Annotated in this window: 106 protein-coding genes, 2 tRNA genes, 1 other RNA gene and 1 pseudogene (1 of these 110 only partly in view); 65 read left to right on the top strand and 45 right to left on the bottom strand. The window is 55.6% G+C overall.

Going from position 1 to position 115050, the window contains the following annotated elements:
* The 3 genes in view from trmB to OTG14_RS18855 are tightly spaced (at most 56 nt apart) and all read left to right on the top strand, a layout consistent with a single transcriptional unit that may run on beyond the window.
* Window positions 1–691, top strand: the 3' portion of a protein-coding gene (gene trmB / locus OTG14_RS18865) for a tRNA (guanosine(46)-N7)-methyltransferase TrmB (protein WP_023333355.1). The gene continues 29 nt to the left of window position 1, outside the view; the window shows 691 of its 720 coding nt (coding positions 30–720); the start codon falls outside the window, past its left edge; its stop codon occupies window positions 689–691.
* The gene (locus OTG14_RS18860) at window positions 691–1017 is read left to right on the top strand and encodes a YggL family protein (RefSeq protein WP_014885198.1); all 327 of its coding nucleotides are present in this window, start codon (window positions 691–693) and stop codon (window positions 1015–1017) included. Before trmB ends, OTG14_RS18860 begins: the two co-directional genes overlap by 1 nt.
* Before the next feature lie 56 nt (window positions 1018–1073).
* Window positions 1074–1790, top strand: coding sequence for a YggN family protein (locus OTG14_RS18855; protein WP_024906551.1), 717 nt, complete (start codon window positions 1074–1076; stop codon window positions 1788–1790).
* Between the two features lie 82 nt (window positions 1791–1872).
* Here the strand turns inward: OTG14_RS18855 and OTG14_RS18850 are convergent, their stop codons facing one another.
* From OTG14_RS18850 to OTG14_RS18825, 6 genes are all read right to left on the bottom strand, one after another.
* Window positions 1873–2211 (bottom strand): endonuclease domain-containing protein, encoded by a 339-nt coding sequence (locus OTG14_RS18850; protein WP_267215590.1) that lies wholly within the window; start codon window positions 2209–2211, stop codon window positions 1873–1875.
* Between the two features lie 63 nt (window positions 2212–2274).
* Window positions 2275–3417, bottom strand: coding sequence for a radical SAM family heme chaperone HemW (hemW, locus tag OTG14_RS18845; RefSeq protein WP_267215589.1), 1143 nt, complete (start codon window positions 3415–3417; stop codon window positions 2275–2277).
* Complete coding sequence (locus OTG14_RS18840; protein WP_267215588.1) at window positions 3410–4003, bottom strand: XTP/dITP diphosphatase; 594 nt, start codon at window positions 4001–4003, stop codon at window positions 3410–3412. Before OTG14_RS18840 ends, hemW begins: the two co-directional genes overlap by 8 nt.
* Window positions 4004–4006: 3 nt before the next feature.
* The gene (gene yggU / locus OTG14_RS18835) at window positions 4007–4303 is read right to left on the bottom strand and encodes a DUF167 family protein YggU (protein ID WP_023309131.1); all 297 of its coding nucleotides are present in this window, start codon (window positions 4301–4303) and stop codon (window positions 4007–4009) included.
* Complete coding sequence (locus tag OTG14_RS18830; RefSeq protein ID WP_024906554.1) at window positions 4300–4866, bottom strand: YggT family protein; 567 nt, start codon at window positions 4864–4866, stop codon at window positions 4300–4302. The genes yggU and OTG14_RS18830 overlap by 4 nt, the downstream gene beginning before the upstream one ends.
* Before the next feature lie 21 nt (window positions 4867–4887).
* Window positions 4888–5589 carry a YggS family pyridoxal phosphate-dependent enzyme gene (locus tag OTG14_RS18825; protein ID WP_267215587.1) on the bottom strand — a complete coding sequence of 234 codons (702 nt, stop codon included), beginning with the start codon at window positions 5587–5589 and terminating at the stop codon, window positions 4888–4890.
* A gap of 17 nt (window positions 5590–5606) precedes the next feature.
* On the opposite strand from OTG14_RS18825, the gene OTG14_RS18820 reads away from it, so the two are divergent.
* A complete protein-coding gene (locus OTG14_RS18820; protein WP_267215586.1) occupies window positions 5607–6587 on the top strand; it encodes a type IV pilus twitching motility protein PilT in 981 nt (326 codons plus the stop codon).
* A gap of 10 nt (window positions 6588–6597) precedes the next feature.
* Here the strand turns inward: OTG14_RS18820 and ruvX are convergent, their stop codons facing one another.
* From ruvX to metK, 8 genes are all read right to left on the bottom strand, one after another.
* A complete protein-coding gene (gene ruvX, locus OTG14_RS18815; RefSeq protein WP_021242076.1) occupies window positions 6598–7014 on the bottom strand; it encodes a Holliday junction resolvase RuvX in 417 nt (138 codons plus the stop codon).
* Complete coding sequence (locus tag OTG14_RS18810) at window positions 7014–7574, bottom strand: YqgE/AlgH family protein (RefSeq protein ID WP_032645077.1); 561 nt, start codon at window positions 7572–7574, stop codon at window positions 7014–7016. The genes ruvX and OTG14_RS18810 overlap by 1 nt, the downstream gene beginning before the upstream one ends.
* A gap of 87 nt (window positions 7575–7661) precedes the next feature.
* The gene (gene gshB, locus OTG14_RS18805) at window positions 7662–8609 is read right to left on the bottom strand and encodes a glutathione synthase (RefSeq protein WP_267215585.1); all 948 of its coding nucleotides are present in this window, start codon (window positions 8607–8609) and stop codon (window positions 7662–7664) included.
* Window positions 8610–8628: 19 nt separating this feature from the next.
* Window positions 8629–9360: a 16S rRNA (uracil(1498)-N(3))-methyltransferase gene (gene rsmE / locus OTG14_RS18800; protein ID WP_024906558.1), complete on the bottom strand. Its 732-nt coding sequence runs from the start codon at window positions 9358–9360 to the stop codon at window positions 8629–8631.
* A 51-nt stretch (window positions 9361–9411) separates the two neighbouring features.
* Window positions 9412–10119 carry a deoxyribonuclease I gene (gene endA / locus OTG14_RS18795; RefSeq protein ID WP_023333343.1) on the bottom strand — a complete coding sequence of 236 codons (708 nt, stop codon included), beginning with the start codon at window positions 10117–10119 and terminating at the stop codon, window positions 9412–9414.
* Window positions 10120–10213: 94 nt separating this feature from the next.
* Window positions 10214–10711 (bottom strand): SprT family zinc-dependent metalloprotease, encoded by a 498-nt coding sequence (locus tag OTG14_RS18790; protein WP_032650144.1) that lies wholly within the window; start codon window positions 10709–10711, stop codon window positions 10214–10216.
* A 58-nt stretch (window positions 10712–10769) separates the two neighbouring features.
* Entirely contained in the window at window positions 10770–12167 is a 1398-nt protein-coding gene (gene galP / locus OTG14_RS18785) for a galactose/proton symporter (protein WP_157189703.1), read from the bottom strand.
* A gap of 335 nt (window positions 12168–12502) precedes the next feature.
* Entirely contained in the window at window positions 12503–13657 is a 1155-nt protein-coding gene (gene metK / locus OTG14_RS18780; RefSeq protein WP_010435443.1) for a methionine adenosyltransferase, read from the bottom strand.
* 425 nt (window positions 13658–14082) lie between these two features.
* Between metK and OTG14_RS23850 the strand changes: the two genes are divergently transcribed.
* The 4 genes from OTG14_RS23850 to speB all read left to right on the top strand — a co-directional run bounded on the left by OTG14_RS23850 (window position 14083) and on the right by speB (window position 17568).
* Window positions 14083–14226 (top strand): hypothetical protein, encoded by a 144-nt coding sequence (locus OTG14_RS23850; protein ID WP_425340246.1) that lies wholly within the window; start codon window positions 14083–14085, stop codon window positions 14224–14226.
* 94 nt (window positions 14227–14320) lie between these two features.
* Window positions 14321–14452: an acid stress response protein YqgB gene (gene yqgB / locus OTG14_RS18775; RefSeq protein ID WP_127312443.1), complete on the top strand. Its 132-nt coding sequence runs from the start codon at window positions 14321–14323 to the stop codon at window positions 14450–14452.
* 8 nt (window positions 14453–14460) lie between these two features.
* The gene (speA, locus tag OTG14_RS18770) at window positions 14461–16437 is read left to right on the top strand and encodes a biosynthetic arginine decarboxylase (RefSeq protein WP_024906561.1); all 1977 of its coding nucleotides are present in this window, start codon (window positions 14461–14463) and stop codon (window positions 16435–16437) included.
* Window positions 16438–16647: 210 nt separating this feature from the next.
* Window positions 16648–17568 (top strand): agmatinase, encoded by a 921-nt coding sequence (gene speB, locus OTG14_RS18765; RefSeq protein WP_008499737.1) that lies wholly within the window; start codon window positions 16648–16650, stop codon window positions 17566–17568.
* Window positions 17569–17619: 51 nt separating this feature from the next.
* Here the strand turns inward: speB and OTG14_RS18760 are convergent, their stop codons facing one another.
* Window positions 17620–18888, bottom strand: a complete 1269-nt coding sequence (locus OTG14_RS18760; protein WP_024906562.1) for an OprD family outer membrane porin — start codon at window positions 18886–18888, stop codon at window positions 17620–17622.
* Between the two features lie 210 nt (window positions 18889–19098).
* On the bottom strand, window positions 19099–19857 hold the full coding sequence (gene loiP / locus OTG14_RS18755; RefSeq protein WP_021242066.1) for a metalloprotease LoiP: 759 nt from the start codon (window positions 19855–19857) through the stop codon (window positions 19099–19101).
* Window positions 19858–20129: 272 nt separating this feature from the next.
* Here loiP and tkt point away from each other — a divergent pair, with 272 nt between their 5' ends.
* From tkt to OTG14_RS18720, 7 genes are all read left to right on the top strand, one after another.
* Window positions 20130–22121 carry a transketolase gene (tkt, locus tag OTG14_RS18750; protein ID WP_032650139.1) on the top strand — a complete coding sequence of 664 codons (1992 nt, stop codon included), beginning with the start codon at window positions 20130–20132 and terminating at the stop codon, window positions 22119–22121.
* Between the two features lie 341 nt (window positions 22122–22462).
* Window positions 22463–23482 carry an erythrose-4-phosphate dehydrogenase gene (gene epd / locus OTG14_RS18745; RefSeq protein ID WP_023333324.1) on the top strand — a complete coding sequence of 340 codons (1020 nt, stop codon included), beginning with the start codon at window positions 22463–22465 and terminating at the stop codon, window positions 23480–23482.
* Window positions 23483–23531: 49 nt separating this feature from the next.
* A complete protein-coding gene (gene pgk, locus OTG14_RS18740; RefSeq protein ID WP_267215584.1) occupies window positions 23532–24695 on the top strand; it encodes a phosphoglycerate kinase in 1164 nt (387 codons plus the stop codon).
* A gap of 92 nt (window positions 24696–24787) precedes the next feature.
* Window positions 24788–25867, top strand: a complete 1080-nt coding sequence (gene fbaA / locus OTG14_RS18735; protein ID WP_008499731.1) for a class II fructose-bisphosphate aldolase — start codon at window positions 24788–24790, stop codon at window positions 25865–25867.
* Between the two features lie 186 nt (window positions 25868–26053).
* Window positions 26054–26908 carry a small-conductance mechanosensitive channel MscS gene (locus OTG14_RS18730; RefSeq protein WP_023309115.1) on the top strand — a complete coding sequence of 285 codons (855 nt, stop codon included), beginning with the start codon at window positions 26054–26056 and terminating at the stop codon, window positions 26906–26908.
* 145 nt (window positions 26909–27053) lie between these two features.
* A complete protein-coding gene (argO, locus tag OTG14_RS18725; RefSeq protein ID WP_021242063.1) occupies window positions 27054–27689 on the top strand; it encodes an arginine exporter ArgO in 636 nt (211 codons plus the stop codon).
* A 91-nt stretch (window positions 27690–27780) separates the two neighbouring features.
* Window positions 27781–28512, top strand: a complete 732-nt coding sequence (locus OTG14_RS18720; protein ID WP_267215583.1) for an oxidative stress defense protein — start codon at window positions 27781–27783, stop codon at window positions 28510–28512.
* Window positions 28513–28554: 42 nt separating this feature from the next.
* Here OTG14_RS18720 and argP read toward each other — a convergent pair whose 3' ends face one another.
* The gene (gene argP / locus OTG14_RS18715; RefSeq protein WP_267215582.1) at window positions 28555–29448 is read right to left on the bottom strand and encodes a DNA-binding transcriptional regulator ArgP; all 894 of its coding nucleotides are present in this window, start codon (window positions 29446–29448) and stop codon (window positions 28555–28557) included.
* A 127-nt stretch (window positions 29449–29575) separates the two neighbouring features.
* Here argP and rpiA point away from each other — a divergent pair, with 127 nt between their 5' ends.
* Both rpiA and serA read left to right on the top strand, forming a co-directional pair.
* On the top strand, window positions 29576–30235 hold the full coding sequence (gene rpiA, locus OTG14_RS18710) for a ribose-5-phosphate isomerase RpiA (protein WP_048991661.1): 660 nt from the start codon (window positions 29576–29578) through the stop codon (window positions 30233–30235).
* A gap of 266 nt (window positions 30236–30501) precedes the next feature.
* Entirely contained in the window at window positions 30502–31734 is a 1233-nt protein-coding gene (gene serA / locus OTG14_RS18705) for a phosphoglycerate dehydrogenase (RefSeq protein WP_048991660.1), read from the top strand.
* A gap of 104 nt (window positions 31735–31838) precedes the next feature.
* On the opposite strand, the gene OTG14_RS18700 is transcribed toward serA, so the two are convergent.
* From OTG14_RS18700 to zapA, 3 genes are all read right to left on the bottom strand, one after another.
* Complete coding sequence (locus OTG14_RS18700; RefSeq protein ID WP_048991659.1) at window positions 31839–32435, bottom strand: 5-formyltetrahydrofolate cyclo-ligase; 597 nt, start codon at window positions 32433–32435, stop codon at window positions 31839–31841.
* 24 nt (window positions 32436–32459) lie between these two features.
* Window positions 32460–32643: non-coding RNA, 6S RNA (ssrS, locus tag OTG14_RS18695), on the bottom strand.
* 41 nt (window positions 32644–32684) lie between these two features.
* Window positions 32685–33014 (bottom strand): cell division protein ZapA, encoded by a 330-nt coding sequence (gene zapA, locus OTG14_RS18690; protein WP_006811891.1) that lies wholly within the window; start codon window positions 33012–33014, stop codon window positions 32685–32687.
* Between the two features lie 168 nt (window positions 33015–33182).
* Here zapA and OTG14_RS18685 point away from each other — a divergent pair, with 168 nt between their 5' ends.
* From OTG14_RS18685 to OTG14_RS18650, 8 genes are all read left to right on the top strand, one after another.
* The gene (locus OTG14_RS18685; RefSeq protein ID WP_024906571.1) at window positions 33183–33761 is read left to right on the top strand and encodes a YecA/YgfB family protein; all 579 of its coding nucleotides are present in this window, start codon (window positions 33183–33185) and stop codon (window positions 33759–33761) included.
* 31 nt (window positions 33762–33792) lie between these two features.
* A complete protein-coding gene (gene pepP, locus OTG14_RS18680; protein ID WP_090418935.1) occupies window positions 33793–35106 on the top strand; it encodes a Xaa-Pro aminopeptidase in 1314 nt (437 codons plus the stop codon).
* Window positions 35103–36281, top strand: coding sequence for a 2-octaprenyl-6-methoxyphenyl hydroxylase (gene ubiH / locus OTG14_RS18675; protein WP_090418590.1), 1179 nt, complete (start codon window positions 35103–35105; stop codon window positions 36279–36281). Before pepP ends, ubiH begins: the two co-directional genes overlap by 4 nt.
* 12 nt (window positions 36282–36293) lie before the next feature.
* A complete protein-coding gene (ubiI, locus tag OTG14_RS18670; protein ID WP_024906574.1) occupies window positions 36294–37496 on the top strand; it encodes an FAD-dependent 2-octaprenylphenol hydroxylase in 1203 nt (400 codons plus the stop codon).
* Window positions 37497–37893: 397 nt separating this feature from the next.
* Window positions 37894–38988 carry a glycine cleavage system aminomethyltransferase GcvT gene (gcvT, locus tag OTG14_RS18665; protein WP_024906575.1) on the top strand — a complete coding sequence of 365 codons (1095 nt, stop codon included), beginning with the start codon at window positions 37894–37896 and terminating at the stop codon, window positions 38986–38988.
* Between the two features lie 23 nt (window positions 38989–39011).
* Window positions 39012–39401 carry a glycine cleavage system protein GcvH gene (gene gcvH, locus OTG14_RS18660; RefSeq protein WP_008499718.1) on the top strand — a complete coding sequence of 130 codons (390 nt, stop codon included), beginning with the start codon at window positions 39012–39014 and terminating at the stop codon, window positions 39399–39401.
* 70 nt (window positions 39402–39471) lie between these two features.
* A complete protein-coding gene (gcvP, locus tag OTG14_RS18655) occupies window positions 39472–42345 on the top strand; it encodes an aminomethyl-transferring glycine dehydrogenase (RefSeq protein WP_267215581.1) in 2874 nt (957 codons plus the stop codon).
* Between the two features lie 70 nt (window positions 42346–42415).
* On the top strand, window positions 42416–43159 hold the full coding sequence (locus OTG14_RS18650; RefSeq protein WP_024906577.1) for an SDR family oxidoreductase: 744 nt from the start codon (window positions 42416–42418) through the stop codon (window positions 43157–43159).
* Between the two features lie 75 nt (window positions 43160–43234).
* On the opposite strand, the gene bglA is transcribed toward OTG14_RS18650, so the two are convergent.
* Together bglA and OTG14_RS18640 are read right to left on the bottom strand one after the other, a co-directional pair.
* Window positions 43235–44668: a 6-phospho-beta-glucosidase BglA gene (gene bglA, locus OTG14_RS18645; protein WP_267215580.1), complete on the bottom strand. Its 1434-nt coding sequence runs from the start codon at window positions 44666–44668 to the stop codon at window positions 43235–43237.
* 116 nt (window positions 44669–44784) lie between these two features.
* Window positions 44785–45516, bottom strand: a complete 732-nt coding sequence (locus tag OTG14_RS18640; protein ID WP_208763929.1) for a MurR/RpiR family transcriptional regulator — start codon at window positions 45514–45516, stop codon at window positions 44785–44787.
* A 265-nt stretch (window positions 45517–45781) separates the two neighbouring features.
* Between OTG14_RS18640 and trhA the strand changes: the two genes are divergently transcribed.
* Window positions 45782–46441 (top strand): PAQR family membrane homeostasis protein TrhA, encoded by a 660-nt coding sequence (trhA, locus tag OTG14_RS18635; protein WP_267215579.1) that lies wholly within the window; start codon window positions 45782–45784, stop codon window positions 46439–46441.
* Window positions 46442–46540: 99 nt separating this feature from the next.
* On the opposite strand, the gene ygfZ is transcribed toward trhA, so the two are convergent.
* On the bottom strand, window positions 46541–47521 hold the full coding sequence (gene ygfZ / locus OTG14_RS18630) for a tRNA-modifying protein YgfZ (RefSeq protein ID WP_024906581.1): 981 nt from the start codon (window positions 47519–47521) through the stop codon (window positions 46541–46543).
* 294 nt (window positions 47522–47815) lie between these two features.
* On the opposite strand from ygfZ, the gene sdhE reads away from it, so the two are divergent.
* Together sdhE and OTG14_RS18620 are read left to right on the top strand one after the other, a co-directional pair.
* Window positions 47816–48082, top strand: coding sequence for an FAD assembly factor SdhE (sdhE, locus tag OTG14_RS18625; protein WP_006178375.1), 267 nt, complete (start codon window positions 47816–47818; stop codon window positions 48080–48082).
* Window positions 48063–48473, top strand: coding sequence for a protein YgfX (locus OTG14_RS18620; RefSeq protein WP_023326024.1), 411 nt, complete (start codon window positions 48063–48065; stop codon window positions 48471–48473). The genes sdhE and OTG14_RS18620 overlap by 20 nt, the downstream gene beginning before the upstream one ends.
* A 6-nt stretch (window positions 48474–48479) precedes the next feature.
* On the opposite strand, the gene fldB is transcribed toward OTG14_RS18620, so the two are convergent.
* Window positions 48480–49001: a flavodoxin FldB gene (gene fldB, locus OTG14_RS18615; RefSeq protein WP_023309099.1), complete on the bottom strand. Its 522-nt coding sequence runs from the start codon at window positions 48999–49001 to the stop codon at window positions 48480–48482.
* Between the two features lie 101 nt (window positions 49002–49102).
* On the opposite strand from fldB, the gene xerD reads away from it, so the two are divergent.
* The 5 genes from xerD (at window position 49103) to lysS (ending at window position 55196) form a co-directional block, all read left to right on the top strand.
* Window positions 49103–49999, top strand: coding sequence for a site-specific tyrosine recombinase XerD (xerD, locus tag OTG14_RS18610; RefSeq protein WP_023309098.1), 897 nt, complete (start codon window positions 49103–49105; stop codon window positions 49997–49999).
* A gap of 28 nt (window positions 50000–50027) precedes the next feature.
* On the top strand, window positions 50028–50741 hold the full coding sequence (gene dsbC / locus OTG14_RS18605; RefSeq protein ID WP_024906584.1) for a bifunctional protein-disulfide isomerase/oxidoreductase DsbC: 714 nt from the start codon (window positions 50028–50030) through the stop codon (window positions 50739–50741).
* 5 nt (window positions 50742–50746) lie between these two features.
* A complete protein-coding gene (gene recJ / locus OTG14_RS18600; RefSeq protein ID WP_267215578.1) occupies window positions 50747–52480 on the top strand; it encodes a single-stranded-DNA-specific exonuclease RecJ in 1734 nt (577 codons plus the stop codon).
* 90 nt (window positions 52481–52570) lie between these two features.
* Window positions 52571–53669 (top strand): peptide chain release factor 2 gene (prfB, locus tag OTG14_RS18595; protein ID WP_096059326.1). Its coding sequence is split into 2 segments (ribosomal slippage): window positions 52571–52645 and window positions 52647–53669, totalling 1098 coding nucleotides; the frame shifts between segments, so codons are not numbered across the junction.
* A 9-nt stretch (window positions 53670–53678) separates the two neighbouring features.
* A complete protein-coding gene (gene lysS / locus OTG14_RS18590; protein ID WP_090418566.1) occupies window positions 53679–55196 on the top strand; it encodes a lysine--tRNA ligase in 1518 nt (505 codons plus the stop codon).
* A 38-nt stretch (window positions 55197–55234) separates the two neighbouring features.
* On the opposite strand, the gene idi is transcribed toward lysS, so the two are convergent.
* Window positions 55235–55777: an isopentenyl-diphosphate Delta-isomerase gene (idi, locus tag OTG14_RS18585; protein WP_090418563.1), complete on the bottom strand. Its 543-nt coding sequence runs from the start codon at window positions 55775–55777 to the stop codon at window positions 55235–55237.
* A 163-nt stretch (window positions 55778–55940) separates the two neighbouring features.
* On the opposite strand from idi, the gene actS reads away from it, so the two are divergent.
* The 3 genes from actS to OTG14_RS18570 all read left to right on the top strand — a co-directional run bounded on the left by actS (window position 55941) and on the right by OTG14_RS18570 (window position 57749).
* Window positions 55941–56684 carry an amidase activator ActS gene (gene actS / locus OTG14_RS18580; protein WP_090418560.1) on the top strand — a complete coding sequence of 248 codons (744 nt, stop codon included), beginning with the start codon at window positions 55941–55943 and terminating at the stop codon, window positions 56682–56684.
* Between the two features lie 80 nt (window positions 56685–56764).
* Window positions 56765–56838 (top strand) — tRNA-Gly (locus OTG14_RS18575).
* Window positions 56839–57434: 596 nt separating this feature from the next.
* Window positions 57435–57749 (top strand): hypothetical protein, encoded by a 315-nt coding sequence (locus OTG14_RS18570; RefSeq protein WP_248272379.1) that lies wholly within the window; start codon window positions 57435–57437, stop codon window positions 57747–57749.
* Here OTG14_RS18570 and OTG14_RS18565 read toward each other — a convergent pair.
* Window positions 57746–58552, bottom strand: coding sequence for a DUF4225 domain-containing protein (locus tag OTG14_RS18565; RefSeq protein ID WP_267215577.1), 807 nt, complete (start codon window positions 58550–58552; stop codon window positions 57746–57748). The two genes, OTG14_RS18570 and OTG14_RS18565, sit on opposite strands and share 4 nt — an antisense overlap.
* A 468-nt stretch (window positions 58553–59020) precedes the next feature.
* On the opposite strand from OTG14_RS18565, the pseudogene OTG14_RS18560 reads away from it, so the two are divergent.
* A pseudogene (locus OTG14_RS18560) lies at window positions 59021–59221 on the top strand (helix-turn-helix domain-containing protein); the annotation flags it as partial.
* 219 nt (window positions 59222–59440) lie between these two features.
* On the opposite strand, the gene OTG14_RS18555 reads toward OTG14_RS18560, so the two are convergent.
* The 7 genes from OTG14_RS18555 to OTG14_RS18520 all read right to left on the bottom strand — a co-directional run bounded on the left by OTG14_RS18555 (window position 59441) and on the right by OTG14_RS18520 (window position 68838).
* The gene (locus tag OTG14_RS18555; RefSeq protein WP_248272377.1) at window positions 59441–60343 is read right to left on the bottom strand and encodes a DUF4435 domain-containing protein; all 903 of its coding nucleotides are present in this window, start codon (window positions 60341–60343) and stop codon (window positions 59441–59443) included.
* 3 nt (window positions 60344–60346) lie between these two features.
* On the bottom strand, window positions 60347–61696 hold the full coding sequence (locus OTG14_RS18550) for an AAA family ATPase (protein WP_248272376.1): 1350 nt from the start codon (window positions 61694–61696) through the stop codon (window positions 60347–60349).
* A gap of 652 nt (window positions 61697–62348) precedes the next feature.
* Window positions 62349–63419, bottom strand: coding sequence for an ABC transporter ATP-binding protein (locus tag OTG14_RS18540; RefSeq protein WP_267215576.1), 1071 nt, complete (start codon window positions 63417–63419; stop codon window positions 62349–62351).
* Complete coding sequence (locus tag OTG14_RS18535; protein ID WP_023294491.1) at window positions 63412–65181, bottom strand: ABC transporter permease; 1770 nt, start codon at window positions 65179–65181, stop codon at window positions 63412–63414. Before OTG14_RS18535 ends, OTG14_RS18540 begins: the two co-directional genes overlap by 8 nt.
* 80 nt (window positions 65182–65261) lie before the next feature.
* Window positions 65262–66350: an ABC transporter substrate-binding protein gene (locus tag OTG14_RS18530; protein ID WP_090418548.1), complete on the bottom strand. Its 1089-nt coding sequence runs from the start codon at window positions 66348–66350 to the stop codon at window positions 65262–65264.
* Window positions 66351–66518: 168 nt separating this feature from the next.
* Window positions 66519–67214: a response regulator gene (locus tag OTG14_RS18525; RefSeq protein WP_267215575.1), complete on the bottom strand. Its 696-nt coding sequence runs from the start codon at window positions 67212–67214 to the stop codon at window positions 66519–66521.
* Window positions 67198–68838 (bottom strand): ATP-binding protein, encoded by a 1641-nt coding sequence (locus OTG14_RS18520; protein ID WP_267215574.1) that lies wholly within the window; start codon window positions 68836–68838, stop codon window positions 67198–67200. Before OTG14_RS18520 ends, OTG14_RS18525 begins: the two co-directional genes overlap by 17 nt.
* Window positions 68839–69206: 368 nt before the next feature.
* Between OTG14_RS18520 and yjdI the strand changes: the two genes are divergently transcribed.
* Together yjdI and OTG14_RS18510 are read left to right on the top strand one after the other, a co-directional pair.
* Complete coding sequence (gene yjdI / locus OTG14_RS18515; RefSeq protein ID WP_008499689.1) at window positions 69207–69437, top strand: 4Fe-4S mono-cluster protein YjdI; 231 nt, start codon at window positions 69207–69209, stop codon at window positions 69435–69437.
* 10 nt (window positions 69438–69447) lie between these two features.
* Window positions 69448–69720: a GNAT family N-acetyltransferase gene (locus tag OTG14_RS18510; protein WP_008499687.1), complete on the top strand. Its 273-nt coding sequence runs from the start codon at window positions 69448–69450 to the stop codon at window positions 69718–69720.
* Between the two features lie 27 nt (window positions 69721–69747).
* Here the strand turns inward: OTG14_RS18510 and OTG14_RS18505 are convergent, their stop codons facing one another.
* Window positions 69748–70359, bottom strand: coding sequence for a LysE family translocator (locus OTG14_RS18505; RefSeq protein ID WP_024909321.1), 612 nt, complete (start codon window positions 70357–70359; stop codon window positions 69748–69750).
* A 115-nt stretch (window positions 70360–70474) separates the two neighbouring features.
* On the opposite strand from OTG14_RS18505, the gene OTG14_RS18500 reads away from it, so the two are divergent.
* Entirely contained in the window at window positions 70475–70945 is a 471-nt protein-coding gene (locus tag OTG14_RS18500) for an Lrp/AsnC family transcriptional regulator (protein ID WP_024909320.1), read from the top strand.
* A 37-nt stretch (window positions 70946–70982) separates the two neighbouring features.
* On the opposite strand, the gene OTG14_RS18495 is transcribed toward OTG14_RS18500, so the two are convergent.
* Window positions 70983–72212 carry an amino acid permease gene (locus OTG14_RS18495; protein WP_024909319.1) on the bottom strand — a complete coding sequence of 410 codons (1230 nt, stop codon included), beginning with the start codon at window positions 72210–72212 and terminating at the stop codon, window positions 70983–70985.
* Between the two features lie 119 nt (window positions 72213–72331).
* Window positions 72332–72793 (bottom strand): multidrug/biocide efflux PACE transporter, encoded by a 462-nt coding sequence (locus OTG14_RS18490; RefSeq protein ID WP_023333288.1) that lies wholly within the window; start codon window positions 72791–72793, stop codon window positions 72332–72334.
* 105 nt (window positions 72794–72898) lie between these two features.
* Here OTG14_RS18490 and OTG14_RS18485 point away from each other — a divergent pair, with 105 nt between their 5' ends.
* The 7 genes from OTG14_RS18485 to OTG14_RS18455 all read left to right on the top strand — a co-directional run bounded on the left by OTG14_RS18485 (window position 72899) and on the right by OTG14_RS18455 (window position 80785).
* On the top strand, window positions 72899–73765 hold the full coding sequence (locus OTG14_RS18485) for a LysR family transcriptional regulator (RefSeq protein WP_061714517.1): 867 nt from the start codon (window positions 72899–72901) through the stop codon (window positions 73763–73765).
* A 93-nt stretch (window positions 73766–73858) separates the two neighbouring features.
* A complete protein-coding gene (locus tag OTG14_RS18480; protein ID WP_024909316.1) occupies window positions 73859–75037 on the top strand; it encodes an acetyl-CoA C-acetyltransferase in 1179 nt (392 codons plus the stop codon).
* 235 nt (window positions 75038–75272) lie between these two features.
* The gene (gene kduI, locus OTG14_RS18475; protein WP_267215573.1) at window positions 75273–76109 is read left to right on the top strand and encodes a 5-dehydro-4-deoxy-D-glucuronate isomerase; all 837 of its coding nucleotides are present in this window, start codon (window positions 75273–75275) and stop codon (window positions 76107–76109) included.
* A 63-nt stretch (window positions 76110–76172) separates the two neighbouring features.
* A complete protein-coding gene (gene kduD, locus OTG14_RS18470; RefSeq protein ID WP_024909314.1) occupies window positions 76173–76934 on the top strand; it encodes a 2-dehydro-3-deoxy-D-gluconate 5-dehydrogenase KduD in 762 nt (253 codons plus the stop codon).
* A gap of 313 nt (window positions 76935–77247) precedes the next feature.
* Window positions 77248–78663, top strand: a complete 1416-nt coding sequence (gene araE / locus OTG14_RS18465) for an arabinose-proton symporter AraE (protein ID WP_267215572.1) — start codon at window positions 77248–77250, stop codon at window positions 78661–78663.
* 215 nt (window positions 78664–78878) lie between these two features.
* Window positions 78879–80003 carry an LPS O-antigen length regulator Wzz(fepE) gene (gene wzz(fepE) / locus OTG14_RS18460; protein WP_048990712.1) on the top strand — a complete coding sequence of 375 codons (1125 nt, stop codon included), beginning with the start codon at window positions 78879–78881 and terminating at the stop codon, window positions 80001–80003.
* An 89-nt stretch (window positions 80004–80092) separates the two neighbouring features.
* A complete protein-coding gene (locus OTG14_RS18455; protein WP_267215634.1) occupies window positions 80093–80785 on the top strand; it encodes an aspartate/glutamate racemase in 693 nt (230 codons plus the stop codon).
* A gap of 15 nt (window positions 80786–80800) precedes the next feature.
* Here OTG14_RS18455 and OTG14_RS18450 read toward each other — a convergent pair whose 3' ends face one another.
* Window positions 80801–81193, bottom strand: a complete 393-nt coding sequence (locus OTG14_RS18450) for a winged helix-turn-helix transcriptional regulator (protein WP_073961475.1) — start codon at window positions 81191–81193, stop codon at window positions 80801–80803.
* Window positions 81194–81383: 190 nt separating this feature from the next.
* On the opposite strand from OTG14_RS18450, the gene OTG14_RS18445 reads away from it, so the two are divergent.
* On the top strand, window positions 81384–81932 hold the full coding sequence (locus tag OTG14_RS18445) for a flavodoxin family protein (protein ID WP_032645441.1): 549 nt from the start codon (window positions 81384–81386) through the stop codon (window positions 81930–81932).
* Window positions 81933–81951: 19 nt separating this feature from the next.
* Here OTG14_RS18445 and OTG14_RS18440 read toward each other — a convergent pair whose 3' ends face one another.
* A complete protein-coding gene (locus tag OTG14_RS18440) occupies window positions 81952–82884 on the bottom strand; it encodes a LysR family transcriptional regulator (RefSeq protein WP_267215571.1) in 933 nt (310 codons plus the stop codon).
* A 121-nt stretch (window positions 82885–83005) separates the two neighbouring features.
* Here OTG14_RS18440 and lysA point away from each other — a divergent pair, with 121 nt between their 5' ends.
* The gene (lysA, locus tag OTG14_RS18435; protein WP_024909307.1) at window positions 83006–84268 is read left to right on the top strand and encodes a diaminopimelate decarboxylase; all 1263 of its coding nucleotides are present in this window, start codon (window positions 83006–83008) and stop codon (window positions 84266–84268) included.
* On the opposite strand, the gene OTG14_RS18430 is transcribed toward lysA, so the two are convergent.
* Complete coding sequence (locus tag OTG14_RS18430) at window positions 84238–85275, bottom strand: LacI family DNA-binding transcriptional regulator (protein ID WP_267215570.1); 1038 nt, start codon at window positions 85273–85275, stop codon at window positions 84238–84240. The two genes, lysA and OTG14_RS18430, sit on opposite strands and share 31 nt — an antisense overlap.
* A 221-nt stretch (window positions 85276–85496) precedes the next feature.
* Between OTG14_RS18430 and OTG14_RS18425 the strand changes: the two genes are divergently transcribed.
* On the top strand, window positions 85497–85982 hold the full coding sequence (locus OTG14_RS18425) for a GNAT family N-acetyltransferase (protein WP_148769152.1): 486 nt from the start codon (window positions 85497–85499) through the stop codon (window positions 85980–85982).
* Here the strand turns inward: OTG14_RS18425 and galR are convergent.
* Window positions 85943–86959 (bottom strand): HTH-type transcriptional regulator GalR, encoded by a 1017-nt coding sequence (gene galR / locus OTG14_RS18420; RefSeq protein ID WP_048990698.1) that lies wholly within the window; start codon window positions 86957–86959, stop codon window positions 85943–85945. The two genes, OTG14_RS18425 and galR, sit on opposite strands and share 40 nt — an antisense overlap.
* A 425-nt stretch (window positions 86960–87384) precedes the next feature.
* Between galR and aas the strand changes: the two genes are divergently transcribed.
* Window positions 87385–89544 carry a bifunctional acyl-ACP--phospholipid O-acyltransferase/long-chain-fatty-acid--ACP ligase gene (gene aas / locus OTG14_RS18415; protein WP_267215569.1) on the top strand — a complete coding sequence of 720 codons (2160 nt, stop codon included), beginning with the start codon at window positions 87385–87387 and terminating at the stop codon, window positions 89542–89544.
* A complete protein-coding gene (lplT, locus tag OTG14_RS18410) occupies window positions 89537–90730 on the top strand; it encodes a lysophospholipid transporter LplT (RefSeq protein WP_267215568.1) in 1194 nt (397 codons plus the stop codon). The genes aas and lplT overlap by 8 nt, the downstream gene beginning before the upstream one ends.
* A gap of 93 nt (window positions 90731–90823) precedes the next feature.
* Here lplT and OTG14_RS18405 read toward each other — a convergent pair whose 3' ends face one another.
* From OTG14_RS18405 to mutH, 3 genes are all read right to left on the bottom strand, one after another.
* Window positions 90824–91864, bottom strand: coding sequence for an NADP(H)-dependent aldo-keto reductase (locus tag OTG14_RS18405; RefSeq protein ID WP_248272365.1), 1041 nt, complete (start codon window positions 91862–91864; stop codon window positions 90824–90826).
* A 131-nt stretch (window positions 91865–91995) separates the two neighbouring features.
* On the bottom strand, window positions 91996–92214 hold the full coding sequence (locus tag OTG14_RS18400) for a YgdI/YgdR family lipoprotein (RefSeq protein WP_008499668.1): 219 nt from the start codon (window positions 92212–92214) through the stop codon (window positions 91996–91998).
* 128 nt (window positions 92215–92342) lie between these two features.
* Window positions 92343–93035: a DNA mismatch repair endonuclease MutH gene (gene mutH, locus OTG14_RS18395; RefSeq protein WP_267215567.1), complete on the bottom strand. Its 693-nt coding sequence runs from the start codon at window positions 93033–93035 to the stop codon at window positions 92343–92345.
* Window positions 93036–93718: 683 nt separating this feature from the next.
* On the opposite strand from mutH, the gene rppH reads away from it, so the two are divergent.
* From rppH to recD, 12 genes are all read left to right on the top strand, one after another.
* The gene (gene rppH / locus OTG14_RS18390) at window positions 93719–94249 is read left to right on the top strand and encodes an RNA pyrophosphohydrolase (protein ID WP_013098553.1); all 531 of its coding nucleotides are present in this window, start codon (window positions 93719–93721) and stop codon (window positions 94247–94249) included.
* Between the two features lie 12 nt (window positions 94250–94261).
* Complete coding sequence (gene ptsP, locus OTG14_RS18385; protein ID WP_024909296.1) at window positions 94262–96508, top strand: phosphoenolpyruvate--protein phosphotransferase; 2247 nt, start codon at window positions 94262–94264, stop codon at window positions 96506–96508.
* A 193-nt stretch (window positions 96509–96701) separates the two neighbouring features.
* Complete coding sequence (lgt, locus tag OTG14_RS18380; protein WP_023309046.1) at window positions 96702–97577, top strand: prolipoprotein diacylglyceryl transferase; 876 nt, start codon at window positions 96702–96704, stop codon at window positions 97575–97577.
* A 6-nt stretch (window positions 97578–97583) separates the two neighbouring features.
* The gene (thyA, locus tag OTG14_RS18375) at window positions 97584–98378 is read left to right on the top strand and encodes a thymidylate synthase (RefSeq protein WP_014885081.1); all 795 of its coding nucleotides are present in this window, start codon (window positions 97584–97586) and stop codon (window positions 98376–98378) included.
* A 183-nt stretch (window positions 98379–98561) separates the two neighbouring features.
* Window positions 98562–99023, top strand: a complete 462-nt coding sequence (locus OTG14_RS18370) for a prepilin peptidase-dependent protein (RefSeq protein ID WP_248272364.1) — start codon at window positions 98562–98564, stop codon at window positions 99021–99023.
* Window positions 99017–99577, top strand: a complete 561-nt coding sequence (locus OTG14_RS18365; protein WP_248272363.1) for a prepilin peptidase-dependent protein — start codon at window positions 99017–99019, stop codon at window positions 99575–99577. The genes OTG14_RS18370 and OTG14_RS18365 overlap by 7 nt, the downstream gene beginning before the upstream one ends.
* Window positions 99574–99975, top strand: a complete 402-nt coding sequence (locus OTG14_RS18360; RefSeq protein WP_024909293.1) for a DUF2509 family protein — start codon at window positions 99574–99576, stop codon at window positions 99973–99975. The genes OTG14_RS18365 and OTG14_RS18360 overlap by 4 nt, the downstream gene beginning before the upstream one ends.
* Complete coding sequence (locus OTG14_RS18355; protein ID WP_248272362.1) at window positions 99960–100283, top strand: prepilin-type N-terminal cleavage/methylation domain-containing protein; 324 nt, start codon at window positions 99960–99962, stop codon at window positions 100281–100283. The genes OTG14_RS18360 and OTG14_RS18355 overlap by 16 nt, the downstream gene beginning before the upstream one ends.
* A gap of 12 nt (window positions 100284–100295) precedes the next feature.
* Entirely contained in the window at window positions 100296–103670 is a 3375-nt protein-coding gene (gene recC, locus OTG14_RS18350; protein WP_267215566.1) for an exodeoxyribonuclease V subunit gamma, read from the top strand.
* A gap of 140 nt (window positions 103671–103810) precedes the next feature.
* Window positions 103811–106678: a pitrilysin gene (gene ptrA, locus OTG14_RS18345; RefSeq protein ID WP_248272360.1), complete on the top strand. Its 2868-nt coding sequence runs from the start codon at window positions 103811–103813 to the stop codon at window positions 106676–106678.
* Window positions 106675–110217: an exodeoxyribonuclease V subunit beta gene (gene recB, locus OTG14_RS18340; RefSeq protein ID WP_267215565.1), complete on the top strand. Its 3543-nt coding sequence runs from the start codon at window positions 106675–106677 to the stop codon at window positions 110215–110217. Before ptrA ends, recB begins: the two co-directional genes overlap by 4 nt.
* Window positions 110214–112034 (top strand): exodeoxyribonuclease V subunit alpha, encoded by a 1821-nt coding sequence (gene recD, locus OTG14_RS18335; protein ID WP_267215564.1) that lies wholly within the window; start codon window positions 110214–110216, stop codon window positions 112032–112034. Before recB ends, recD begins: the two co-directional genes overlap by 4 nt.
* A 34-nt stretch (window positions 112035–112068) precedes the next feature.
* On the opposite strand, the gene argA is transcribed toward recD, so the two are convergent.
* On the bottom strand, window positions 112069–113400 hold the full coding sequence (gene argA, locus OTG14_RS18330) for an amino-acid N-acetyltransferase (RefSeq protein WP_008499655.1): 1332 nt from the start codon (window positions 113398–113400) through the stop codon (window positions 112069–112071).
* A gap of 227 nt (window positions 113401–113627) precedes the next feature.
* Here argA and amiC point away from each other — a divergent pair, with 227 nt between their 5' ends.
* Window positions 113628–114881, top strand: a complete 1254-nt coding sequence (amiC, locus tag OTG14_RS18325) for an N-acetylmuramoyl-L-alanine amidase AmiC (RefSeq protein WP_032648118.1) — start codon at window positions 113628–113630, stop codon at window positions 114879–114881.
* A gap of 87 nt (window positions 114882–114968) precedes the next feature.
* On the opposite strand, the gene OTG14_RS18320 is transcribed toward amiC, so the two are convergent.
* A tRNA-Met gene (locus OTG14_RS18320) sits at window positions 114969–115045 on the bottom strand.
* Window positions 115046–115050: the final 5 nt, after the last annotated feature.

Below are 115050 nucleotides of genomic sequence, written 5' to 3'. Positions count from 1 at the left end.
TGATGAAAACGGTCGCCCGCTGCGCCGTATTCGCAGCTTTGTCCGTCGTCAGGGCCGCCTGACAAAAGGTCAGCAACACGCGCTGGACAACTACTGGCCGGTGATGGGCGTTGAGTTCAGCGAGCAGCCTCTGGACTTTACTGAACTGTTCGGCCGCGAAGCACCCGTCACGCTGGAGATCGGTTTTGGTATGGGCACCTCGCTGGTGACCATGGCGAAAGCCCGCCCGGAGCAGAACTTCCTCGGTATTGAAGTCCACTCCCCGGGCGTGGGTGCATGCCTGGCAACGGCCCATGAAGAGGGCGTAGAGAACCTGCGCGTGATGTGTCATGACGCGGTGGAAGTGCTGCACAAAATGATTCCTGACAATTCTTTAACCATGGTTCAGCTCTTTTTCCCTGACCCGTGGCACAAAGCACGTCATAATAAACGCCGTATCGTTCAGGCGCCGTTTGCCGAGCTGGTGAAAAGCAAGCTGAAGCTGGGCGGTGTCTTCCATATGGCGACCGACTGGGAACCGTATGCGGAACATATGCTGGAAGTGATGTCGTCGCTGGACGGCTATAAAAACCAGTCTGCGAGCAACGACTATGTACCGCGTCCGGAATCGCGTCCGGTAACGAAATTTGAACAGCGTGGCCATCGTCTTGGTCACGGTGTATGGGACTTAATGTTCGAGAGGGTGAAATAATGGCAAAGAATCGTAGCCGTCGTCTGCGTAAAAAGATGCACATCGAAGAATTCCAGGAAGTGGGCTTCTCCGTTGCGTGGCGTTTCCCGGAAGGCACCAGCGTTGAGCAGATCGATCAGGACGTGGATGCGTTCATCAACGACGTGATTGAGCCAAACAAGCTGGCCTTCGACGGTAGCGGCTACCTGGCATGGGAAGGTCTGATCTGCACCCAGGAAGTGGGTAAATGCACTGAAGAACATCAGGCGCTGGTGCGTAAATGGCTTGAGGACCACAAGCTGGAAGATGTCCGCGTCAGCGAACTTTTCGACGTTTGGTGGGACTAATAAAGAAGTCAGGGGCCAGCATTAGCTGGCCCATTTTGTCTGAGGGAGTGTTTAAGATGCGCAAAACGTTGCTGGCTGTTGCTTTGATGGCAACTGGATTCACCGCCCATGCGGATTATCAGTGTAGCGTCACCCCGCGTGATGACGTGGTGTTAAGCCCGCAAACCGTGCAGGTCAAAGGCGAGAACGGCAATCTGGTGATTACGCCGCAGGGGAACGTCACCTTTAACGGCAAGCAGTACAACCTGACTGCCGCACAGCGTGAGCAGGCGAAAGACTATCAGGCCGATTTGCGTACCGCGCTGCCGTGGATTAATGAAGGTGCCCTGACGCGCGTCGAAAAGAGCCGCGTGGCGCTGGATAAGATCATCACTAAAGAGGTGGGGGAGAGCAGCAATATGCGCACCCGCCTGACGAAGCTTGATAAGCAGCTTAAAGAACAGATGAACCGCATTATCGAGACGCGCTCCGACGGCCTGACGTTCCACTACAAGGCGATTGATCAGGTCCGTGCCGACGGGCAGCAGCTGGTGAATCAGGCGATGGGCGGCATCCTGCAGGACAGCATCAACGAGATGGGCGCCAAAGCCGTGCTAAAAGGCGGCGGTAACCCGCTGCAGGGCGTGCTGGGCAGTCTTGGCGGCCTGCAGACCTCTATTCAGAACGAGTGGAAGAACCAGGAAGATGATTTCCAGCAGTTCGGCAAAGACGTGTGTAAACGCGTGGTGTCGCTGGAAGATAGTAGGAAGGCGCTGGTGGGGACGCTTAAGTAAGATCTCTGCGCGCTGGGCCCCTCACCCCATCCCTCTCCCCAGGGGAGAGGGTGTAATCGTTCCCTCTCCCTGTGGGAGAGGGTTAGGGTGAGGGCATCAGGCATTGCAGTCGTTGCAGAATTGCCATCATTACCTCCTCCTCATTAGCTCTGATTTCATTATTCCAGAACCGTAGTATTTCCCAGCCGTTTACATTCAAAAATTCAGCACGACGTGAATCATACATTTCGTTGTTCTGATGTTGTCCACCGTCCAGCTCGATAATCAGCTTTGCCTTAAAACAGGCAAAATCCACGATATAGGCACCAATCGGCATCTGGCGGCGAAACTTATAGCCAAAGAAGCGGCGTCCCCTGAGTAAATACCAGAGGCGTAACTCTTCGGGCGTCATTTGTTTGCGGAGTTGTTTTGATTTGTCCATCCCCGCACTCTGCCAGCCTTTCCCTCAGCCGGCAGAGCGGGATGCAAAATCCTGAATCAGCCTTCAGGAATCTTCGGCGAGGAACAGCTCAAGAAGGGAGTTTAAGAACAGTTTGCCGTGCTCGGTGATCTGCCAGTATTCATCACACTCGGTGAGATACCCCAGGGCCAGCGCCTCGTCGATCTGCGGGCGAATCACCGACTCCGGCAGCCCGGTGTAACGTGTAAATTCCGCACGCGGCGCGGCCTCCAGCAGGCGGAAGCGGTTCATAAAGAACTCAAACGGCTTATCCGCCGCCTCGACGTCGTGCTGACGCTCCAGGTAGCGGCCTTCCATATATCCGCGCGGGTGGCGGGTTTTGGCGGTGCGCAGAATGCGCCCGTCCGGGAAGGTCACCTTGCCGTGCGCGCCGCAGCCAATACCGAGATAGTCGCCAAAGCGCCAGTAGTTCAGGTTGTGCTGACACTGGTAGCCCGGCTTCGCGTACGCGGACGTTTCATACTGCTGATAGCCCGCAGCGGTTAACAACTGGTGACCCTGCTCGAAGATATCCCACAGCGCGTCGTCGTCCGGCAGCACCGGCGGGCGGGAACCGAACAGCGTGTTTGGCTCGATGGTGAGCTGGTACCACGACAGGTGTGGCGGGTTCAGTGCAATGGCCTGGCGCAGGTCGTCCAGCGCCTCGTCCAGCGACTGATCCGGCAGGCCGTGCATCAAATCGAGGTTGAAGCTGCGAAGATTAAGCCCGGTCGCCAGGTTTGCCGCGCGCTTCGCCTCTTCCGGGCCGTGAATGCGCCCCAGACGTTTTAGCTTCGGTTCGCTAAAGCTCTGCACGCCGATTGAGATGCGGTTTACGCCCGCGCGCTGATAGTCGACAAAACGGTCGGCCTCAACGGTGCCGGGGTTGGCTTCCATCGTAATTTCAGCATCCGCTGCCAGGTTCAGGCGCGCACGCACGCCGTCCAGCAGCGTCTGCATCGCCGGGCCTGAAAGCAGGCTCGGCGTACCGCCACCAATGAAAATGGTCTTAACTTCACGTCCCTGTGCGTAAGGTACATCGGCGTCCAGGTCGGCCAACAGATGCGCAACGTAATCATCGTGCGGCACTTCGCCCTTCAGCGCGTGCGAGTTAAAATCGCAGTACGGGCATTTCTGCACGCACCACGGGATGTGAATATAAAGACTCAGAGGTGGCAAATTAGCCATTACGCAGTGCTTCCAGTAACAGTTTCAGCGCGCGTCCACGGTGGGAAATCGCGCTTTTCTCTTCGCGGGTCAGTTCCGCAGCGGTTTTGCCCTCGGAAGGGACAAAGAAAATCGGGTCGTAGCCAAAGCCGCCGTTGCCAGCCGCTTCACGGGTAATCACGCCCGGCCAGCTGCCGTGGCAGACGATAGGCGTAGGGTCTTCCGCGTGACGCAGATAAACCAGTACGCAGTGGAACTGCGCGGTGCGCTGCTCGTCCGGTACGTCTTTCAGGGCGACAAGCAGCTTTTCGAGATTCTGCTGGTCGGTGGCGTCAGCGCCGGAGTAGCGCGCGGAGTAAATCCCCGGCGCACCGCCGAGAAAATCCACGGCCAGGCCGGAGTCGTCGGCAATCGCGGGCAGGCCCGTAATCTGCGCGGCGTGGCGCGCTTTCAGGATCGCGTTTTCGATAAACGTCAGCCCCGTCTCTTCGGCGGAATCCACGCCAAGATCGGTCTGGGCGACCACGTCCAGCCCAAAATCATTTAATAGCGAGGCCAGCTCGCGCACTTTACCAGCGTTGCCGGTCGCGAGAACAACTTTCTGCATGGTTTAGTCCTGTTCTTTCAGTGCCGCGACTTCCGTCGGGATAGATTGTGGATTAAGGATTTTTACCTGTTTATGTCGCCCAAGTTCACCTTTTTCAATGATGACCTGGCTTTTGGCGACGCGAAACTGTTTTGCCAGATATTTAGTCAGATGCGCGTTCGCCTGGCCGTCAACCGGCGGGGCGGTGATGGCGACTTTTAACTCGTCGCCATGCAGCCCAACAATACCGTCACGGCTGGCTTTTGGCTGAATATACAGCCGCAAGACCAGCCCGTCAGCGCAGGTGCTTACTGCACTCATAGCGCCATCCACAGCCCCGGCAGCAGCATATTGCCCGTGGACTGTAACAGCTCAGCGATCCCCATGTTGACCACATAGAGCAGCAGAACCAGGATCATCGGGGAAAAATCGATGCCGCCCATAGACGGAAGCAGGTTACGGATTGGACGCAGCAGCGGCTCTGCCAGCTGAATCAAAGCATACTCCACCGGGCTACGCCCCTGGCTGACCCAGCTCATGATGGCCATCACCAGCAGCACCCAGAAAATAAGCAGACCGATGGTTTTGACCAGAATCAGGACCGCAGCAATCCAGATAATCGGCTGGAAGGTGATGACCATAAACAGCACGATCGCTTTGATAACGCTCAGAATAAACGCCACCAGCAGAGACGAACTGTCGATGGGGCCCATGGCCGGGATAATACGGCGCAATGGTCCGACAACAGGCTGCGTGATTTTCACGACAAACTGCGAGAACGGATTGTAAAAGTCACAGCGGGCCCACTGCATCCAGACGCGCAGCAAAAGCGCCATCGTATACAGCTCAAGCACAGTTGAGAGCAGGAAAGTCAACGTCTTCATGGCGTTCCTCAGGTTTCCTTATTATTTTGAGTAGTCGCGCGCACCGAAAATTGCCGTGCCGATGCGCACCATAGTGCTGCCTGCCGCGATGGCGGCTTCCATATCATCCGACATGCCCAGAGAAAGCGTGTCTACCGTGTTATAGCGCGCTTTAAGCGCCTCAAATGCTACAGCCATTTGCTGTGCCACGGCAAACTGCCTTTCATAACTTGACTCAGGCGCCGGAATGGCCATCAGCCCGCGCAGGGTTAAGCGCGGCAGTTCGGCCACCTCTGCGGCCAGCGCGTCCAGCTCGCTCAGCTCAATGCCGGACTTGCTGTTTTCGTCGCTGATGTTGACCTGAATCAGCACGTTAAGCGCTGGCATCTCTGCCGGACGCTGGTCGTTCAGACGTGTCGCAATACGCAGACGGTCGATGGTGTGACACCAGTCGAAGTGCTCTGCCACCAGACGGCTTTTGTTCGACTGCAGCGGGCCAATAAAGTGCCACTGCAGATCCGCCTTCCCCTGTTCCTGGAAGTAGCGAATTTTATCCACGCCTTCCTGCACGTAATTTTCACCAAACGCCCGCTGGCCTGCGTCAATGGCTTCTGCGATAGCGCTCGCAGGCTTGGTTTTGCTGACTGCAAGCAGGGTAATTTCTTCTGAAGCACGGCCGCAACGCGTTGCAGCGGCTGAGATTTTGTCCCGGACCTGTGCCAGGTTATGTGCAATGTCGTTCATTTTCCGAGGAGTAGTCTATGGATGTGGAAGAAATTGTGGCCCTTAGTGTAAAGCATAACGTCTCCGATCTACACCTGTGCAGTGATTCGCCACCCCGCTGGCGCAGAACGGGCCGCCTTGAACCGGCACCGTTTCCTCCTCCTGACGTCGGGGCGTTGTTAAAAGCGTGGCTCAACGACGAGCAGCAGGGGATATGGTGGGCCAGCGGGCAGGTGGATTTTGCCGTGACGGTGGCGGGAGGCCAGCGTCTGCGCGGCAGTGCCTTTAAGCAGATGAGCGGTATCTCTGTAACGCTCCGGCTGTTGCCGCGTACCTGCCCGCAGCTCGCTTCGCTGGGTGCGCCGCGGGCAATCCCGGAACTGTTAACCAATGACGCCGGACTGATTCTGGTGACAGGAGCAACCGGCAGCGGTAAATCTACGACGCTGGCTGCGATGGTCGATTTTCTTAACCGCCATGCTGATGGCCATATCCTCACGCTTGAAGATCCGGTGGAGTTTATCTACCGGAGCGAACGTTGTCTGATCCAGCAGCGGGAGATAGGTCAGCACAGCCCGTCATTTGCAGAAGCGCTGCGCAGTGCCTTACGCCAGGATCCGGACGTGATTCTGCTTGGGGAGTTGCGCGACAGCGAAACGATCCGCCTGGCGCTGACGGCGGCGGAGACCGGGCATCTGGTGCTGGCGACGCTGCATACGCGCGGGGCATCGCAGGCGATTGAACGGCTGGTCGATACGTTCCCGGCGCAGGAGAAAGATCCGGTGCGTAACCAGCTGGCCGGCAGCCTGCGGGCGGTGCTGGCGCAAAAGCTGCTTCCCGATCTTCAGGGCGGGCGCGTCGCGCTGTATGAACTACTGGTGAATACCGCCGCGGCGGCGAATCTCATTCGTGAAGGGAAAACGTGGCAACTTCCCGGCATCATTCAAACCGGTCAGCAGGCAGGCATGCAGAACTTTGACCAGAGCCTGGCGGAGAGACGGGCGCAGGGGCGGCTGTAGGCCCCTGTGCTTAAAAGCCCTGCTCGAAATAGCTTTCGAGGATGATAACGGCAGAAGCTGAGTCCACGCTGCCTTTGTTGAGCGCCCGGAAGCCGCCGTGCTCAAACAGACCCGCACGCGCTTCGACGGTGCTCAGACGCTCGTCGTGCAGCTTCACGGAGACGCCAAAGCGGCCATGGATTTTGTTGGCGAACTTACGCGCCCGGGCGGTCAGCGGCTGTTCGGTACCGTCCATGTTCAGCGGCAGCCCAACAATCACGTCATCCGGTTGCCACTCCTTGAGCAGGCGCTCAATGAGGTTCCAGTCCGGCGTGCCGTCGTTGGCCTTCAGGGCCGTAAGCGGACGCGCGGTACCGGTGATGCGCTGCCCCACGGCGACGCCAATGCTTTTGGTACCAAAATCGAAGGCAAGAAGCGTTCCGCTCATCAGGCGTGCCCCGCTACGCCAGGCATGGTCAGGATATCAATGCCAATCAGCTTTGCCGCGTCACGCCAGCGATCGGCGATAGGGGTTTTAAACAGGATATTCATGTCCGCAGGGGCGGTGAGCCAGGCGTTATCGAGGATCTCCTGCTCAAGCTGGCCTTTCTCCCACGACGAATAGCCCAGCGCCACCAGCACTTCAGAAGGCTGCTCTGCGGTGCCCAGCGTTTCGAGCACGTCACGCGAGGTCGTGATAACGGTCTTGTCGGAGATGCGAATGCTGGAAGAGAATACCGGCGGCGTATGCAGGATAAAACCACGATCTTCTGCAAGAGGTCCACCCAGCATCACGGGCTTATCAAGCCGGATTTCCGGCAGTCGCGCTTCAGCCGGGATTTTCAGCTTGTCCAGAATCCCTTCAACCTGAAGATTTTCCAGCGGTTTATTGATGATAATGCCCATCGCGCCGTCTTCATTGTATTCACAAATATAAACCACGGCGCGGCGAAAAATCGGGTCCTGGAGAGCAGGCATGGCAATAAGAAAGTGATGCTGTAAATTCATTGTCAGAGGTACTGTTTCCTGGTTTAAAAAGCGACAGCGCCCAGTATGGGGACAAACTCAGGCGCTGTCACTAATAGTATTGTTAGGTTATTTTTGTAAACGCTTTTCGATAGCGTCCATCAGCATACCGGTGATTGAGACAGGGAATTCCGCTTCAATTTCACGAATGCAGGTCGGGCTGGTGACGTTCACTTCGGTAAGACGATCGCCGATGATATCCAGTCCGACGAAGATCAGACCTTTGGCTTTCAGCGTCGGGCCAACGCGGCGGGCAATTTCCCAGTCGCTTTCGGTCAGCGGACGCGGCTCGCCGCGGCCACCGGCGGCCAGATTACCGCGGGTTTCGCCACCCTGCGGGATTCGTGCCAGGCAGTAAGGAACCGGTTCGCCATCCACCACCAGAACGCGTTTGTCGCCGTCTTTGATCGCCGGAATATAGTTCTGTGCCATGCAGTAACGCGTGCCCAGTTCGGTCAGCGTTTCGGCAATCACGCCAATGTTCGGATCGCTCTCTTTCACGCGGAAAATCGATGCGCCGCCCATGCCGTCCAGCGGCTTCATGATGATATCGCCGTGCTTCTGCCAGAATTCCTTCAGCTGCGCTTTGCTGCGGGTCACCAGGGTTTCCGGCGTCAGGTCAGAGAACCAGGCGGTGTAGAGCTTCTCGTTACAGTCGCGCAGGCTCTGGGGCTTGTTGACCATCAGCGTGCCTTTCTCTTCAGCGCGTTCGAGAATATAGGTGCAGTAGATGTATTCGGTGTCGAACGGCGGATCTTTACGCATCAGGATGACGTTGAGATCGGCCAGGGAAATGTCCTGCTCGGTGCCGAATTCGTACCATTTGTCGTAGTTCTGCTCGACGTTAACGATGCGGGTGCGCGCGCGGGCTTCACCGTTGATCAGGTAAAGATCGTTCATCTCCATATAGTGGAGTTCATAGCCGCGACGCTGCGCTTCCAGCAGCATGGCGAAGCTGGAATCTTTCTTGATGTTAATGTTTGCGATGGGGTCCATCACGATGCCGAGCTTGATCATGTTCTTCTCCGTTAATGCTTCAACCCAGATCGCCAAACCGTACCTGTAGCGCGGTAATGGCCGTGAGTGCCGTTGTCTCAGTGCGCAGAACGCGAGGTCCCAACAGAATATCAGTAAACTGGTAACGTGCCGTCATCGCAATTTCGTCCGCCGACAGGCCGCCTTCGGGGCCAATCAGCAGGCGTACGCGCTCAACGGGCAGGGGCAGCGTATTGATGCTGGCGCTGGCGCGCGGATGAAGATTGAGCTTCAGCCCACTGTCCTCTTCTGCACACCACTCCTCCAGATCCATCGCCGGGCGGATCTCCGGAATACGGTTGCGGCCACTCTGTTCGCAAGCCGCAATGGCAATTTTCTGCCACTGCTGGATCTTTTTGTTCAGACGTTCCGCATCCAGTTTAACGCCACAGCGCTCAGAAAAAAGTGGCGTAATGAGGCTTACACCCAGTTCAATGGATTTCTGAATGGTGAACTCCATTTTCTCGCCGCGCGACATCACCTGGCCCAGATGAATGTGCAGCGGTGATTCCCGGTCGTCCACTTCGCCACGCAGGACGTTAACGTGTACGCTTTTTTTATCAGACCGCGTGATTTCCGCGTCGAAAACCTGGTTCGAGCCGTCGAACAGCTGTATTGCCTGACCTGCGCCCATGCGCAGCACGCGGCCAACGTGGTTGGCAGCGTCATCAGACAGGGCGATTTCGCGGCCTGCGGTAATCAGTTCAGGATGGTAAATGCGGGGAATGCGCATAGTCAGAAATTCCATGTGTCATGCGATATAAGCGAATTGCCGTAGTGTAGGTTAGCTCTTTTGCGCCTGGCAAGCCCGCTGGACGTAAGGGTTGTGATTCCCCTGGACTCTGGCGATACGTTCGTCGCGCTGGCATTCCCACTCCGTCACCGGGTACTGCTTGTCCCAGGCGTTGAACAGCTGCGTCTGCTGGCGGGAAAGGTTGAGGTCGTAACGGTCGCGCATATAGAAGTAGGTGCGGGCAATGCTGCCGCGCGCGCGGGCAGGGGGCTCGGCGACTTTCTCTTTAAAATCAACCTTCATACCGCACTGGCCGTACTGGCCTTCGCCACCGTTCCACTGGCTGTACATGAAATTACCCCGGTCGCCGTTCACTTCACCCACGGCAGGCTGCAGGTTATGCATATCGCTTTCCATCTGGCGATACACCGGATCTTTGGCGCAGTTTTTACGTCCGCCATCCTGCCAGCACTGGCGCTGGTGGCCAAACTGCCAGGCCGGAACGACATGCTCCCATTCAATACGGCTGGCGCGGTTTTCGTTTTTACGCACCTTGTAGCCGCAGGACTCAAGGTCAACGACCCCTTTTTTACCCTGCCAGTTAATTTTACAGCCGCAGTAGAAATCGCCCGGCACGTCGGCGTTCACCTTCACGCCTGCGGCCTTGGCCTGGGAAAAACTGTTGATACCGTCGGCCAGAGCATGGCCTGAGAGCGCCGTCGTCAGAAAGGCGACCGCGAGAGAAAAATTACGGGACATCTTACACTCCGTGTCAAAACGAGCCCGCAACGTAACGAATGTTGTTCCTGTATGCAATCAGTCAGATCAGGAAAGTTCCTGAAAGTTCAGATGATTATTCCGCAACCAGCGGCTCGCCGCATTTGACGCAGCGGTAGGTCGCCTCGCCACGCACCACGCGATTATGGCGACGGACGGTAAGCTGGTGCTGCTGACACTGGCAGCGGTAGGGGAAGGTATTGCGGCGCACCGATTCCAGCTCGAACTGATGGGTACGGCGTGCCGGAACGCCGAGCACTGCCTCCATCATCCACTTCCACTCTTTTCCATGCGGCGCGACGCGGCCAAAGTGTTTCCACACCAGCAGATGTGCCAGCTCGTGCGGTACCACTTCCTCGATAAACGCCTGCTGGTTTTCCATCATCAGCACCGGGTTAAGGCGGATCTCATACGACTCGAGCCAGGCGGTACCGGCCGAGGTTCCACGCTGCTGGTAGACGAGTTTGGGTTCAGGATAATTGCGACCGAGCTTCAGGTTCGCCTGGGCGAGTTTTTCCCGCAGGCTGCGCATAACGGCCTGCTGAATGGCGATGGGGAGACGGGGTGCTTTCATAGGGGCAGAGCATAAAGCGCGAAGCGGGGAGGCGCAAGAGGCGCCTCCCGCAAGATAATTAGTCGTGAGCGCCGATTTCGCGCAGAGGACGACCTTTCATCAGGTTACGTTCAATATGTTCCAGCGAAACGTGTTTGGTTTCTGGAACCAGCCAGATGGTCAGCACAATAAAGAAGATGTTCAGACCGGCGTAGACCCAGAAGGTGTTCGCGTTGCCCAGGGTATTGAGCATGGTCAGGAACGTTGCGCCGACGATCATGTTGGCAACCCAGTTTGTTGCGGTAGAGCAGGTGATACCAAAATCACGCCCTTTCAGCGGCTGGATCTCCGAGCACAGCACCCAAATCAGCGGACCGGCGCTCATCGCAAACCCGACGATAAACATCAGCAGCATGCCTACCGCAAAGTACTGGGCGGTTGGGGAGTGAATGCCCACATGCATCATGGTACCGAGGACGCCCATACCGGCCGCCATCACCAGGAAGCCCAGCGTCAGGGTTGGCTTACGTCCCCAGCGATCCACCAGACCGATGGCGATAAAGGTCGCCAGCACGTTGGTCAGACCCACGATGACGGTCCCCCACATCTGCTCGGTGGTGTTGGTATAACCCGCCAGCTCAAAGATTTTTGGCGCGTAGTACATGATGACGTTCATCCCGGTGAACTGCTGCATGACCTGCAGCAGCACGCCAAGGAACACCGCGCGGCGGAAGTTGCTGTTCTCTTTAAACAGCGCCCAGCCGGACTGTTTGACCTTCAGGCTTTCGCGGATCTCTTCCAGCTCGTTTTTTGCCTCCGCGCTGGTATCGCGCAGGCGAAGCAGCACGCGTTCAGCATCGTGGAATCGACGTTTTGCAGCGAACCAGCGCGGGCTGTCCGGCAGGAAGAAGACGCCAATCAGCAGCAGGATGGCCGGGATGATGATCACGCCGAGCATCCAGCGCCATGAGCCGCTGTAGCTAAACGCGGTATCGGAAAGGTACGCGCCCAGGATACCGATGGTGATCATGAGCTGGTACATCGAAATCATACTGCCGCGGATTTTCTCCGGCGCGATTTCAGACAGGTAGAGCGGGGCGGTATAGGACGCCACGCCCACGGCAAGGCCGAGCAGCACGCGTGAAACCAGCAGAACCTCAACGTTAGGCGCTGCGGCAGAGAAGAGTGAACCGGCAACGAACAGGATCGCGCCGATCATCAGGCTCTTTTTACGCCCGAGCTTGAAGGAGAGCCAGCCGCTGCCGACGGCCCCAACGGCAGCGCCAAACATCATGGAGCTGACCACCCATTCCTGGGTGTGAGCGCTAATCTGGAACTCGTCAGTGATGAAAGGTAATGCACCGGCAATCACGCCGATATCCAGGCCAAAAAGTAATCCTGCCAGGGCGGCGAGGAAACAGACGAAGAATGTCATCGCCTTGTTGGACGTACGCCCCTGTTTTTTATTGTCAGGCATTATGCCCTCCAGTTGGGTTATCAGTTTTATTGATGTAAAGGGTAGGTGAGCAACTCGTAAAAATATGTGAGGTTAATCACATAGGTGTAATCGGTTACACTAACGTGGAACCGTAAAAATAATTAAAGCTTTGAAAATATAGAGGTAAACGAGGTGATGCGCATCGCGTTTGTTAGAATTTCGGACTTAACTGAAATGAAATGTAACAGCAGAAGAAAGGCGATCAGGCAAAGAGATTATTCTGAAAGCGGGATATATTCGGCATGGTGTAATCGGTTTCAAACATAAAAAAAGGCCAGCCCGAAGGCTGGCCTTTTAAAAGCGATGTCAGTCGATTACTTCAGACCGGCAGCTTCACGCAGCAGGGCGGCTTTGTCGGTTTTTTCCCATGGGAAATGTTCACGACCAAAGTGACCGTATGCCGCGGTTTCTTTGTAGATTGGGTGCAGCAGATCCAGCATCTGAATCAGGCCGTATGGACGCAGGTCGAAGAACTCGCGCACCAGCAGCGTCAGCTGTTCTGAAGGCACTTTTTCAGTACCGAAGGTTTCAACCATGATGGAGGTTGGTTCAGCCACGCCGATAGCGTAGGAAACCTGGATCTCACAGCGGTCAGCCAGGCCGGCGGCAACGATGTTTTTTGCCACATAACGTGCCGCGTACGCCGCAGAACGGTCAACTTTAGACGGATCTTTACCGGAGAACGCACCGCCACCGTGACGCGCCATGCCGCCGTAGGTATCAACGATGATTTTACGACCGGTCAGACCGCAGTCACCCATTGGGCCGCCGATAACGAAGCGTCCGGTTGGGTTGATGAAGAATTTGGTCGCAGAGCTCAGCCATTCGGTCGGCAGAACCGGCTTGATGATCTCTTCCATCACCGCTTCCTGCAGGGATTTCTGATCGATATCTTCGGAGTGCTGGGTAGACAGAACCACCGCGTCAATACCGACGATTTTGCCGTCGTCGTACTGGAAAGTGACCTGGCTTTTCGCATCCGGGCGCAGCCACGGCAGGGTGCCGTTTTTACGAACTTCAGCCTGACGCTGCACCAGACGGTGTGCGTAGGTGACCGGTGCTGGCATCAGCACGTCGGTTTCGTTGGTTGCATAGCCGAACATCAGACCCTGGTCGCCCGCGCCCTGTTCCAGCGGATCGGCACGGTCAACGCCCTGGTTGATGTCTGGAGACTGTTTGCCAATCGCGCTCAGTACCGCGCAGGAGTTGGCATCAAAGCCCATATCAGAATGCACATAGCCGATCTCACGCACCGTGTTACGGGTGATCTCTTCGATATCAACCCATGCGCTGGTGGTAATCTCACCGCCAACCAGAACCATGCCGGTTTTGACATAGGTTTCACACGCTACACGCGCTTTTGGATCCTGCGCCAGGATCGCATCCAGCACCGCATCGGAGATTTGGTCAGCAATTTTATCAGGATGTCCTTCTGATACGGACTCGGACGTAAACAGGTGTTTTGCCATGTTTTATTTCACCTAAGAGGAATTTGGTTAGCTCAAGCTGCTGTGTGGAATAGCCAAAGGAGATAATTCTACCAAGGCCTGCAGGTTTTTGACACTGGCAGTATGAGTGTTAATCAGTATAGATGGATTAACATCTGGATGGCTATTTTAGGTCACTTCTTCGCCCGATTTCCAGTTTTTTTTGACTAACCTCTCACTCAGTTGAAATTGCTGCTGGCAATAATTCCTGACGGCCCCGGCAACACGCGCATTTTTGTTTTGCTTTTTAGCCCCCTTCTCGGTATAAAACGCGGCGCGCGGCTCATATAAAATAAGCGCTCGATGAACTCATCGTGTCGCCACTTCCAGCCGGGTTAAGCAGTGAACTTTTAGCTTTGGCTTGGGGTCCGTTTCAGCAGAGGCGGCCGTGGAGGTGATACGAGATAATGAACCATCGTTTTCCGCTAACTCAGCGCAGCCGTTCTGGCGCGTATTTGATTCCCGCAACCCGCATTTCTAGTCTGCAAACCTGCCGATGTTATACCCATCTCGGCGCTTCTCAGGATTCCAGGGCCGGTCACGCTTTGTGAAAACTGAACAAGGGCGCTCTTGTTAATACAAGAGTTTTCTCGTGGTTTCGCCGAACCTTGTCATACAGAGTTCGGATACGTGTTTTACAATGATATGAATAAGAAACCGGTCGCACGGTCTGGATTTCAGCATACTCTGCTGGGAAACGGAGCCGTTTATGGGTTGTTATCGCCGTATAACGCTGCGATAGTAGTCAACTGTTTTACACTTAATACAAAGAGTTGAGGTTCGCTATGTCTGACGACATGTCTTCTTTTTCGCCTTCGTCAGCGGGCGAACAGGGTGTACTACGTTCTATGCAGGAGGTTGCGATGAGCTCCGAGGAAGCCAGCAAGATGCTGCGCACTTACAATATTGCCTGGTGGGGCAATAACTACTACGACGTCAACGAACTGGGCCACATCAGCGTCTGCCCGGATCCCGACGTCCCTGAAGCGCGCGTGGACCTTGCTAAACTGGTGAAAGCCCGTGAAGCTCAGGGCCAGCGTTTGCCTGCACTGTTCTGCTTCCCGCAGATCCTGCAACATCGCCTGCGTTCTATTAACGCCGCCTTCAAGCGCGCGCGTGAGTCCTACGGCTATAAAGGCGACTACTTCCTGGTTTACCCAATCAAGGTAAACCAGCACCGCCGCGTGATTGAATCCCTGATCCACTCCGGCGAGCCGCTGGGGCTGGAGGCTGGCTCCAAAGCGGAGCTGATGGCGGTTCTGGCGCATGCGGGCATGACCCGTTCGGTGATCGTCTGTAACGGCTATAAAGACCGTGAATACATTCGTCTGGCACTGATTGGCGAGAAGATGGGCCACAAGGTCTATCTGGTTATCGAAAAGATGACCGAAATCGCCATCGTGCTGGAAGAGGCCGAGCGTCTGAACGTGGTGCCACGCCTTGGCGTGCGTGCGCGTCTGGCGTCACAGGGTTCCGGTAAATGGCAGTCCTCCGGCGGCGAAAAATCCAAGTTCGGCCTGGCGGCGAACCAGGTGCTGCAGCTGGTGGAAATCCTGCGCGAGCGCGGTCGTCTCGACAGCATTCAGCTGCTGCACTTCCACCTCGGCTCGCAGATGGCCAACATTCGCGACATCGCCACCGGCGTGCGTGAATCCGCGCGGTTCTACGTTGAGCTGCACAAGCTTGGCGTGAACATTCAGTGCTTCGACGTGGGCGGCGGCCTGGGCGTGGACTACGAAGGGACCCGCTCGCAGTCGGACTGCTCCGTGAACTACGGCCTGAACGAATACGCGAACAATATCATCTGGGCGATCGGCGATGCCTGTGAAGAGAACGGCCTGCCGCACCCGACGGTAATCACCGAATCCGGCCGCGCGGTCACCGCGCACCATACGGTGCTGGTCTCTAACATCATCGGCGTTGAGCGTAGCGAAATCACCGAAGCGACGCCTCCGGCAGACGATGCCCCGCGCTCCCTGCAAAGCATGTGGGAAACCTGGCAGGAAATGCACGAGCCGGGCACGCGTCGTTCCCTGCGCGAATGGCTGCACGACAGCCAGATGGACCTGCATGACATCCACGTGGGGTATTCCTCAGGCACCTTCAGCCTGCAGGAGCGCGCGTGGGCGGAGCAGCTCTATCTGAACATGTGCCATGAAGTGCAGAAACAGCTCGACCCGAGCAACCGCGCGCACCGTCCGATTATCGACGAGCTGCAGGAGCGTATGGCGGATAAGATTTACGTCAACTTCTCGCTGTTCCAGTCAATGCCGGATGCCTGGGGTATCGACCAGCTGTTCCCGGTTCTGCCGCTGGAAGGGCTGAACCACGCCCCGGAACGTCGCGCGGTGCTGCTGGACATCACCTGTGACTCCGACGGTGCTATCGACCACTACGTTGACGGCGACGGTATCGCAACGACGATGCCAATGCCGGAGTACGACCCGGAAAACCCGCCGATGCTGGGCTTCTTTATGGTCGGCGCGTATCAGGAGATCCTCGGCAACATGCACAACCTGTTCGGTGATACCGAGGCGGTTGACGTGTTTGTCTTCCCTGACGGCAGCGTGGAAGTTGAGCTGTCTGACGAAGGGGATACCGTGGCGGACATGCTGGAATACGTTCAGCTGGATCCGAAAACCCTGCTGACGCAGTTCCGCGACCAGGTGAAAAACACCGGGCTGGACGATGCGCTGCAGCAGCAGTTCCTGGAAGAGTTTGAAGCGGGTCTGTACGGGTACACCTACCTGGAAGACGAGTAGGAAAACCTCCCTCTCCCTGTGGGAGAGGGGCGGGGTGAGGGCATCAGTCCGCACAATGCCCTATACTCACTTGAACCCGTATGCATTACCGGCGATAATTCGCCCCAATAAGCGATTTACGAATCAATCCCTTCCTCGTCGGGTTTAACGACGCGGAGGGGATTTTTTTTCATCTGTTTTTAATGTATCGACTTTAAAAGAGGTCAGGACATGAGCACTTTAGGTCATCAGTACGATAACTCTCTGGTATCTAACGCGTTTGGTTTTTTACGCCTTCCAATGAACTTCCAGCCGTACGACAGCGATGCGGACTGGGTGATCACCGGCGTGCCGTTCGATATGGCAACATCTGGCCGTGCGGGTGGTCGTCACGGCCCGGCGGCGATTCGTCAGGTTTCCACTAACCTGGCCTGGGAGCATAACCGCTTCCCGTGGAACTTCGACATGCGCGAGCGCCTGAACGTGGTGGACTGCGGTGACCTGGTGTATGCCTTTGGTGACGCGCGTGAGATGAGCGAAAAGCTGCAGGCGCACGCCGAGAAGCTGCTGGCTGCCGGTAAGCGCATGCTCTCCTTCGGCGGCGACCACTTCGTGACCCTGCCGCTGCTGCGCGCCCATGCCAAGCACTTCGGTAAAATGGCGCTGGTACACTTTGATGCGCATACCGACACCTACGCGAACGGCTGTGAGTTTGACCACGGCACCATGTTCTTCACCGCGCCGAACGAAGGTCTGATCGACCCGAACCACTCCGTGCAGATCGGTATTCGCACCGAGTTCGACAAGGACAACGGTTTCACCGTGCTGGATGCGGGCCAGGTTAACGATCGCGGCGTGGATGACATTCTCGCGCAGGTGAAGCAGATCGTGGGTGATATGCCTGTGTATCTGACCTTCGACATCGACTGCCTGGATCCGGCATTTGCACCGGGTACCGGTACGCCGGTGATCGGCGGCCTGACCTCAGACCGCGCCATCAAGCTGGTACGCGGCCTGAAGGATCTGAACATTGTCGGGATGGACGTGGTGGAAGTGGCGCCTGCGTATGACCAGTCCGAAATCACTGCGCTGGCCGCAGCGACCCTGGCACTGGAAATGCTCTACATCCAGGCTGCTAAAAAAGGCGAATAAGCCTCTCCTGGCGTGAAAAAAACCTCTCCATGGAGAGGTTTTTTATTGCCTTTAGAACACGTTAAACGGGTATTCCACGTAAGCGCGGATTTCGTCCCCGCCCACGTTATAGTCGCTGGCGTTGCTTGAGACGCGCAGCACGGAGTAGCGCAGTTTCAGTTTCAGATCCTTCGCCGGGCCATCCTGCACCTGGTACTGGATCTGGTTAAACCACTCGTGCTCTTTACCGTTGCTGGTTTCAGCGGTTTTGATGTTATCGCCGCGCACGTAGGCGGTGGTCCAGCTCAGGCCCGGTAAACCAAGGCCGCCAAAGTCCAGACCGTAGGATGCCTGCCAGGAACGTTCATCTTCGCCGTTAAAATCAGACCAGTAGGAGTTCGCCAGCCAGATGGTGTTACCGCCGTCACCCACGCCGCCCTGGTCGCGATAGCCGCCATAGTTGTAGCCGGTGCTGCCGCTGCTCTGCTGGTAGGCCACTTTGAACGTGTGAATATCCCAGATGTAGCTCGCCGCCAGGCTCCATATAGCGTTGCTGCGGCCCGTGTCGATGCTGTCAGCGTAACCCTGGTCCAGACGGGAGTTATAGCCGTTGAAGTCGAGCACCAGCTGCTGCCCGGTGCTAAACGGCTGTTTGAAGTTCAGACCCAGATACTGCTTGTTCATCACCTCTTCATTATGAGAGGCGTAAAGCGCGCCGCTGAACTGGTCGTTGAACTGGTAGCTTGCGCCGCCGAAGGAGAGGCTCTTCAGCCCGCTGTCGTGGCGGTCATCGCTTTTACGCTGCTCGTCGGTGAAGTAACCGGCGTTGATTTCCAGACCGTCGATCTCTTTCGAGGTGAGCATGGTGCCGGTGTAGCTTTCAAACAGCAGGCGGGAGCTGTCGGCATTGACGATGGGCAGCTCAGGACGCTGATTCCCGTAGCTCAGCACGGTGTTCGATATGCGCATTTTGGCGGTAGCGCCAAACTTTGCCAGATCGGATTTTGCCCGGCCATCATCTTCCTGTTTAAAGAAGTCGATGCCGCCTGCGCCGCTTTTGCCCCGGCCGCCGTCCAGGCGCACGCCGTATTGAGCAATTCCGTCCACACCAAAGCCCACCAGCCCTTCGGTATAGCCGGATGCAAACGTGGCGATGATCCCCTGACCCCATTCGGCTTTGTCCTGCTGGCCCTGATGGTAGTCGCGGCTGATATAGGCATTGCGTAAAAACAGATCCAGATGGCTGTCGTCAATAAAACCCTGACTGTCGGATTGCTGGCTTGCAGCGGCAGGTAATGCGGCAAATAAACTTAAAGCAATTAATGATAATTCTTTTTTCACGGAGGGAACGTCTCTGTCTGGATATATTAATTTGAATAACTGCGGAAGTGATAATTACCGGAAAAAGTGACCTTTGCAATAATTATGTGACCAGGTGTTTCAATGTGGCAGGGTAGATTTGGCGGGGCTTGCAGGGGTGTTATCGATACGTGCTGTTAAGTTAACAATTCATGCGAAATAAAAGGGAGGCAAATATGCCTCCCGGTAAAATTATTTAATTCCGTCTGCGGCCATACGGTCGCGAATATGCTGTGCGCGCTCTTCTGAGGCTGGGTGATCGTCAAACATGGAGCTTTGACGTCCCGCTTCCAGTTTGGCCAGTTTTTCAAAGCTGGTGGCTAAACCTGATGGATTAATGCCGCGTTTGCGCAACAGATCGTAGGAGTAATCATCCGCTTCGGACTCCTGACGCTGGGAGAACTGGGAGTTAACCAGCTTTTCACCCACGTCGCCAAGCTGCGACTGCGACAGGCTGCCAACGATACCGCCCGCTGAGGCCGCCGCAGCGCGGATGGCGTTAGTGCCTAAAGCAACCTGCATCCCTTTCTTCACGTGGCCCAGGGCAACGTGGCCCATTTCATGGCCGATGACCGCTTCCACTTCGTTGTCGGTCATCATGTCCATCAGCCCGCTATAGACGCGGATGCAGCCGTTCGCCATCGCGAAGGCGTTCACGTCTTTCGCCATGTACACCTTGTAGTTCACCGGCTGGCCGTTGATGTTGTCGCCCAGCGCAGAAGCAATCTTATTCAGACGCTGCGTGTAGGTACTGTTAGCCGGCGCAAGCGTGGCTTTTCCGTCCATATCTTTACAGGCCTGGTCGCTCAGCGCTTTCACCTGCGCATCGCTCAGGGAATAGGCCTGAAAGGCCTCTGCGCCTGACGTCATCAGACCGTTAGAATCCATATTCTGACAGCCGCTCAGCAGGAGCGTTGTACCCAGGGCCAGCACTATTGCACGCATTTTCATGAGGTTGCTTCCGTACTCGTTAATCTGAATAAAATCCGAAAAGTGCACCGTCAGCGAAGCCGGTGTCGGGCTAAGTATAAGGAATATCGACAGAGCCGGGCGAGCAGATTGCGCAACATGCGAGCATGATCCAGAGATTTCTTAACAAGCAAAAGAATGCTCCATGTACATGACTTGCGGCTTGGGTTACATTGTTGGCACTTTTTTCCGGCGTAGCCCAAAACGCGCTGTCGTCAAGGGCATGGCCTTTAACAGTCCGATCTGGAGTTAAAATGTCCTCACGTAAAGAGCTTGCTAATGCTATTCGTGCGCTGAGCATGGACGCAGTACAGAAAGCCAAATCCGGCCACCCAGGGGCCCCTATGGGTATGGCTGATATCGCCGAAGTCCTGTGGCGCGATTTCCTGAACCACAACCCGCAGAACCCGTCATGGGCTGACCGCGACCGTTTCGTACTGTCTAACGGCCACGGCTCTATGCTGATCTATAGCCTGCTGCACCTCACCGGCTACGATCTGCCAATTGAAGAGCTGAAAAACTTCCGTCAGCTGCACTCTAAAACTCCAGGTCACCCGGAAGTGGGCTACACCGCTGGCGTAGAAACCACCACCGGTCCGCTGGGTCAGGGTATTGCTAACGCTGTGGGTATGGCGATTGCTGAGAAGACGCTGGCGGCGCAGTTCAACCGTCCTGGTCACGACATCGTTGACCACTTCACCTATGCGTTCATGGGCGACGGCTGCATGATGGAAGGCATTTCTCACGAAGTGTGCTCCCTGGCAGGTACCCTGAAGCTGGGCAAACTGGTTGCGTTCTATGACGACAACGGTATCTCCATCGACGGTCACGTTGAAGGCTGGTTCACCGACGACACCGCTAAACGTTTCGAAGCCTACGGCTGGCACGTTGTGCGTGGCGTTGATGGCCACGATGCTGACTCGATTAAACGTGCAGTAGAAGAAGCGCGCGCGGTGACGGACAAGCCGTCCCTGCTGATGTGCAAAACCATCATCGGCTTCGGTTCGCCGAACAAAGCGGGTACGCACGACTCCCACGGCGCGCCGCTGGGCGACGCGGAAATCGCACTGACCCGCGAAGCGCTGGGCTGGAAACACCCTGCATTCGAAATCCCATCTGAGATCTACGCTCAGTGGGATGCAAAAGAAGTGGGCCAGGCGAAAGAAGCGGCCTGGAACGAGAAGTTCGCTGCTTACGCGAAAGCGTTCCCGCAGGAAGCGGCTGAATTCACCCGTCGTATGAAAGGCGACATGCCGTCTGACTTCGACGCGAAAGCGAACGAGTTCATCGCTAAGCTGCAGGCGAACCCGTCTAAAATCGCGAGCCGTAAAGCGTCTCAGAATGCGATTGAAGCGTTTGGTCCTCTGCTGCCTGAATTCCTCGGCGGCTCCGCTGACCTGGCACCATCTAACCTGACCCTGTGGTCCGGTTCTAAGCCAATCAACGAAGACACTGCCGGTAACTACATCCATTACGGTGTACGTGAATTCGGTATGACTGCGATTGCCAACGGTATCTCTCTGCACGGTGGTTTCCTGCCGTACACCTCTACATTCCTGATGTTCGTTGAATATGCACGTAACGCCGTGCGTATGGCCGCGCTGATGAAACAGCGTCAGGTGATGGTCTACACCCACGACTCCATCGGTCTGGGCGAAGACGGTCCAACTCACCAGCCGGTAGAGCAGGTGGCTTCCCTGCGCGTGACCCCGAACATGAGCACATGGCGTCCGTGTGACCAGGTTGAATCCGCGGTAGCGTGGAAATACGGCGTTGAGCGTCAGGACGGTCCAACCGCGCTGATCCTCTCCCGTCAGAACCTGGCGCAGCAGGAGCGTACCCCTGAGCAGTTGGCGAACATCGCTCGCGGTGGTTACGTGCTGAAAGATAGCGCGGGCCAGCCAGAGCTGATCTTCATCGCCACCGGTTCTGAAGTTGAACTGGCTGTGGCAGCGTGGGAAAAACTGACTGCCGAAGGCGTGAAGGCGCGCGTGGTTTCCATGCCGTCTACCGACGCGTTCGACAAGCAGGATGCCGCTTACCGTGAATCCGTGCTGCCTAAAGCGGTCTCCGCTCGCGTGGCAGTGGAAGCGGGTATCGCTGACTACTGGTTCAAATACGTGGGCCTGAACGGCGCTATCGTCGGTATGACCACCTTCGGTGAGTCTGCTCCGGCAGAGCAGCTGTTCGAAGAATTCGGCTTCACCGTTGAGAACGTTGTCGCGAAAGCGAAAGAACTGCTGTAATCGTTTGTACGGTGCGGGCTGATGCCCTCACCCCAGCCCTCTCCCACCGGGAGAGGGTGCAAACACTAAAAACGGTAACCTCTCGGTTACCGTTTTGCTTTTACCTCGCCGTAAATTATTCCACCTAAAATGTGACGCAAGTCATATAGCTCGCTTATTCATCTGGACAGACATTCCTTTTATTCCCCGATTCGCTTATTCTTGCTGAAGCGTTTCAGTCGATTAAATGTTCGACAATTGACCAATCAATCGCAGTTTGTGACAGCAAGGATTCCCCTTCGGGCGTAGCTGGATTACTCTTTCAGCCACCTCAAACTCAGGGATTGCTTTGCAGGAGATCTATGACCGTACGCGTAGCGATTAATGGCTTCGGTCGCATCGGACGTAATGTGGTTCGTGCTTTGTATGAATCCGGACGTCGGGCGGAAATAACCGTGGTGGCAATCAATGAACTGGCGGATGCTACGGGCATGGCGCATTTGTTGAAATACGACACCAGCCACGGACGCTTTGCCTGGGATGTGCGCCAGGAAAGAGATCAGCTCTTTGTGGGTGATGACGCTATTCGTGTGCTGCATGAGAACAGCATCTCCGGGCTACCCTGGCGTGAACTGGGTGTGGATGTGGTGCTTGACTGTACCGGTGTCTACGGCAATCGCGAGCATGGCGAAGCGCATCTGGCTGCCGGCGCGAAAAAAGTCCTGTTTTCTCATCCCGGCAGTAACGACCTCGACGCGACCGTCGTGTTTGGCGTCAACCAGCATGAGCTGCAGGCCGAACACCGCATTGTTTCCAACGCCTCCTGTACCACCAACTGCATTATTCCGGTCATCAAACTGTTAGACGATGCGTATGGCATTGAATCCGGCACCGTGACCACGATTCACTCCGCCATGCACGATCAGCAGGTTATCGACGCCTACCATCCGGATTTACGACGCACTCGCGCGGCGAGCCAGTCAATCATTCCGGTGGATACGAAACTGGCGGCAGGGATCACCCGAATTTTTCCGCAGTTTAATGACCGGTTTGAAGCGATTGCCGTGCGTGTTCCAACGATTAACGTCACTGCAATCGACCTCAGCGTGACGGTGAAAAAACCGGTAAAAGCCTGTGAAGTCAACCTGTTGCTGCAAAAAGCGGCACAGGGGGCATTTCATGGTATAGTTGACTATACGGAATTACCGTTGGTCTCAGTAGATTTTAACCACGACCCGCACAGCGCCATCGTTGATGGCACGCAAACGAGGGTTAGTGGTGCACACCTTATCAAGACGCTGGTCTGGTGTGATAACGAATGGGGCTTTGCTAACCGAATGCTCGACACCACGTTAGCAATGGCCGCTCAAGGTTTCAGGTAAGGCGCATCGTGCGTCTGCAAAACTTTAAGAATCAACGAGAGGATTCACCATGTCTGTAATTAAGATGACCGATCTGGATCTGGCTGGTAAACGCGTTTTCATCCGTGCCGATCTGAACGTACCGGTTAAAGATGGCAAAGTGACCAGCGACGCGCGTATCCGTGCATCTCTGCCAACCATCGAACTGGCTCTGAAGCAGGGCGCGAAAGTGATGGTCACCTCCCACCTGGGTCGTCCAACTGAAGGCGAGTACAACGAAGAGTTCTCTCTGCTGCCAGTGGTTAATTACCTGAAAGACAAACTGTCCAACCCGGTTCGCCTGGTGAAAGATTACCTGGACGGCGTTGACGTTGCAGCCGGTGAACTGGTTGTTCTGGAAAACGTTCGCTTCAACAAAGGCGAAAAGAAAGACGACGAAACCCTGTCCAAAAAATATGCTGCACTGTGCGACGTATTCGTGATGGATGCCTTCGGTACGGCTCACCGCGCGCAGGCGTCAACCCACGGTATCGGTAAATTCGCAGACGTAGCGTGTGCCGGTCCTCTGCTGGCTGACGAACTGGAAGCGCTGGGTAAAGCACTGAAAGAACCTGCTCGTCCAATGGTGGCTATCGTTGGTGGTTCTAAAGTTTCTACCAAACTGACCGTTCTGGATTCTCTGTCTAAAATCGCTGACCAGCTGATCGTTGGCGGTGGTATCGCGAACACCTTCGTTGCCGCTCAGGGCCACAACGTGGGTAAATCCCTGTACGAAGCAGACCTGGTTGACGAAGCCAAACGCCTGCTGAGCACCTGCGATATCCCGGTTCCAACTGACGTTCGCGTCGCGACCGAGTTCTCCGAAACCGCAACCGCGACTCTGAAGTCTGTAAACGACATCAAAGATGAAGAGCAGATTTTGGACCTGGGCGACGTTTCTGCACAGAAACTGGCTGAAATCCTCAAAAACGCAAAAACTATCCTGTGGAACGGTCCGGTGGGTGTGTTCGAATTCCCGAACTTCCGCAAAGGGACTGAAATCGTTGCTAAGGCTATCGCAGACAGCGAAGCGTTCTCTATCGCAGGCGGTGGTGACACCCTGGCAGCAATCGACCTGTTCGGTATCGCTGACAAGATCTCCTACATCTCCACTGGTGGCGGCGCATTCCTCGAATTCGTGGAAGGCAAAGTACTGCCAGCAGTAGCAATGCTCGAAGAGCGCGCTAAGAAGTAAGCCATTCAAGGGCAGGGAAACCTGCCCAATTTTCAGCGCGCTTTTAAGAGCTCGCACCTTTTCTAACGGCCGAAGATACAGGACTAAGCAACATGTCTAAAATTTTTGATTTCGTAAAACCTGGCGTTATCACTGGTGATGACGTACAGAAAGTGTTCCAGGTAGCTAAAGAAAACAACTTCGCTCTGCCAGCAGTTAACTGCGTGGGTACCGACTCCATCAACGCCGTACTGGAAACTGCTGCTAAAGTTAAAGCTCCAGTTATCGTTCAGTTCTCTAACGGCGGCGCTGCGTTCATCGCAGGTAAAGGCGTGAAAACTGACATTCCTCAGGGGGCTGCAATCCTGGGTGCTATCTCTGGTGCGCACCACGTACACCAGATGGCCGAACACTACGGTGTTCCAGTTATCCTGCACACTGACCACTGCGCGAAGAAACTGCTGCCGTGGATCGACGGTCTGCTAGACGCGGGTGAAAAACACTTCGCGGCAACCGGTAAGCCACTGTTCTCTTCTCACATGATCGACCTGTCTGAAGAGTCACTGCACGAAAACATCGAAATCTGCTCCAAATACCTGGCGCGCATGGCCAAAATGGACATGACCCTGGAAATCGAACTGGGTTGCACCGGCGGTGAAGAAGACGGCGTGGACAACAGCCACATGGACGCTTCTGCACTGTACACCCAGCCAGAAGACGTTGATTACGCTTACACCGAGCTGAGCAAAATCAGCCCACGCTTCACCATTGCAGCGTCCTTCGGTAACGTACACGGCGTTTACAAACCAGGTAACGTGGTTCTGACCCCGACCATCCTGCGTGATTCTCAGGAATATGTTTCCAAGAAACACAACCTGCCGCACAACAGCCTGAACTTCGTCTTCCACGGCGGTTCCGGTTCTTCTGCTCAGGAAATCAAAGACTCCGTAAGCTACGGCGTAGTGAAAATGAACATCGATACCGACACCCAGTGGGCAACATGGGACGGTATCCTGCAGTACTACAAAGCGAACGAAGCTTACCTGCAGGGCCAGCTGGGTAACCCGAAAGGCGAAGACCAGCCGAACAAGAAATACTACGATCCACGCGTATGGCTGCGCGCTGCCCAGACGTCCATGGTGACCCGTCTGGAGCAGGCTTTCAAAGAACTGAACGCGATCGACGTTCTGTAATTTGAGCTGCTAACAGCATCAGAAGGCCCGCAAATGCGGGCCTTTTTTTATGCTTTTTCAATACCCTGCCGGACCGGTTTTTGTGATCTGTTTGGCAATACTTGCGCTTTTTGTTTACCCTTTACGGACCTGCCTGTCTCCATGGGGGATGGATTTTGTGTTTTGGTTTAACAAAAGGAAGAATAAATGGAACAACTCGATGTTGTAGACAGCATCAATAACGCCGGTAACTGGCTGGTGCGTAACCAGGCGCTGCTGCTGAGCTATGCCGTGAACATCGTCGCGGCGATTGCCATCATCATCGTCGGGATGATCGTGGCGCGTATCGTATCGAATGCGGTTAACCGCGTAATGCTGGCCCGTCACATTGACGCCACGGTAGCTGACTTCCTCTCCGCACTGGTGCGCTACGGCATTATCGCCTTTACGCTGATTGCGGCGCTGGGCCGTGTGGGCGTGCAGACCGCCTCCGTCATTGCCGTTCTCGGTGCCGCCGGTCTGGCCATTGGTCTGGCGCTGCAGGGCTCGCTTTCAAACCTGGCGGCAGGCGTTTTGCTGGTCACCTTCCGTCCGTTCCGCTCCGGCGAATATGTTGACCTTGGTGGCATTGCCGGGACCGTGCTGCAGGTGCAGATTTTCTCAACGACCATGCGTACCGTCGATGGCCGCATCGTGGTCGTGCCGAACGGGAAAATCATCGCGGGCAACATCATTAACTTCTCCCGTGAACCGGTGCGTCGTAATGAGCTGATTATCAGCGTGGCATACGACTCCGACATCGATCAGGTGAAGTCGCTGATTACCAACATCATTGCTTCAGACGATCGTATCCTGAAAGACAAAGAGCAGACGGTTCGCCTGAATGAACTCGGCGCTTCCTCCATTAACTTTGTGGTGCGTATCTGGAGCAAAAGCAGCGATCTGCAAAACGTGTACTGGGACGTGCTGGAACGCATTAAGCGCGACTTCGACGCCAACGGCATCAGCTTCCCGTATCCGCAGATGGACGTAAACGTCAAAAAAGTCAAAGAAGCAGAATAACGTCACCCGTAGGCCCGGTAAGCGCTAGCGCCACCGGGCTTTACTTTCATAAGCTCCGCTAATACCCAATTAATATTATCCATTTCCTCTTATGTAATTCGCGCAGTATAGTCGGCTTCCAGAACAACACTGCGAGAAAATCGTCATGCTATCTTATTATTTTCAAGGACTTGCCTTAGGTGCAGCCATGATCCTTCCCCTCGGCCCGCAAAATGCGTTCGTGATGAATCAGGGCATCCGCCGCCAGTACCATCTGATGATTGCCCTGCTGTGCGCGGTAAGCGATTTACTGCTGATCTGTGCCGGGATTTTTGGCGGCAGCGCGCTGCTGATGCAGTCTCCGTGGCTGCTGGCACTGGTCACCTGGGGCGGCGTGGCGTTTCTGCTCTGGTACGGATTCGGCGCGCTGAAAACGGCGATGAGCAGCAACCTCGAGCTGGCGAGCGCGGAGGTCATGAAGCAAGGCCGCTGGAAGATTATCGTCACCATGCTGGCGGTGACCTGGCTAAACCCCCATGTTTATCTCGACACCTTCGTCGTGCTGGGTAGCCTGGGCGGTCAACTGGACGTTGAACCGAAACGCTGGTTCGCGCTCGGTACGGTCAGCGCCTCTTTCCTGTGGTTCTTCGGTCTCGCCATTCTGGCGGCATGGCTGGCACCCCGTCTGCGTACGGCCAAAGCCCAGCGCATCATTAATACCCTGGTGGGGCTGGTGATGTGGTTTATTGCCTTTCAGCTGGCAAAAGAGGGGATTCACCACGTTCAGGAATTGTTCAACTAATCCTTGTCTTATGGACAACTGAACAAGACCCGCTAAGCTTGCTGGCATGCGCCCTGTTAATGGGCACTCTTCGCAACATGGAGGAATAACAGTGAAGTTTAAGGTGATGGCCCTGGCGGCATTAGTAAGTTTTGGTGCGGTGTCGGCGCAGGCAAGTGAACTGCCGGATGGCCCGCACATCGTCACTTCTGGCACCGCAAGCGTGGACGCGGTACCCGATGTTGCAACCCTGGCAATTGAAGTCAATGTGGCTGCGAAAGATGCGGCATCTGCCAAGAAGCAGGCTGACGATCGTGTTGCGCAATACCTTTCTTTCCTCGAGCAGAACGGTGTCGGCAAAAAAGATATCAACTCCGCGAACCTGCGTACTCAACCCGATTACGACTATCAGAATGGTAAAAGCATCCTGAAAGGCTACCGCGCCGTGCGTACCGTTGAAGTGACCGTGCGTCAGCTGGATAAGCTTAACTCGCTGCTGGACGGTGCGTTGAAGGCGGGTCTGAACGAAATTCGTTCCGTGTCGCTGGGCGTTGCGCAACCGGAGAAATACAAAGACGAAGCGCGTAAAGCGGCGATTGATGATGCCATTCACCGGGCGGAACAGTTGGCTTCTGGCTTTAAGAGCAAGCTCGGCCCGGTTTACAGCGTGCGTTACCACGTCTCTAACTACCAGCCAAGCCCGATGGTACGGATGATGAAGGCTGATGCAGCCCCGGTGTCCGCTCAGGAAACTTACGAGCAGCCAACCATTCAGTTCGACGATCAGGTGGATGTGGTCTTCCAGCTGGAACCCGTTGCAGCACAGCCGAAACCGGCTCAGTAATCTGTAGGCCGGGTAAGGCGAAGCCGCCACCCGGCTTATTTTTTAATTCTGTCTCAACACCTTGTGCCCGTACGCCAGCAGCGCGTCAGTGACGTTGCGCATCATCCGGCTTTCCGGCGCAAAACGGTGCCAGTAGAGCATCCGACGCTGATACAGCCCCGGCGTTAAGTCAATCAGCTCACCGCTTTTCAATTCTTTCTCAATCTGCAGATGCGGGATCATGCAGCAGGTGGTGCCCTGACGCGCAAGCTGCACGAAGGCTTCAGATGAGTTAACGATATGGCAAGGCACGCTGCCCGGCGGCAGATCGAAGTTTTGCTGCAGGAACGCCTGATGCATATCGTCCAGATGGTCGAACGCCACGGCAGGGGCTTTCAGCAGCGCCGCACGGGTCACCCCGTTGGGGAAGTAGCGCTCGGCAAAGGATTTTGAACCCACGAACAGGTAGTCCAGGGCGCCCAACTGATCGACAAGGCAGCTTGGCAACGCCTGAGGCTGGATACTAACCGCCCCAACCACTTCACCGCGACGCAGGCGCTCCTGGGTACGGGTTTCATCTTCAACCTGCAAATTCAGGCGGATAGGGGAGTCAGCTAATACCGGCGCCAGGGCCGGCAGCAGCCAGGTCGCCAGACTGTCGGCGTTGACCGCCAGAGAGAGCAGCAGCGGCGTAGAGCCCGTTTGTTCGTCACCCAGCCACTCGTCTTCCAGCAGTTCAACCTGGCGCAGCAGGGCGAGGAGCTTTTGTCCCTGCTCGGTTGGCCGTGGCGGCACGGTACGCACCAGCAGCGGCTGACCGAACATGTTTTCAAGCTGTTTGATACGCTGTGATACGGCGGACTGCGTGATGCAAAGCTTTTGCGCCGCGCGCTCAAAACCTCGTTCACGAATAACTGCATCAAGTGCCTGTAGTGTTCTGTAGTCCGGACGTTTCATTGCTCTGGCTGGCTCCTTAATTTTGCTTATTCTGCACTATGACACAATTTTCCCTTTGTGGCAGACGAATTCCATTCGACGTGTTCTATAATGCGCCCTGAGTTTTCATACCACAGGCAAAACGATCATGACGCAGGATGAACTGAAAAAAGCAGTAGGATGGGCCGCTCTCCAGTACGTACAGCCGGGTACCATTGTCGGTGTCGGTACGGGATCAACCGCGGCACACTTTATCGATGCGCTGGGCACGATGAAGGGGCAGATCGAGGGCGCGGTTTCCAGCTCTGATGCTTCCACGGAAAAGCTGAAAAGCCTCGGCATTACCGTTTTCGATCTCAACGAAGTGGATCGTCTGGGGATTTACGTTGATGGCGCGGATGAAATCAACGGCCACATGCAGATGATCAAAGGCGGCGGCGCGGCGCTGACGCGCGAAAAAATCATCGCCTCCGTTGCGGACAAGTTTATCTGCATCGCAGACGCCTCCAAGCAGGTCGACATTCTGGGCAATTTCCCGCTGCCGGTCGAAGTGATCCCGATGGCGCGCAGCGCGGTTGCCCGTCAGCTGGTGAAGATGGGCGGTCGTCCGGAATATCGTCAGGGCGTAGTCACCGACAACGGTAACGTGATCCTCGACGTTCACGGTCTGGAAATTCTCGACGCGATTGCGCTGGAAAATGCCATCAACGCTATCCCAGGCGTAGTGACCGTAGGGCTATTCGCCAACCGTGGCGCGGATGTGGCACTGATCGGCACCGCTGACGGCGTGAAAACCATCGTAAAATGATCTGACGGGGGGAGTCCTCCCCCCGCTAAAAAATTTTTGAAAAGCTAAATTCGGTGACTTGTGTCACGTTTTTGAGCCTCTTTTGCCGATCCTGCCGCGTTTGTAAATTTCCATAGCATTTTCCTCTGACATTTTGCTCTGTATGACTTTTCTTCAGAGTGCCGACGCAAACGTTCATATTGCTGCAATAGTTTTTTTTGATATGTTGGCTACAGCGGATTCATATCCAGCACAACATCAGTTCAGACAAAAACAGGGTCGGGTAAATGGCAAAGGTATCACTGGAGAAAGACAAGATTAAATTCCTGCTGGTCGAGGGCGTGCATCAAAAAGCAATCGATAGCCTTCGTGCGGCAGGTTACACCAACATCGAATTTCACAAAGGGGCGCTCGATACCGAAGAGCTGAAAGCGTCCATCCGTGATGCCCACTTCATTGGCCTGCGATCCCGTACTCACCTGACTGAAGACGTTATTGCTGCGGCGGAAAAGCTGGTGGCTATCGGCTGCTTCTGCATCGGTACCAACCAGGTTGACCTGAATGCTGCTGCCAAACGCGGTATTCCCGTCTTCAACGCCCCGTTCTCCAATACCCGTTCCGTGGCGGAGCTGGTGATTGGCGAACTGCTGCTGCTGCTGCGCGGCATTCCTGAAGCGAACGCCAAGGCGCACCGCGGCGTGTGGAACAAGCTGGCGTCTGGCTCCTATGAAGCGCGTGGTAAAAAGCTGGGGATCATCGGCTACGGCCACATCGGTACGCAGCTCGGTATTCTGGCGGAATCCCTGGGTATGCACGTGTTTTTCTACGATATCGAAAGCAAGCTGCCGCTGGGTAACGCCACCCAGGTTCAACACCTCTCTGACCTGCTGAACATGAGCGACGTGGTGAGCCTCCACGTGCCGGAAAATGCGTCCACCAAAAACATGATGGGTGCGGAAGAGCTGGCGCTGATGAAGCCAGGCTCACTGCTGATCAACGCCGCGCGCGGCACGGTTGTCGATATCCCGGCACTGGCGGATGCGCTGAAGCGTAAGCATCTGGCGGGCGCGGCCATCGACGTGTTCCCGACCGAGCCAGCCACCAACAGCGATCCGTTTACCTCTCCGCTGTGCGAGTTCGACAACGTGATCCTGACGCCACACATCGGCGGTTCGACCCAGGAAGCGCAGGAGAATATCGGTCTGGAAGTGGCGGGTAAGCTGAGCAAATACTCCGACAATGGTTCTACGCTCTCTGCCGTGAACTTCCCGGAAGTGTCTCTGCCGCTGCACGGTGGTCGTCGTCTGCTGCACATCCACGAAAACCGTCCGGGCGTGCTGACCGCGATCAACCAGATCTTTGCCGAGCAGGGCGTCAACATTGCCGCGCAGTATCTGCAAACGAATTCGCAGATGGGTTACGTGGTCATTGATATCGAAGCGGATGACGATGTTGCCGAGAAAGCGTTGCTGAGCATGAAGTCTATAGCGGGGACGATTCGCGCGCGTCTGCTGTACTGATGGGTGCGAGGTAAATGCAAAACGGTAACGATAGTTACCGTTTTTCATGTTTTCACCCTCTCTCTGTGGGAGAGGGCTGGGGTGAGGGCATCAGGCTGCCTGTTTCACCACTCCCACAACTTCGATGGCGTCACTACCGCCGGCAACGGCACATCCCACTTCTCCACCGGCAACGCCTCCACGCCCTGACAATCATGCGCGTAACCCACCGGCTGCACCCCGTACTGCTGCCAGTTTTGCAGCGTCCTGTCATAAAAACCGCCGCCCATCCCTAAACGCTGGCCCTGTTCATCAAACGCGACCAGCGGCGTAATCAGTACATCCAGCTGTGACAGCGGGAGCACGTCGCGCACGTCGAGTTTCGGCTCGGTGATTTTCAGGCGATTCACCACCAGCTCGCTGTGCGGGTGGTAGTGCAGAAACAGCAGATTACCGTCGCTAAACGGGTGCAGCACCGGCAGGTAGACTTTCTTCCCGGCGCGCCAGAGCTGCTCTATCAGCGGTTGGGTGTCCAGCTCTCCATCAAATGACAGAAACAGCGCAACGGTATGCGCCATCACGACAGGGGGATATGCCATCATACGGGCGGCGGCCTGCTGGGCAAAATGCGCTTGCTGATCGGCGGTTAACGCACGGCGGCGCTGACGAATGAGCTGACGGATGTCCTGGCGTGAAGCCGAAACTTCAGGGAATTGAGTCATGGTAGTCGGTAGAAGAAAAGAGAGGGAATCTCCGAGATGCCGCCGCAGGCTGTAACCCTTGAACCCTTGGTTCAAGGTGAATGTGTCGTCATAGTTTTAAGGCTTCTCGGACGGACCGAGCATGCTCACCAACCATGGAGCGCCACATTCTTGTGGTATGAAATATCGGCTCAGGGGACTGGCCCGCTTGCGAACATCTCAGAGAAATTTTGTCTTCACAGTTACTCTACCATAGTCAACTGAGAAGTGTTATTCAAACTTGGGTCCCGGTCTTTCGGGATTGCGACCTTGATCAAGCAATGCCTGTTCTATGGTCTGCTGGAGCATTTTAATGCGCTGCTCCATGCTTGCCGCGTAGTCGCGGGTCTTCGCTTTTTCCTGAGTCAGTTCATAGCTGATGTTCAACGCGGCGATGAAAACCAGCTGCTCAGTATTTGTGACTCTAGTGCGTTCTTTTAGATCTTGCAACCGCTGATTCAAATCGTCCGCTGCCTGATTCAAAGCATCCCTTTGTTCAGGCGGACAATTCACTCGCAGTGAACGGCCAAAAATCTGGAGATCGACGGGTTGTGCAGACATGCCACCTTCCTGCTGATTGACTGCGCTGCCTTCGCTTACTGCCCCGGGGGCTGCGAAGGGGCGACACTATAGCTACCCTGATGTGAAGATACAAGCCCTTTTCTGGTATCACCAGGGTCCAAAGTGGTAGCATATCATGAAACTTCCCCCCTTTGACGACGAATGCTCATGTCTATACAGAACGAAATGCCTGGTTACAAGGATTTAAACCAGTTACTGAACCAGCAGGGTGTCGGTTTAACCCCTGCCGAAATGCACGGTCTGATCAGTGGCATGCTGTGCGGCGGAAACAGCGACAGCTCATGGCAGCCGCTGATCCACGACCTCACGAATGAAGGGCTGGCGTTTGGTCACGAGCTGGCGGAAGCGCTGCGTAAAATGCATGCCGCCATCAGTGATTCGCTGGAAGACGATGGCTTCCTTTTTCAGCTTTATCTGCCTGAAGGCGACGACGTCAGCGTGTTCGATCGCGCCGATGCGCTGGCCGGCTGGGTAAACCACTATCTGCTGGGGCTGGGCGTGACGCAGCCTAAACTGGATAAAGTCACCGGCGAAGCGGGTGAAGCGATCGACGACCTGCGTAACATCGCCCAGCTTGGCTACGATGAAGACGAAGACCAGGAAGAGCTGGAAATGTCGCTTGAAGAGATCATCGAGTACGTGCGCGTGGCGGCACTGCTGTGCCACGACAACTTCACGCGCTCACAGCCGACCGCGCCGGAAGTCCGCAAGCCAACCTTACATTAAGAAAAATAACGCACAGGAGGGTGTCATGGTTATCTCAAGTCAAGAGTATTCGCGCCGCCGTCAGGCGCTGCTGGCAACAATGCAGCCGGGCAGCGCCGCGCTGATTTTTGCTGCGCCCGAAGTGACGCGCAGCGCCGACAGCGAATATCCCTATCGCCAGAGCAGCGACTTCTGGTACTTCACCGGCTTTAACGAGCCGGAAGCGGTACTGGTGCTGATTAAGAGCAATGACACCCACAACCACAGCGTGATTTTCAACCGCGTGCGCGATCTGACGGCCGAAATCTGGTTTGGCCGCCGCTTAGGGCAAGAGGCCGCACCGGAAAAGCTGGGCGTTGACCGCGCGCTGGCGTTTAGCGAAATCAACCAGCAGCTCTATCAGCTGCTTAACGGCCTCGACGTGCTCTATCACGCGCAGGGCGAATATGCGTACGCCGATGAGATTGTCTTCACCGCGCTGGATAAGCTGCGCAAAGGCTCGCGGCAGAACCTGTCCGCACCGGCCACGCTGACGGACTGGCGTCCGGTGGTGCATGAGATGCGCCTGTTCAAGTCTGAAGAAGAGCTGAATTTGATGCGTCGTGCGGGCGAAATCAGCGCGCTGGCGCACACCCGCGCGATGGAGAAATGCCGTCCCGGGATGTTCGAATACCAGCTGGAAGGCGAAATTCACCACGAATTTAACCGTCACGGCGCACGTTATCCTTCCTACAACACCATCGTTGGCGGCGGGGAAAACGGCTGCATTCTGCACTACACCGAAAACGAAAGCGCGCTGCGCGACGGCGATCTGGTGCTGATTGACGCCGGTTGCGAATATCAGGGCTACGCGGGGGATATCACCCGAACCTTCCCGGTGAACGGTAAATTCTCGCCGGCACAGCGCGCGATTTACGACATCGTTCTCGAATCCCTTGAGACGGCGCTCAGGCTGTATCGTCCCGGAACCTCCATGCAGGAAGTGACCGGTGAAGTGGTGCGCATCATGATTACCGGTCTGGTCAGGCTCGGGATCCTGAAAGGGGATGTCGACACCCTGATTGCTGAAAATGCGCATCGACCGTATTTCATGCACGGCCTAAGCCACTGGCTGGGGCTGGACGTGCATGACGTTGGCGCATACGGCACCGACCGTTCGCGCGTGCTGGAGCCGGGCATGGTGTTAACCGTGGAGCCGGGTCTGTATATCGCGCCGGATGCCGACGTGCCTGAAGAGTACCGCGGGATTGGCATTCGTATTGAAGACGACATCGTGATTACCGAAACCGGTAACGAAAATCTGACCGCGAGTGTCGTGAAAAACGCTGACGATATTGAGGCGCTGATGGCAGCGGCACGCGCATGAGCGTGATTATCGTTGGCGGCGGCATGACCGGGGCCACGCTGGCGCTGGCCATTTCACATTTGACGAAAGGCCAGCTTGCGGTGCACCTGGTGGAAGCCGTTGCGCCAGAGGCGTCCAACCACCCCGGTTTTGATGCCCGCGCCATTGCGCTCGCGCAGGGCACCTGCCAGCAGCTTTCCCGCATTGGCATCTGGCAGGCCATTGCCGACTGCGCCACGGCAATTAAAACCGTTCACGTCAGCGATCGCGGCCATGCTGGCTTTGTCACCCTGGACGCGCAGGATTATCGTATTGATGCTCTTGGGCAGGTTGTTGAGCTGCATGACGTCGGATTGCGTCTGTTCCGCCTGCTTCAGGACGCGCCGGGCGTTACGCTGCATTGTCCGGCGCGTGTGGCCAGCGTGAGCCGTAGTGAGGCGTCGGTTAGCGTGACGCTGGAAAACGGCACCGTCCTTGAAGGCCAGCTTCTGGTCGCCGCGGACGGTTCGCGCTCGTCGCTCGGCGCCCAGTGTGGCGTGAAGTGGCGCCAGCAGCCTTACGGCCAGGTGGCGGTCATTGCGAACGTCGCTACCGCAGCTGACCACGACGGCAGGGCGTTTGAGCGCTTTACGCAGCATGGTCCGCTGGCGATGCTGCCGATGTCGGACGGGCGCTGTTCCCTGGTGTGGTGTCATTCGCAGGATAAGGCTGAAGAGGTGAAGGCCTGGTCAGACGAACGTTTTTGTACCGAGCTGCAAAAAGCCTTTGGCTGGCGGCTGGGGCGTATCACCCATGCCGGCCAGCGGGCGGTCTATCCGCTTGCGCTGACTACGGCGTCTCAGTCCATCTCTCATCGTCTGGCGCTTGTCGGTAACGCCGCGCAGACGCTGCATCCCATCGCGGGGCAAGGCTTTAACCTGGGCTTACGCGACGTCATGAGCCTGGCCGAATCACTGGCGCAGGCATGGGGTGAGCAAAAAGACTGTGGGGCGTATTCAGTGCTTAGCCATTACCAGAAGCGCCGCAAGGCGGATAAAGAGGCCACCATCGGTGTGACCGATGGTCTGGTCCATCTTTTTGCCAATCGCTGGGCACCGCTGGTTGTGGGCCGCAACCTCGGGCTTATGGCGATGGAACTATTCATTCCGGCACGTGACGTGCTGGCGCAGCGGACCCTGGGTTGGGTCGCGCGTTAAGGAGTTATCACCGTGCAAAATGTTGATGTCGCCATCGTTGGCGGCGGTATGGTCGGACTGGCATTGGCCTGTGGTTTACAGGGCAGCGGCCTGCGCGTGGCGGTGCTGGAGCAAAAGCAGCCTCAGCCCGTTGCCCCGGATGCCCCGCCGGAACTCCGCGTCTCGGCGATCAATGCCGCCAGCGAGAAATTGCTGACGCACCTTGGCGTCTGGTCAGATATTGTGGCGCAGCGCGCCAGCTGCTATCACGGCATGGAAGTGTGGGATAAAGACAGCTTTGGTCATATTGCTTTTGATGATGAAAGCATGGGCTATAGCCATCTGGGTCACATTGTTGAAAATGCGGTGATCCACCACGCGCTGTGGCAGAAAGCACAGCAGTGCAGCGACGTGACCCTGATTGCGCCTGCGCAGATCCAGCAGGTGGCGTGGGGCGAAAACGAGGCGTTTATCACCCTGCAGAGCGGCGACATGCTGACCGCGCGTCTGGTGGTCGGTGCTGACGGTGCCAACTCCTGGCTGCGTAATAAAGCCGATATCCCGCTGACCTTCTGGGACTATCGTCATCACGCGCTGGTGGCAACGATCCGCACCGAAGAGCCGCACGGCGGCGTGGCGCGCCAGATTTTCCACAACGACGGCATACTGGCGTTCCTGCCGCTTGCCGATCCGCACCTGTGCTCGATTGTCTGGTCCCTGGTGCCGGAGAAAGCCCAGCAGATGCAGGAGGCAACGCCGGACGCCTTTAACCAGGCGCTGTGCGTGGCCTTTGATAACCGCCTTGGCCTGTGCACGCTTGAAAGCGAGCGTCAGGTGTTCCCGTTAACCGGCCGCTACGCGCGTCAGTTTGCCGCGCACCGTCTGGCGCTGGTGGGGGATGCGGCGCATACCATTCATCCGCTGGCCGGGCAGGGCGTTAACCTTGGCTTTATGGACGCGGCGGAGCTGGTCGAGGAGCTGCGTCGCCTGCATCGCGAAGGGAAGGACATCGGGCAGCATCTCTATCTGCGCCGCTACGAGCGCAGCCGCAAGCACAGTGCGGCGATGATGCTGGCGGGCATGCAGGGCTTCCGCGAGCTGTTTGCTGGGGCGAATCCGGCGAAAAAACTGCTGCGCGACATCGGACTCAAGCTTGCTGACACCCTTCCGGGCGTTAAACCCCAACTCCTCCGTCAGGCGATGGGTCTTAACGACCTGCCGGACTGGCTACGTTAATTTAGACCCCTGTCACACTTTCTTTTCCCGGCCTCTGCGCCGGGGAAATTCCCTCGTTTGAAATATTCTAATTTCACGTCATTTTTCGCATTAGATAATCTAATGTCGCGTTTTTCTCGTTACGGAAATTCGGCCCGATTTTCCGCACGAAATATCACCATGTGCTAAATCCTGTTAGATCATTGTTAATTTTGTGCGGGGTTAATCGCATTTTTCCAGTGAATAACTCTGTAGGCTTTTTAGCGTTTTTTGGTCATAAGCTAATGTGATGACCCATTTTGCCTTATGGTTAACCGCCGGTTTCGGTGGTAAGTTCAGGTAAAAGAGAACGTTTGCGTCGGTGCCCGAACGCGGTGCCGATACCGGGTTTCACGGTGAATTTTTCAACGAGGACAAGATGGCTCAACAGACTCCTTTGTACGAACAACACGTGTTATGCGGCGCCCGCATGGTGGACTTCCATGGCTGGATGATGCCGCTGCACTACGGCTCGCAGATTGATGAGCACCACGCGGTGCGCACCGATGCCGGTATGTTCGACGTGTCCCACATGACGATTGTCGATCTGCACGGTAGCCGCACCCGGGAGTTTTTGCGTTATCTGCTGGCAAACGACGTCGCCAAACTGAAGACGCCGGGTAAAGCGCTCTATACCGGCATGCTGAATGCCTCGGGCGGCGTGATTGATGACCTTATCGTCTATTACTTCACTGAAGATTTCTTCCGCCTCGTTGTAAACTCCGCCACCCGCGAAAAAGACCTCTCCTGGATCACCCAACACGCCGAACCTTATGCCATCGACATCACCGTCCGTGACGATCTGTCGCTGATCGCCGTGCAGGGGCCGAACGCGCAGGCGAAAGCCGCCTCTCTGTTTAACGACGAGCAGCGCAACGCCACCGCTGGCATGAAGCCGTTCTTCGGCGTGCAGGCGGGCGATCTGTTTATCGCCACCACCGGCTACACCGGTGAAGCGGGCTACGAAATTGCGATGCCAAACGAGAAGGCCGCTGATTTCTGGCGTGCGCTGGTGGAAGCGGGCGTGAAGCCTGCGGGTCTGGGCGCGCGCGATACGCTGCGTCTGGAAGCGGGGATGAACCTCTACGGTCAGGAGATGGATGAAGGTGTTTCTCCGCTCGCCGCCAACATGGGCTGGACCATCGCATGGGAACCGGCTGACCGTGACTTTATTGGTCGTGAAGCGCTGGAGATGCAGCGCGAGAAGGGCACCGAACAGCTGGTGGGCCTGGTGATGACCGAGAAGGGCGTGCTGCGCGGCGAACTGCCGGTGCGCTTTACCGATGCTGACGGCAATCCTCGTGAAGGCGTGATCACCAGCGGAACCTTCTCACCGACGCTGGGCTACAGTATTGCACTGGCACGCGTGCCGGCGGGAATTGGCGAAACGGCGGTGGTGCAAATCCGCAACCGTGAAATGCCGGTCAACGTAACCAAACCGATTTTTGTTCGCGCCGGTAAGCCGGTCGCCTAATCATTTTTATCAGGAGAACTTCAATGAGCAATGTGCCAGCAGAACTGAAATACAGCAAAGAACACGAGTGGCTGCGCAAAGAGGCGGACGGCACTTACACCGTAGGGATCACCGAGCACGCGCAAGAGCTGCTGGGCGACATGGTGTTTGTTGACCTGCCTGACGTGGGCACGACCGTTAGCGCGGGCGACGACTGCGCCGTGGCGGAGTCCGTAAAAGCGGCCTCTGACATCTACGCCCCTGTGAGCGGCGAAATCGTTGCCGTCAACGACGCGCTGAGCGATTCGCCAGAGCTGGTGAACAGCGAGCCTTATGAAGGCGGCTGGATCTTCAAGATCAAAGCCAGCGACGAATCCCAGGTTGCCGCTCTGCTGGATGCGACCGCGTACGAAGCACTGTTAGAAGACGAGTAAGTCATTAACCCTCTCCCCTTTGGGGAGAGGGAGAAAACACATTCACTGCACGTTTCAGGAACCATCGCTCATGACACAGACTTTAAGCCAGCTTGAAAACCGTGGCGCCTTCATTGAACGTCACATTGGGCCGGATGCTCAGCAACAGCAGGAGATGCTGAAGACGGTTGGCGCGGATTCATTAAACGCACTGATCGGCCAGATTGTGCCAAAAGACATCCAGCTTGCCACGCCACCTCAGGTGGGGGAAGCCACTACGGAATTCGCCGCGCTGGCGGAGCTGAAGGCTATTGCCGGCCTGAATAAGCGCTATAAGTCTTACATTGGCATGGGCTACACCAACGTGCAGCTGCCGCCGGTTATCCTGCGCAACATGCTGGAAAACCCGGGCTGGTACACCGCTTACACCCCGTATCAGCCAGAGGTTTCCCAGGGCCGTCTGGAAGCGCTGCTGAACTTCCAGCAGGTGACGCTGGACCTGACCGGCATGGATATCGCCTCTGCTTCTCTGCTGGATGAAGCGACCGCCGCCGCCGAAGCGATGGCGATGGCAAAACGCGTGAGCAAGCTGAAAAATGCCAACCGCTTCTTCGTCGCGGCGGACGTGCATCCGCAGACGCTGGACGTGGTGCGTACTCGCGCAGAGACCTTCGGCTTTGACGTGATCGTCGACGACGCTGACAAAGTGCTGGATCATCAGGACGTCTTCGGCGTGCTGCTGCAGCAGGTAGGTACGACGGGTGAAGTACACGACTACGGCGCGCTGATTGCCGAGCTGAAATCCCGCAAAGTGGTTGTCAGCGTTGCCGCCGATTTTATGGCGCTGGTGCTGCTGACGGCGCCGGGTAAACAGGGCGCAGATATCGTATTCGGCTCCGCACAACGCTTCGGCGTACCGATGGGCTACGGCGGCCCGCACGCGGCGTTCTTCGGCGCGAAAGATGAATTCAAACGCTCCATGCCTGGCCGTATTATCGGCGTCTCAAAAGATGCTGCCGGTAACACCGCGCTGCGCATGGCGATGCAGACCCGCGAGCAGCACATCCGCCGCGAGAAAGCGAACTCCAACATCTGTACCTCACAGGTGCTGCTGGCAAACATCGCCAGCCTGTACGCCGTGTTCCACGGCCCGGCTGGCCTGAAACGCATTGCCAGCCGCATTCACCGCCTGGCCGATATTCTGGCCTGCGGTTTGCAGCAGAAAAGCCTTAAGCTGCGCCACGCCCACTACTTCGACACCCTGTGCGTGGACGTGGCGGACAAAGCGGCCGTGCTGGCGCGCGCGAATGCGGCAGAGATTAACCTGCGCAGCGACATTCACAACGCCGTCGGCATTACGCTGGATGAAAGCACCACCCGCGACGATATCCTGAACCTGTTCAGCGTGCTGCTGGGTGATGCGCACGGTCTGGACATTGATGCGCTCGACAAAGAAGTTGCGCTCGACAGCCGCTCCATTCAGGACAGCATGCTGCGTAACGACGCCATCCTGACGCACCCGGTCTTTAATCGCTACCACAGCGAGACCGAGATGATGCGTTACATGCACTCCCTGGAGCGCAAGGATCTGGCGCTGAACCAGGCGATGATCCCGCTGGGCTCCTGCACCATGAAGCTGAACGCCGCGGCAGAGATGATCCCGATCACCTGGCCAGAATTCTCCGAGCTGCACCCGTTCTGCCCGCCAGAGCAGGCGGAAGGTTATCACATGATGATCAACCAGCTTTCCGACTGGCTGGTGAAGCTGACCGGTTACGACGCGCTCTGCATGCAGCCGAACTCCGGCGCGCAGGGTGAATATGCGGGCCTGCTGGCGATCCGTCACTATCACGAAAGCCGCAACGAAGGCCACCGCGATATCTGCCTGATCCCAAGCTCCGCCCACGGTACCAACCCGGCCTCTGCCCAGATGGCGGGCATGGAAGTTGTGGTGGTGGCGTGCGATAAGAACGGCAACATCGATCTGGCCGACCTGCGTGCGAAAGCCGAGCAGGCGGGCGACAAGCTCTCCTGCATCATGGTGACCTACCCGTCTACCCACGGTGTGTACGAAGAAACCATCCGTGAAGTGTGCGAAGTCGTGCACCAGTTCGGCGGTCAGGTTTACCTCGACGGTGCAAACATGAACGCTCAGGTGGGCATTACCTCGCCGGGCTTTATCGGCGCGGACGTGTCGCACCTGAACCTGCACAAAACCTTCTGCATCCCGCACGGCGGTGGCGGCCCGGGCATGGGGCCAATCGGCGTGAAAGCGCATCTGGCGCCGTTTGTGCCGGGCCACAGCGTGGTGCAGATTGAAGGCATGCTGACCCGTCAGGGAGCGGTCTCAGCGGCACCGTTCGGTAGCGCCTCTATCCTGCCAATCAGCTGGATGTATATCCGCATGATGGGCGCGGAAGGGCTGAAGCAGGCGAGCCAGGTGGCGATCCTGAACGCCAACTATATTGCGACTCGCCTGAAGTCCGCCTTCCCGGTGCTCTATACCGGCCGCGACGGTCGCGTGGCGCACGAGTGCATTCTGGATATTCGTCCGCTGAAAGAGCAGACCGGCATCAGCGAGCTGGATATCGCCAAGCGTCTGATCGACTACGGCTTCCACGCGCCAACCATGTCGTTCCCGGTTGCGGGCACGCTGATGGTGGAGCCAACGGAATCTGAAAGCAAAGCCGAGCTGGACCGCTTTATCGACGCGATGCTGGCCATCCGCATGGAGATCGACCGCGTGCAGGACGGCGAGTGGACGCTGGAAGATAACCCGCTGGTTAACGCCCCGCACACCCAGCACGAAATGGTGGCAGAGTGGAACCACGGCTATTCCCGCGAGCTGGCGGTCTTCCCGGCAGGCGTGGCGAACAAATACTGGCCGACCGTGAAGCGTCTTGATGACGTCTACGGCGACCGTAACCTGTTCTGCTCCTGCGTGCCGATGAGCGAATACCAGTAACATTGCTGCTGTAGTAACGTAGGCCGGGTAAGGCGAAGCCGCTACCCGGCTTTTTTATTGGGAGAAGATAATGGCAATTGCACTGGTCACCGGCGCCAGCCGCGGCATCGGTAAAGCCACCGCGCTGCAGCTGGCTCGCGAAGGCTACACCGTGGCGGTGAACTATCATCACAACATTAACGCCGCGACGGACGTCATCAGGCAGATTGTGGATGCAGGCGGTAAAGCCTTTGCCGTCCGTGCAGACATCAGCGATGAAGCTCAGGTGCTGGCGATGTTTAACAGCCTCGATCGTGAAGGCGAGCCGCTGACCGCGCTGGTGAATAATGCGGGGATTCTGTTTGAGCAATCCACTATCGAGAATCTCTCCGCTGAGCGCATTAACCGCGTCCTGGCGACCAACGTCACGGGCTACTTCCTCTGCTGCCGGGAAGCGGTAAAGCGCATGTCCTTCAAACACGGCGGCAAGGGCGGGGCGATAGTGAATGTCTCTTCCGCGGCGTCACGTCTGGGCGCGCCGGGTGAATATGTGGATTATGCCGCGTCGAAGGGGGCGGTGGATTCGCTGACAACGGGTTTATCGCTGGAGGTGGCGGCGCAGGGCATTCGCGTCAACTGCGTCCGTCCGGGTCTGATCTATACCGATATTCATGCGTCCGGCGGAGAGCCGGGGCGGGTGGATCGCGTGAAATCATTGCTGCCGATGCAGCGCGGCGGCCAGCCGGAAGAGGTCGCCCAGGCGATTGTCTGGCTGCTGAGCGAAAAGGCGTCGTACGTCACGGGCAGTTTTATAGAGCTGGCGGGCGGGAAATAAGCCGGGTGGCGGCTTCGCCTTACCCGGCCTACTATTCGTGTAGGCCTGGTAAGCGCAGCGCCACCGGGCAAAAAATCACAACGCTTCGCCGTTGCTGGCAATCACGCCTTTATACCACTCGAAGCTCTTCTTACGGGAACGCGACATGTCGCCCGTGCCGTCGTCGTGCTTGTTCACGTAGATAAAGCCGTAGCGCTTGCTGTACTGGCCGGTGGTGAACGACACGCAGTCGATACAGCCCCATGGCGTATAGCCCATCAGAGCCACGCCATCGTGCGTCACGGCTTTGATCATCTCTTCCACGTGGGCACGCAGGTAGTCGATACGATAGTCGTCGTTGATGCTGCCGTCCTCTTCGACTTTATCGTAGGCGCCGAAGCCGTTTTCCACGATAAACAGCGGCTTCTGGTAACGTTCGTACAGTTCGCACAGGGCATAACGCAGGCCCACCGGGTCAATCTGCCAGCCCCAGTCGGAGGCCTTCACGTGCGGATTCGGCACGCTGCCTTCGAAACCGGAAATGGCATCGCCGGTACCGCCTTCCGCTTTCACCGCGTTGGTCATGTAGTAGCTGAAGCCCAGGTAGTCGCAGGTACCTTCACGCAGGATCTGCTCGTCGCCTGCCTCCATTTTGATGGAGAACCCGCGGCGCTCCCACTCGTTCAGCACGTAGGACGGGTAGTAACCACGCAGCTGGACGTCGGTAAAGACATAGCGCTCGCGCATCGATTCCTGGGCAAACATCACGTCTTCCGGTTTGCAGGAGAACGGATAGAGCGCCACCATCGCCAGCATGCAGCCGACTTTCATCTCCGGGTTAATGCGGCGCGCGGCTTTCACCGCCAGGGCGCTGGCCACAAACTGATGGTGCAGGACCTGGTACATGGTCTCTTCCGGATTGTCATGTTCGGTATAGACCACGCCCGAGCAGCAGTAACCGAACAGCGGCGCGCGCCAGTTGCGCTGGTTGTTGATTTCGTTGAAGGTCATCCAGTATTTGACCTTGTTTTTGTAGCGCTCGAAGACCACTTCCGCGAAGCGCACAAAGAAATCGACCACTTTACGGTTGGTCCAGCTACCGTACTCCTTCACCAGGTGCAGCGGCATTTCGAAGTGGGAGAGGGTGATTACCGGTTCAATGTTGTACTTCAGCAGCTCATCGAACATATCGTCGTAAAATTTCAGACCCTCTTCGTTTGGCTGCGTTTCGTCACCGTTCGGGAAGATACGCGTCCAGGCAATAGAGGTGCGGAAACACTTGAAGCCCATCTCGGCAAACAGCTTGATGTCTTCTTTATAATGGCCGTGGAAATCGATAGCTTCATGATTGGGGTAGTATTTACCCGGCACCACCTCTTGCGTGATTTCGCGCGGCACGCCGTGTGCGCCGCCGGTTAATACGTCGCAAATGCTTGGTCCTTTACCGCCTTTGTTCCAGCCGCCTTCTACCTGGTGAGCCGCAACCGCGCCGCCCCATAAAAAATCTTTTGGTAAGGTCAATTTTTTCATCGCTGCTATTCTCAGTAATTGGCTTATTGGCATCGAGTCTAGCAAAGCGAAATTAAATGTCACGATATAACAAGGTGTACATAATGTGATTTGTCACATCAAAAAAACAGGGTGTTTTATTCTGTGAGTTTCTTCGCCAGTTTACGTCCCAGAGACTCCAGAATATAAATGACGGGAATTTGCGTGGTGATGTCGTAGACGCCTGCAATACGCGTCTGAGGAACATGCCAGGAGAGGTTAAAGTCTGCCAGCTTTGCGAGACGCGAGTGCTCATGGCTGGTAATGGAGAGCACTTTGCAGTGATGCAGGCTGAACTGGCTGGCGAAGCGCAGGATCTCCTCGGTCTCGCCCGAGACGGAGAGCACGATCGCCAGCGCATTTTTCGCCATATCATTGGTGACCGGGAAATAAGGGTCATCAATATGGTTGCTGAATTTTCCGATATTAGAAAAGAAACGTGCGCCATATTTTGCCAGCGAGCCTGACGTGCCTGCGCCGACAAATATAATACGTTCCGACGATAAAATAATATCGACCGCACTATCTAATAACGCGTCGAATTCTTCATTATTTACGCTTTTAAAGAAGCTGATAATTTCGCTGGCACCGAAGTTCGCCTGCTGGGGCTCGTTCTGTTCAAGATAAAGCTTAAAGCGTACGCGAAACTCCGAGTAGCCTTCGCAGTTAAGCTTGCGGCAAAAGCGCAGGATAGTGGTGGTTGAGACGCCTGCCGCATCCGCCAGCTCGCGGATGGTCATGTACATGACTTTGTCACGATTTTTTATGACATAGTTGTAGACCATCATCTCCAGGTTATTGAGACTGGCAATGGCGGAGTGGGTGAACATACTCACAATGGCATAACTCTTATTCTGACCTCATCGTCACATCATAACATGCACCCGGACGGCAGGATCCATTTTTATGCTCTTGATTCATAATGATTAAATTTTTATGTGAACAATTGTTAGGTGAAAGATTTCTTTATATCTATGATTTTTAGGTATAAATTTTGAAATGAAATTATTTTAGCTAACAGGTGTTCACTGGAATCATTCTCAGTTAGCATAGTTATGCGATGAATAATCATCTTTAGTTTTCCCGGAGTTTTGTATGGTGAGCAGACCATTAATCGCACAGGGATATTCGCTGGCTGAGGAAGTAGCCAACAGCATCAGCCACGGCATTGGCCTGGTGTTTGGGATTGTCGGTTTAGTGTTATTGCTGGTGCAGGCGGTGGACACCAATGCCAGCGCGATGGCCATTACCAGCTACAGCCTGTATGGCGGGAGTATGATCCTGCTGTTCCTGGCGTCGACGCTGTATCACGCGATCCCGCATCAGCAGGCCAAGACGTGGCTCAAGAAATTTGACCACTGCGCTATCTATCTTCTGATTGCAGGCACCTACACACCGTTTTTGCTGGTGGGGCTTAACTCGCCGCTGTCGCGTGGCCTGATGATTGTTATCTGGAGCCTGGCACTGCTGGGGATCCTGTTTAAGCTGACCATAGCGCACCGGTTTAAGGTGCTGTCACTGGTCACCTATCTGACGATGGGCTGGCTGTCGCTGATTGTGGTGTATCAACTGGCGGTCAAACTGTCGGTAGGGGGCGTGACGCTTCTGGCCTTAGGCGGTGTGGTGTACTCGCTCGGCGTGATTTTCTACGTCTGCAAGCGCATCCCGTACAACCATGCCATCTGGCACGGCTTTGTGCTGGGCGGCAGCGTGTGCCACTTTTTGGCGATTTATCTTTATGTGGGGCAGGCGTAGTTTTTTCCACCGTGCCTCACCCCGGCCCTCTCCCACAGGGAGAGGGAGGACACCAAAACCGTAGGCCCGGTAAGCGCAGCGCCACCGGGCGATACAGCATCACTCTTCCAGAGAATACGGCAGCGGCTCGATGCTCAGTGTGTTCGCATCGTCACGCACGCGGAACACGCTGTCAGCCTCCATGTCGTTGTTCATGACGGCCTGTACCAAAAGGCGTCCATCATCCAGCTGTACAGCGGCTAATACGGTGCCGGTGCGGCGCCAGTTATCACCCATCTTCAGCTCTAAGTCTTCACCCGCTTCAGGTACACGGCTGGCATGGCCCGCCAGCGTCCACAGCGCACGTTTGTTTGCCCCGCGGAATTTCGCACGGGCGACCATCTCCTGGCCGGTGTAACAGCCCTTTTTAAAGCTGATGCCTCCCAGCGCCTGCAGGTTGGTTGCCTGAGGAATAAACTGCGCGCTGTTTGCGGCGTCAATGATCGGCAGACCCGCTTCGATGTTCAGCGCCAGCCACTGCTGACTGTTGTTGAGCTGCGCTTCGCCGCGCAGCGCCTCGGTGACGCGTTCGGCAGTTGCCGCATCCGTAACTAACAGGAAACGCTCCGCCGGGTGTTCAAACCACAGGATGGAGGTCGCGCCTTCGCTGACCACCTGCTTTTCCGCATCCGGCAGTTCGCTGAACAGATTTTTCAGCGCCGCACGCGCCTGGAAACCGGCCACACCCAGCAGGACATGTTCGTCGTCCGGGGTGATAGTAACTTTGGAAAAGACCGCGTACTTTTTCAGCTCCTTGAGCTGGGCCTCTTGCAGGCTGCGGCGCTCAATGAAGGCAAAGCCGTCCTGGCGGCGGAAGAGGCGCAGGTTGCTCCACATTTTGCCTTTTGGGTCACAATGCGCGGCCAGCAGGTGCTGGTGTTCGGTCATCTGGCTGACGTCGGCGGTCACCTGGCCCTGCAGGTATTTTTCGGCGTCGGCACCGGTGAGCGTTGCCAGCGCCCAGTCATCAAGAGAAATAAGCGTCAGCGGCAGACGCGCAGAGGCGGCGGGCTGGCGAGGAGAAAATGGTGTAAAGGCCATAACGATATCCTGAATTGCTTAACGCTTTGATAATGCCTAATGGTAAAAGAGCCTGCAGGCAATGCAAGCGCTTTCAGCAGACCATTTGTGCCTTAAACCGGTTATGCGTAGCGCTACGCAAAATAATGTAATCCGCTGTCTTTGTGGGGATTATTCTGGAAGCCTGCTCGGCGAATGCAATATTCCAGTAATGAAACGGTCAAAAACACGTTACACTAGCTGGTGTCCCCGTAGAGAAATAAAGAACACTGAAGGGGGTACCGACTGTGCCAAACGTAATGCAGGAAACTGAACATGGATATTAACAACAAGGCCCGTATTCACTGGGCGTGCCGCCGCGGCATGCGTGAACTTGATATTTCCATCATGCCTTTCTTCGAATATGAGTATGACACCTTAAGCGACGATGATAAGCGTCTGTTTGTTCGACTGCTTGAGTCTGACGATCCGGATTTATTCAACTGGCTGATGAACCACGGCAAACCCGCCGACACCGAGTTGCAACGGATGGTGCAATTAATTCAAACACGGAATCGGGAACGTGGTCCTGTGGCAATCTGATCTTCGCGTCTCGTGGCGCTCGCAGTGGATGTCTTTATTGCTCCACGGCCTGGTTGCGGCCATTGTGTTACTGATGCCGTGGCCGCTGAGCTATACGCCGCTGTGGCTGCTGTTACTGTCGTTTGTCGTTTTTGACAGCGTACGCAGCCAGCGTCGCATTAATGCCCGCCAGGGAGAGATTAAATTACTGATGGATTCCCGCCTGCGCTGGCAGGGTAAAGAGTGGGATATCCTCGGTATGCCCTGGATGCTCAACTGCGGCATGATGTTACGGTTACGCAAGGTGGACGGCGGGCGTTGCCAGCATTTGTGGCTGGCGGCTGACAGTATGGATGCTGCCGAGTGGCGAGACCTGCGCCGGATGTTGCTACAACAGACGACGCAGGGGTAACGCGCGTTAGCTAAACTTTTCTGCCATCTCGCCCAGGATCTGCTCGCACCAGCTTTGCAGGCGTTCATCGCTGAGATCGTACTGGTTGGTTTCATCCAGCGCGAGCCCAACAAACAGCTCGCCGTCGGCAATAATCGGCTTTTTACTGGTGAACTCGTAACCTTCGGTTGGCCAGTAGCCGATGAACGACACCCCTTTCGGCGCCAGCTTGTCGTGCAACATGCCGAGCGCGTCCAGGAACCACTCCCCGTACCCCAGCTGATCCCCCATGCCGTACATGGCAATGATCTTGCCGTCGAGATTGACTGAATCGAGTTGATCCCAGATGGCTTCCCAGTCTTCCTGTATCTCACCAAAATCCCAGGTTGGGATGCCGAGGATCAGCACATCGTACTGTTCCATCAGAGCGACCGCGTCATCTTTCAGGTTATGCAACGTCACCAGTTCCGGACCAATGATGTCGCGAATTTTCTCTGCCGCCATTTCGGTGTAGCAGGTGCTGGAACCATAGAACAGACCAATATTCATCGCGTAACTATCTCAATTCTTGCTTTGACTTTGCGCGTAGTGTACCAGAAACCGGTCGCAATCAGGCATAATGGCCTGACTGCAGAATCAAAGGGGCTGATGTGGAAAAGGATCTCGCACTGATCGAACAGTTTCTCGACGCGCTGTGGCTGGAGAAAAACCTGGCCGAGAATACCCTTAGCGCCTACCGTCGCGATCTCACCATGCTGGTGGAGTGGCTTGCGCACCGGGGTTTATCCCTTGCGAGCGCACAGCGTGACGACCTGCAGGCGCTGCTTGGGGAACGTATCGCAGGGGGCTACAAAGCCACCAGTTCCGCACGTTTACTCAGCGCCATGCGTCGGCTGTTCCAGCATCTCTATCGTGAGAAGATCCGCGAGGACGATCCCAGCGCGCTGCTGGCATCCCCTAAACTCCCGCAGCGGCTGCCGAAAGATCTCAGCGAAGCACAAGTTGAGAGATTATTACAGTCACCGGCAGTTGACCTGCCGCTGGAGTTACGCGATAAAGCCATGCTTGAGCTATTGTATGCTACCGGCCTGCGCGTTTCGGAACTGGTTGGTCTGACGATGAGCGACATCAGCCTGCGTCAGGGCGTGGTGCGCGTCATCGGTAAAGGAAACAAGGAAAGGCTGGTTCCGCTGGGTGAAGAGGCGGTTTACTGGCTGGAAACGTACCTGGAGCATGGTCGTCCGTGGCTGCTCAATGGTACGTCTATCGACGTCCTGTTTCCAAGCCAGCGCGCGCAGCAGATGACGCGGCAAACGTTCTGGCATCGCATCAAGCATTACGCCACACTGGCGGGTATCGACAGTGAAAAGCTTTCGCCGCACGTATTGCGTCACGCCTTCGCGACGCATCTGTTAAACCACGGCGCTGATTTACGTGTGGTGCAGATGCTGCTGGGGCACAGCGATCTTTCCACGACGCAAATTTACACCCATGTCGCGACGGAACGCCTGCGGCAGCTACACCAACAGCACCACCCTCGTGCGTGAGTGCCGACGAATTGTAACAGGATCACATATGAAAAAGTCTTTCGCGCTGTTCACCCTGCTGGCAGCCTCCTTTACCGGTTTCGCCCATGCGGACGACGCCGCCATCAAACAGTCGCTCGCTAAGCTTGGCGTCACCGGCAGCGATATTCAGCCTGCACCGGTTGCCGGCATGAAAACGGTGCTGACGAGCAGCGGCGTGCTGTACGTCACCGAAGACGGCAAACACATTATTCAGGGGCCAATGTACGACGTGAGCGGCGCGCAGCCGGTGAACGTCACCAACCAGCTGCTGATGAAAAACCTGAACGCGCTCGAAAAAGAGATGATCGTCTATAAGGCGGCGCAGGAAAAACACGTCATTACCGTCTTCACCGACATCACCTGCGGCTACTGCCACAAGCTGCATGAAGAGATGAAAGATTACAACGCGCTGGGTATTACCGTGCGTTACCTGGCCTTCCCGCGCGCGGGCGTGCAGAGCCAGCCAGAGCAGGACATGAAGGCCATCTGGTGTGCGAAAGACCGCAACAAAGCGTTTGACGACGCGATGAACGGCAAAGGCGTTAAGCCGGCCTCCTGCGACATTGATATTGCTAACCACTACGCGCTTGGCGTGCAGTTTGGCGTTAACGGTACGCCAGCGATTGTCCTGAGCAACGGCTATGTCGTTCCAGGCTATCAGGGACCGAAAGAGATGAAAGAGTTCCTCGACGCGCACCAGAAACAGTTTGGTGGTAAATAATCCGCGTGAAAGCCCCAATAAAATTGCGCCGCCGCGAGGCGGTTGAACCGGTTGATTTGCCAGACGAACTCCCGGCGCTGCTTAAGCGCCTCTACGCCAGCCGCGGCGTGCGTAGCGCTGAGGATCTTGAACGCAGCGTGAAAGGGATGCTGCCCTGGCAGCAGCTGAGCGGTATCGAAAAAGCCACTGAAATGCTCTACAACGCGCTTCGTGAGGGAACGCGGATTGTGGTGGTAGGGGATTTCGACGCCGACGGCGCAACCAGCACCGCGCTGAGCGTGCTCAGCCTGCGCGCGCTGGGCTGCGATAACGTCACGTATCTGGTGCCGAACCGTTTTGAAGACGGCTATGGCCTCAGCCCGGAAGTGGTCGATCAGGCCCACGCCCGCGGTGCACAGATGATCATGACCGTCGATAACGGGATCTCTTCCCATGCGGGCGTCGATCATGCTCACGCTTTGGGGATCCCGGTGCTGGTCACCGATCACCATCTGCCGGGCGAAACGCTGCCGGATGCGGAAGCGATTATTAATCCCAACCTGCGCGACTGCGATTTCCCGTCGAAATCCCTCGCAGGCGTGGGCGTGGCGTTTTATCTGATGCTGGCGTTACGTACCCTGTTACGCGATAAGGGCTGGTTCGACTCCCGCGGTATTGCCGTACCGAACCTGGCCGAATATCTCGATCTGGTGGCGCTGGGTACCGTCGCGGACGTGGTGCCGCTCGATACCAATAACCGCATTTTGACCTGGCAGGGCTTAAGCCGCATCCGGGCAGGCAAGTGCCGTCCGGGGATCAAGGCGCTGCTGGAGATTGCCAACCGCGATCCGCTCAAGCTGGCGGCAAGCGATTTGGGCTTTGCCCTCGGGCCGCGTCTGAACGCGGCCGGAAGGCTGGACGATATGTCCGTCGGCGTGGCGCTGCTGCTGTGCGACAACATCGGTGAAGCGCGCGTGCTGGCCAACGAGCTGGACGCCCTGAACCAGACCCGCAAAGAGATTGAGCAGGGGATGCAGGCCGAGGCGCTGACCCTGTGCGAAAAACTTGAGCGCAGCGGCGATACGCTGCCGGGCGGCCTGGCGATGTACCATCCAGAGTGGCATCAGGGCGTGGTCGGTATTCTGGCGTCGCGCATTAAAGAGCGTTTCCACCGTCCGGTGATCGCGTTCGCCCCCGCGGGCGACGGCACGCTCAAAGGCTCTGGCCGCTCAATCCAGGGTCTGCACATGCGTGATGCCCTGGAGCGCCTCGATACGCTGTACCCGGGCCTGATGCTCAAGTTTGGCGGCCATGCAATGGCGGCGGGCCTGTCGCTGGAAGAGGCGAAATTCGACGAGTTCCAGCGGCTGTTTGGTGAACTGGTCACCGACTGGATCGACCCGGCCCTGTTGCAGGGGGAAGTGGTGTCCGATGGTGAGCTTTCACCGCTTGAGATGACGATGGACGTGGCGCAAATGCTCCGCGGTGCCGGTCCATGGGGGCAGATGTTCCCGGAGCCGCTGTTCGACGGCCGTTTCCGCCTGCTGCAACAGCGTATCGTCGGCGAACGTCATCTAAAAGTGATGGTCGAGCCCGTGGGCGGCGGCCCGCTGCTGGACGGCATTGCCTTTAACGTTGATACGGCGGTATGGCCGGACAACGGCGTACGCGAGGTCGAGCTGGCGTACAAACTGGACATCAACGAGTTTCGCGGTAACCGCACCCTTCAGATCATCATCGACAATATCTGGCCAATTTAGCGGCAGTAATCTCTATAAAAAAGGGCGTGGATTCGGTACAATCCCGCTCTTATCACCGCATTTTGACAAGTCCATAAAAGAAAACAGACCATGTTTGAAATTAATCCGGTAAAAAACCGTATTCAGGACCTCACGGAGCGCTCTGACGTTCTTAGGGGGTATCTTTGACTACGATGCCAAGAAAGAGCGTCTTGAAGAAGTAAACGCCGAGCTGGAACAGCCGGACGTCTGGAACGAACCTGAACGCGCACAGGCGCTGGGTAAAGAGCGTTCCTCTCTCGAAGCTATCGTAGATACGCTGGATCAAATGGCCCAGGGGCTGGAAGATGTTTCCGGTTTGCTGGAGCTGGCCGTCGAAGCCGACGACGAAGAAACCTTTAACGAAGCCGTGGCAGAACTCGACGTGCTGGAAGAGAAGCTGGCGCAGCTTGAATTCCGTCGCATGTTCTCCGGCGAATACGACAGCGCTGACTGCTATCTTGATATTCAGGCAGGTTCTGGCGGTACTGAAGCGCAGGACTGGGCCAGCATGCTGACGCGCATGTACCTGCGTTGGGCAGAAGCGCGCGGCTTCAAAACTGAAATTATCGAAGAGTCTGAAGGTGAAGTGGCCGGTATTAAATCCGTCACCATCAAGATCATCGGTGACTACGCCTACGGCTGGCTGCGTACTGAAACCGGCGTTCACCGCCTGGTGCGTAAGAGCCCGTTCGACTCCGGCGGCCGTCGTCATACCTCCTTCAGCTCCGCGTTCGTTTACCCGGAAGTTGACGAAGATATCGATATCGAAATTAACCCGGCGGACCTGCGTATCGACGTTTATCGCGCATCCGGCGCGGGCGGCCAGCACGTTAACCGTACGGAATCGGCGGTGCGTATTACCCACATTCCAACCGGGCTGGTCACGCAATGCCAGAACGACCGTTCCCAGCATAAGAACAAAGACCAGGCCATGAAGCAGATGAAAGCGAAGCTTTATGAGCTGGAGATGCAGAAGAAAAATGCTGAGAAACAGGCGATGGAAGACAACAAGTCCGACATCGGCTGGGGCAGCCAGATCCGTTCTTACGTCCTAGATGACTCCCGCATCAAAGACCTGCGTACCGGGGTTGAAACCCGCAACACGCAGGCGGTGCTGGACGGCAGCCTGGACCAATTTATCGAAGCAAGTTTGAAAGCAGGGTTATGAGGAACCAACATGTCTGAACAACAAGCACAGGGCGCTGACGCGGTAGTCGATCTTAACAACGAACTGAAAACCCGCCGCGAGAAGCTGGCAGCGCTGCGCGAGCAGGGCGTGCCGTTCCCGAACGATTTTCGTCGTGACCATACCTCAGACCAACTGCACGCTGACTTCGACGGCAAAGAAAACGAAGAGCTGGAAGCGCTGAACGTTGAAGTGTCCGTTGCTGGCCGTATGATGACCCGCCGCATTATGGGTAAAGCCTCTTTCGTGACGCTGCAGGACGTGGGTGGCCGCATTCAGCTGTACGTTTCTCGTGACGACCTGCCGGAAGGCATCTACAACGAGCAGTTCAAGAAATGGGACCTGGGCGATATCCTGGGCGCGAAAGGTAAGCTGTTCAAAACCAAGACCGGCGAGCTGTCCATTCACTGCACCGAACTGCGTCTGCTGACCAAAGCTCTGCGCCCGCTGCCGGACAAATTCCACGGCCTGCAGGATCAGGAAGCGCGCTATCGTCAGCGTTACCTGGATCTCATCTCTAACGATGAATCCCGCAAGACCTTCAAAATTCGCTCCCAGATCATGGCCGGTATCCGCCAGTTCATGGTGAACCGCGACTTTATGGAAGTGGAAACCCCGATGATGCAGGTGATCCCTGGCGGCGCGTCTGCGCGTCCGTTCATCACCCATCACAACGCCCTGGACCTGGACATGTACCTGCGTATCGCGCCGGAACTGTACCTGAAGCGTCTGGTGGTTGGTGGTTTTGACCGCGTGTTCGAAATCAACCGTAACTTCCGTAACGAAGGTATCTCCGTTCGTCATAACCCAGAGTTCACCATGATGGAACTCTATATGGCGTATGCGGATTACAAAGATCTGATCGAGCTGACCGAATCCCTGTTCCGCACCCTGGCGCAGGACATTCTGGGCACCACCGAAGTGCCTTACGGTGAAGAAGTCTTCGACTTCGGTAAGCCTTTCGAAAAACTGACCATGCGCGAAGCGATCAAGAAATACCGTCCTGAAACCAACATGGCGGATCTGGATAACTTCGATTCTGCGAAAGCGATCGCCGACAGCATCGGTATCAAGGTTGAGAAGAGCTGGGGTCTGGGCCGTATCGTGACCGAGATCTTCGAAGAAGTGGCCGAAGCGCACCTGATTCAGCCGACCTTCATCACCGAATACCCGGCTGAAGTCTCTCCGCTGGCACGTCGTAATGACCAGAACCCGGAGATCACTGACCGCTTCGAATTCTTCATCGGCGGCCGTGAGATCGGCAACGGCTTTAGCGAGCTGAACGATGCGGAAGACCAGGCTCAGCGCTTCCAGGATCAGGTTGACGCGAAAGCGGCAGGCGACGACGAAGCGATGTTCTTCGACGAAGACTACGTGACCGCGCTGGAGCACGGTCTGCCACCAACGGCGGGTCTGGGGATTGGTATCGACCGTATGGTAATGCTGTTCACTAACAGCCACACCATCCGCGACGTGATCCTGTTCCCGGCGATGCGCCCGGTGAAATAAGACATTAAGATGTAAAAAAAGCCCCGAAAGGGGCTTTTTTATTGCGCCGCGAAGGCTTTGAGTTTTTCGCGGGCGGTCGTCGCTTCCATGACCATCCACGGGCTAAAGGCCCAGGGCGTCGCGTCCAGCGCGCGGAATAGCGCGTCCAGCTCAACCCACTGATAGTCCATCACTTCATCTTCGTTTATCGTCACGTCATTGGTGATGCGGGCGGCGAATACCGGGCAAATTTCGTTTTCCACGATCCCGGACGGGTCGGTTTCCCGATAGCGAAATTCAGGGGCGACGGCGGTGATATCGGTCAGTTCCGCGCCCACTTCAAAGCGGCAGCGGCGGATTATCGCCTGTATCGTCTCTTCGCCGGACTGTGGGTGGCCGCAGACGGAGTTGGTCCAGACGCCGGGCCAGGCTTTTTTGCTTAAGGCGCGCCGGGTGATCAGACATTCGCCTTTTGCGTTAAAAAGCCAGGAAGAGAAAGCCAGATGCAGCGGGGTATGTAACGTGTGCGCGGCATATTTTTCCTGAGTGCCAATCACCATTCCCTGGTCGTTTACCAAAATAACGTGTTCTTGAATACTCATTGATGCTCCAGTGCCAAAATGCCGAGTGGTTCAGCACCATCAGCCGAAGCATTATACTGCATTCTTATACGAACGGTTTGGCTCGTAGAGCGGAAAAGGGCATGACCCCTGTTCGTTTTGGCTGTTATCATAGGGCGCCATTCACGCTGACCGAGGATCTGTTTTGTTTGCAGGAAGCCTGACGAAAAATCCCATTACCGCTGTTTTTTGCCTGACGTTGACGCTATTCCTGGCGGGCTGTTCAGGGAGCAAATCTTCGGATACGGGAAGCTATTCCGGTTCGGTCTACACCGTCAAACGCGGGGACACCCTGTACCGGATTTCGCGCGCAACGGGGAGCAGCGTGAAGGATCTGGCGCGGCTGAATAACCTCTCGCCGCCCTACACCATCGAGGTGGGGCAGCAGCTGAAGGTGAGCGGCGGAACGTCCTCGGGTAAAAAGTCCTCTTCGAAAGGCAAAACCGCCAAAGTGACGCCGTCCTATCAGGTGCCGCAATCGTCATGGCCGCCGGTTGGACAGCGCTGCTGGATTTGGCCTGCCAGCGGTAAAGTGGTTGCCCCTTACTCACTCTCTGAAGGTGGTAACAAGGGTATTGATATCGCCGCTGCGCGCGGTACGCCGGTTTATGCCTCCGGAGCCGGGAAGGTGGTTTATGTCGGTAACCAGCTGCGCGGCTACGGTAACCTGATCATGATTAAGCATGGGGAAGACTACATCACGGCCTATGCGCACAACGACACGATGCTGGTCAATAACGGGCAGAACGTCAAAGCCGGGCAGAAGATTGCCACCATGGGCAGTACCGGTACGGATTCGGTGAAGCTGCATTTCCAGATTCGCTATAAGGCGACGGCCATCGATCCGCAGCGTTATCTTCCTGCGCCCGGCAGCAAACCGAAGTGCTAAGTGATTATTTTATCGCCGGTTAGTTGTGAAGAGGCTTGTATGAAGGTGCGTAAGGTCTATAATGCCTTACGCACCTCAAAGCGGGCGTAGTTCAATGGTAGAACGAGAGCTTCCCAAGCTCTATACGAGGGTTCGATTCCCTTCGCCCGCTCCAATCTCCTGATAAATCAATAAGTTATGATTTAGCAGTTAGTTACGTTGCCCCGCTTTAGCAGGTACAACTTAAACTACCCATTGTTCTACACCCGCACCTGTCGCGTGATTGGTCTGTGGTACAAGGGAGCATATCATCACGCTGGCGGTGGTTCCAAGTTCTTACCGCGACAGCAAAACAACGAACAAAAAGCCGCATACCTGGCATAACTCCCGAACAGATTGATCATACGCATTTAAGCCCGATGTGCGGCCTTGTGGCTGCGTAAACAGGTGTATAGTGGTAAACGTACCTGCACACGATATGCAGGCCCTGCCAGCGCTTCGCTCACTCTCCGAAAGGTACACGAGCACCCTGATAAGGTGTGATCCCTCTGACAATCTGATTTGGTCACTGGTGACTTTCGCAAAGCGAAACCAACCAGGTTGGCCTGATGCAGTCGCTATGCTCCGCTTGTTGCTTGTACCACTAACGGGGCTTTATGGCTTCTATTGTCTGAAATCTGATACATTGCACAAACATCATGTGGATTACTGTAAAGTTCATCACTATGATTATGTGTGCCATTGCCAGTTAAGAAATGCGGAGAGGACAATATGGATGTTACTGATGAGGCTTTGTTGGGTTCTGGCTTTACACCATCGGATTTGAAGAAGATAAAGAACAACGTTGAAAGCTATGGTGGAACGTTGGGGAATGCAATCAGGGACCTGGCCAGGCGATTTATTCTTGCCGTGTGGGTTGTATCCGGTTGCCTTGCTGTATTCATTTTTCTTGTGATGTTCGCATCTGAGCAGAGTGTTTTCTCTGGTGCTATTGGCCTTTCTTGTGGCGCAGTGGTTGCAATTTTTATACAACCGCCTGTACTTGCTTATAAATCTTGGCGATTCTGTAGAGCGAACAAATCTTAATTAGTACTGTTATCAGTAGCCAGAAGATCAAAAATGACTTTCGCTTTGACACCATATCCAGCGATTTTCATGGTTAGCTTAGGCTTGCTCATTGTGTCAACTTTTCGGTAGTAATCACGCGGCAGCCAACGGAATAATCGCCAAGCTCCGGGTTTCCTTGCTAAGCCGAAGATACTATATACACTCGCCCCTAGAGTCACCGTATTATAAAGAGCTAATCCACTTTTTGGGCTAAACCCCATAAATTGTGCGGTCTCCATTGCGCCATCAGCAAAAATTCCTTCCGATTTGGATTGTTCACCATAGCGAAGATGGCTTGCTTCTTTTGTTATACCGTTAATACCATCAACAAATAAAACTGCTCCTGCAAGAACTCCAACAGGGGTCATAGTGGACATCATAACCATCCCACCAAATAATGCTGCTCCAGATATCACTATATGGATTGCCGAAATCACGTATCCGACGATTTTATTGTTTTCCCTGACAAACTCGACCTTTGCATAAAGTTGGGCGGCTCTGGTTCTTAACAAGCGTTCTTGTTCTTGCAGATTATCTGTTTCGGCACGCAGATTTTTGATGCATGCAATGCATTCTTCATCGGTTTTGGCCCGTCGTGCAGTTTCAAATTCTTTATCTACAACCTGCCTTATCTCTTCGACAAACTTGATACGTGTTATCCCATCTTGCAAATAGAATGCTGATAGCCGATTGGCAGTTTCGACGAGTTTCCGGGCTTCCAGATTTACCATGGTATCTGACCATGTTCTGTTCCAGCCCCTGTTGAGCAGCGCAATATCCATTAAAGACTCCTTCCCAAAATGTGTCTGGTCATTTTACGTGCAATAAGGTCGAAGACAACAGGAAACACTTTCACAACCCGCCCCCGTGGGTGTCCCGTTGCTTTATCCTTCCAGTTTACATTCTCCTGTTCAAAATATCCCCGGCTCTATTGGTGATCTGCTAGACCGTCAGCCCAGGCCCTCGGTGAAAAGCGCTTTTCTTCGACAAATATCGCTACGTGATGCCTTCAGCGACACGCCTCACTGCAACAAGCAGGGCAGTTACACAATGCTGCTTTGGGCTGACGCGAGGGAGGTAACTTGATGTTTTGAAGTGCACCTGTTTACTAATTGTACGGCTATTTAATATATTCTTTGTTATGTGTACTAGAATTGTAGTAGCTAAATTGAGATGTCCGTCTCTGACCAAATGACATGTCCACGCTAGAGTCTCACTACTGCGATCACTGCTTTCAAAGGATGAGTCTCGTGACGGCATACGGAACGGAGTTTTTCTCAATGAACGATGTCAACCGACTCAGGATCCTTCAGGACGTTATCGACAGCCGTCTTACAACACGTCTTGCAGCAACCCGGCTTGAGATATCTGACAGACATTGCCGCCGTTTGCCTGAGCGTTACCGCGAATATGGACCGCTTTCGCTGGTTAACAGTCGTCGCGGCCAGAACTGATGCCGGGCCTCGCAGAACGTGCACTGCATATGATAGTGAGTAATAAAAAATTTCTAGTTTGGAAATTATCTAACAAAATTCACTTACGAAAATGTTATGACAACCATTAGTATTAGATGGTTGTCTAATCTAAGCAAACCTGTGAAATTTATACCTAAATGAAGCAAGGTAATTCAGTTTACTAAATCACCACGCCTCACTGTAACTTAATTATGATTATGCCATAGCACTAATTCTATCTTTAATGTATTGGATGTCTGGGCTTTTTAAGTTTCCAAATAATGAATTTTTGAATGATTTTGGTGTCACACCATCCTTTGCTCTATAAAGACAGCTTTTATTATCAGCTCCACTCTCACAAACTACACAATGCGATTGTGGTGGAACTCCACAATTAGTATGCATTGTCGCGCACGTGTTGGCCAGTTTATGACTAAAATAATGGATAAGCCATTTTCCTTTGGTTATTATTTTTAAATTTTCTATTGTTGCAGTTAAGCCCAATGACTCAGAGAAAGATATCAAAGCATCTCTTTTATCAAGTATTTTTCTTTGGTCATCACTTGAGAAAATCCTTCCTTCTGAAAAACTATACTGGAAACAAGAGTCATAAGCATTATCAATTGAACATTTCAATGCCTCTAAAGACATTAGGTACAAATTTTCGCTATCAGTTAAAATATCATTAAAAATCAACGAAATAAATTCATCTGTTAATAGTGATAGTGGCGTCTTTGTATTTAAAGAAAGAGATTCTTTTACTACTTCTTTGTTAATGAAGTGTGATTCTAATGAATAATATCTCAAGGTTAAAATTAACGGATTTATAGGTATTTCTCCCCTGAAGTCTTTCACGTCCTTATCAATAATCCCAAGTATGTATTTTTTGTGTTCTTTATCACCTTCTGGTAACTCACGGATTGCATCCATTGCTGGAATAACGTGACCACAACCCGGTGAGTATCCTTCAATACATCCAATAGGAAATACGATGACATTTTTTTCTACTTCATTAGATATTGCCTCGTAAATTTTGATATCATCAATACCTTCTACTACTAGGCTAATTGTTCCAGTCATTATTGCCTGGTTGAGAATCTCTCCAATTTCGTATTTCATATCTTAGCCTAATTTCAATTCAAGTTCTCTAAGGAAATGTGGGTTTTTATTTGCAAGAGATGGGCTGTGTGATGCGACTATTATTTGTGTTGTTGGCAAAAGTTCAGAAAGTAGCGGCATAAGCTCTCTTTGCCATTTAATGTTTAGTGATATTTCAGGTTCATCTATAATTAAAAAATCGCGTTCCCTACCTTCAAATAGTATTATTGATAAAAATGTTAGTATATGTCTTTCACCACTTGACAATAAATTAATGCCATGAGTTACTGAACCAGCTTTAACAACAACTTGGTTTTCATTTACTATTAGTTCTTTACCATTTATGAGGAAACTGTTAAACGTATCTATAAGTAAATTAATGGAACTTAACATCTGTTTTTCTAATTTAAGCTCATTGATCATATTTATAAACAATTGACTCAAAATTGGGTGTTGCTTGTATTTTTCCACTTCGCTTTCAAGATTTTCACTTGATAAAATTTCAACTACCGTATTCTTAAATTTATTTTCCTCACCATCATCTAGTGCTTCTTTAATTCTGTCTTTATTCTCTAGAAGTAAACGCCCAAAATCGTTTGGTATGCGAACATGTTGTACTGGGCCATTGTTGTTTTCAGTTTCATTCAAACTTATAGCAAGTGAAAGGGTATCAAATAAGGCACTCTGTATCCTTTTTGTTGCTGTTATACGAGCCTGCCTGTATTTTTCAGCAATTAGGCTTTCAATGTTCTCCATCTTAACTGATTGAAGATTAAGGTTTTTTTTGAAAAATTCAAACCTATGAGGCTCTGCTCTTGCTGTATATCTGCCTGAGTGAGCCTTTAGGTAAGTAGCCATCTCATTAGCTATGCTAAACATTTCTCTTTCTTTGTTTAAAAAAAGCTTCCTCGTTCGGAAAAAATCAAAAACAAGTCTAGGATCAATTCTTGTAGCCTGAGTAATGACTCCACGCTCTACCCCTAGTAATAATGAAGATATATTAGACAAAGGAGATTTGTCATAACTCGACCAATCATATTGTTCAATTTCTTCAGTACCAATAAGCTCACGCTTGATGGATTCATATTTTTTCTTAATCGTAACTTTGCCGTAATGTTCGTTTTCAGAATAATACATGTCAACGGTTACAACTTCATTAACCTTTAATACGGCTTCATCTTTTTCAAATATTGCATGTAGTATTTTTAAAAGAGTTGTTTTACCCGAACCATTGTCGCCATAAATAACAGATATATTGCTAGGTGAAAATATCAAGTTCAAAGTTGAATTTGGATGTTTAAAACCTTTTATGTAAATCCGCTCTAATCTGATCATATCTTCCCTTTGAGTTTTTAAAGAAATAGCTTTAGTCATATAGCATAATACAAATTCTCATTTCATTCTAAAAGAAATTTAATGATCGAATATTTTTGAAATTTTCTAAACGGATTAACATGGATTTTATACATTATTAAAATGTACCTTTGAAAAGTAGACACTCTGCGGTACGCTTTTCGGAATCATTCACCTCGATTTTTCACGCAGCGCGCCGGAGGACTTCCGCCCCGGACGGGCCCTGAATGTCCTGATACCCGATGATGATCCTGCGCTTAACCTGTCGCTGGCTGTCATTCTGCCCAATGAGAATTTCATGCCGATGCTGCCCGGAGGTAAAGACCCGGTTAATCCTGCCCGGTCCTACCTGCTTTCCCTCAACTTTGCCCGCAGTTGGCTGACCAGGGCCTCGTTCCTTGGCATTGTCGCCGGCATGCGCGGGGCCGCTTCCCTGAGTCCTGCAGCTGGGGCAGCTTGCGGCGTTATCACGTAATGGGCGCATGGAACACCTGTGCGACACTGGCCGTGCCACTGCCACTATCTGCGGCAGCCCAGGCATTCCGCAATCTCAGTAAACCAGGCAAGTGCAGACGTTGTTGACAACGGAAAAGTAACATTTGAGAGGTAGATTGCATGCTCTCACTCTGTCAACGCAAAAAAGGCCGCATCCCGCAGCCTTTTCCCCTCACACTCACCTTTTCGGGAACACCCAAACATGCTTCTCCGGCAGCGAAAGATGGCAGTGCTGCGGATCCCGAACCTCATGCCCATACGCGCGGATCACAAAATCATCCCCCACCGTGCGGAACAGGTACTCCCAGCGGTCGCCGAGATACATGCTGGTGAGCAGCGGCAGCTCAAGCTGATTTTCCCCTGGTCCCTCGACCACCGCGACGCGCTCGACGCGGATCACCGCCGTGGCGTCATTACCGCTCTGCACCCCTTCACCGGCCTGGCCCCACAGCACCCAGCCTTTGCCTTCGATACGCGCTCTGCCGTCGCGCACTTCGGTGACCTTGCCGTGCAGGCGGTTGTTGCTGCCCATAAACTCGGCGGTAAACAGAGTTTTCGGCGAGCCGTACATCTCCTGCGGCGTGCCCTGTTGCTCAATTTTGCCGTTATTGAGCAGCAGGATACGGTCGGAAATGGACATCGCTTCGTTCTGGTCGTGCGTCACCATCAACGCGGACAGCCCGAGCTTGATAATCAGCTCGCGCAGGAACACGCGGGCCTCTTCGCGCAGCTTGGCATCGAGGTTGGAAAGCGGCTCGTCCAGCAAAATCACCGGCGGGTTGTACACCAGCGCGCGGCCAATCGCCACGCGCTGCTGCTGTCCACCGGAGAGCTGGTGCGGGTGACGTTTGCCAAGATGGCCCAGGCCCAGCTGGTCCAGCACGTCCTGCACGCGCTGCTGGATCTCTTTGGCCGGCACTTTGCGCAGCTTGAGCGGATAGGCCACGTTCTCAAACACGGTTTTGTGTGGCCACAGGGCATAGGACTGGAACACCAGCCCCAGGTTACGCTCTTCCGCCGGGACCTCGCTGCGCGGCGTGCCGTCGTAAACTTTATTGTTGCCAATCACAATCGACCCCTGGGTCGGTTTTTCCAGACCCGCGACGGCGCGGAGCAGGGTGGTTTTACCGCTGCCGGAGGGGCCTAACAGGGAGACCACTTCGCCGCGCTTCAGGTTCATGGAGACACCTTTTAAAACAGGATTGTCGCCGTAGGTTAAGTGCAGATCGTCAACCGCTAATTCAATCATGTATTTTCACTCCGAAACGAAGGGCAATGCCCAGACCTACCACGACCAGCAGGATGTTAATGAAAGAGAGCGCCGCCACGATATCGATGGCACCCGCGGCCCAGAGGGAAACCAGCATCGAGCCGATGGTCTCCGTGCCGGGTGAAAGCAGGTACACACCCGTTGAGTATTCGCGCTCAAAGATCAGGAACATCAGCAGCCACGAACCGATAAGACCGTAGCGGGAGAGCGGAATGGTGACGTGGCGGGTGATCTGCCCGCGCGTCGCCCCGGTGCTGCGCGCCGCTTCTTCAAGCTCAGGCCCCACCTGCAGCAGCGTGGAAGAGATAAGCCTCAGCCCGTAAGCCATCCACACCACGGTATAGGCCAGCCAGACGCTGAAAATGGTGCTGCGCAGCGAACGCAGCCAGACGATGACGTTTTCACGCATCCAGTCGGTCCAGGCGAACCCGGAAAGCCAGCCGGATTTCAGCGAGTTATCGAGCCACATCGGCAGGAACAGGAACACCCACAGGAACGCCAGACCCGCCAGCAGGCCAGGCACGGCGCGCGGCACCAGCACGCTGTAGTCCAGGAAACGCGTTGTGTTATCCGGCTTGCGGTGCATGGCAATGCCGACAAACAGGTAGCACACCACGGCCAGCGCGCCGCCAATCACCCCAATCGCCATGGAGTTGACGATGGCGCGCAGCAGGTTGGGCTGCGCCCAGATGGTGCGGAAGGTGTTCAGAGAAAGCTCGTCCCACAGCGAAACGCCCACGCCCCAGTTCGAGATAAACGCGCGCAATACCACCCCGAGCAGCGGAACGCCGATGGTGACAGTGAGCCAGAAGGCAATCACCGCGCCAGCTACCCAGCGCCATTTACCCAGCGGCAGCGCGCGGGCCTGCGAGGCCTTGCCCTTCATGGTGACGAAGCGGTTGGCGGTGCGCATCAGGCGACGCTGGAGCATCACCAGCGGGATGGTGATGCAGATCAGCACCACGGCAACCGCCGCCATCAGGTTATAAGACGGGGTACCCATCTTGTTCGTCAGCTTATAGAGATAGGTCGCCAGCACCATGTTGCCTTCCGGGTCGCCGAGGACCAGCATCAGGCCGAACACTTCCAGCCCCAGGAAGAACAGCAGCACGGTGGCGTACAGAATGGACGGGCGCACCATCGGCAGGCTGACGGAGGTCATCACCTGCCAGGGCGACGCGCCCGCGGTGCGCGCGGCTTCTTCCACGTCGGAGCCCACGCTGCGCAGCGCTGACGAGATATACAGATAGGCGTGCGGGACGTGCGTCAGGCCAGCGATGACCACAATGCTCGACATGTCGTAGATGTTCCACGGCACAAAGCCAATCAGCGCCTCTGCCCACTGGGAGAGAAAGCCCACCGGACCGGCGGCCACCACGTAGCCGAAGCCCAGCACCATCGGTGAAACGAAAATCGGGACCAGGATCAGCGGCTCAATCAACCGGCGGCCGGGCAGGTCGGTACGCACCATCAGAAACGCCAGCACGCCGCCCAGCGGGATAGAGATAAAGACCAGCCCGAAAGCCAGAATAAAGCCGCTTTTCAGGGCCTTATAAAAATCAGGGTCGGTGAAAATAAAATCAAATGATTCAAAGCTCCACTCTTTTGACGGCGAAAAGAACGGCGCGGACAGGAAGCTCTGTATCACGATAAATGACAGCGGCGTGTAGATAACCAGGGCGGTTATCAGCACGACGATGCCTCGCGGCAGGCTTTGCCACTTTCTGCGTAATGTATTCATGGAGTATCCCTGGTATTGCAGCCCAGAAAAACGAACTCAGTCGATAAGGAAGCGCGGCGACCAGCACCGCGCCCAGATGCTTATTTACCGGCGGCGGTACGCCACTCTTTGATGTACTCGAGGCGTTTTTTCGGCTGCAGGTATTCCAGCAGCGTTTCATCAACCGGGATCGGCTTCAGCGCGTTGCCGAGGATTTTTGTCAGGCCGTCGATATCATTCTTGCCTTCGATATCGTTACGAATGGAGGGAATGTCCGCCTGATTGGCCAGAATGTTTTGCCCTTGTTCAGACAGCACGTAGTCCAGCCACAGCTTCGCGGCATTGCCGTTTTGCGCCTGCTGGCTGATGAACGACACGCGCGACAGCACCAGGGTGTAATCTTTTGGATAGGAGATGCCGAGCGACGGATCGTTCTTCGCACGTGCTTCCGCATAGGAACCGAGGATATTGAAGCCAATCAGGTTTTCACCGGAGGAGACGCGCTCCATCATGGTGCCGGTAGACGACTGCACCGACAGGCCCCCTTTGGCGACGTCGGCCAGGGTCTTAAAGTAGTTTGGATCGGCGTTGTGATCCTGCACTGAGAGCATAAAGCCCAGACCCGATTTTTCGATGTCATAGGTGGTGACTTTGTTCTTGAATTTGTCCGTCTGGCTGGCGATAAGCTTCGCCAGCGCGGCGTGAGAATCCGGCACGTCACCGGCCGGGATCAGACGCTTGTTGTAGATGAAGACCACTGGCTCATAGGTGGTGCCGTAGGCCTTATCTTTCCAGACCGCCCATTTCGGCAGCTGGCTTTGCTCCGGTGATTTATACTCCATGGCGTAGTCGGTGGCGAGCTTCAGGCCGGTGTCCATCGAGGAGCTCCAGACCACGTCACCGCTCACGCCGCCGGAAGCCTGTTCGCTGATGAAACGGTTGTACAGCTCGGTGCTGTTCATGTCGTTGTATTCGACTTTAATGCCCGGGTAGGTTTTTTCGAAGCCCTGGATCAGCGGTCCGGCAGCTTTGATGTCGGTGGTGGAATAGATGACAACCTTGCCCTCTTTCGTGGCGGCATCAACAACTTTTTGATACTCAGCAGGATACCCCTGCGGCAGGGCAGAGAGTGCAGAAGCAGAGAACAGTACGGTAGCGGTAAGCAGAGAAATTCGGAACGTGTTCGACATTATAGTTAACCTTTTAGTTACATTTGAGGAACTAATTGTCAACATAGCGTATCGGGCTCCACCCACAATAGGGGGAAGCGGGTAATGATTCCGAAGTGTGATTGTCGCCGTCGTTTCAGCAATTAACACCATAAAATCCGCGAACGTTAGCTTACGAAGGGTTCTGGATTACGGTTTATCGGGGGCTTTGCGGTATAACCGGCGTGGATGACCAATATTGCCATACAGCATTTCGACGTTGATTAACCCGCTCTCCACGCAGTATTCAAGATAGCGACGCCCCGTGGTTTTGCTGATCCCCACGTTTTCCACCACCTCCTCAACCGACATCGCATTGTCGGGATGTTCGGCGAACAGGCGTTTAATGCGTTCCAGCGTCTGGGGCTCAATACCCTTCGTGGACGGCGTAGCTGAGGACTCCGCGGCAGGCAGATGAAACAGGCGATCCAGCGCATGCTGGTCGACCACCTTCACCTGCTGCACGGTATGGATGAAGCGCATAAACCGCTCCAGCGAGGCGTGCAGGCGCTGGAAAAAGACGGGCTTGATGAGGTAGTCAAACGCGCCGCTGCGCATGGCGTGGCTGCAGGTTTGCATATCGCTGGCGGCGGTGATGAAGATCACCGAGCATTCGTAGCTTTTCAGGAGCGGGTTATCGATGAGCTCCACGCCTTTACCGTCCGGAAGATAGTTGTCCAGCAGGATAAGCCGCGGCTGATGCTGACGAATCAGGCTGCATGCCTGCTCAATCGACGCGGCGATACCCACCACGCGCAAATGAAAATTCTGCTCGATATACTCGCGATGCAGCTCCGCCAGGTGCGGCTCATCTTCAACGATCACAACATCAAGTGCTCGGGTCATGCTTTTGCCCATTCGGAATAAACACAGAAAAAATAGTCCCTTGTGGCGTGTTGTCGGCAATCTCAATACTGCCGCCGGCCTTGTCGATATATCCTGCCACCAGAAACAGGCCAATACCGTGCTCGGTGCCCACAATGTCGTTTTCACGTTCCGGTTTGCTGCTGAACCCCTGGCGGAAGATATGCGGCTTCATCGCATCCTCCACCCCGCAGCCCCGGTCAGCCACCTCGATCAGCAGCTCCTGGTTACGGTCAGAAATGTAGAGCTCCACCGGCGCGGGGACCGGTGCCTTAAGGGTTGCGTCCACCGCGTTATCCAGCAGATTACCAATAACCGACATCAGCTCCGTTTCGTTGAGCGTGGCGGGCATACGGGTGAGCTGGCAGGCGGGGTCAAACAGCAGCTCGATCCCTTTCTCGCGCGCGCTGACGTATTTTCCTAACAGCAGACCACACAGCGCGGGAGAGGAAAAGCGGGCGGAGACAAAATCCAGCACGCGTTGCGCGCCTTCGGACTGTACCTGGATGTAACGGATCGCCTCGTCATAGTGTTTCATCTGCAGTAATCCCACCAGCGTGGCGGTCCAGTTCAGCTGCTCGTGGCGCATAATGCGCAGGTTATCCGCATAGCGCTTGATCTGGCTGAGCTGGCTGCTGAGGGTGTTGATGTCATTTTTGTCTCGGAAGCTGTAGACCCAGCCGCTTTCAACGCCAGGTTCAACCTCAATCGCCACGCGGTTGACGATCACCTCGCGCTGGTTAAGAACGGCAATCTGGTCGTGGCGGCCGCTGCTCACCGAGGCGTAGCGCTGAGATAAAAAGCCCGGTGACGTCTGCAGAACGTCTTCCAGCGGTTTGCCGATAAGTTCTTTCTCACTTTGCCGAATATCCAGCATTTCTCGTGCGGCGCGGTTAATCAAAATCAGCTGCTTCTCTTCATTGACGGCAAATACCCCCTCATACATGGCTTCTAATAGCGCGCGCTGCTGCAAAACCAGCTGAGCGATATCTTTCGGCTCCAGTCGGAACATCTGTTTTTTGAGATTGCGGGTAAACAGCCAGGAGAACATAAACAGCAGCAGAAGAAGACCCGCGCCGTACAGCCCGGACTGCCAGAGAATGCGGGCATTTATGTTGGCAATATAGGATGTCAGATAGCCGACCGAGACAATGCCAATCACCTGATGCTGCGCATTGAAGATGGGGGCTTTGCTGCGTAGCGACACGCCAATCCCACCCTGACGCACGGAAATAATGGTTTTACCCTTTAACACCTCCGCATTGTCCCCGCCGATCATCGGTAAATTAATCCGCTCCGGGGATTCCGAATGATAGAGGTGCTGTTCCTCGGTATCGCCAATCACAATGTAGCTGGCATCGCTTTCGGCGCGCAGCGGCTGAATTAACCGGGCGATACCGGGGATATCTCTGGCCGCAACCATTGCCGCCAGACCCGGCATCAGCGCGATCTGGCTGGCCTGAACTCGGGCGCGCTGGCCGAGATCGTGATGGAGCTGCCGGTCAATAAAATGAAATAGGATTGTTCCCAGCAGAACTAACAGCAGGCAGGAGAAGCACACCAGCGCTAAAAACAGCTTTACCTGAAAAGAGAGTCTGCGTTTCATTCAACCTGCGGAAGTTATGTAAAAGTGACATTTGCCGAGCCTGACATGGGCAAATAGCGGACGCAATCTGGCGAGAAAAGAGTTGTGACCTGGCTTTTCGTTTTCGGCGTTATACCCTAAATAATTCGAGTTGCAGGACAAAACGGCTTGCCGTTTTGAACAGCGCTTGCGCTGGCCCCGAAGGGGCGAGGCCACAGGCCGAGTAACGCGGCAAGGGAACGAATCCCCGGGAGCGTACATAAGTACGTGACTGGGGTGAGTGAGTGCAGCCAACGCACCTGCAGCTTGAAGTATGACGGGTATATAGCCATCAGGATCCCGTAAGGCTATGCTTCATTCAGCACGATAATAATTACAGAGGCAATGTCATGGATAAAGAACTACTGGATGCGGGTTACCGGGCCTATACCGGCGAGAAAATTGACGTTTACTTCAATACCGGGATCTGCAAACACTCAGGTAACTGCGTGCGTGGCAGCGCAAAGCTGTTTAATCTGAAACGTAAACCGTGGATTATTCCCGATGAAGTGGACGTTGAAACGGTTGTCCGCGTGATTGATACCTGCCCGAGCGGTGCGCTGAAGTATCGCCAAAAATAAGCGAGGAACCATGGATATTCTGGAAGGCCATAACAAGTTTTACGTGAATGATGCGAACGGTAATCAGGTCGCGGAGATTGTCTTCGTGCCGACCGGCGAGCACCTGAGCATCATTGAGCATACCGATGTGGATGAGAGCCTGAAAGGGCAGGGGGTCGGTAAACAGTTGGTGGCAAAAGTGGTGGAGAAGATGCGCGGTGAGAACCGCAAAATTATTCCGCTGTGCCCGTTCGCGAAGCATGAGTTTGATAAAACGCGGGAATATGACGATATTCGGGCGTAAATAACACCGGCGATGGCCGGTGTTTTTTTATCTCACCTGCTCATACAGCAATACCAGCGCTATCAGCACCATCAACCCTCCCGATGTCCTGCTCACCAGACGCGCCGCCTGTGGTCGGGTCGCCAGCACCGCTTTCGAACCATACCCCACCAGCAGATAGACCAGCGTACAGGTGATAAGGTGCATGATCCCAAGCGCAGACATCTGCATCGCTATCGACCAGCTTCCGGTCGGGTCTGTAAACTGCGGAAGCAGGGCCAGGAACAGCAAAAAAACCTTCGGGTTTAGGCCGCTAATGCAGAGCCCTTTCACCGCCCACTGCGTCCAGTTTCCCGCGTGTTGGGTGGTCTTTTCCGGTGCGGCCGGGTGACGCAGCAACGTTATGCCAAGCCACAGGAGATACAGCGCTCCCGCCACGGTCAGCCCGGCTAACGCCAGCGGATGTTGAGCAATCAGTACCCCCACGCCTGCCACCACAATCAACGTGGCTAGCAGATGCCCGGACATCAGCCCCATAACCGCCGGTACCACGCGGCGGCCGTTGATCCCGGCGCTAATGGCGTAGGCCCAGTCGGCCCCCGGGGTCATGATAAGCAGAAAAGAAACTACCCAAAAGCCGGCCACAATACTCATTTCCATCGTCCTGAAAACTCCCGCAGTGCGTCAAACGTTGCGAAAAAGAATATCGTTAACCCTGCGAAATAGGCTTTCAATGTTATGCTCATAACACGGTGAAATTGAGAAAATCTTCTACATGGATAGCATCGATCGAAAAATTCTTGCTGAGCTACAGTCAGATGGCCGCTTATCCCTTACCGAGCTGGCTGAAAGAGTGAATCTGAGCCTCTCGCCGTGCCATCGTCGCGTGCGGGCGCTGGAGCAAAGCGGGGCCATAACGGGATACCGTGCCAGCCTGGATCCGGCTAAAATGGGGTTTAACTTCCTGGCGATCGTCTTTGCGACGCTGAAAGAGGGGGACCGAAAGGCGGTTAGCGCGTTTGAAGCGGCGGTGGAGGAAATTCCGCAGATCGTGCTGGCGCAGCGTCTGTTTGGCGATCCCGATTATCTGATGCACGTCGTGACCCGCGACCTCTCCGCTTTCCAGAAGCTCTATGACGAGAAGCTTTCCGCCATGCCTGGCGTGCAGCATCTTCGCTCTACGCTGGTGATGAAAACGGTGGTGCAGGACAGACCTTTTCCGCTGGACGTCACGGGACGAGACTAAATGACATGCCCGGCAGAGCGCCGGGCATCAAAGGAGATTAGCCGACAAACATCACCGACACGCACAGCACCCCGACGATCAGCGTCAGCAGGTTGCCAATGGAACGGTACTGTTTCAGGGAGGGGATCAGATACGTCGACAGCGTCGGCATGATAAACAGGATCATGGCGATAAGCGGGCCGCTGATGGCGTAAATCATCGAAATGGCGTTCGGGTTAATGCAGCAGACGGCAAAGGTGATTAACGACACCCCCATAATGGATATCGCGCGGTTAAAGGCGCGGCTCTTTTTTACGCCCACCTGATTGAGCGACGACTTCACGATCTCCGTTGCCCCTTCAATCACCCCAAAATAGGTGCCGAGGAACGATTTCGACATCGCAATAATCGCCACGATAATCCCGGAAATACCCAGCCACGCCGGTGAAGAAGGCATCATCGACAGCGCGGACAGGATCGTCACCCCTTGCTCTTTGGCGGTCACAATGTACGACGGTGGAATAGAGAGCAGGCAGCTGAAGACAAAGAACAGCACGCTCAGGCAGATAATCAGGTACGCCACCTTCATGATTTTCTTGCATTTATCCATTGCGCCGTCGGCAAATTTCTCGCGACGATCAACGGCAAATGTGGAGATAATCGGGGTATGGCTGAACGCAAACACCATCACCGGAATCGAAATCCAGACCTGGTGCAGCGTATGGCGATCGACGGCCATCTGGCTGGTCAGCAGCGAAGGTTGCCAGCTGCCGATCAGATAGAGCGAGACAAACAGGAAGTAGGCAATCAGCGGAAACACCAGGAAGCCCATCACTTTTATCGTGATATGCCGTCCCATCAGGAAGATCAGATTCAGGACCAGCACCACCCCCAGGCTGACCAGTACGCGAACGGCGGTATCAACCGTCAGGTGTTTCGCCAGCTGTTCCGTGAGCGAGTTGGTGATGGCCACCGCATAAATCTGCACCACCACAAAGAAGGCGATGAAATAGAGCGTGGTGATCAGATTGCCAATTTTCCTGCCGTAGTAGTGCGACACGGCGCCGGTGATCCCTTCGTTGCCTTTTGTTTTGGACGACAGGATAAATTGCGCCAGCGCCCGGTGCGGCCAGTAGGTTAAGGGGTAGGCCACGAGGGCAGTAATAAACAGGACGATAGCGCCTGCTGAGCCCAGCTGAATGGGCAAAAACAGCGTTCCTGCGCCCACGGCCGTGCCGTAGAGAGCGAAACTCCAGAGAGTCTCATCTTTTGACCAAATTTTCGACATTAGAGCAACGTATCAACTATCAAACCATCGGAATGGAGTGCAATTTACCATAGTTATGCACGGAGAGCGCAGTTGCTTCGAAGGAGTTTGGCCGGAACGGGCGTCCGGCCAGAGGCGGTTTAGCCTGCCAGGGCGCGCCGTTGCTGGCGACGCTTAAGAAATTTTTCGCGAAGGCAATCGTATGCCCAGTTGTAGAACATGGTGTACGGCAGGAAGAACAGGAAGAAACCTATTTCCAGCGTGAATGCCTGAAGCAGGGTGACGCCCAGCACGGCGGCGACAATCGACACGCCAATTACAATAAACCCGCATTCAAACCCCAGCGCATGCAGCGCACGCACTTTTGCCGTACGTTTGACGCGCTGAACCGGCCAGAAACGGTCGAAGCCGAAGTTATAAATAATGTTCCACAGCATGGCGGTGGTGGCCAGAATAATGGTCAACCCACCCATCTCCACCACGGAACGCTGCATGAGCCACGCCGCCGTAGGGGCGAGGATCGCCGTCGCAATCCCTTCAAAACAGACAGCATGAAAGATCCGCTCCGGCAGTTTACGTTGGAGTGCATCCTGATGTTGCATAATCACAGACCTCATTAATTCGCCGGTATGGGCGTTGATGTGGCCTATTTTCATCGCTAAAGCTGATATATTAAAGATAGTATCCATCGTTAAAGTAGATAGGTTATGCGCTATTCACCCGAAGCCCTTAACGCATTTGTCGAGACCGTTGCGGCGGGCTCTTTTTCTGCGGCCGCCCGCCGGCTGCGTAAAAGCCAGTCGACGATCAGCACGTCCATTGCCAATCTTGAAGCCGATCTCGGTTTCGAGCTGTTTGACCGCTCGGCGCGCCAGCCGGTGTTAACGGTCCAGGGAGAACAGGTGTTGGGCTACGTGCAGGCTATCCTGGCCGCCAGCACGCGGCTGGACGAGCTGGCGGTGTCGTTAACGGCGCAAACGGAGGCGCGTCTGACGTTTGTCCTTTCCGATACCCTCAACCCGGACGTGCTGGAAGAGATGATGAAACAGTTTGACGCGCGCTTTCCCCATACGGAATTCGAATGTCTGATTGGCGAGGAAGAGGACGTGATCGATCTGTTGCAAAAAGAGCGAGCGCAGGTTGGCCTCACCGAAGCGCGAGACGGTTATCCTACGGATATCGGCGCTATCCGGCTGCCGATGCAGACCCGCATGGCGATCTATGTCGCGACCACGCATCCGCTGGCCGGACAACATGACGTTCAGCGTGACGAGCTGCACGGCTGGCGAGAGCTGCGGCTGAGCACCTATCTGGAGCGCGAGGCGGAGATCGCGCGCGGGCCCGTCTGGTCAGCCCCGAATTACCTGTTACTCTTGAGTATGGCGGTTCAGGGATTTGGCTGGTGCGTCTTGCCGTGCGCGCTGGTGGATGAGTTTGCCGCCGCGAAATCCCTGGTACAGCTCAATGTTCCCGGCTGGCCGCGGGCGATCGGCATCGATCTGCTGTGGAATAAGCGATCCCCTCCCGGCGTAGCCGGAAGCTGGCTGCGGCAGTATCTGCAGGATGCGCGCTGATCCTTGTGATTAAACTCACTATTTTTAAACAATTAAGATAATTGCCAGTAACAATCCTCTACTATCGTCATGTCATTTAACACAGAGGTCGTGATGAAAGATGTCGTAATAGTGGGTGCGTTGCGTACAGCTATCGGCTGTTTTCAGGGAGCGCTTGCGCGTCACTCGGCGGTTGACCTGGGGAGCGTGGTGGTGAAAGCGCTGGTGGAACGTAGCGGGATCGCAGCACATGAAGTTGATGAGGTGATCCTGGGACAGGTCCTCACGGCCGGTGCCGGGCAAAACCCTGCGCGTCAGGCGGCGCTGAAGGGCGGGCTGCCCAATACCGTCTCCGCCATCACCATTAACGACGTCTGTGGCTCAGGATTAAAAGCGCTGCATCTCGCGACGCAGGCCATTCAGTGTGGTGAAGCGGACGTGATCATTGCGGGCGGGCAGGAGAATATGAGCCGCGCGCCGCACGTGTTGACCGACAGCCGTACCGGCGCACAGCTGGGCAACAGTCAGCTGCTCGACAGCCTGGTGCATGACGGGCTGTGGGATGCGTTCAATGACTATCATATGGGCGTGACGGCGGAAAACCTGGCGCGCGAGTACGGCATCAGCCGTGAGGTGCAGGATGCCTACGCGCTGAGCTCGCAGCAAAAAGCGCGTGCGGCGATTGATTCCGGTCGTTTTCGCGACGAAATTGTCCCTGTCAGCACGCAGCGTCAGAGCGGTGAGTTTATTGTCGTGGATACCGATGAACAGCCGCGCACCGACGCCAGTGCTGAAGGGCTGGCGAGGCTGAATCCTGCGTTTGAAATGCAGGGATCGGTGACGGCGGGAAATGCCTCTTCCATTAACGACGGCGCTGCCGCCGTCATGATGATGAGCGAAAGCAAAGCCCTCGAACTCGATCTTCCCGTGCTGGCCCGCATTAAGGCGTTCGCCAGCGTGGGGGTTGATCCTGCGTTAATGGGGATCGCACCGGTCTACGCGACTCGCCGCTGTCTGGAGCGTGCCGGGTGGCAGCTTTCGGATGTGGATCTGATCGAAGTGAACGAAGCCTATGCCGCGCAGGCGATCTCCGTCGGAAAAATGCTGGAGTGGGATCCCCTTCGGGTCAACGTTAACGGCGGCGCGATCGCGCTGGGCCATCCGATCGGGGCGTCCGGCTGCCGGATCCTGGTTTCGCTGGTCCACGAAATGAAAAAACGCAATGCCCGCAAAGGGATTGCCACGCTCTGTATAGGCGGCGGGCAAGGGGTGGCGCTGGCCATCGAACGCTAACTTCTCCTTATTGAAAATGACCTCCTCCGGGAGGTTTTTTTTCGCGCCCTTTTTCTCCCTACGGTTTAATTGTGATCCGAACATCATTTTCGTCATAAACAAAAATAAAAATGAAACGTTGTTTTAAATATAATTGAAAAGCCCGCTTTATGCCGATAGTATGTGTTCAATATGAAAAACGGAACGCTGTTTCGTTTATTTTCGCCTTCGGGCATGACCACATCTGGAGGTTACCGTGGACGTCAGAGAAAGCATCCACAGCGCGCACGCCAAAACGCTGGATACTCAGGGGTTGCGCAAGGCATTTTTAGTCGAGCAGATATTCGAGGCCGACAGGTACACCATGGTCTACAGCCATATCGACCGTATTATTGTGGGCGGCATTATGCCCGTCACGAAAACCGTCTCCGTGGGCGGCGAGGTCGGTAAACAGCTGGGCGTAAATTATTTCCTCGAGCGTCGCGAGCTGGGGGTGATCAACATCGGCGGGCCGGGCACCATCACCGTAGACGGACAGTGCTATGAGATTGGCCATCGCGAGGCACTGTACGTGGGTAAAGGGGCGAAAGACGTGGTCTTTGCCAGCATCGACGGCAGCAAGCCTGCGAAGTTTTACTACAACTGCGCGCCGGCTCACGCCACCTGTCCAACCAAAAAAGTGACCCCGGCAGACGTCGCACCCGTGACGCTGGGCGACAACCTCACCAGCAACCGCCGCACCATCAATAAATACTTCGTGCCGGACGTGCTGGAGACCTGCCAGCTCAGCATGGGATTGACCGAGCTTGCGCCAGGTAACCTGTGGAACACCATGCCGTGCCATACCCACGAGCGCCGAATGGAGGTCTACTTCTACTTCAACATGGAGGAAGACGCCTGCGTGTTCCACATGATGGGACAGCCGCAGGAAACGCGCCATATCGTGATGCACAACGAGCAGGCGGTGATTTCACCGAGCTGGTCTATTCATTCCGGCGTAGGGACGAAAGCCTACACCTTTATCTGGGGAATGGTGGGCGAAAATCAGGTCTTCGATGATATGGACCATGTTGCGGTCGGCGATTTGCGCTAGTCGCGGGCAGTGAAGCATAAACCTGCCTGTGAGTGACAGGCTCTGAAAGAGTAAGGAATAAACATGATTCTGGATGCATTCTCTCTGCAGGGGAAAGTGGCTGTGGTTTCCGGCTGTGACACCGGGCTGGGGCAGGGGATGGCGCTAGGCCTGGCGGAAGCGGGCTGCGATATCGTCGGAATTAATATCGTTGAACCGACTGAAACCCTCGAACGCGTGACGGCGCTGGGGCGCCGTTTCCTGAGCCTGACCGCCGACCTGCGTAAAATCGATGCCATTCCTGAACTGCTGGATCGCGCGGTGGCGGAATTCGGTCATATCGACATTCTGGTCAACAATGCCGGGCTGATTCGCCGCGAAGATGCGATCAGCTTCAGCGAGCGCGACTGGGATGACGTGATGGATTTGAACATCAAGAGCGTATTTTTCATGTCCCAGGCGGCGGCAAAGCACTTTATCGCGCAGGGGAACGGCGGCAAGATCGTGAATATTGCCTCCATGCTCTCGTTCCAGGGCGGCATCCGCGTGCCGTCTTACACCGCGTCCAAAAGCGCCGTGATGGGCGTGACCCGCCTTCTGGCAAACGAGTGGGCGAAACACAACATCAATGTGAATGCGATTGCGCCGGGCTACATGGCGACCAACAACACGCAGCAGCTGCGTGCAGACGAGCAGCGTAGCGCGGAAATCCTCGACCGTATTCCGGCGGGGCGCTGGGGTCTTCCGCGCGATCTGATGGGGCCGGTGGTCTTTCTGGCCTCGTCGGCATCGGATTACATCAACGGCTACACCGTGGCGGTCGATGGCGGCTGGCTGGCGCGTTAATTCCACCTGCATGACGAACCTCTGCCCTCGGGTGGAGGTTTTTTTTGGCTAAAAATTACCATTATCCATATGACATAAGATGAAAAATCCATACTGAGAATTCACAAATGACGCGTATCACATTTTTATTGCTTAAATATTAGGTAATTAATAAAAAACGTGGCTATTTCAGCATTAGTTGAAATTGTAATGTCCATCACAGATCGCTATGCCATAGCGAAATAATCCATATCTTCACGAATTCCCGCCTGACACTTTTCCTCGCTTTCTCGTAATTTCAGTTAACGAATTTTGCTGTTGAGGCAGGAAAAATATGACATCTATCAATGACTCTACCCTAATGCCCGCTGCGCTGCGTGATACCCGGCGCATGAACCAGTTTGTCTCTATTGCCGCCGCCGTGGCGGGCCTGTTATTTGGACTGGATATCGGCGTCATTGCCGGAGCGCTGCCGTTTATTACCGATCACTTTACCCTCAGTAACCGTCTGCAGGAGTGGGTGGTGAGCAGCATGATGCTCGGCGCGGCCATCGGGGCGCTGTTTAACGGCTGGCTGTCGTTCCGCCTGGGGCGCAAATACAGCCTGATGGTCGGGGCGATCCTGTTCGTCGCGGGTTCGATCGGCTCCGCGTTTGCGACAAACGTAGAGGTGCTGCTGCTTTCCCGCGTGCTGCTGGGCGTGGCGGTGGGGATTGCCTCCTACACCGCGCCGCTTTATCTCTCCGAAATGGCGAGTGAAAACGTGCGCGGCAAGATGATCAGCATGTATCAGCTGATGGTCACGCTGGGTATTGTGCTGGCGTTCTTGTCTGACACCTACTTCAGCTACAGCGGCAACTGGCGCGCGATGCTGGGGGTGCTGGCCTTACCGGCGCTGGTGCTGATCGTCCTGGTGGTTTTCCTGCCAAACAGTCCGCGCTGGCTGGCGCAAAAAGGGCGCCACGTGGAGGCAGAAGAGGTCCTGCGCATGCTGCGCGATACCTCGGAGAAAGCGCGCGAAGAGCTGAACGAGATCCGCGAAAGCCTGAAGCTGAAGCAGGGTGGCTGGGCGCTATTTAAGATCAACCGCAACGTGCGCCGGGCGGTCTTCCTCGGCATGTTGCTGCAGGCGATGCAGCAGTTCACCGGCATGAACATCATCATGTACTACGCGCCGCGCATTTTTAAAATGGCCGGGTTCACCACCACGGAACAGCAGATGATCGCCACCCTGGTGGTCGGGCTGACCTTCATGTTCGCCACCTTTATTGCCGTATTCACCGTGGACAAAGCCGGCCGTAAACCTGCGCTGAAGATTGGCTTTAGCGTGATGGCGCTCGGCACGCTGATCCTCGGTTACTGCCTGATGCAGTTTGATAACGGCACGGCGTCAAGCGGACTTTCCTGGCTTTCTGTCGGGATGACCATGATGTGCATCGCTGGCTACGCGATGAGCGCCGCGCCCGTGGTGTGGATCCTGTGCTCCGAAATTCAGCCGCTCAAATGCCGTGACTTTGGCATCACCTGTTCCACGACAACCAACTGGGTATCGAACATGATCATCGGCGCGACGTTCCTGACGCTGCTGGACGCGATTGGCGCAGCGGGAACGTTCTGGCTCTATACGGTACTGAATGTGGCATTTATTGGCGTCACGTTCTGGCTGATCCCGGAAACCAAAGGCGTGACGCTGGAACACATCGAGCGCAAGCTGATGGCTGGAGAGAAACTGCGGAACATCGGCGGGTGATTTTTTGCCCATCCGAAGGTTTTAATACGTGCCGTAACTGGAAAGGGAAAGGTGGCTTAATCACAATAAAAATGTGACTAAGATCACCACTAACTCTGGTAGGGAGTAGACACAGAGAGGGAACAGGCATTAGGATTTTTCTTATGTTGATGTATTATCGGACCACCGCCATCAATGTTAAGAGATGCGTTGCATCCGGAAAAAGAAGAATCACTATGTCAGAAATGGATTTCAAAAAAAGCACGGACCTCGACTTTCCCCGTTATGCCGGCCCGGCTGTAAGTGCAAAAGAGATCGATCTTCTGGGACTTTTTGAGGTCCTTCTGGCGGCGAAAAAACGTATCGTCGCCATCGTCTTTGCTTTCGCGCTGGTGGGGCTGGCTGTTTCATTTTTACTGCCGCAGAAATGGACCAGTAAAGCGGTGATCACCCCGGCAGAGCAGTCGCAGTGGAATCCGCTGCGCCAGATGCTGGTTGCGCTGCAGGTGCTTGACGTGGACGTGAAAATTACCCGTCCAGAAATTTTTGATCTCTTTATTAAAAAGTTTCAGTCGCAGTCATTGCTCGAAGAGTACATGAAATCCTCTCCTTATGTGATATCGCAGCTTAAAGGTGTTGAGGTGGATCCGCTCGATCTGCATCGCGCGATAGTCAACATCTCAGACAGAATGAAAGCGGTGAATGACGATCAGGGAAAAGGCGCGGATAAAGTGCCTTTTGTCTCCTGGACATTGAGCTTCACTGCGCCAACAGCAGGCGATGCGCAAACCGTTTTGGAGGGGTATATCAATTATATCGTGGCTATCGTCGAAAAAGAGACGGTGCAGAATATCCGCAACCAGATCGCCCTGAAAACGAACGTTGTTGAGCAGCAGCTGGAACTGGATCGTGTTCGTCTGACCAATGTTCACAATACCAACCTGCAGCGACTGAATTATTCCCTGGAAGTGGCGAATGCCGCCGGTATCAAGAAGCCGGTCTACAGCAACGGGCAGGCCGTAAAGGATGACCCGGATTATTCTGTTGCGCTCGGTGCTGACGGTATCGCGCAAAAACTGAAGATTGAAAAAAATCTAAAGGACGTGACTGAACTGAATGCGGACTTTCAGAACCGGGAATACTACCTGGCACAGCTGAAAAATCTCTCCTTTGCCGATGTTAAACTTGAGCCATTCAGGTACCAGCTTTCACCCTCCATGCCGGTGAAAAAGGATGGCCCGGGCAAGGCTCTGATTGTCGTTCTGGCGGCGCTTCTTGGGGGCCTGTTTGCCTGCGGTAGCGTGTTATTGCGCGAGGCGATGCACACCCGTACTTCGCCGCCAGAGCCGGTGGCGAAATAAAATCTGCAGTTTAAAAAGGCGCTCAATAGGGCGCTTTTTTTATGTGCATCGGTTGTGTTAAAAAAAGAGACCAAAGATAAGGAGGGATGATGAAAACGATCGGCCTGTTAGGTGGTATGAGCTGGGAATCGACAATCCCTTATTACCGCCTGATTAATGAAGGGGTAAAGCAGCGTCTGGGTGGTCTGCACTCCGCAAGTCTGCTGCTGCACAGCGTTGATTTCCATGAAATCGAAGCCTGCCAGTCGAGCGGTGAGTGGGATAAAGCCGGAGAGATCCTGGCCCAAGCGGCGCTCGGGCTTGAGCGGGCCGGCGCCGAGGGGATAGTGCTGTGTACCAATACCATGCACAAAGTGGCGTCGCATATTGAGGACCGCTGCTCGCTGCCGTTTCTGCATATCGCGGACGCGACCGGGCGTGCGATTGCGGCATCCGGAATGCGCCGCGTAGCGCTTTTGGGTACACGCTACACCATGGAACAGGATTTTTATCGTGGACGTTTGCACAGTGAATTTGGGATAGAAAGCCTGATCCCGGATGAAGAAGATCGGGCGCGCATCAATCAGATTATCTTTGACGAGCTCTGCCTCGGCACCTTCAGCGAAGCTTCCCGCGCGTATTACGTCAGCGTTATCGAGAAACTTAGGCAGCAGGGGGCCGAAGGGGTGATCTTCGGCTGCACTGAGATTGGTTTGCTGGTACCCGTCGAGCGAAGCCCTCTCCCGGTATTTGATACCACTGCAATTCATGCCGCCGATGCCGTGGCGTTTATGTTGTCCTGAGCACCCGGTTTAGGTTTACGTGTTGGCGGCGTCATAAGCGGATTGCGCCGCCACAATGGCATCAATATTATTTTCCACCCAGTGCGCAAGTACAGTCACCGTTTCGGTTAACGTCTGGCCAAGCGGCGTCAGGCTGTACTCGACGGTTACAGGTACCGTGGCGAATATCTTTCGCGACACCAGCCCATCACGTTCCAGTTTGCGTAAAGACTGGGTCAGCACCTTTTTGGTGATTCGCTGAATATCACGTTGAAGATGACTAAAGCGCATCGGCCCATTCTCAAGGCGCGCAAGAATTAACAGTGCCCACTTATCGGCGATACGCGCCAGCACGCCGCGGGTCGGGCAGCGTTCATCGAACACGTTGTAAGGAGGCATCTCCTTTTTCAGAACTGCTGTTTGGGTCATGGTGGTTCCCTCGAGGTAACCAGGTGAGATAAAGGTGCCTTCTTACGCCCGTGAATGTTTGCGTGTATAAAACGACGTAAGGTTTCTATTTGATACCAGGGAACCGAAAATGGCAACGGGCTCGCAGAGCAATTTTAAAGTCGTCTTAATCGTTTGACTCACAAGGCAATATTGCATCAGGAGATCTATCATGAGCGTTGTAGTTATCTATTATTCTGGCTACGGCCACACCAAACGCGTTGCTGAAACAGTCGCCGAGGGCGCGCAGGCTGAGCTGATCGCCATTGACAGCAATGGCGATATTCAGGAAAGCGACTGGCAAAAACTTAACGATGCCAGAGCGATTATTTTTGGCGCGCCAACCTACATGGGAAGCGTACCGTGGCAGTTTAAGAAATTCGCTGATGCGACCTCAAAAGCCTGGTTCGTGCGTAGCTGGCAGGACAAAGTTTTCGCGGGCTTCAGCAACAGCGCCAGCCTGAACGGTGATAAGCAGGTGTCGTTGCAATACCTGCAAACGCTGGCCTCTCAGCACGGTGGGATATGGGTGAGCCTGGGGCTGCCGCCGTCAAATACTCTCGCGGCAACCCGTCAGGACATTAATAATCTGGGCGGTTCAGTCGGTTTGCTGGTGCAGTCTCCATCAGATGCTGATGCTGGCGCCATTGCCAGTGGCGATCTGCAAACCGCTGTGAAATTCGGCGAGCGTGTTGCGGCCATCGCGAAACGTTTTAACTGAGTTTTCAGACGCCCGCTGTTCAGTGGGGCGTCTGATTCAACATCTTATTTAGCTGGTCAGCCAACAGACTTAACCCTCCTTGCAGATGCTCACTGAACGCCTCCACCAGCGCCGATGCCGGACGATGCAGTGGGCGGATTAGGCTAACGGTGAAAGGAACTGAGACACTAAACCGACGTACAACAATCCCACTTTCCGCATAATCCAGCGCCGTGAGCGGATTCACCACCGCGACGCCGACGCCTGCGCGTACCATCGCACAAATCGAGGCCGCGCTGTGCGTTTCTACCACCATTCGGCGTTTGACCTGATGCTCGGAAAACAGCGTATCCAGCAGCTGTCGATAACTGTCGGTCTGCGACAGGCTGATGTAGTTTTCCCCGTGGAAATCCTCCGGTGTAAGCACCGCCTTACCGGCAAGCCGATGCCCGGCGGGCAGAACGCACACTTCATCTAACGAGAGCAACTCCGTGCGCGCCGTTCCCGCAGGCGTGGAGAGGGTTTCGGTCAGGCCTAAATCATGGCGCTGAGCCGAAAGCCACTCTTCAAGCAGAGGTGATTCCTGAGGCACGATGGTGAGGCTGACCTCCGGGTATCGGGCCAGAAAGGGTTGCAGCAGCATCGGCAAAAAGGATTGCGAAAAGACGGGCAGGCAGACGATCGACAGCTCGCCCTGACGAAACTCGCGCAGGCTTTCCGCGGCACTCACTATTCTGTCCAGCCCGTACCAGGAGCGCTGAACTTCCTCGAACAGGCGTAACCCTTGTACCGTCGGGTGAAGCCTGCCCCGGGTGCGTTCGAACAGCTTCAACCCCAGCACTTTCTCGAAGCGCGCCAGCTCGCGGCTCACCGTCGGCTGCGAGGTATGCAGCATCTGTGCGGCTTCGGTGAGATTACCGGTGGTCATCACGGCGTGAAAAATCTCGATATGGCGTAAATTGACGGCGGGCATAGGGCACCTGAAAGCAGAGAACTGACCATATCATTTTTGCATAGACTCGCGATAAAACGATATTTTTTATTCTCTTTGTGCTGTGGCGTAATCATGAAAACGCATTTACCCGGAGAAGACCATGCCACGCCCGCTGAACCAGACTGATACCGATTTGAACGCCGACAACCTGCTGCGCCTGCCCGCCGAATTTGGCTGCCCGGTGTGGGTCTACGACGCGCAGATTGTTCGCGAGAAGATCGCCGCCCTGCATCAGTTTGACGTGGTGCGTTTTGCCCAGAAGGCCTGCTCCAATATCCACATTCTGCGCCTGATGCGTGAGCAGGGCGTGAAGGTGGACTCCGTTTCACTCGGCGAAATCGAGCGCGCGCTGGCGGCCGGATACGATCCGAAAGCCGACGGTGACGCGATCGTCTTTACCGCCGATGTGATCGACGATGCGACGCTGGCGCGCGTCCACGAGCTGCAGATCCCGGTGAATGCCGGCTCTGTGGATATGCTGGAGCAGCTGGGCGAGGTTTCACCCGGCCATCGCGTCTGGCTGCGCGTGAACCCGGGCTTTGGTCATGGCCACAGCCAAAAAACCAATACCGGTGGCGAAAACAGCAAGCATGGGATCTGGTATGCCGATATGCCTGCCGCGCTGGCGGTATTACAGCGCTACGGCCTGAAGCTGGTGGGGATTCATATGCACATTGGCTCTGGCGTCGATTACGGCCACCTGGAGCAGGTGTGCGGCGCGATGGTGCGCCAGGTTGTCGACTTCGGTCAGGATCTGGAGGCGATCTCTGCCGGTGGCGGTCTCTCCATTCCTTATCGCGAGGGCGAAGAGGCGATCGATACCGATCACTATTACGGTCTGTGGAGCGCAGCGCGCGATCAAATCGCCGCGCATTTGGGCCACGCGGTGAAACTGGAAATTGAGCCGGGTCGTTTCCTGGTGGCGGAAGCCGGCGTGCTGGTTTCGCAGGTGCGCAGCGTGAAAGAGATGGGGTCTCGCCACTTTGTATTGATTGACGCAGGCTTTAACGATCTGATGCGTCCGTCCATGTACGGCAGCTATCACCACATTACCGCCCTGGCTGCCGACGGCCGCGATTTATCGCAGGCACCACGCGTTGAGACGGTCGTTGCGGGGCCGCTGTGCGAATCGGGTGACGTGTTTACCCAGCAGGAGGGCGGCAAAGTGGAGACCCGCGCGCTGCCAGAGGTCAAACCGGGTGATTATCTTGTGCTGCACGACACCGGTGCTTACGGGGCGTCTATGTCATCTAACTACAACAGCCGCCCGCTGCTGCCGGAAGTGTTGTTTGATAACGGCAAGGCGCGGTTAATCCGCCGCCGCCAGACCATTCAGGAACTGCTGGCGTTAGAGCTCATCTGATGTAAGTACGGCCCCGTTGTGACCGAATCGCGTAAGACCAGCGTGCCGGTAAACGGTGGGATGGCATCGACCGGCTGGTTTTTTGCCAGCCGGATCGCCTGATCGATGGCCGTGACAATCATATTGTCGATGGGCAGATAAACCGACGAGAGCGCAGGTTCCAGCCATTTCGCGCTAGGGGCATCGTCAAAGCCGAACAGTGAAATATCCTGCGGGATTTTACGCCCCGCCTGGTGTAACGCTTTGGACGCGCCCAGCGCCATATCGTCGTTACAGGCAAACAGGGCGCTAAACGATACACCGTCGGCAATCAATTCCTTGCACAGCTCGTATCCCCCGGTCATTCCCGCATCGCCGTACTTTATCCGACGCTCGTCCAGACGGATGCCGTGCTTTTCCAGCGCCTTGCGATAGCCCGTCAGCCTCGCTTTCCCGGTTGGGGTATGGATCGGGACGGTGATACAGGCGATCTCCCGATGGCCCTGTTCGATCAGATAATCCACGGCCTTAAACGCGGCATCCTGCTGTTCGAAGAACACACAGCGATCCGGCGCCTGGCTCACTTCACGGTTAATGACCACCAGCGGTGTTTTTACGGTGTTCATCAGTTTGATGATCGCTTTTTCGCTCATATAGCGCGTATAAAGCACGATGGCATCGCACTGGCGATCGGCGAGCATCTGCACCGCCTGTTCTTCCTGTTCCGGCGCGTCGTGACCGTCGGTGACGATAAGCTGTTTCCCGTGGGTTTCGGTCTGCCGCGACGCCTGCTGGAGAAGGCGGCCAAAGTAAAAGCCGTCGAAGGTCGAGACGACCAGACCAATGCTGTTGCTGGTCTGGTTAGCCAGCGAGCGCGCGAGAAAGTTCGGCCGATAGCCCAGCTCTTCCATCGCCGCAAACACCTGCTGACGCGTACTCTCTTTAACCTGACCCGTGCCGTTCAGCACGCGCGATACCGTGGCCTTCGACACGCCCGCGCGCAGTGAGACATCCAGCATTGTTACCATTCTACATTCCTGCTTTCACGTAATGATCTGCAGTTTAACACAGAGCTTACGCCGTATAAGCGATGCGGGAAGCGCAAAAATTCCGCCACGATCACGCTTTTCGGTAACGATTTGTCTGGCCTGCCTGAAGTAAAACTAAATAGTCTGACTCTGGTAAAATAATCGCCAAAACGAGCTGGAGGCGTCAGGCCAGCCCATTAATGAGAATACGCAGGTGAAACGTGAAAAAGACTGTTATCCTCCCGCTTTACGATGCACCGCAGTATGCTGAGCAGGTAACCGACTGGATCTGGCAGGCGTTTGGCGAAGGGCTTCCCCGGGAATTTTTCCACAGCATCGTTGAGCACAGCCAGACGCCGGGAAAATTACCGCTGACCTTTATTGCCGTAGAAGACCAACAGCTTATTGGCACGGTGGGGATCTGGCGCTGCGATTTGATCACCCGTCAGGATCTCTTTCCGTGGCTGGCGGCGCTGTACGTTGACGACGCGGCGCGAGGCAAGGGGCTGGCAGGAAAGTTACAGCAGCATGTTATTACCTGGGCCGCGCAGGCGGGATATGAAGAACTGCACCTCTGGTCTGCCTGCCGTGACTTCTACGAACGTTACGGCTGGCAATATATCGGCGATGGGCTGGAATACCCCAACACGCGGGTTCACCTCTACCGTTATTCGCTCTGCGCTTCCGCAGGCGACGCAACGGAGTGACGACGAACCAGCGTCGGACTAAACAGATGCGTAATATCCGGCGGCTGGCGCTGTTCCGCCAGCGCTAACGCCAGCTCGGCGGCCTGTGTGGCCATGGTGATAATCGGGTAGCGCACGGTGGTCAGGCGCGGGCGAACGTAGCGGGAGACCAGCACGTCGTCGAAGCCAATCAGCGAAATTTCTGCCGGTACCTCAATCCCGTTGTCGTTCAACACCCCCATTGCCCCTGCGGCCATCGAGTCGTTATAGCTGGCAACCGCCGTGAAATTCCGTCCGCGACCCAGCAGCTCGGTCATGGCCTGTTCACCGCCGCTCTCATCCGGTTCGCCATAGGCCACCAGGCGGTCATTGCACGGCAGTCCGTTTTCGCGCAGGGCATCGTAGTAGCCCTGCAGACGGTCTTCTGCATCAGAAATCGGGTGGTTTGAACAGAGATAGCCAATCCGGGTGTGGCCCTGCTGAATCAGATGACGGGTCGCAAGCCACGCGCCGTAGCGGTCGTCGAGCGCCACGCAGCGTTTCTCAAAGCCGGGAATAATGCGGTTGATGATGACCATCCCGGGGATCTGCTTCATCAGATGAATCAGTTCGGCATCCGGGATCATTTTGGCGTGTACTACCAGCGCCGCGCAGCGGTGGCGGATCAGCTGCTCGATGGCCTGGCGTTCTTTTTGTTCATTATGATAGCCATTGCCGATCAGCAAAAAATTGCCTGTCTGATAAGAAACCTGCTCAACGGCTTTCACCATCGCGCCGAAAAAGGGATCGGAGACATCTCCTACCACCAGACCAATGGTTTCTGTGGACTGCTGGGCGAGCGCGCGGGCATTGGCATTGGGATGATAGTTCAGGGATTCCATGGCGCTTTGTACCGCCTGGCGTGATGCGTCACTGGCTTTTGGGGAGTCGTTAATCACGCGGGAGACGGTTGCCACCGACACACCTGCCAGACGGGCCACATCCTTTATTGTCGCCATTCATTACCTTCTTATTGGGGGTAAGCGTTTACACACCAAATAGTGTTGCGGAAAAGCGGCGCGCATTCAAGGGGAGCGGATTTCCGCTCTCCACAAACGTGACGCAGAACAACCCTGGCGGTGTAATCGTTACACGCGCAGTCATGTCTGAAGAATGTCAATCTGAACCTTTGGTTACACTTTGCCTCAGGCTGTTGCGATTGTCCGATGGCGAGGATGTTAATGAGATTGATACAGTTGAGATCCCAGAGGTATTGATTGGTGAGAATTCTTAGTACGGTTTCGTACTCATCTCTTGCACCAACCTGCGCGGATGCGCAGGTTTTTTTTCGCCTCCACTTTTGCTGTCGCTCCCGTATCACTTCTCGTGTAATCTGCCACCATTTACTATCAACCCTCCACACTGGCTGGCAAAGGGAGTTGAGATGCTATTTGGGTTCTTCCGTACACTGTTCCGTATTCTTTTTCGCATCCGCGTCACTGGCGATGCCCAGGCGCTTCGCGGCGAACGCGTTCTTATCACACCAAATCATGTTTCCTTTATAGACGGTATCCTGCTGGCGCTGTTTCTGCCCGTGCGCCCGGTATTTGCGGTCTATACCTCCATCAGCCAGCAGTGGTACATGCGCTGGCTCACGCCGCTGATTGATTTTGTGCCGCTCGACCCGACAAAGCCGATGATGATTAAGCATCTGGTGCGTCTGGTCGAGCAGGGTCGTCCGGTGGTCATTTTCCCGGAAGGGCGTATCTCCGTGACCGGTTCGCTGATGAAAATCTACGACGGTGCGGGGTTTGTCGCGGCGAAGTCAAAAGCGACCGTAGTGCCGCTGCGAATTGAAGGCGCAGAGCTGACCCATTTCAGCCGTCTGAAGGGACTGGTGAAGCAGCGTCTGTTCCCCAAAATCACGCTGCATATTCTGCCGCCAACGTCGTTACCGATGCCCGACGCGCCGCGTGCCCGCGATCGCCGTAAAATCGCCGGGGAAATGCTGCACCAGATTATGATGGAAGCGCGCATGGCCGTGCGTCCGCGCGAAACGCTGTACGAATCTCTGCTTTCCGCGCAGCACCGCTATGGCGCGAAGAAAAACTGCATCGAAGACATCAACTTTACCCCGGATACCTATCGCAAACTGCTGACCAAGACCCTGTTTGTGGGCCGCATTCTTGAGAAGTACAGCAAAAAGGGCGAAAAGATTGGCCTGATGCTGCCTAACGCGGGCATCAGCGCGGCGGTGATTTTTGGTGCGGTTTCCAGGGGCCGGATCCCGGCGATGATGAACTACACGGCGGGCGTGAAAGGGCTGACCAGCGCCATCACCGCTGCCCAGATTAATACCGTCTTTACCTCTCGTCAGTTCCTGGACAAAGGCAAGCTCTGGCATCTTCCCGAGCAGCTCACCCAGGTACGCTGGGTCTTCCTGGAGGATCTGAAAGCCGACGTGACCACCGGCGACAAGCTGTGGATTTTTGCTCACCTGCTGGTGCCGCGTCTGGCGCAGGTCAAACAGCAGCCGGAAGATGACGCCATTATCCTCTTCACGTCGGGATCGGAGGGCAACCCGAAAGGCGTCGTCCACAGCCACAAGAGCATTCTGGCGAACGTTGAGCAGATCAAAAGCATTGCTGACTTTACCGCGGATGACCGTTTTATGTCGGCGCTGCCGCTGTTCCACTCCTTTGGCCTGACGGTGGGGCTGTTTACGCCGCTGCTGACCGGCGCAGAAGTGTTCCTTTATCCAAGCCCGCTGCATTACCGGATTGTGCCGGAGCTGGTGTATGACCGTAACTGCACCGTCCTGTTCGGCACCTCAACCTTCCTCGGCAACTATGCGCGTTTCGCCAATCCGTATGACTTCTATCGCGTGCGGTATGTGGTGGCCGGTGCGGAAAAACTGCAGGAGAGCACGCGTCAGATCTGGCAGGACAAGTTTGGCCTGCGCATTCTCGAAGGGTATGGCGTGACCGAGTGTGCGCCCGTGGTCTCGATTAACGTGCCGATGGCGGCGAAACCGGGTACGGTTGGCCGAATTCTGCCGGGGATGGACGCGCGTCTGCTGGCCGTGCCGGGCATTGAGGACGGTGGCCGTCTGCAGCTCAAAGGGCCAAACGTGATGAACGGGTATCTGCGCGTGGAAAACCCGGGCGTGCTGGAGGTGCCCACAGCGGAAAATGTCAACGGCGAGGTTGAAACCGGCTGGTACGACACCGGGGATATCGTCCGTTTTGATGAACAGGGCTTTGTACAGATTCAAGGACGCGCGAAACGCTTTGCCAAAATCGCCGGTGAAATGGTCTCTCTGGAAATGGTTGAGCAGCTGGCGACGGCCGTGTCCACGGATAAGATGCATGCGACGGTGGTGAAGAGTGACGCCAGCAAAGGCGAGGCGCTGGTGCTGTTTACGACCGACGGTGAGCTTAAGCGCGACAGGTTACTGAGCTATGCGCGTGAACACGGTATTCCTGAACTGGCCGTGCCGCGCGATATTCGCTACCTGAAACAGCTCCCTGTGCTGGGTAGCGGGAAGCCCGATTTCGTGACCCTGAAAGGCATGGTTGAAGAGGCGGAACAGCAAAATGCGTGAGTCAGTACACACTAACACATCGCTCAGATCGAAAGGCATGATGGCCGTCATCGCCGCACAGTTTCTCTCTGCGTTCGGCGATAACGCGCTGCTGTTTGCCACGCTGGCGCTGCTGAAAGCCGAGTTTTACCCCGACTGGAGTCAGCCGATCCTGCAGATGGTGTTTGTGGGCGCTTACATTATCTTTGCTCCGTTCGTCGGGCAGGTGGCGGACAGCTTCCCGAAAGGTCGGGTGATGATGTTTGCCAATGGCCTCAAGCTGCTGGGTGCGGCCAGCATTTGTTTTGGCTTTAATCCGTTTATTGGCTATACGCTGGTGGGCATTGGCGCCGCCGCCTACTCCCCGGCGAAGTATGGCATTCTCGGCGAGCTGACCACCGGGGATAAGCTGGTGAAAGCCAACGGTCTGATGGAGTCGTCAACCATTGCCGCTATCCTGCTCGGATCCGTTGCGGGCGGCGTGCTGGCCGACTGGCATATCCTGGCGGCACTGGGCGTATGCGCGGCGGTGTATGGTGGGGCGGTCGTGGCGAACCTGTTTATTCCTAAGCTGCCGGTGGCTCGCCCGGGGCAATCCTGGCGCTTTAAACCGATGACCGGCAGTTTCTTTACCGCCTGCCGCGTGCTGTGGCGTAACGGTGAAACGCGTTTTTCCCTGATGGGGACCAGTATGTTCTGGGGTGCGGGCGTCACGCTGCGCTTCCTGCTGGTGCTGTGGGTGCCGGTGGCGCTGGGGATTACTGACAACGCGACGCCGACCTATCTGAATGCGATGGTGGCCATCGGCATTGTGGTGGGGGCAGGCGCGGCGGCGAAGCTGGTAACGCTCGAGACGGTAGCACGCTGCATGCCCGCAGGGATCCTGATTGGCGTCGTGGTGCTGATCTTCTCGCTGCAGCATGCGTTATTGCCCGCGTATGTCCTCCTCATCCTGATTGGTATTCTGGGCGGTTTCTTCGTGGTGCCACTGAACGCGTTACTGCAGGAGCGGGGCAAACAGACCGTCGGGGCAGGCAATGCCATCGCGGTACAAAACCTGGGGGAAAACCTGGCGATGCTGCTAATGCTGGGGCTCTACTCGCTGGCGGTAAAAGTGGGTGTGCCGGTGGTGGGGATTGGCGTCGGGTTTGGCGGGCTGTTTGCGCTGGCGATTGCGGGTTTGTGGATCTGGCAACGTCGCCGCTGATAAGTGCGGCCTGATGCCCTCACCCCGGCCCTCTCCCACAGGGAGAGGGAGCAAACCCTAAAAACGGCAACGTGCGTTGCCGTTTTGCTTTTATTACGGTGCAGGATAAGTATAAACCTGATGCACCGCTTCAATCTCCGCTAACACCTCTTCACTCAGGTTCAGATTGAAACTCGCAATATTGGTTTTCAACTGCTCCATCGTGGTCGCGCCCAGCAGGGTGCTGGCAACAAACGGCTGACGACGCACGAAGGCCAGCGCCATCTGCGCAGGGTCAAGACCGTGACGCTTCGCGATATCCACATAGGCGGCAACGGCTTTCTGCGTCTGCTCGCCGCTGTAACGGGTAAAGCGGCTAAAGAGGGTGTTACGCGCCCCGGCCGGTTTCGCACCGTTCAGATATTTCCCCGTCAGCGTGCCGAAGCCGAGACAGGAGTAGGCGAGCAGTTCCACTTCTTCATACTGCGTCACTTCGGCCAGACCCACTTCATAGCTGCGGTTAAGCAGGCTGTACGGGTTCTGAATAGTCACGATACGCGGCAGATCGTGTTTATCCGCCAGGTGCAGATAGCGCATGACCCCAAAGGCCGTTTCGTTAGAGACGCCAATATAGCGGATTTTTCCCGCGCGCTGGCATTCGGTCAGCGCTTCCAGCGTTTCCAGCAGCGTCACGGCGGGGGCGCTCTCATTCCAGGTGTAGCCGAGCTTACCAAAGCAGTTGGTTGGGCGCTGAGGCCAGTGCACCTGATACAGATCGAGATAATCGGTTTGCAGGCGCTTCAGGCTGGCGTCCAGTGCGGCGCGGATATTCTTGCGATCGAGGATCTGATTCGGGCGGATCCCGGTATCGTTGTTGCGCGCGGGGCCGCTGACTTTGGAGGCAATCACCAGCTTTTCACGGTTGCCGTGTTTTGCCAGCCAGTTACCGACGTAGGTTTCGGTAAGTCCCTGCGTTTCCGGACGTGGCGGAACAGGGTACATCTCCGCGACATCAATCAGGTTAATCCCCTGGCTGACGGCGTAATCGAGTTGTGCATGGGCATCGGCTTCGCTGTTTTGTTCACCAAATGTCATCGTGCCCAACCCCAGTTGGCTTATTTCCAGAGCGCTGTGGGGGATACGGTGATAATGCATAGCCGGCTTCCTCAGTAGACTTATAGACCGCGTCAGGGCGTGCCCGACAAAGGAATATAAACATGGCAGAGGGGAAGCAAAAGGGGAAGAAAAAAATCAAAAAGGTCAGCAAGCGACTGACCTCTCTCTGTTTATCGCTCGATAATTTGCGATACTTCGTCGCGATTGATCTGCATTTTATTGCCTTCCTGGTCGCGGTAGCTGACCAGACCGGTATCATCGTCAACTTCGGGTTTGCCGTCGGTAAGGATCATTCGACCGTCTTTTGTCGCCATGACGTAATCGCTGCTACAGCCCGATACGGCAAACGCTAAACCGACTGCTGAAACTAACACTGCCCATTTTTTCATCGTTATCGTCCTCATCTGGCGCGTATCAAATCATAATCTAGTATTAACCCGATATGGCGACTTGAGGAAGCAGTAAAATCTTAAAAAGCAGTCGATTATGTTTGAGAGCTCGCAAAATAAGTAAAAAACTATGTTTTTAACAGGAAATGACGTGCCAGGAGCGCGCCGGTGAAATTCTTTTTGAGATAAAAACCGCGCGGCAGCGTCAGTATCGGCTCACCCTGTGCGCCGATGGCCTCGGTAAGCGCTTTACTGTTGGCCGCTTTCGGACGCAGCTGTAACACTTCTCCGTGTCGGGCGGTGATGCGCTCTACCTGCCCAAGAACGATCATGTCCATCAGCTCCTCCCAGTCCAGCCGAAGCTGATGCTCTTCATCCTCGTTCGGGCTCCAGAGCAGCGGCGCGCCAACGCGACGTTCAGCCAGGGGGATCTGTCGCTCGCCTTCAACCGGTACCCACAACACGCGCTTCAGCTTGTGGCGAACGTGGCTCGTTTCCCACGTCACGCCGGTGTTGCCGGTTAATGGCGCAACGCAGACAAAGGTGGTCTCAAGCGGCTTGCCCTGGCTATCTATTGGGATGGTTTTTAACTCCACGCCAAGTGCTGCAAAATCCTGCTCGGGTTTGCTCCCTCCGCTCGCACCCAGCCACAGCTCAAGCAGCATGCCGATCCAGCCTTTATCCCGCTTAAGATCCTTCGGGATCGGAAGCCCTGCCATTGCCGCCAGCTCGCCAAGCGAAAAGCCCGCAAGACGCTGTGCCTGCTGGAGCAACTGGCCCTCGCTGGACGGCGGTGAGAGCAAGGGTGTAAGCGGATGCATGACGGTAACCTTTTGATTAAAAAATAAACGAAGAAATTGTCCCCTGTGGATAGAGTTTAACTATTTCTGTACCAATATTCCATGTATATGATTTATAGGTTTTTTTATGGGTTTGAAATCGTTTCACCCGAGTCAGAAAACCGGTTGTTCAAATCTGGTCACTGACAATGAACAGGATCTTACACCATGTTATCCACAGAAAAATGGGATAACTGGGCATAACCCTGACTACTGTTTCAATTTACAGCCTTGACGTGCGATGAAAATCGAATTTTCAAACAAATTGTGACTAACTTATTGGCACAATCTGTGGATAAAACCGACGCTGTTCGATCTTTCATCAGCACGACGATCCCTGATGTGATGATCGTCACGTTATTCTGTTTTGTGTTCATGAAAATACATTTAACTCTATGAAAATAATTACATTATTGAATTCAGGTGAAAGAGGGGATATGGCAGCGTTTAAGGTTGTTCATCGGTAATCAGACACTTCTTCACAACTATATCCACAGAAAAGGTGAATAAAATTCCCTTCACTGCCACTCATCTGTTTATAACTCAGCACTTATTTGTGAGTTATTCAAATGTTATTAGGTTGCAGCCCTGTAAGAGAGTGGTTTACCGCCTCCCTGTAGTGTGAAACAATCATTCATATATAAGGTTTAGTTTGGGGTAGTCCGGTGATTGATGACGATGGCTACCGCCCGAACGTAGGAATAGTAATTTGTAATCGTCAGGGCCAGGTAATGTGGGCCCGGCGATATGGTCAGCACTCCTGGCAGTTCCCGCAAGGCGGGATCAATCCGGGAGAGTCCCCAGAACAAGCGATGTACCGGGAGCTTTTTGAAGAGGTCGGTTTAAGCCGAAAAGATGTTCGCATCCTGGCTTCGACCCGCAACTGGTTGCGTTACAAGTTACCGAAACGTTTGGTGCGTTGGGACACAAAGCCGGTTTGTATCGGCCAGAAACAGAAGTGGTTTCTGTTGCAGTTGGTGGGCAACGATTCAGACATCAATATGCAAACCAGCAGTACGCCGGAGTTCGATGGCTGGCGCTGGGTGAGCTATTGGTATCCTGTTCGTCAGGTCGTGTCATTTAAACGCGATGTTTACCGTAGGGTGATGAAAGAGTTTGCAAGTGTGGTAATGCAGCTTCAGGAGATCCCGCCTAAGCCGCAGAGCGCACCTGCCTGGCGACGTAAAAGAGGTTAAGCTACGCAAATCATGCTCACCCGCTTGCGAGAAATAGTCGAGAAGGTGGCCAGCGCGCCGCGTCTGAACGAGGCGCTGAATATTCTGGTCACCGACATCTGTCTTGCGATGGAAACCGAGGTCTGTTCGGTGTATCTGGCCGACCACGATCGGCGCTGTTATTACCTGATGGCAACCCGTGGTTTGAAAAAACCACGCGGACGCACCGTAACGCTCGCATTTGATGAAGGTATCGTGGGTCTGGTCGGGCGGCTGGCTGAACCCATCAACCTTGCTGACGCACAAAAACACCCCAGCTTTAAGTACATCCCTTCCGTAAAAGAAGAGCGCTTCCGCGCTTTCCTTGGCGTGCCGATCATTCAGCGTCGCCAGCTGCTCGGCGTGCTGGTCGTCCAGCAGCGTGAGCTACGTCAGTACGACGAAAGCGAGGAGTCTTTCCTCGTCACGCTGGCCACGCAGATGGCGGCGATCCTCTCTCAGTCCCAGCTTGCCGCGCTTTTTGGTCAGTATCGCCATACGCGCATTCGTGCCCTTCCGGCATCGCCAGGCGTGGCGATAGCGGAAGGCTGGATGGACGCTACGCTGCCGCTGATGGAGCAGGTTTACGAAGCCTCAACGCTTGATGAAGCCCTTGAGCGCGAGCGTCTCACCGCCGCGCTGGAAGAGGCGGCGAATGAATTTCGTCGTTACAGCAAGCGCTTTGCCGCAGGCGCGCAAAAAGAGACGGCGGCCATCTTCGACCTCTATTCGCACCTGCTCTCCGATGCGCGTCTGCGTCGTGAGCTTTTTGCGGAAGTGGATAAAGGCTCGGTTGCCGAGTGGGCGGTTAAGAAGGTCATCGAAAAATTTGCCGACCAGTTTGCAGCACTGACCGACGGTTACCTGAAAGAGCGGGCAGGGGATCTGCGCGCGCTGGGGCAGCGCCTGCTGTTCCATCTTGATGACACCATTCAGGGCCCGAATGCCTGGCCAAAACGGTTTGTTCTGGTCGCCGACGAACTTTCGGCAACGACGCTGGCTGAACTGCCCCAGGACAGGCTGGCCGGTGTGGTGGTGCGTGATGGTGCCGCCAACTCACACGCCGCCATTATGGTGCGCGCGCTGGGTATCCCTACCGTTATGGGGGCGGACATTCAGCCGTCGGTACTGCACCGACGTACGCTGGTGGTCGACGGCTATCGCGGTGAGCTGCTGGTCGATCCTGAGCCGGTTCTGCTCCAGGAGTACCAGCGTCTTATCAGCGAAGAGAATGAATTAAGCAAGCTGGCGGAAGATGACGTTAACCTGCCCGCACAGCTGAAGAGCGGTGAGCGGATCAAAGTCATGCTCAACGCCGGTTTAAGCCCTGAACATGAAGAAAAGCTTGGCAGCCGCATCGACGGTATTGGCCTATACCGTACTGAAATCCCGTTCATGCTGCAGAGTGGTTTCCCCTCCGAAGAGGAGCAGGTGGCACAGTATCAGGGGATGCTGCAGATGTTTAACGACAAACCTGTCACCCTGCGTACCCTGGATGTCGGGGCGGATAAACAGCTGCCCTATATGCCGATCAGCGAAGAAAACCCGTGCCTGGGCTGGCGTGGGATCCGCATTACGCTCGATCAGCCGGAGATCTTCCTGATCCAGGTTCGTGCGATGCTGCGCGCCAACGCGGCGACGGGCAATCTCAGCATCCTGCTGCCGATGGTCACCAGCATCGATGAGATCGACGAGTCCCGGCGGCTGATCGAACGTGCTGGCCGCGAAGTGGAAGAGATGATCGGCTATGCGATCCCGAAACCGCGGATTGGGGTGATGCTTGAAGTGCCGTCTATGGTCTTTATGCTGCCGCAGCTGGCAAACCGTGTTGATTTTATCTCTGTCGGCACGAACGACCTGACGCAATATATCCTGGCCGTCGACCGTAACAATACTCGCGTCGCCAGTATCTACGACAGCCTGCATCCGGCGATTATTCGCGCGTTAGCGATGATCGCCCGTGAAGCGGAGCAGTACGGTATTGATTTACGCCTGTGCGGTGAAATGGCCGGGGATTCAATGTGTGTTGCGATCCTGATTGGTCTGGGATTCCGCCATCTGTCGATGAACGGTCGCGCCGTCGCCCGCGTGAAATACCTGCTGCGGCATATCGACATCAATGATGCCCGCGAGCTGGCTGAACGCAGCCTTGAGGCGCAGCTGGCAACGGAAGTCCGCCACCAGGTCGCGGCGTTTATGGAACGACGCGGTATGGGCGGTCTGATCCGCGGCGGCCGCTAATCGTTTTTCGCCCTCTCCCTGTGGGTGAGGGCGCCAGCGCGCATAAAACCCTATACACATCTTTTACATCTCTGGCGCATCCTCCGCGCCCGCCTTGTGCTATGATTCGCAACTTTGGAGCCTCTGCTTACAGCAGAATCGCATTTCTACCGCTGTCCACTTTCAGCGGAATAACAACATCTTGTGGTGACAGATGAACAGTGGTTATCTGCATTTTCCGGAATTTGATCCGGTCATTTTCTCAGTAGGACCTGTTTCGCTTCACTGGTACGGTCTGATGTACCTGGTGGGCTTCATTTTTGCCATGTGGCTCGCTGGCCGTCGCGCCAGCCGTCCGGGCAGCGGCTGGACCAAAAACGAAGTTGAAAACCTGCTGTATGCGGGCTTCCTCGGCGTGTTCCTCGGTGGTCGTATCGGGTATGTGCTGTTCTATAACTTCCCGGTATTCCTGAACGATCCGCTCTATCTGTTCCGCGTCTGGGACGGCGGCATGTCCTTCCACGGCGGCCTGATTGGGGTGATCCTGGTGATGGTGATTTTTGCCAAACGCACCAAACGCAACTTCTTCCAGGTTTCAGATTTTATCGCACCGCTGATCCCGTTTGGTCTCGGCGCTGGTCGTCTGGGCAACTTTATCAACGGTGAACTGTGGGGCCGCGTCGACCCGAGCGTGCCGTACACGATGCTCTTCCCGGGCTCCCGCGCAGAAGATATCGCGCTGCTGCCATCGCATCCGGAGTGGCAGTCCATTTTCGATACATACGGCGTTCTGCCGCGCCATATGTCTCAGCTGTATGAGCTGGCGCTGGAAGGCGTGGTGCTGTTTATCATCCTCAACCTGTTTATTCGCAAGCCGCGCCCGATGGGGGCTGTTTCCGGGCTGTTCCTGATTGGCTATGGCGCGTTCCGCATCATCGTCGAATTCTTCCGCCAGCCTGACGCACAGTTTACCGGCGAGTGGGTACAGTACATCAGCATGGGGCAGATCCTCTCCATTCCGATGATTGTCGCGGGTGCCATTATGATGATTTGGGCGTATCGTCGTCGTCCACAGCAACAAATTTCCTGAGGAACCATGAAACAGTATCTTGAATTGATGAAAAAAGTGCTCGATGAGGGCACGCCGAAAAACGACCGCACCGGTACCGGTACGCTCTCCATTTTTGGCCACCAGATGCGCTTCAATCTGCAAGAAGGCTTCCCGCTGGTGACGACAAAGCGCTGCCACCTGCGCTCGATCATTCATGAACTGCTCTGGTTCCTGCAAGGTGATACCAACGTTGCGTATCTGCACGAAAATAACGTCTCAATCTGGGACGAGTGGGCAGATGAAAACGGCAACCTGGGCCCGGTTTACGGTAAGCAGTGGCGCGCATGGCCAACGCCTGATGGCCGCCATATTGACCAGATCACCACCGTGATGAACCAGCTGAAAAACGATCCGGACTCGCGCCGAATCATTGTTTCCGCCTGGAACGTCGGCGAGCTGGATAAAATGGCGCTGGCACCGTGCCACGCGTTCTTCCAGTTCTATGTGGCGGATGGAAAGCTTTCCTGCCAGCTCTACCAGCGCTCCTGTGACGTGTTCCTCGGCCTGCCGTTTAACATTGCCAGCTATGCGCTGTTAGTTCACATGATGGCGCAGCAGTGCGACCTGGAAGTGGGTGATTTTGTCTGGACCGGTGGGGATACCCATCTTTACAGCAACCATATGGAACAGACGCATCTCCAGCTGACCCGCGAACCGCGTGCGCTGCCGAAGCTGATTATCAAACGCAAACCGGCATCAATCTTCGACTACCGCTTTGATGATTTCGAGATTGAGGGCTACGACCCACATCCGGGCATCAAAGCGCCCGTCGCTATCTGATGCGATAAAGCGTGACACAACCGGTGCTATTTAGCGCCGGTTTTTTTCGCCTTTATTCCGTTTCCCGAGGCGCTATCCAGAAAGCGTGCAACGCGCTGCAACTCTCCCAATTCTCCGGACAACACCTCGTAAAACGAGGATCCGTCGCTCGTCATCTTCACGGCGCTTCGCCACACTCCCGGTATGAAAAAAGAGAACGGTTTTACGTTTATCGAAACGCTTGTCGCCGTTTCGCTTGTCGTTATCCTCAGCGCCTCAGGTCTGTACGGCTGGGACAGCTGGCAACGACAGCAGCGGCTGTGGCATACCGCCAGTCAGGTGCGAGATTACCTGCTGTTTCTGCGCAACCATGCCAACCGGCACAACAGCGACCATCTTATTACCCTTCAGCGGGTGGGAGGCGGGGACTGTCTGGTGAGCTCTGCCGTGCAGGGCTGTAAGAAGGAAAGTCCCTTTGTGCTGATTCCGCCCTGGCCTGAGGTCGAGGTCAGTGAGGTCACGCCGTCGCTGGGGTTTTATGGATTAAGGGATACAGCGTGGGCAGGGCGGATACGCGTTCAAAGCCGTGCCGGAGCATGGCTGATTATTGTCTCAAATGGAGGACGCATCAGGATGTGTCAGGTCTCTGAGGGAGGTTCATGTTGATGAGGCAGCGCGGTTTCTCACTGACTGAAGTGCTGATTGCCACGGCGATGAGCAGCCTTTTGCTGATAAGCGCGTCGCGTTTTTTACCCGGCTTGCAGCGGGCAGTCTTACTGCAATCCGGCCAGAGAGAGCTGGAGGAAGAGGTCTGGCAACACCTGTTTGCCCTGGGCAAACGGCTTCAGCGTGCGGGGTACTGCGCGGGAAACTGTCAGGGACAGGCGCTGGTGACCGCGAGGCTTGGAGGCTGCGTCATTGTACGGTGGGATGCCAACAGTAACGGCAACTGGGATAGCAGCGCATCAGAAAATGACAGCACCGGTTTTCGTCTGGAATCCGGCGCGCTGGAAACCCAGCGTGGGGCGACGTCGTGTGAAGGAAAAGGGTGGGAAAAGCTCACGGACCCGGACAGGCTGGTAATCACGCGCTTTGTGGTGAGCAAAGTTGAACATGCCGGTTTTGCGCCAGAGGTAAATATCGAACTGGCCGCGATGCGTAAAGGCGGGCAGGGAGAGCCCTGGGAGGCTTCGTATACGGTCACGGGGTACAACCTGTGAATCGTCAACGCGGAATGTCTTCACTGGCCCTGGTTCTGCTTTTACTGGTGCTCGGTACCCTGATCCTGTCGGGTCTCAATCAGCAGCTGACAACATTTAGCGCGCTCGTTGGCGGCGAGAGCCGCTCGCTTCAGCAGCAGGCGAAGGTACAGTCCGCGCTTGAGTGGGGACGGGTTCAGGGCTGGTCATCAGAGCTGCAGGTTCAGTGCAAAAAGACATCGGCGTGGCGAGTCTGTTTGCGCCAGCTGAGTGAGGCGCGTGTGCTGCTGATTGCCGGAGACAGTGACCTGCTGCTCTGGCGCGCAGGAGAGATTGTCGACGGGAAAATTCGCTTTTCGCCTCACGGCTGGAGTGATTTTTGTCCACTAAAGGAGAGCGCGTTATGTCAGCTGCCGTGAGCCGAGAAAAAGGGTTTAGCATGGTGGAGGTCCTGCTGGCGATGATGCTGCTGGTGATCGTCGTGACGGCTCTGTCGGGTTATCACCGGGCGCTGGCGGCGCGGTTTAGCGTGTTTAACCAGTATCGCCAGCTCTGGCACCATGCCTGGAATCAGTCTCAGCTCTCAACAAAAGTTCTCCCCGCAGGCTGGCAGGCCAGTCGGGGGCAGACAACGCTCGCAGGATGTGTCAGCATCACGGTTACACTAATTTCTCCTCTGGGGCGGCGCGGTGAGATAACGCGTCTGCATTGCCCGGTTAGCCAGTAGTCGGGAGCGTCTATGTTAAGGGTCTACCACTCAAATCGTCTGGATGTGCTGGAAGCACTGATGGAGTTTATCGTTGAGCGCGAGCGGCTTGACGATCCTTTTGAGCCTGAAATGGTGCTGGTGCAGAGCACCGGTATGGCACAGTGGCTGCAAATGTCGCTTTCCCGTAAATTTGGCATAGCCGCGAATATTGATTTCCCGCTGCCCGCGAGCTTTATCTGGGAGATGTTTGTCCGCGTGTTGCCGGATATCCCGGAGCAGAGCGCCTTCAACAAACAGGCCATGAGCTGGAAGCTGATGGCGCTGCTGCCGGACATGCTGCAGCGTGATGAATTCACCATGCTGCGCCACTACCTCAATGACGATACCGACAAGCGGAAGCTTTTCCAGCTGGCATCGCGCACCGCCGATCTTTATGACCAATACCTTGTTTACCGTTCTGACTGGTTAATTCGTTGGGAAGCGGGCGAGTTGGTTGAAGGCCTGCCGGAGGCGCAAATATGGCAGGCCCCGCTGTGGAAAGCGCTGGTAGAGCATACGGAGAAACTGGGCCAGCCTAAGTGGCACCGTGCCAATCTCTACGAGCGGTTTATCTCGATACTTGAAAATGCGTCGGAGCGCCCGGCCCGACTGCCGTCACGCGTTTTTATCTGCGGAATATCCGCATTACCCCCTGTCTATCTAAAGGCGTTGAATGCGCTGGGTAAACATATTGATATTCATATTTTGTTTACCAACCCATGCCGACAATACTGGGGGGATATCCTCGACGAACGCTGGCTTGCCCGGCTGGTGAGCCGCCAAAGAAAGCGCCTTTTTGAAGAACGTGCCGTCCCGCTGTTTAAAGATGGCTCCACTGCCGGGCAGCTTTTCGATGAAGACGGTATCCAGAACCTGCCCAATCCGCTGCTTGCCTCATGGGGAAAGCTGGGGCGTGACTACATTCATATGCTTTCAGACATCACGTCCTCAGGGGAAGGTGACGTGGATGCCTTTGTTGAGATCGCCCCGGACAGCCTGCTGCATAATATTCAGTTAGATATTCTGGATCTGGAAAACCGTGCCGTCATGGGCGTGACGGCGAACGAGTTCGAACGCAGCGATAATAAGCGAAAACTGGATCCTGACGATCGCAGCGTCACGATCCACGTTTGCCACAGCCCGCAGCGTGAGGTCGAAGTGCTTCACGACCAGTTGCTGGCGATGCTGCAGGAGAACCCCGATCTGACGCCACGCGATATCGTGGTGATGGTGGCGGATATCGACAGCTACAGTCCCTTTATTCAGGCCGTCTTTGGCAGCGCGACGGGCGAGCGATACCTGCCTTACGCGATCTCTGACCGTCGTGCCCGTCAGTCGCATCCGGTATTGCAGGCGTTTATCACTCTTCTGTCACTGCCGGATAGCCGGTTTATCTCCGAAGATGTCCTGGCATTGCTGGATGTTCCCGTGCTGGCTGCACGCTTCAACATCAATGAAGAGGGCCTGCGCTACCTTCGTCAGTGGGTGAATGAGTCTGGCGTTCGCTGGGGGATCGATGACGATAACGTTCAGGAGTTCGAGCTTCCCCCAACCGGGCAGCACACCTGGCGATTTGGCCTGACGCGTATGCTGCTGGGCTACGCCATGGAGAGCAGCCAGGGCGAGTGGAATGAGGTGCTGCCTTACGATGAGTCCAGCGGGTTAATTGCTGAACTGGTGGGGCATTTAGCGTCGCTATTAATGCAGCTTAACCGCTGGCGATATGCGCTGTTGCAGCCGCGTCCACTTGAAGAATGGCTCCCGGTTTGCAGGGCGTTGCTTAATGATTTCTTCCTGCCGGACAATGACACCGAAGCGGCCATGGCGCTCATTGAAACCCAGTGGCAGGCAATCATCGACGAAGGCGTGAATTCCCACTATCAGGAGGCCATCCCGCTGTCGCTGTTGCGGGATGAGCTGACGCAGCGGCTTGACCAGGAGCGAATCAGCCAGCGTTTCCTGGCGGGGCCTGTCAATATCTGCACCCTGATGCCCATGCGCTCTATCCCGTTCAGGGTGGTCTGCCTGCTTGGCATGAACGACGGTGTGTATCCGCGCGCGCTGCCGCCGCTGGGGTTCGACCTGATGAGCGCAAACCCAAAACGGGGCGATCGTAGCCGCCGTGATGATGACCGCTACCTCTTCCTTGAAGCGCTCATTTCCGCTCAGAGTAAGCTCTATATCAGCTATATCGGTCGTTCCATTCAGGACAACAGCGAGCGTTTCCCTTCTGTACTGGTGCAGGAGCTGGTGGACTATATCGGCCAGAGCCACTACCTGCCGGGAGATGAAGCGCGCAACTGCGATGAAAGCGAGCAGAGGGTGAAAGCCCATATCACCTGTTTCCACAGCCGCATGCCGTTTGATCCGGTGAACTATATTGCCAGCGAGCGCCAGAGCTATGCACAGGAGTGGCTACCGGCGGCGAAAAAAGAGGGAAGTGCGCATACCGATTTCATTCAGGAACTTGATCCGCGCCCAATCGACACTCTGACCTTCGAACAGCTTCAGCGGTTTTGGGCGCATCCGGTGCGCGCCTTCTTTCAGCAACGACTGCAGGTCAACTTCCGCTCTGAAGAGAGCGAAATTCCTGAGGCAGAGCCGTTTACGCTGGAAGGTCTGGAACGCTACCAGTTAAACCTGCAGCTGCTGAATGCGCTGGTTGAAGAGGAAGATGCGGACAAGCTTTACCGTCGCTACCGCGCTGCGGGTCAGCTGCCCTACGGCGCGTTCGGGGAAATTGTCTGGGAGGCGCAGTGCCAGGAGATGACCGCTCTGGCGGAGCGCGTGAGAGCGTGCCGACAGCCGGGGAAAAGTATTGAAATCGATCTCAACTGCAACGGGGTACAGCTCACGGGCTGGTTAACCCAGGTTCAGCCGGACGGGCTGCTGCGCTGGCGGCCCTCCATGCTGAGCGTTTCGCAGGGATTGCAACTCTGGCTGGAACATCTTGTCTACAGTGCGGGTGGGCATAAAGGCGAAAGCCGGATTTTCGTGCGCAAAGAGGGCGAATGGCGCTTCCCGCCGATGGAAGCCGAGCAGGCGTTAGGTTATCTCTCTTTGTACATTGAGGGCTACCGTCAGGGAATGAACAAACCGCTCCTGTTACTGCCGGAAAGTGGCGGGGCGTGGATAAAAGCCTGTTATGACGCGCAGAATGATGCGATGTTAACGGATGAGGCTTCGCTGCAGAAAGCACGCAGTAAATTTATGCAGGCCTATGAAGGCAACATGATGGTGCGTGGCGAAGGTGAAGATGTCTGGTATCAGCGCTTATGGCGAACCCTTGAGCCAGAGTACTTCGAGGCTATCACGGAAGAGGCGCAGCGCTACCTGCTGCCGTTGTTTAAATTTAATCAGTCCTGAGCGCTGTATAAAAATTGCGCAGCATGGGGTGTTCATTTATGATGCACTTCTTATCACGGACTGATGTACCCAATAAAGAGATGTTGGCGTGTCCAGCACGCAATGTGTTAATGATGTAGCCGTGATAAAGAGGTAGCACCTTGTTTAAAGCGTTTGTTTTGTTTTTCGCCCTCTGGGTACCCGTCACTCAGGCAGACTCCGGTTGGCAACCCGTTCAGGAAACTATTCGTAAAAGCGAAAAAGATACCCGTCAATATCAGGCTATTCGTCTTGATAACGGCATGACCGTACTGCTGGTTTCCGATCCGCAGGCGGTGAAATCCCTTTCGGCATTAGTGGTGCCGGTTGGATCGCTGGAAGATCCTGACGCTCATCCTGGTCTTGCGCACTATCTGGAACATATGACGCTGATGGGGTCAAAAAAATACCCGCAGCCAGATAGCCTGTCCGAATTTTTGAAAATGCATGGCGGCAGCCACAATGCCAGCACGGCACCGTACCGCACGGCCTTTTATCTTGAAGTCGAAAATGATGCGCTGGAAGGGGCGGTCGATCGCCTTGCTGATTCCATCGCCGCCCCGTTGCTGGATAAAAAATATGCCGATCGTGAACGCAATGCGGTGAATGCCGAGCTGACCATGGCCCGCACGCGAGACGGTATGCGCATGGCCCAGGTCAGTGCCGAAACCATCAACCCTGCACACCCGGGTTCGCGTTTCTCCGGCGGTAACCTTGAGACGTTAAGCGACAAACCGAACAGCCCGGTGCTGGATGCCCTGCACGCGTTTCGCGATAAATACTACTCCGCCAACCTGATGAAAGCGGTCATCTACAGCAATAAACCGTTGCCGGAGCTGGCAGACATGGCGGCTAAAACGTTTGGCCGGGTGCCGAATAAAAATATCGACCTGCCGCAAATAAACGTCCCGGTGGTTACGGACGCGCAAAAAGGCATCGTTATCCACTACGTGCCGGCGCTGCCGCGCAAAGTGCTGCGCGTGGAATTCCGCATCGATAACAACACCGCGCAGTTTCGCAGTAAAACCGATGAGCTGGTGACCTACCTGATAGGTAACCGTAGCCCGGGTACGCTTTCTGACTGGCTGCAAAAACAGGGGCTGGTGGAAGGTATTCGCGCCGACTCCGATCCGGTTGTGAACGGCAATAGCGGCGTGCTGGCGATCTCCGCCACCCTGACCGACAAAGGACAGGCCAACCGTGATGAAGTCGTGGCGGCTATCTTCAGCTACCTCGCTTTACTGCGCGAGAAAGGCGTCGATAAGCGCTATTTTGATGAACTTGCCCACGTGCTGGATCTCGATTTCCGTTACCCGTCCATCACCCGCGACATGGATTACGTTGAGTGGCTGGCGGATACCATGATCCGCGTGCCGGTGGAACATACCCTCGATGCGGTAAATATTGCCGACCGGTATGACGCCGGGGCGGTAAAATCCCGCCTGGCGATGATGACGCCGGAGAATGCCCGCATCTGGTTCATCAGCCCGAACGAACCGCATAACAAGACGGCGTACTTTGTCGATGCCCCTTATCAGGTAGATAAAATCAGCGCACAGACCTTCGCCGACTGGCAGAAAAAGGCCGGGGAGATTGCGTTGAAGCTGCCGGAGCTGAACCCCTATATTCCGGATGACTTCTCGCTGACCAAAACGACTAAAGATTACCCGCACCCGGCGCTGATCATTGATGAGCCAACGCTGCGCGTCGTGTATACCCCAAGCCGCTATTTCGCCAGCGAGCCAAAGGCCGATGTCAGCGTGGTGCTGCGTAATCCAAAAGCGATGAACAGCGCCAAAAATCAGGTGATGTTCGCGCTCAATGATTATCTCGCCGGGATTGCGCTCGATCAGCTCAGCAACCAGGCGGCCGTGGGCGGCATCAGCTTCTCCACCAACGCCAACAACGGTTTGATGCTCAATGCAAACGGCTATACCCAGCGTTTGCCTCAGCTGTTCCAGGCACTGCTGGAAGGGTATTTCAGCTACACGCCGACGGAAGAGCAGCTTGAGCAGGCCAAATCGTGGTACGCCCAGATGATGGATTCTGCGGAGAAGGGCAAAGCTTACGATCTGGCGCTTATGCCGGCGCAAATGCTGTCGCAGGTTCCTTATTTCCAGCGAGAAGACCGCCGCGCGCTGCTGCCTTCGATCTCCTTAAAAGACGTGCTGGCGTACCGTGACGCGCTGAAAACCAACACGCGCCCGGAGTTCCTGATCGTCGGCAACATGAGTGAGGATCAGGCCAAAACCCTGGCGGAGAATGTGCGCACTCAGCTCGGTTCGAAAGGCGACGAGTGGTGCCGCAACCAGGACGTGCTGGTTGAGAAAAAGCAGAATGTGATTTTTGAAAAGACGGGTAACAGCACGGATTCTGCGCTGGCCGCGGTCTTTGTGCCAACGGGGTATGATGAATTCGCCAGCTCAGCGCAGAGCGCCGTGCTGGGACAAATTATTCAGCCGTGGTTCTATAACCAGTTACGCACAGAAGAGCAGCTTGGCTACGCGGTATTTGCCTTCTCCATGAACGTCGGCCGACAGTGGGGGCTGGGCTTCCTGCTGCAAAGCAGCGACAAACAGCCGGCGTATCTCTGGCAGCGTTACCAGGCCTTCTTCCCGCAGGTGGAAGCAAAGCTGCGCGCGATGAAGCCGGAAGAGTTTGCTCAGATCCAGCAGGCCGTCATCGCGCAGGTAATGCAGCCGCCGCAGACGCTGGGTGAAGAAGCCTCGCAGCTGAGCAAAGATTTCGATCGCGGTAATCTGAATTTTGATTCGCGTGATAAAGTAGTGGCCGAGATAAAACAGCTGACGCCGCAGAAGGTTGCCGACTTCTTCCATCAGGCGGTCATTAAGCCGCAGGGTATCACCATCCTGTCCCAGGTTTCCGGTAGCCAGAACGGGAAAACGGAGTACGTGAACCCGAAAGGCTGGAAAGTCTGGAAAAGCGTCAGCGCGCTGCAGCAATCTATGCCCTGGAGTAAGAAAGAATGACCGGTACCGCTGAGTCCCTTGATCCCTTACGTTTACCTCTGCAGGGTGAACGATTGATTGAAGCCTCAGCGGGAACGGGAAAAACCTTCACCATCGCCGCCCTTTATCTGCGTCTGCTGCTGGGGCTTGGCGGCAACGCCGCTTTTCCACGCCCTTTGAGCGTGGAAGAGCTGCTGGTGGTGACCTTCACCGAGGCTGCTACCGCTGAGCTGCGGGGCCGTATTCGTACCAATATCCACGAGCTGCGCATCGCCTGTCTGCGTCAGAGCACGAATAACCCTCTCTACGCGAGTCTTCTGGAAGAGATTGCCGATAAGCAACAGGCAGCACAGTGGCTGCTCCTCGCCGAACGGCAGATGGATGAAGCGTCCGTCTTCACCATTCACGGTTTTTGCCAGCGCATGCTGAGCCTGAATGCGTTTGAATCCGGCATGCTGTTTGAGCAGCAGCTTATTGAAGATGAATCCGTGCTTCGCTATCAGGCCTGCGCGGATTTCTGGCGTCGCCATTGCTACCCGTTACCGCGCGATATCGCCGAAGCCGTACACGCGTTGTGGAAGGGCCCGGAGGCGCTGCTGCGCGCTATCGATCGTTATCTGCAGGGGGAAGCGCCAGTCATCAAATCCCCGCCGCCGGCAGATGAAACGCTGGCCTCACGGCATGAAAAAATCATCGCGCAGATTGCCGACATCAAGCAAAAATGGCTTGAGTCCGTTGGCGAGATTGACGCAATCATCGAAAATTCCGGGATTGACCGACGCAAGTTTAACCGTGGCAATCAGGGGAAATGGATCGACAAGATCGGCGCATGGGCGCAGGAAGAGACGCGAGGCTACCAGCTCCCGGACGCGCTGGAGAAATTCTCCCAACGTTTCCTGGTTGAGCGGACCAAAGCCGACGGCATTGTCCCTGAGCATCCCCTGTTTGTGGCGATTGAATCCCTGCTGGCGGAGCCCTTAACGCTCAACGATCTGATGATTACCCGCGCCATGACGGAAATTCGCGAAGCCGTCGCGCGTGAGAAACGCCGCCGGGGTGAACTGGGTTTCGACGATATGCTGAGCCGCCTTGATGCGGCGCTGTGCAGTGAAAACGGTGAAGCGCTTGCCGCCGCGATCCGCACCCGTTTCCCGGTGGCGATGATCGACGAATTTCAGGATACCGACCCGCAGCAGTACCGCATTTTCCGCCGTATCTGGCGCCAGCAGCCCGACACCGCGCTGCTGCTAATCGGCGATCCGAAACAGGCTATCTACGCCTTCCGCGGTGCGGATATTTTCACCTACATGAAAGCCCGCAGCGAGGTTGACGCGCACTACACGCTCGATACCAACTGGCGCTCCTCTCCCGGCATGGTGGAAAGCGTCAACGGGCTCTTCAGCCGCATGGATACGGCGTTTATGTTCCGGGAGATCCCGTTTCAGCCGGTAAAGTTTGCCGAGAAAAATGCCTCGTTGCGCTTCGAGTTCAACGGCGAGACGCAGCCTGCCATGAACTTCTGGCTGCTGGATGGGGAAGGCTGCGGCGTTGCCGACTATCAAAATGCCATGGCCCAGCACTGTGCCGCGCAAATCCGTGACTGGCTCAGTGCGGGCGCGCGCGGTGACGCGCTGCTGTGGAAGGGGGATAAACCCACTCCGGTAAAGGCATCGGATATTACGGTACTGGTGCGTAGCCGTCAGGAGGCCGCGCTCATCCGCGACGCCCTGACGTTACTGAATATCCCCTCCGTCTACCTCTCAAACCGCGACAGCGTCTTTGAAACGCTGGAAGCGCAGGAGATGCTATGGCTGCTGCAGGCCGTGCTGGCCCCGGAGCGGGAAAGCACGCTGCGCAGCGCACTGGCGAGCGCGATGCTCGGGCTGAACGCGCGGGATATTGATGCGCTCAACAATGACGAAGCCGCATGGGATGCCGTGGTCGAAGAGTTTGTTCGCTACCGCGAAAAATGGCAGAAGCGCGGGGTAATGGCAATGGTGCGCGAGCTCATGGCGCAGCGCCACATTGCTGAGAATATGCTGGCGACAGCAGGCGGCGAGCGCCGTTTGACCGATATTTTACATATCAGCGAACTGTTGCAGGAAGCGGGTACGCAGCTGGAGAGCGAGCACGCTCTGGTGCGCTGGCTGGCGCAGCAGATTGCCGATCCGAACAGCAATTCGTCCAGCCAGCAGATGCGCCTCGAGAGTGATAAACATCTGGTGCAGATCGTCACCATTCACAAATCAAAAGGCCTGGAATATCCGCTGGTCTGGCTGCCGTTTATTGCCAATTACCGCGTGCAGGATCAGGCCTTTTACCACGATCGCGAATCGTTTGAGGCGGTGCTCGATCTCAGCAACGCGGAGTCCAGCGTTGAGCTGGCAGAGGCCGAACGTCTGGCGGAAGATTTACGCCTGCTCTACGTAGCGCTGACCCGTTCGGTCTGGCACTGCAGCCTGGGCGTTGCGCCTCTGTTCCGGCGTCGGGGCGAAAAGAGCGGGGAGAGCGATTTTCATCTGAGCGCGCTGGGGCGGCTTATTCAGCAGGGTGAACCCAAAGACGCGGCGGGCCTGCGCCAGTGCATCGAATCCCTTTGCACTGAGCATGTTGCCCTGCATATTCCTTCGCTGCCCGACAACAGCCGCTGGCAGATGCCGGAGCTGCGTGATTCAGCGCTCCATGCCCGCCAGGTTGTGCGTACGATAGCCGACGACTGGCGCGTCACCAGCTACTCCGGTTTACAACAGCACGGGCAGAGTATCGCTCAGGATCTGATGCCAAAACTGGACGTGGATGCCGCGGGGGCCGGTAGCGTACCCGTTGAGCCGGTGCTCACGCCGCACCAGTTCCCGCGCGGCGCTTCTCCAGGCACGTTTTTGCACAGCCTGTTTGAAGAGCTGGATTTTACCCAGCCGGTTTCCGAAGAGTGGGTGCTGAAGATGTTACAGAGCGGTGGTTACGACGCGCATTGGCAGCCGGTTCTCACCGACTGGATCCGCGCGGTTCTGCATGCTCCGCTCACCGCGCAGGGGATCTCGCTTAGCCAGTTGACTACCAAAGATAAGCAGGTGGAGATGGAGTTTTATCTCCCCATCGCCAGCCCGCTCAGGGCAGAGGCGCTTGATGCGGTGATCCGCGAGTACGATCCGTTATCCGCCGGGTGCCCGCCGCTGAACTTCCGCCAGGTGCAGGGGATGCTCAAAGGTTTTATCGACCTGGTTTTCCGCCACGAAGGGCGCTACTACCTGCTGGATTACAAATCGAACTGGCTGGGTGAAAGCAGCGAAGCCTACACGCAAGACGCGATGGCCGCGGCCATGCAGATGCATCGCTACGATCTGCAGTACCAGCTTTATACCCTGGCGCTGCACCGTTACCTGCGCCATCGCATGGCTGATTACCGCTACGAAGCGCATTTTGGCGGCGTAATTTACCTGTTCCTGCGCGGAGTGGATGCTAACGACCCGCGTTCCGGCGTCTTTAGCACGCGTCCGGCTGCGGAACTGATTGAAAAAATGGATAACCTGTTTGCTGCAGGCACGGAGGAGGTGGCATGACGATGCAGGCGCTACTGCTGGACGCGGTTGAACAACGATTACTGCGCCACCTGGATGTGCAGTTCGCCATGATGGTGGCAGGTGAGGAGCCTGCCGTCATGCTTGCCGCCGCCATTCTGAGCAAAGACGCGGGGGAGGGGCACGTGTGTCTGCCGCTGTCGCGTCTGGCGGTGGATGAGAAGATGCCTCCGGTTTTACAGGCGTGCTTCGCGCTGCTGGGTGACGCAGTGGACTGGCAGGAGATACTACTCGGCTCGCCTGCCGTGAGCGGAGCCGATACCGGGACGCCGATGATCCTTGTCGGCGAGCGTTTGTATCTTAATCGGCTCTGGCGTAACGAACTGACGGTAGCGCGCTTTTTCAGCGAGACCAACGCCCCGCTTCCCTGCGATGAAACGCAGCTGCGGCAAACGCTGGATACGCTGTTCACCTCTGACGACGAGACAGACTGGCAGAAAGTGGCGGCTGCCGTGGCCTTAACGCGACGGATCTCGGTGATTTCTGGCGGCCCGGGTACCGGGAAAACGACCACCGTGGCAAAACTGCTTGCCGCGTTGATTCAGTTATCGGGTGAGCAAAAGTGCCGTATTCGCCTGGCGGCCCCCACCGGTAAAGCGGCGGCACGTCTGACGGAATCGTTAGGCGGCGCGCTGCAAAAGCTGCCGCTAACCGGGGAGCAGCTTGCGCTTTTCCCCAATGAGGCCAGCACGCTGCACCGTTTGCTTGGCGCACAGCCGGGTAGCCAGCGTCTGCGCTATCATGCCGGTAATCCGCTGCACCTTGACGTGCTGGTGGTGGATGAAGCCTCAATGATTGACCTGACGATGATGTCGCGTTTGATCGATGCGCTACCGCCGCACGCGCGCGTCATTTTCCTCGGCGATCGTGACCAGCTTGCCTCCGTGGAGGCGGGGGCGGTACTGGGTGATATCTGCACCTATGCCAGCCTGGGATATACAGCTGAACGCGCTCAGGAGTTAGCCCGTCTCACCGGATGCTCGCTCACCTCTGAAAACCATTCGCTAGCAGGGGCGCTGCGCGACAGCCTGTGTCTGCTGCAAAAAAGCTACCGTTTCGGCAGCGACTCCGGCATCGGCCAGCTTGCGGCAGCGGTGAACCGGGGCGACCGGCGCGCCACCACGGCGGTATTTGACGGAACCTTTACGGATATTGAGAAAAAATCGCTGCAAAGCGCGGAAGAGTATCAGGCGATGCTTGACGACGCCCTGCAGGGGTACCAGCGCTTTCTGACGGACGTACAACAGCAAAGTACGCCGGAGCAGGTCATTGCCGCGTTTGGCGAATATCAGTTGCTCTGTGCGCTGAGGGAAGGCCCCTTTGGTGTCCGGGGTCTTAACGACAGGCTGGAACAGCTGCTGGCGCAAAAACGCAAAATTAACCGTACCCCGCACTCGCGCTGGTATGAAGGGCGACCGGTGATGATCTCCCGTAACGACAGCGCGCTGGGATTGTTTAACGGGGATATCGGGATTGCGCTCGACTGCGGTCAGGGACTGCGCGTCTGGTTCCAGATGCCGGACGGGAGCGTGAAGTCTTTCCAGCCCAGCCGTTTGCCCGAGCATGAAACCGCCTGGGCGATGACGGTGCATAAATCCCAGGGCTCCGAATTTAACCACGCGGCGCTGATCCTGCCCACGCAGCTTTCCCCCGTCATTACCCGCGAGCTGATCTATACCGCCATAACGCGCGCGCGTCAGCGCCTGTCGCTGTATACCGATGAACGCGTGCTGGTGCAGGCGATTGCCACCTGTACGGAACGTCGAAGCGGGCTGGGCGCGATATTTGAGTCCCTCTGAACGAAAGCCCTCGCCGGACGGTGAGGGCGTCGTATTATCCCAGGTCAGCCATCAGTACTTTTGAGCGGCGCTGATAGTTGTACATCTCTTTCTTCGTCTCCGGCAGAGAATCGATATCCACCGGCGTAAACCCGCGCTCCTGGAACCAGTGAATGCTGCGCGTCGTCAGGACGAACAGCTTGCTCAGCCCCATCTGGCGCGCCTGTGCCGCCACGCGCTCAAGCAGCATTTCACCGCGAGAAGAGCTGCGGTAATCAGGATGCACTGCCACGCAGGCCATTTCACCGATCTTCTCTTCCGGGAACGGATAGAGCGCGGCGCAGGCGATGGTCAGGTTATCGCGCTGAATAATGGTGAATTTGTCGATCTCCATCTCCAGCTGTTCGCGTGAGCGACGCACCAGAATACCCTGCTGTTCCAGCGGGCGGATCAGTTCCAGAATGCCGCCGATATCGTTGATGGTGGCGCGGCGGATCTGCTCCGCACTCTCCATCACAATCTGTGTACCAATACCGTCGCGGGAGAACAGCTCCTGCAGCAATGCCCCGTCTTCCTGATAGCTGATCAGGTGGCTGCGGCGCACGCCGCTGCGGCAGGCCTTCACGGCGCCACGCAGGAAGCGGACGGTGCCGGAGTGGTAATCGCCTTCGGCTTCCAGCGCCTCCACGCGGGCCTGGGCTTCGTTCGGGAAGAGTTCCGGCACGATTGTTCCTTCATCGTTCACCACGCCCTGGGAGGAGCAGAACCCAATCATTTTTTCCGCCTTCAGCTTGATCGCCAACTGCGTGGCGATCTCTTCAGACGTCAGGTTAAAGCTTTCGCCCGTTACAGAGACAGCGACCGGGCCCATCAGCACGATGGCACCGCTGTCCAGCTGGCGATGAATGGCTTCTTCATCAATACGACGAATACGGCCGCTGTGACAGTAATCCACGCCATCGTCCACGCCAAGCGGCTGGGCAATGATGAAGTTGCCGCTCACGACGTTGATATGCGCCCCCTGCAGCGGCGTGTTGTTCAGGCTCATGGACAGGCGAGCGGTAATATCCAGCTGCAGCAGGCCCGCCGCCTGTTTCACCAGCTCAAGGGTTTTGGCATCGGTGACGCGGGTATGTTTGTGGTAAATCGGCTCGTGGTGGTGAGCGGCCAGGTTGGCGTCGATCTGTGGACGCGCGCCATACACCACCACCAGGCGGATCCCCAGGCTGTGCAGCAGGCCAATGTCATTGACGATGCTGGAAAAATTTTCATGCTCAATGGCTTCGCCGCCAAGCATGATGACAAACGTTTTTCCCCGATGGGCGTTGATATAGGGAACAGAATGGCGGAATCCCTGGACCAGTTCGGTTCTACGTTCCTTCACCATGGCACAACCCTTAATGAATGTTTATTCGTAATTTCTGTATTTTTATTCGATTGTGGTCGCGTGTGCAAGCGCAAATTTTCCGCGACCCACAGAAATTGGTAAGTAATCCGTGCGTTAGCGTATGATTGTTTACCCTTTTATAGATGACAGTTTATGCGTCATTCGTTAAAGTTTTCGGTCAATCTGGACATTTTGTATATCAGTCAGTGTTCTTGCTCGGGAGAAGCATGTCGGGATCCAATTCAGCAATAAGCCGCCGCCGTTTGTTAAAAGGGGCCGGGGCAATGTGGTTGCTTAGCGTCAGTCAGGTCGGTCTTGCCGCCACCAGCCAGGTCGTGGCGGTGCGCGTCTGGCCATCGTCGACCTATACGCGCGTGACGGTCGAATCCAATCGCGTGCTGAAATATAAGCAATTTGCCCTCAGCAACCCGGAGCGTGTGGTGGTGGATCTCGAAGGCGTTAACCTCAACTCCGTGCTGAAAGGAATGGCGGCGCAGATCCGCGGTGACGATCCGTTTATTAAATCGGCGCGCGTCGGGCAATTTGATCCGCAAACCGTGCGCATGGTGTTTGAACTGAAGCAGAACGTTAAGCCGCAGCTATTTGCCCTGGCGCCTGTTGCGACCTTCAAAGAGCGCCTGGTGATGGATCTCTACCCGGCCAATGCGACGGATATTCAGGATCCGCTTCTTGCCCTGCTGGAGGATTACAACAAGGGCGATTTGGAGCGTCAGGTGCCCCCTGCGCAAAGCGGTCCGCAGCCGGGGAAAGCAGGGCGCGATCGTCCGATTGTGATCATGCTCGATCCAGGCCACGGTGGCGAAGACTCTGGCGCGGTGGGGAAATACCGTACGCGTGAAAAAGACGTGGTGCTGCAAATTGCGCGCCGCCTGAAAGCGTTGATTGATAAAGAAGGCAATATGCGCGCCTATATGACGCGTAATGAGGATGTCTTCATTCCGCTGAAGGTCCGGGTGGCGAAAGCGCAGAAGCAGCGTGCCGATTTGTTCGTGTCGATCCATGCGGATGCGTTTACCAGCCGTCAGCCAAGCGGCTCGTCGGTGTTTGCGCTCTCGACCAAAGGCGCGACCAGTACCGCCGCGAGATACCTTGCGGATACCCAGAACGCCTCTGACTTAATTGGTGGCGTGGGCAAAAGCGGCGATCGCTACGTCGACCACACCATGTTTGATATGGTGCAGTCGCTGACCATTAACGACAGCCTGAAGTTTGGTAAAGCGGTGCTGGGCAAGCTGGGCAACATCAATAAGCTGCATAAAAACAGCGTTGAACAGGCCGGGTTTGCGGTACTCAAGGCGCCGGATATCCCGTCCATTCTGGTAGAAACCGCGTTTATCAGTAACGTGGAAGAGGAGCGTAAGCTCAAGACGGCAAAATTCCAGCAGGAGGTGGCGGAGTCGATTCTGGCAGGGATTCGTGCGTATTTCTCTGACGGGGCGACGCTGGCGCGGCGCGGGTAGATCTTTTGGCCGGGTTCACGCCCGGCAAATTCACAAACGACAGATACAAAAAAACACCCTTAAGGGTGTTTATTGTTTTAGAAGTGTTGGTTGCGGGGGCCGGATTTGAACCGACGACCTTCGGGTTATGAGCCCGACGAGCTACCAGGCTGCTCCACCCCGCGTCCGT

The sequence above is a fragment of the Enterobacter pseudoroggenkampii genome (genome assembly GCF_026420145.1).
GTDB lineage: Bacteria > Pseudomonadota > Gammaproteobacteria > Enterobacterales > Enterobacteriaceae > Enterobacter > Enterobacter pseudoroggenkampii.
Note: the sequence above shows the minus strand (reverse complement) of the source record. Positions and strands in the feature narration are given on the sequence as shown.

What these genes read in the sequence shown, in the direction of transcription:
- OTG14_RS18855 (WP_024906551.1), top strand. Translation starts at nt 1,074, where the DNA reads ATGCGCAAAACGTTGCTGGCTGTTGCTTTGATGGCAACTGGATTCACC.
- OTG14_RS18820 (WP_267215586.1), top strand. Translation starts at nt 5,607, where the DNA reads ATGGATGTGGAAGAAATTGTGGCCCTTAGTGTAAAGCATAACGTCTCC.
- fldB (WP_023309099.1), bottom strand. Translation starts at nt 49,001, where the DNA reads ATGAATATTGGTCTGTTCTATGGTTCCAGCACCTGCTACACCGAAATG.
- argA (WP_008499655.1), bottom strand. Translation starts at nt 113,400, where the DNA reads ATGGTGAAGGAACGTAGAACCGAACTGGTCCAGGGATTCCGCCATTCT.
- gcvT (WP_024906575.1), top strand. Translation starts at nt 37,894, where the DNA reads ATGGCTCAACAGACTCCTTTGTACGAACAACACGTGTTATGCGGCGCC.
- sdhE (WP_006178375.1), top strand. Translation starts at nt 47,816, where the DNA reads ATGGATATTAACAACAAGGCCCGTATTCACTGGGCGTGCCGCCGCGGC.
- OTG14_RS18700 (WP_048991659.1), bottom strand. Translation starts at nt 32,435, where the DNA reads ATGACTCAATTCCCTGAAGTTTCGGCTTCACGCCAGGACATCCGTCAG.
- kduD (WP_024909314.1), top strand. Translation starts at nt 76,173, where the DNA reads ATGATTCTGGATGCATTCTCTCTGCAGGGGAAAGTGGCTGTGGTTTCC.
- OTG14_RS18730 (WP_023309115.1), top strand. Translation starts at nt 26,054, where the DNA reads ATGGAACAACTCGATGTTGTAGACAGCATCAATAACGCCGGTAACTGG.
- epd (WP_023333324.1), top strand. Translation starts at nt 22,463, where the DNA reads ATGACCGTACGCGTAGCGATTAATGGCTTCGGTCGCATCGGACGTAAT.
- OTG14_RS18530 (WP_090418548.1), bottom strand. Translation starts at nt 66,350, where the DNA reads ATGTCGAACACGTTCCGAATTTCTCTGCTTACCGCTACCGTACTGTTC.
- OTG14_RS18640 (WP_208763929.1), bottom strand. Translation starts at nt 45,516, where the DNA reads ATGTTCACCCACTCCGCCATTGCCAGTCTCAATAACCTGGAGATGATG.
- ptsP (WP_024909296.1), top strand. Translation starts at nt 94,262, where the DNA reads ATGCTCACCCGCTTGCGAGAAATAGTCGAGAAGGTGGCCAGCGCGCCG.
- recB (WP_267215565.1), top strand. Translation starts at nt 106,675, where the DNA reads ATGACCGGTACCGCTGAGTCCCTTGATCCCTTACGTTTACCTCTGCAG.
- metK (WP_010435443.1), bottom strand. Translation starts at nt 13,657, where the DNA reads ATGGCAAAACACCTGTTTACGTCCGAGTCCGTATCAGAAGGACATCCT.
- yjdI (WP_008499689.1), top strand. Translation starts at nt 69,207, where the DNA reads ATGGATAAAGAACTACTGGATGCGGGTTACCGGGCCTATACCGGCGAG.
- OTG14_RS18650 (WP_024906577.1), top strand. Translation starts at nt 42,416, where the DNA reads ATGGCAATTGCACTGGTCACCGGCGCCAGCCGCGGCATCGGTAAAGCC.
- OTG14_RS18430 (WP_267215570.1), bottom strand. Translation starts at nt 85,275, where the DNA reads ATGGTAACAATGCTGGATGTCTCACTGCGCGCGGGCGTGTCGAAGGCC.
- loiP (WP_021242066.1), bottom strand. Translation starts at nt 19,857, where the DNA reads ATGAAAATGCGTGCAATAGTGCTGGCCCTGGGTACAACGCTCCTGCTG.
- OTG14_RS18520 (WP_267215574.1), bottom strand. Translation starts at nt 68,838, where the DNA reads ATGAAACGCAGACTCTCTTTTCAGGTAAAGCTGTTTTTAGCGCTGGTG.
- OTG14_RS18525 (WP_267215575.1), bottom strand. Translation starts at nt 67,214, where the DNA reads ATGACCCGAGCACTTGATGTTGTGATCGTTGAAGATGAGCCGCACCTG.
- OTG14_RS18790 (WP_032650144.1), bottom strand. Translation starts at nt 10,711, where the DNA reads ATGAAAGCACCCCGTCTCCCCATCGCCATTCAGCAGGCCGTTATGCGC.
- OTG14_RS23850 (WP_425340246.1), top strand. Translation starts at nt 14,083, where the DNA reads ATGAACCATCGTTTTCCGCTAACTCAGCGCAGCCGTTCTGGCGCGTAT.
- rpiA (WP_048991661.1), top strand. Translation starts at nt 29,576, where the DNA reads ATGACGCAGGATGAACTGAAAAAAGCAGTAGGATGGGCCGCTCTCCAG.
- fbaA (WP_008499731.1), top strand. Translation starts at nt 24,788, where the DNA reads ATGTCTAAAATTTTTGATTTCGTAAAACCTGGCGTTATCACTGGTGAT.
- idi (WP_090418563.1), bottom strand. Translation starts at nt 55,777, where the DNA reads ATGAGTATTCAAGAACACGTTATTTTGGTAAACGACCAGGGAATGGTG.
- OTG14_RS18510 (WP_008499687.1), top strand. Translation starts at nt 69,448, where the DNA reads ATGGATATTCTGGAAGGCCATAACAAGTTTTACGTGAATGATGCGAAC.
- gcvP (WP_267215581.1), top strand. Translation starts at nt 39,472, where the DNA reads ATGACACAGACTTTAAGCCAGCTTGAAAACCGTGGCGCCTTCATTGAA.
- lplT (WP_267215568.1), top strand. Translation starts at nt 89,537, where the DNA reads ATGCGTGAGTCAGTACACACTAACACATCGCTCAGATCGAAAGGCATG.
- gcvH (WP_008499718.1), top strand. Translation starts at nt 39,012, where the DNA reads ATGAGCAATGTGCCAGCAGAACTGAAATACAGCAAAGAACACGAGTGG.
- OTG14_RS18535 (WP_023294491.1), bottom strand. Translation starts at nt 65,181, where the DNA reads ATGAATACATTACGCAGAAAGTGGCAAAGCCTGCCGCGAGGCATCGTC.
- OTG14_RS18810 (WP_032645077.1), bottom strand. Translation starts at nt 7,574, where the DNA reads ATGAATTTACAGCATCACTTTCTTATTGCCATGCCTGCTCTCCAGGAC.
- OTG14_RS18365 (WP_248272363.1), top strand. Translation starts at nt 99,017, where the DNA reads ATGTTGATGAGGCAGCGCGGTTTCTCACTGACTGAAGTGCTGATTGCC.
- endA (WP_023333343.1), bottom strand. Translation starts at nt 10,119, where the DNA reads ATGTCCCGTAATTTTTCTCTCGCGGTCGCCTTTCTGACGACGGCGCTC.
- yqgB (WP_127312443.1), top strand. Translation starts at nt 14,321, where the DNA reads ATGAATAAGAAACCGGTCGCACGGTCTGGATTTCAGCATACTCTGCTG.
- zapA (WP_006811891.1), bottom strand. Translation starts at nt 33,014, where the DNA reads ATGTCTGCACAACCCGTCGATCTCCAGATTTTTGGCCGTTCACTGCGA.
- ubiH (WP_090418590.1), top strand. Translation starts at nt 35,103, where the DNA reads ATGAGCGTGATTATCGTTGGCGGCGGCATGACCGGGGCCACGCTGGCG.
- OTG14_RS18405 (WP_248272365.1), bottom strand. Translation starts at nt 91,864, where the DNA reads ATGCATTATCACCGTATCCCCCACAGCGCTCTGGAAATAAGCCAACTG.
- OTG14_RS18495 (WP_024909319.1), bottom strand. Translation starts at nt 72,212, where the DNA reads ATGTCGAAAATTTGGTCAAAAGATGAGACTCTCTGGAGTTTCGCTCTC.
- OTG14_RS18570 (WP_248272379.1), top strand. Translation starts at nt 57,435, where the DNA reads ATGGATGTTACTGATGAGGCTTTGTTGGGTTCTGGCTTTACACCATCG.
- thyA (WP_014885081.1), top strand. Translation starts at nt 97,584, where the DNA reads ATGAAACAGTATCTTGAATTGATGAAAAAAGTGCTCGATGAGGGCACG.
- OTG14_RS18400 (WP_008499668.1), bottom strand. Translation starts at nt 92,214, where the DNA reads ATGAAAAAATGGGCAGTGTTAGTTTCAGCAGTCGGTTTAGCGTTTGCC.
- OTG14_RS18480 (WP_024909316.1), top strand. Translation starts at nt 73,859, where the DNA reads ATGAAAGATGTCGTAATAGTGGGTGCGTTGCGTACAGCTATCGGCTGT.
- OTG14_RS18840 (WP_267215588.1), bottom strand. Translation starts at nt 4,003, where the DNA reads ATGCAGAAAGTTGTTCTCGCGACCGGCAACGCTGGTAAAGTGCGCGAG.
- OTG14_RS18370 (WP_248272364.1), top strand. Translation starts at nt 98,562, where the DNA reads ATGAAAAAAGAGAACGGTTTTACGTTTATCGAAACGCTTGTCGCCGTT.
- argP (WP_267215582.1), bottom strand. Translation starts at nt 29,448, where the DNA reads ATGAAACGTCCGGACTACAGAACACTACAGGCACTTGATGCAGTTATT.
- rsmE (WP_024906558.1), bottom strand. Translation starts at nt 9,360, where the DNA reads ATGCGCATTCCCCGCATTTACCATCCTGAACTGATTACCGCAGGCCGC.
- OTG14_RS18485 (WP_061714517.1), top strand. Translation starts at nt 72,899, where the DNA reads ATGCGCTATTCACCCGAAGCCCTTAACGCATTTGTCGAGACCGTTGCG.
- galR (WP_048990698.1), bottom strand. Translation starts at nt 86,959, where the DNA reads ATGGCGACAATAAAGGATGTGGCCCGTCTGGCAGGTGTGTCGGTGGCA.
- hemW (WP_267215589.1), bottom strand. Translation starts at nt 3,417, where the DNA reads ATGGCTAATTTGCCACCTCTGAGTCTTTATATTCACATCCCGTGGTGC.
- OTG14_RS18685 (WP_024906571.1), top strand. Translation starts at nt 33,183, where the DNA reads ATGTCTATACAGAACGAAATGCCTGGTTACAAGGATTTAAACCAGTTA.
- ruvX (WP_021242076.1), bottom strand. Translation starts at nt 7,014, where the DNA reads ATGAGCGGAACGCTTCTTGCCTTCGATTTTGGTACCAAAAGCATTGGC.
- OTG14_RS18860 (WP_014885198.1), top strand. Translation starts at nt 691, where the DNA reads ATGGCAAAGAATCGTAGCCGTCGTCTGCGTAAAAAGATGCACATCGAA.
- OTG14_RS18450 (WP_073961475.1), bottom strand. Translation starts at nt 81,193, where the DNA reads ATGACCCAAACAGCAGTTCTGAAAAAGGAGATGCCTCCTTACAACGTG.
- lysS (WP_090418566.1), top strand. Translation starts at nt 53,679, where the DNA reads ATGTCTGAACAACAAGCACAGGGCGCTGACGCGGTAGTCGATCTTAAC.
- OTG14_RS18850 (WP_267215590.1), bottom strand. Translation starts at nt 2,211, where the DNA reads ATGGACAAATCAAAACAACTCCGCAAACAAATGACGCCCGAAGAGTTA.
- yggU (WP_023309131.1), bottom strand. Translation starts at nt 4,303, where the DNA reads ATGAGTGCAGTAAGCACCTGCGCTGACGGGCTGGTCTTGCGGCTGTAT.
- OTG14_RS18550 (WP_248272376.1), bottom strand. Translation starts at nt 61,696, where the DNA reads ATGACTAAAGCTATTTCTTTAAAAACTCAAAGGGAAGATATGATCAGA.
- dsbC (WP_024906584.1), top strand. Translation starts at nt 50,028, where the DNA reads ATGAAAAAGTCTTTCGCGCTGTTCACCCTGCTGGCAGCCTCCTTTACC.
- araE (WP_267215572.1), top strand. Translation starts at nt 77,248, where the DNA reads ATGACATCTATCAATGACTCTACCCTAATGCCCGCTGCGCTGCGTGAT.
- ygfZ (WP_024906581.1), bottom strand. Translation starts at nt 47,521, where the DNA reads ATGGCCTTTACACCATTTTCTCCTCGCCAGCCCGCCGCCTCTGCGCGT.
- tkt (WP_032650139.1), top strand. Translation starts at nt 20,130, where the DNA reads ATGTCCTCACGTAAAGAGCTTGCTAATGCTATTCGTGCGCTGAGCATG.
- OTG14_RS18540 (WP_267215576.1), bottom strand. Translation starts at nt 63,419, where the DNA reads ATGATTGAATTAGCGGTTGACGATCTGCACTTAACCTACGGCGACAAT.
- aas (WP_267215569.1), top strand. Translation starts at nt 87,385, where the DNA reads ATGCTATTTGGGTTCTTCCGTACACTGTTCCGTATTCTTTTTCGCATC.
- OTG14_RS18505 (WP_024909321.1), bottom strand. Translation starts at nt 70,359, where the DNA reads ATGGAAATGAGTATTGTGGCCGGCTTTTGGGTAGTTTCTTTTCTGCTT.
- trhA (WP_267215579.1), top strand. Translation starts at nt 45,782, where the DNA reads ATGGTGAGCAGACCATTAATCGCACAGGGATATTCGCTGGCTGAGGAA.
- mutH (WP_267215567.1), bottom strand. Translation starts at nt 93,035, where the DNA reads ATGCATCCGCTTACACCCTTGCTCTCACCGCCGTCCAGCGAGGGCCAG.
- speB (WP_008499737.1), top strand. Translation starts at nt 16,648, where the DNA reads ATGAGCACTTTAGGTCATCAGTACGATAACTCTCTGGTATCTAACGCG.
- bglA (WP_267215580.1), bottom strand. Translation starts at nt 44,668, where the DNA reads ATGAAAAAATTGACCTTACCAAAAGATTTTTTATGGGGCGGCGCGGTT.
- OTG14_RS18455 (WP_267215634.1), top strand. Translation starts at nt 80,093, where the DNA reads ATGAAAACGATCGGCCTGTTAGGTGGTATGAGCTGGGAATCGACAATC.
- OTG14_RS18825 (WP_267215587.1), bottom strand. Translation starts at nt 5,589, where the DNA reads ATGAACGACATTGCACATAACCTGGCACAGGTCCGGGACAAAATCTCA.
- lysA (WP_024909307.1), top strand. Translation starts at nt 83,006, where the DNA reads ATGCCACGCCCGCTGAACCAGACTGATACCGATTTGAACGCCGACAAC.
- OTG14_RS18565 (WP_267215577.1), bottom strand. Translation starts at nt 58,552, where the DNA reads ATGGATATTGCGCTGCTCAACAGGGGCTGGAACAGAACATGGTCAGAT.
- OTG14_RS18490 (WP_023333288.1), bottom strand. Translation starts at nt 72,793, where the DNA reads ATGCAACATCAGGATGCACTCCAACGTAAACTGCCGGAGCGGATCTTT.
- amiC (WP_032648118.1), top strand. Translation starts at nt 113,628, where the DNA reads ATGTCGGGATCCAATTCAGCAATAAGCCGCCGCCGTTTGTTAAAAGGG.
- speA (WP_024906561.1), top strand. Translation starts at nt 14,461, where the DNA reads ATGTCTGACGACATGTCTTCTTTTTCGCCTTCGTCAGCGGGCGAACAG.
- galP (WP_157189703.1), bottom strand. Translation starts at nt 12,167, where the DNA reads ATGCCTGACAATAAAAAACAGGGGCGTACGTCCAACAAGGCGATGACA.
- gshB (WP_267215585.1), bottom strand. Translation starts at nt 8,609, where the DNA reads ATGATCAAGCTCGGCATCGTGATGGACCCCATCGCAAACATTAACATC.
- OTG14_RS18355 (WP_248272362.1), top strand. Translation starts at nt 99,960, where the DNA reads ATGTCAGCTGCCGTGAGCCGAGAAAAAGGGTTTAGCATGGTGGAGGTC.
- OTG14_RS18445 (WP_032645441.1), top strand. Translation starts at nt 81,384, where the DNA reads ATGAGCGTTGTAGTTATCTATTATTCTGGCTACGGCCACACCAAACGC.
- recC (WP_267215566.1), top strand. Translation starts at nt 100,296, where the DNA reads ATGTTAAGGGTCTACCACTCAAATCGTCTGGATGTGCTGGAAGCACTG.
- OTG14_RS18830 (WP_024906554.1), bottom strand. Translation starts at nt 4,866, where the DNA reads ATGAAGACGTTGACTTTCCTGCTCTCAACTGTGCTTGAGCTGTATACG.
- OTG14_RS18555 (WP_248272377.1), bottom strand. Translation starts at nt 60,343, where the DNA reads ATGAAATACGAAATTGGAGAGATTCTCAACCAGGCAATAATGACTGGA.
- OTG14_RS18500 (WP_024909320.1), top strand. Translation starts at nt 70,475, where the DNA reads ATGGATAGCATCGATCGAAAAATTCTTGCTGAGCTACAGTCAGATGGC.
- pgk (WP_267215584.1), top strand. Translation starts at nt 23,532, where the DNA reads ATGTCTGTAATTAAGATGACCGATCTGGATCTGGCTGGTAAACGCGTT.
- argO (WP_021242063.1), top strand. Translation starts at nt 27,054, where the DNA reads ATGCTATCTTATTATTTTCAAGGACTTGCCTTAGGTGCAGCCATGATC.
- OTG14_RS18440 (WP_267215571.1), bottom strand. Translation starts at nt 82,884, where the DNA reads ATGCCCGCCGTCAATTTACGCCATATCGAGATTTTTCACGCCGTGATG.
- serA (WP_048991660.1), top strand. Translation starts at nt 30,502, where the DNA reads ATGGCAAAGGTATCACTGGAGAAAGACAAGATTAAATTCCTGCTGGTC.
- recD (WP_267215564.1), top strand. Translation starts at nt 110,214, where the DNA reads ATGACGATGCAGGCGCTACTGCTGGACGCGGTTGAACAACGATTACTG.
- lgt (WP_023309046.1), top strand. Translation starts at nt 96,702, where the DNA reads ATGAACAGTGGTTATCTGCATTTTCCGGAATTTGATCCGGTCATTTTC.